Annotated in this window: 102 protein-coding genes, 1 tRNA gene and 2 pseudogenes (2 of these 105 running past the window's edge); 54 read left to right on the forward strand and 51 right to left on the reverse strand. The window is 72.2% G+C overall.

The features are described 5' to 3' along the window. Positions 1-416 carry the 5' portion of a dCTP deaminase gene (gene dcd, locus QUY26_RS18445; protein WP_030362097.1) on the reverse strand. The gene continues 160 nt to the left of window position 1, outside the view, so 416 of the gene's 576 nt are visible here — the first part of the coding sequence; its start codon is at positions 414-416; its stop codon lies off the left edge, out of view. A gap of 779 nt (positions 417-1,195) precedes the next feature. Here dcd and QUY26_RS18450 point away from each other — a divergent pair. The 3 genes from QUY26_RS18450 (at position 1,196) to QUY26_RS18460 (ending at position 2,675) form a co-directional block, all read left to right on the forward strand. Further along, a tRNA-Gly gene (locus tag QUY26_RS18450) sits at positions 1,196-1,266 on the forward strand. Between the two features lie 380 nt (positions 1,267-1,646). Beyond that, complete coding sequence (locus tag QUY26_RS18455) at positions 1,647-2,105, forward strand: helix-turn-helix domain-containing protein (RefSeq protein WP_289948046.1); 459 nt, start codon at positions 1,647-1,649, stop codon at positions 2,103-2,105. A 3-nt stretch (positions 2,106-2,108) separates the two neighbouring features. Beyond that, complete coding sequence (locus tag QUY26_RS18460; protein WP_289948047.1) at positions 2,109-2,675, forward strand: PIN domain-containing protein; 567 nt, start codon at positions 2,109-2,111, stop codon at positions 2,673-2,675. A 144-nt stretch (positions 2,676-2,819) separates the two neighbouring features. Here QUY26_RS18460 and QUY26_RS18465 read toward each other — a convergent pair whose 3' ends face one another. The 5 genes from QUY26_RS18465 to QUY26_RS18485 all read right to left on the reverse strand — a co-directional run bounded on the left by QUY26_RS18465 (position 2,820) and on the right by QUY26_RS18485 (position 6,886). Continuing rightward, positions 2,820-3,644 carry a hypothetical protein gene (locus tag QUY26_RS18465; RefSeq protein WP_289948049.1) on the reverse strand — a complete coding sequence of 275 codons (825 nt, stop codon included), beginning with the start codon at positions 3,642-3,644 and terminating at the stop codon, positions 2,820-2,822. A 542-nt stretch (positions 3,645-4,186) separates the two neighbouring features. Continuing rightward, on the reverse strand, positions 4,187-4,450 hold the full coding sequence (locus QUY26_RS18470) for a hypothetical protein (RefSeq protein WP_289948051.1): 264 nt from the start codon (positions 4,448-4,450) through the stop codon (positions 4,187-4,189). A 475-nt stretch (positions 4,451-4,925) separates the two neighbouring features. Continuing rightward, entirely contained in the window at positions 4,926-5,120 is a 195-nt protein-coding gene (locus QUY26_RS18475; protein ID WP_289948052.1) for a hypothetical protein, read from the reverse strand. Continuing rightward, positions 5,117-5,599, reverse strand: a complete 483-nt coding sequence (locus QUY26_RS18480; protein WP_289948054.1) for a hypothetical protein — start codon at positions 5,597-5,599, stop codon at positions 5,117-5,119. Before QUY26_RS18480 ends, QUY26_RS18475 begins: the two co-directional genes overlap by 4 nt. A gap of 108 nt (positions 5,600-5,707) precedes the next feature. Beyond that, on the reverse strand, positions 5,708-6,886 hold the full coding sequence (locus QUY26_RS18485; RefSeq protein WP_289948057.1) for a helix-turn-helix domain-containing protein: 1,179 nt from the start codon (positions 6,884-6,886) through the stop codon (positions 5,708-5,710). Positions 6,887-7,016: 130 nt separating this feature from the next. On the opposite strand from QUY26_RS18485, the gene QUY26_RS18490 reads away from it, so the two are divergent. Next, entirely contained in the window at positions 7,017-7,622 is a 606-nt protein-coding gene (locus QUY26_RS18490) for a flavoprotein (RefSeq protein ID WP_289948059.1), read from the forward strand. 135 nt (positions 7,623-7,757) lie between these two features. On the opposite strand, the gene QUY26_RS18495 is transcribed toward QUY26_RS18490, so the two are convergent. Next, positions 7,758-8,201, reverse strand: coding sequence for a PIN domain-containing protein (locus QUY26_RS18495; RefSeq protein WP_289948061.1), 444 nt, complete (start codon positions 8,199-8,201; stop codon positions 7,758-7,760). Further along, positions 8,198-8,458: a CopG family transcriptional regulator gene (locus tag QUY26_RS18500; protein ID WP_289948064.1), complete on the reverse strand. Its 261-nt coding sequence runs from the start codon at positions 8,456-8,458 to the stop codon at positions 8,198-8,200. The genes QUY26_RS18495 and QUY26_RS18500 overlap by 4 nt, the downstream gene beginning before the upstream one ends. Before the next feature lie 423 nt (positions 8,459-8,881). On the opposite strand from QUY26_RS18500, the gene QUY26_RS18505 reads away from it, so the two are divergent. The 3 genes from QUY26_RS18505 (at position 8,882) to phoA (ending at position 13,533) form a co-directional block, all read left to right on the forward strand. Beyond that, complete coding sequence (locus QUY26_RS18505; RefSeq protein WP_289955820.1) at positions 8,882-10,102, forward strand: 4-hydroxybenzoate 3-monooxygenase; 1,221 nt, start codon at positions 8,882-8,884, stop codon at positions 10,100-10,102. Positions 10,103-10,238: 136 nt separating this feature from the next. After that, a complete protein-coding gene (locus tag QUY26_RS18510; protein ID WP_289948065.1) occupies positions 10,239-11,975 on the forward strand; it encodes a methyltransferase in 1,737 nt (578 codons plus the stop codon). A gap of 178 nt (positions 11,976-12,153) precedes the next feature. Beyond that, positions 12,154-13,533 carry an alkaline phosphatase gene (gene phoA / locus QUY26_RS18515; RefSeq protein ID WP_289948066.1) on the forward strand — a complete coding sequence of 460 codons (1,380 nt, stop codon included), beginning with the start codon at positions 12,154-12,156 and terminating at the stop codon, positions 13,531-13,533. A 132-nt stretch (positions 13,534-13,665) separates the two neighbouring features. Here phoA and QUY26_RS18520 read toward each other — a convergent pair whose 3' ends face one another. After that, the gene (locus QUY26_RS18520; protein ID WP_289948067.1) at positions 13,666-14,052 is read right to left on the reverse strand and encodes a hypothetical protein; all 387 of its coding nucleotides are present in this window, start codon (positions 14,050-14,052) and stop codon (positions 13,666-13,668) included. 72 nt (positions 14,053-14,124) lie between these two features. Continuing rightward, positions 14,125-15,339, reverse strand: a complete 1,215-nt coding sequence (locus tag QUY26_RS18525) for a PucR family transcriptional regulator (RefSeq protein ID WP_289948068.1) — start codon at positions 15,337-15,339, stop codon at positions 14,125-14,127. A 257-nt stretch (positions 15,340-15,596) separates the two neighbouring features. Between QUY26_RS18525 and QUY26_RS18530 the strand changes: the two genes are divergently transcribed. Next, positions 15,597-16,529: a DUF4394 domain-containing protein gene (locus tag QUY26_RS18530; RefSeq protein ID WP_289948069.1), complete on the forward strand. Its 933-nt coding sequence runs from the start codon at positions 15,597-15,599 to the stop codon at positions 16,527-16,529. A 46-nt stretch (positions 16,530-16,575) separates the two neighbouring features. Here the strand turns inward: QUY26_RS18530 and QUY26_RS18535 are convergent, their stop codons facing one another. From QUY26_RS18535 to QUY26_RS18545, 3 genes are all read right to left on the reverse strand, one after another. After that, on the reverse strand, positions 16,576-17,865 hold the full coding sequence (locus QUY26_RS18535) for a vWA domain-containing protein (RefSeq protein ID WP_289948071.1): 1,290 nt from the start codon (positions 17,863-17,865) through the stop codon (positions 16,576-16,578). Then, on the reverse strand, positions 17,862-19,208 hold the full coding sequence (locus QUY26_RS18540; protein WP_289948073.1) for an AAA family ATPase: 1,347 nt from the start codon (positions 19,206-19,208) through the stop codon (positions 17,862-17,864). Before QUY26_RS18540 ends, QUY26_RS18535 begins: the two co-directional genes overlap by 4 nt. 201 nt (positions 19,209-19,409) lie before the next feature. Continuing rightward, the gene (locus tag QUY26_RS18545; protein WP_289955823.1) at positions 19,410-20,861 is read right to left on the reverse strand and encodes a hypothetical protein; all 1,452 of its coding nucleotides are present in this window, start codon (positions 20,859-20,861) and stop codon (positions 19,410-19,412) included. Positions 20,862-21,307: 446 nt separating this feature from the next. Between QUY26_RS18545 and QUY26_RS18550 the strand changes: the two genes are divergently transcribed. Continuing rightward, complete coding sequence (locus tag QUY26_RS18550) at positions 21,308-21,853, forward strand: tellurite resistance TerB family protein (RefSeq protein ID WP_289948075.1); 546 nt, start codon at positions 21,308-21,310, stop codon at positions 21,851-21,853. Positions 21,854-21,988: 135 nt separating this feature from the next. Here the strand turns inward: QUY26_RS18550 and QUY26_RS18555 are convergent, their stop codons facing one another. Next, complete coding sequence (locus QUY26_RS18555) at positions 21,989-22,381, reverse strand: hypothetical protein (RefSeq protein WP_289948087.1); 393 nt, start codon at positions 22,379-22,381, stop codon at positions 21,989-21,991. A 93-nt stretch (positions 22,382-22,474) separates the two neighbouring features. Further along, positions 22,475-23,071 carry a TetR/AcrR family transcriptional regulator gene (locus QUY26_RS18560; RefSeq protein WP_289948089.1) on the reverse strand — a complete coding sequence of 199 codons (597 nt, stop codon included), beginning with the start codon at positions 23,069-23,071 and terminating at the stop codon, positions 22,475-22,477. 88 nt (positions 23,072-23,159) lie between these two features. Between QUY26_RS18560 and QUY26_RS18565 the strand changes: the two genes are divergently transcribed. The 3 genes from QUY26_RS18565 (at position 23,160) to QUY26_RS18575 (ending at position 27,358) form a co-directional block, all read left to right on the forward strand. Continuing rightward, positions 23,160-24,776, forward strand: a complete 1,617-nt coding sequence (locus QUY26_RS18565; RefSeq protein ID WP_289948091.1) for an outer membrane protein assembly factor BamB family protein — start codon at positions 23,160-23,162, stop codon at positions 24,774-24,776. A gap of 114 nt (positions 24,777-24,890) precedes the next feature. Next, a complete protein-coding gene (locus QUY26_RS18570) occupies positions 24,891-26,528 on the forward strand; it encodes an outer membrane protein assembly factor BamB family protein (protein WP_289948093.1) in 1,638 nt (545 codons plus the stop codon). Between the two features lie 104 nt (positions 26,529-26,632). Next, positions 26,633-27,358, forward strand: a complete 726-nt coding sequence (locus QUY26_RS18575; protein ID WP_289948095.1) for a hypothetical protein — start codon at positions 26,633-26,635, stop codon at positions 27,356-27,358. Between the two features lie 2 nt (positions 27,359-27,360). Here QUY26_RS18575 and QUY26_RS18580 read toward each other — a convergent pair whose 3' ends face one another. Beyond that, a complete protein-coding gene (locus QUY26_RS18580) occupies positions 27,361-27,789 on the reverse strand; it encodes a pyridoxamine 5'-phosphate oxidase family protein (RefSeq protein WP_289948097.1) in 429 nt (142 codons plus the stop codon). A gap of 204 nt (positions 27,790-27,993) precedes the next feature. Between QUY26_RS18580 and QUY26_RS18585 the strand changes: the two genes are divergently transcribed. Further along, the gene (locus tag QUY26_RS18585) at positions 27,994-28,359 is read left to right on the forward strand and encodes a PH domain-containing protein (RefSeq protein ID WP_189731390.1); all 366 of its coding nucleotides are present in this window, start codon (positions 27,994-27,996) and stop codon (positions 28,357-28,359) included. A gap of 109 nt (positions 28,360-28,468) precedes the next feature. Beyond that, positions 28,469-28,801 (forward strand): putative quinol monooxygenase, encoded by a 333-nt coding sequence (locus QUY26_RS18590; RefSeq protein WP_289948103.1) that lies wholly within the window; start codon positions 28,469-28,471, stop codon positions 28,799-28,801. Positions 28,802-28,882: 81 nt separating this feature from the next. On the opposite strand, the gene QUY26_RS18595 is transcribed toward QUY26_RS18590, so the two are convergent. Then, positions 28,883-29,260, reverse strand: a complete 378-nt coding sequence (locus QUY26_RS18595; RefSeq protein WP_289948105.1) for a nuclear transport factor 2 family protein — start codon at positions 29,258-29,260, stop codon at positions 28,883-28,885. A gap of 262 nt (positions 29,261-29,522) precedes the next feature. Here QUY26_RS18595 and QUY26_RS18600 point away from each other — a divergent pair, with 262 nt between their 5' ends. Beyond that, entirely contained in the window at positions 29,523-30,527 is a 1,005-nt protein-coding gene (locus QUY26_RS18600; protein ID WP_289948107.1) for an SGNH/GDSL hydrolase family protein, read from the forward strand. An 18-nt stretch (positions 30,528-30,545) separates the two neighbouring features. Here the strand turns inward: QUY26_RS18600 and QUY26_RS18605 are convergent, their stop codons facing one another. Together QUY26_RS18605 and QUY26_RS18610 are read right to left on the reverse strand one after the other, a co-directional pair. Further along, positions 30,546-31,514, reverse strand: a complete 969-nt coding sequence (locus QUY26_RS18605) for a CU044_5270 family protein (protein ID WP_289948108.1) — start codon at positions 31,512-31,514, stop codon at positions 30,546-30,548. Then, positions 31,507-32,040, reverse strand: coding sequence for an RNA polymerase sigma factor (locus QUY26_RS18610; protein WP_289948109.1), 534 nt, complete (start codon positions 32,038-32,040; stop codon positions 31,507-31,509). Before QUY26_RS18610 ends, QUY26_RS18605 begins: the two co-directional genes overlap by 8 nt. 106 nt (positions 32,041-32,146) lie before the next feature. Here QUY26_RS18610 and ctaD point away from each other — a divergent pair, with 106 nt between their 5' ends. The 3 genes and pseudogenes from ctaD to QUY26_RS18625 all read left to right on the forward strand — a co-directional run bounded on the left by ctaD (position 32,147) and on the right by QUY26_RS18625 (position 35,211). Further along, a complete protein-coding gene (gene ctaD / locus QUY26_RS18615; RefSeq protein ID WP_289948110.1) occupies positions 32,147-33,784 on the forward strand; it encodes an aa3-type cytochrome oxidase subunit I in 1,638 nt (545 codons plus the stop codon). Beyond that, on the forward strand, positions 33,781-34,134 hold the full coding sequence (locus tag QUY26_RS18620; RefSeq protein ID WP_289948111.1) for a hypothetical protein: 354 nt from the start codon (positions 33,781-33,783) through the stop codon (positions 34,132-34,134). The genes ctaD and QUY26_RS18620 overlap by 4 nt, the downstream gene beginning before the upstream one ends. A 73-nt stretch (positions 34,135-34,207) precedes the next feature. Continuing rightward, positions 34,208-35,211: pseudogene (locus QUY26_RS18625) on the forward strand (IS5 family transposase). A gap of 55 nt (positions 35,212-35,266) precedes the next feature. Here QUY26_RS18625 and QUY26_RS18630 read toward each other — a convergent pair. Both QUY26_RS18630 and QUY26_RS18635 read right to left on the reverse strand, forming a co-directional pair. Next, positions 35,267-36,220 carry an esterase/lipase family protein gene (locus tag QUY26_RS18630; RefSeq protein ID WP_289948113.1) on the reverse strand — a complete coding sequence of 318 codons (954 nt, stop codon included), beginning with the start codon at positions 36,218-36,220 and terminating at the stop codon, positions 35,267-35,269. Positions 36,221-36,640: 420 nt separating this feature from the next. Beyond that, positions 36,641-37,717: a PP2C family protein-serine/threonine phosphatase gene (locus tag QUY26_RS18635; RefSeq protein WP_289948114.1), complete on the reverse strand. Its 1,077-nt coding sequence runs from the start codon at positions 37,715-37,717 to the stop codon at positions 36,641-36,643. Between the two features lie 199 nt (positions 37,718-37,916). Between QUY26_RS18635 and QUY26_RS18640 the strand changes: the two genes are divergently transcribed. From QUY26_RS18640 to QUY26_RS18660, 5 genes are all read left to right on the forward strand, one after another. After that, a complete protein-coding gene (locus QUY26_RS18640) occupies positions 37,917-40,043 on the forward strand; it encodes an ATP-binding protein (protein WP_289948120.1) in 2,127 nt (708 codons plus the stop codon). A 98-nt stretch (positions 40,044-40,141) separates the two neighbouring features. After that, on the forward strand, positions 40,142-40,819 hold the full coding sequence (locus QUY26_RS18645; RefSeq protein WP_289948122.1) for a TetR/AcrR family transcriptional regulator: 678 nt from the start codon (positions 40,142-40,144) through the stop codon (positions 40,817-40,819). A 420-nt stretch (positions 40,820-41,239) separates the two neighbouring features. Further along, complete coding sequence (locus tag QUY26_RS18650) at positions 41,240-41,731, forward strand: cupin domain-containing protein (RefSeq protein ID WP_289948124.1); 492 nt, start codon at positions 41,240-41,242, stop codon at positions 41,729-41,731. Continuing rightward, a complete protein-coding gene (locus QUY26_RS18655) occupies positions 41,724-42,500 on the forward strand; it encodes an SDR family NAD(P)-dependent oxidoreductase (protein ID WP_289948126.1) in 777 nt (258 codons plus the stop codon). The genes QUY26_RS18650 and QUY26_RS18655 overlap by 8 nt, the downstream gene beginning before the upstream one ends. A gap of 144 nt (positions 42,501-42,644) precedes the next feature. Next, positions 42,645-42,992 (forward strand): hypothetical protein, encoded by a 348-nt coding sequence (locus tag QUY26_RS18660; RefSeq protein ID WP_289948129.1) that lies wholly within the window; start codon positions 42,645-42,647, stop codon positions 42,990-42,992. A 115-nt stretch (positions 42,993-43,107) separates the two neighbouring features. Here QUY26_RS18660 and QUY26_RS18665 read toward each other — a convergent pair whose 3' ends face one another. Further along, positions 43,108-44,706, reverse strand: coding sequence for an MFS transporter (locus tag QUY26_RS18665; protein ID WP_289948132.1), 1,599 nt, complete (start codon positions 44,704-44,706; stop codon positions 43,108-43,110). A gap of 210 nt (positions 44,707-44,916) precedes the next feature. Between QUY26_RS18665 and QUY26_RS18670 the strand changes: the two genes are divergently transcribed. From QUY26_RS18670 to merB, 3 genes and pseudogenes are all read left to right on the forward strand, one after another. Next, positions 44,917-45,672 (forward strand): TetR/AcrR family transcriptional regulator, encoded by a 756-nt coding sequence (locus QUY26_RS18670; protein WP_289948134.1) that lies wholly within the window; start codon positions 44,917-44,919, stop codon positions 45,670-45,672. Positions 45,673-45,736: 64 nt separating this feature from the next. After that, positions 45,737-46,117 (forward strand): annotated as a pseudogene (locus QUY26_RS18675) (DUF7144 family membrane protein); the annotation flags it as partial. A gap of 128 nt (positions 46,118-46,245) precedes the next feature. After that, complete coding sequence (merB, locus tag QUY26_RS18680) at positions 46,246-46,866, forward strand: organomercurial lyase (protein ID WP_289948135.1); 621 nt, start codon at positions 46,246-46,248, stop codon at positions 46,864-46,866. 67 nt (positions 46,867-46,933) lie between these two features. Here merB and QUY26_RS18685 read toward each other — a convergent pair whose 3' ends face one another. Continuing rightward, positions 46,934-47,842: a LysR family transcriptional regulator gene (locus QUY26_RS18685; RefSeq protein ID WP_289948138.1), complete on the reverse strand. Its 909-nt coding sequence runs from the start codon at positions 47,840-47,842 to the stop codon at positions 46,934-46,936. Between the two features lie 255 nt (positions 47,843-48,097). Between QUY26_RS18685 and QUY26_RS18690 the strand changes: the two genes are divergently transcribed. After that, complete coding sequence (locus QUY26_RS18690; protein ID WP_289948139.1) at positions 48,098-49,411, forward strand: SGNH/GDSL hydrolase family protein; 1,314 nt, start codon at positions 48,098-48,100, stop codon at positions 49,409-49,411. A 148-nt stretch (positions 49,412-49,559) separates the two neighbouring features. Here QUY26_RS18690 and QUY26_RS18695 read toward each other — a convergent pair whose 3' ends face one another. Next, positions 49,560-49,955 carry a hypothetical protein gene (locus tag QUY26_RS18695; RefSeq protein ID WP_289948141.1) on the reverse strand — a complete coding sequence of 132 codons (396 nt, stop codon included), beginning with the start codon at positions 49,953-49,955 and terminating at the stop codon, positions 49,560-49,562. Between the two features lie 227 nt (positions 49,956-50,182). Here QUY26_RS18695 and QUY26_RS18700 point away from each other — a divergent pair, with 227 nt between their 5' ends. The 4 genes from QUY26_RS18700 (at position 50,183) to QUY26_RS18715 (ending at position 54,395) form a co-directional block, all read left to right on the forward strand. Continuing rightward, entirely contained in the window at positions 50,183-51,241 is a 1,059-nt protein-coding gene (locus QUY26_RS18700; protein ID WP_289948142.1) for an ATP-binding cassette domain-containing protein, read from the forward strand. Beyond that, complete coding sequence (locus tag QUY26_RS18705) at positions 51,238-52,083, forward strand: ABC transporter permease (RefSeq protein ID WP_289948144.1); 846 nt, start codon at positions 51,238-51,240, stop codon at positions 52,081-52,083. The genes QUY26_RS18700 and QUY26_RS18705 overlap by 4 nt, the downstream gene beginning before the upstream one ends. A gap of 156 nt (positions 52,084-52,239) precedes the next feature. Further along, positions 52,240-53,283 (forward strand): hypothetical protein, encoded by a 1,044-nt coding sequence (locus QUY26_RS18710; RefSeq protein ID WP_289948147.1) that lies wholly within the window; start codon positions 52,240-52,242, stop codon positions 53,281-53,283. Positions 53,284-53,372: 89 nt separating this feature from the next. Further along, positions 53,373-54,395, forward strand: coding sequence for an endonuclease/exonuclease/phosphatase family protein (locus tag QUY26_RS18715; RefSeq protein ID WP_436840357.1), 1,023 nt, complete (start codon positions 53,373-53,375; stop codon positions 54,393-54,395). A gap of 101 nt (positions 54,396-54,496) precedes the next feature. Here the strand turns inward: QUY26_RS18715 and QUY26_RS18720 are convergent, their stop codons facing one another. Then, positions 54,497-56,539 (reverse strand): FUSC family protein, encoded by a 2,043-nt coding sequence (locus QUY26_RS18720; protein WP_436840358.1) that lies wholly within the window; start codon positions 56,537-56,539, stop codon positions 54,497-54,499. 205 nt (positions 56,540-56,744) lie between these two features. Further along, positions 56,745-57,419 (reverse strand): snapalysin, encoded by a 675-nt coding sequence (gene snpA, locus QUY26_RS18725; protein WP_289948151.1) that lies wholly within the window; start codon positions 57,417-57,419, stop codon positions 56,745-56,747. 209 nt (positions 57,420-57,628) lie between these two features. Between snpA and QUY26_RS18730 the strand changes: the two genes are divergently transcribed. Further along, positions 57,629-58,750 carry a LysR family transcriptional regulator gene (locus tag QUY26_RS18730; RefSeq protein ID WP_289948153.1) on the forward strand — a complete coding sequence of 374 codons (1,122 nt, stop codon included), beginning with the start codon at positions 57,629-57,631 and terminating at the stop codon, positions 58,748-58,750. 176 nt (positions 58,751-58,926) lie between these two features. Continuing rightward, on the forward strand, positions 58,927-59,937 hold the full coding sequence (locus QUY26_RS18735) for a hypothetical protein (RefSeq protein ID WP_289948155.1): 1,011 nt from the start codon (positions 58,927-58,929) through the stop codon (positions 59,935-59,937). 65 nt (positions 59,938-60,002) lie between these two features. Here QUY26_RS18735 and QUY26_RS18740 read toward each other — a convergent pair whose 3' ends face one another. After that, on the reverse strand, positions 60,003-62,123 hold the full coding sequence (locus QUY26_RS18740; RefSeq protein WP_289948157.1) for a PhoX family protein: 2,121 nt from the start codon (positions 62,121-62,123) through the stop codon (positions 60,003-60,005). Positions 62,124-62,661: 538 nt separating this feature from the next. On the opposite strand from QUY26_RS18740, the gene QUY26_RS18745 reads away from it, so the two are divergent. The 5 genes from QUY26_RS18745 to metG all read left to right on the forward strand — a co-directional run bounded on the left by QUY26_RS18745 (position 62,662) and on the right by metG (position 70,791). Next, positions 62,662-63,858, forward strand: a complete 1,197-nt coding sequence (locus QUY26_RS18745) for a VWA domain-containing protein (RefSeq protein WP_354670697.1) — start codon at positions 62,662-62,664, stop codon at positions 63,856-63,858. A 106-nt stretch (positions 63,859-63,964) separates the two neighbouring features. Then, on the forward strand, positions 63,965-64,282 hold the full coding sequence (locus QUY26_RS18750) for a trypco2 family protein (RefSeq protein WP_289948160.1): 318 nt from the start codon (positions 63,965-63,967) through the stop codon (positions 64,280-64,282). Positions 64,283-64,342: 60 nt separating this feature from the next. Beyond that, positions 64,343-68,716: a tetratricopeptide repeat protein gene (locus QUY26_RS18755; RefSeq protein WP_289948162.1), complete on the forward strand. Its 4,374-nt coding sequence runs from the start codon at positions 64,343-64,345 to the stop codon at positions 68,714-68,716. Next, positions 68,713-69,129, forward strand: a complete 417-nt coding sequence (locus QUY26_RS18760; protein ID WP_289948165.1) for a DUF4913 domain-containing protein — start codon at positions 68,713-68,715, stop codon at positions 69,127-69,129. Before QUY26_RS18755 ends, QUY26_RS18760 begins: the two co-directional genes overlap by 4 nt. A gap of 33 nt (positions 69,130-69,162) precedes the next feature. After that, positions 69,163-70,791 (forward strand): methionine--tRNA ligase, encoded by a 1,629-nt coding sequence (gene metG / locus QUY26_RS18765; RefSeq protein ID WP_289948167.1) that lies wholly within the window; start codon positions 69,163-69,165, stop codon positions 70,789-70,791. A gap of 56 nt (positions 70,792-70,847) precedes the next feature. Here the strand turns inward: metG and QUY26_RS18770 are convergent, their stop codons facing one another. The 3 genes from QUY26_RS18770 to QUY26_RS18780 are packed head-to-tail and all read right to left on the reverse strand — an operon-like array spanning position 70,848 to position 72,664. After that, entirely contained in the window at positions 70,848-71,027 is a 180-nt protein-coding gene (locus tag QUY26_RS18770; protein WP_289948168.1) for a hypothetical protein, read from the reverse strand. Continuing rightward, positions 71,024-71,395: a hypothetical protein gene (locus QUY26_RS18775; RefSeq protein ID WP_289948170.1), complete on the reverse strand. Its 372-nt coding sequence runs from the start codon at positions 71,393-71,395 to the stop codon at positions 71,024-71,026. Before QUY26_RS18775 ends, QUY26_RS18770 begins: the two co-directional genes overlap by 4 nt. 54 nt (positions 71,396-71,449) lie before the next feature. Further along, entirely contained in the window at positions 71,450-72,664 is a 1,215-nt protein-coding gene (locus QUY26_RS18780; RefSeq protein ID WP_289948172.1) for a helix-turn-helix domain-containing protein, read from the reverse strand. A gap of 41 nt (positions 72,665-72,705) precedes the next feature. Between QUY26_RS18780 and QUY26_RS18785 the strand changes: the two genes are divergently transcribed. Beyond that, positions 72,706-73,251 carry a GNAT family N-acetyltransferase gene (locus QUY26_RS18785; RefSeq protein ID WP_289948174.1) on the forward strand — a complete coding sequence of 182 codons (546 nt, stop codon included), beginning with the start codon at positions 72,706-72,708 and terminating at the stop codon, positions 73,249-73,251. Between the two features lie 60 nt (positions 73,252-73,311). On the opposite strand, the gene QUY26_RS18790 is transcribed toward QUY26_RS18785, so the two are convergent. Then, positions 73,312-73,962, reverse strand: coding sequence for a TetR/AcrR family transcriptional regulator (locus QUY26_RS18790; RefSeq protein WP_289948177.1), 651 nt, complete (start codon positions 73,960-73,962; stop codon positions 73,312-73,314). A 118-nt stretch (positions 73,963-74,080) separates the two neighbouring features. Here QUY26_RS18790 and QUY26_RS18795 point away from each other — a divergent pair, with 118 nt between their 5' ends. Beyond that, on the forward strand, positions 74,081-74,950 hold the full coding sequence (locus QUY26_RS18795) for an NAD(P)-dependent oxidoreductase (protein ID WP_289948179.1): 870 nt from the start codon (positions 74,081-74,083) through the stop codon (positions 74,948-74,950). 19 nt (positions 74,951-74,969) lie between these two features. Here the strand turns inward: QUY26_RS18795 and QUY26_RS18800 are convergent, their stop codons facing one another. Together QUY26_RS18800 and QUY26_RS18805 are read right to left on the reverse strand one after the other, a co-directional pair. Continuing rightward, positions 74,970-75,410 (reverse strand): VOC family protein, encoded by a 441-nt coding sequence (locus QUY26_RS18800; protein ID WP_289948181.1) that lies wholly within the window; start codon positions 75,408-75,410, stop codon positions 74,970-74,972. Between the two features lie 91 nt (positions 75,411-75,501). Next, the gene (locus QUY26_RS18805; RefSeq protein ID WP_289948183.1) at positions 75,502-76,353 is read right to left on the reverse strand and encodes a helix-turn-helix domain-containing protein; all 852 of its coding nucleotides are present in this window, start codon (positions 76,351-76,353) and stop codon (positions 75,502-75,504) included. A 248-nt stretch (positions 76,354-76,601) separates the two neighbouring features. Here QUY26_RS18805 and QUY26_RS18810 point away from each other — a divergent pair, with 248 nt between their 5' ends. After that, positions 76,602-77,111, forward strand: a complete 510-nt coding sequence (locus QUY26_RS18810; RefSeq protein ID WP_289948185.1) for an ATP-binding protein — start codon at positions 76,602-76,604, stop codon at positions 77,109-77,111. Here QUY26_RS18810 and QUY26_RS18815 read toward each other — a convergent pair. After that, a complete protein-coding gene (locus QUY26_RS18815) occupies positions 77,054-78,553 on the reverse strand; it encodes an MFS transporter (RefSeq protein WP_289948187.1) in 1,500 nt (499 codons plus the stop codon). The genes QUY26_RS18810 and QUY26_RS18815 overlap by 58 nt on opposite strands. A gap of 288 nt (positions 78,554-78,841) precedes the next feature. On the opposite strand from QUY26_RS18815, the gene QUY26_RS18820 reads away from it, so the two are divergent. Beyond that, complete coding sequence (locus QUY26_RS18820) at positions 78,842-79,054, forward strand: hypothetical protein (RefSeq protein WP_289948188.1); 213 nt, start codon at positions 78,842-78,844, stop codon at positions 79,052-79,054. A 238-nt stretch (positions 79,055-79,292) separates the two neighbouring features. Here the strand turns inward: QUY26_RS18820 and aspS are convergent, their stop codons facing one another. Further along, positions 79,293-81,080, reverse strand: a complete 1,788-nt coding sequence (aspS, locus tag QUY26_RS18825; protein WP_289948192.1) for an aspartate--tRNA ligase — start codon at positions 81,078-81,080, stop codon at positions 79,293-79,295. A gap of 223 nt (positions 81,081-81,303) precedes the next feature. Between aspS and QUY26_RS18830 the strand changes: the two genes are divergently transcribed. After that, on the forward strand, positions 81,304-83,748 hold the full coding sequence (locus QUY26_RS18830) for an ATP-binding SpoIIE family protein phosphatase (RefSeq protein WP_289948196.1): 2,445 nt from the start codon (positions 81,304-81,306) through the stop codon (positions 83,746-83,748). Here the strand turns inward: QUY26_RS18830 and QUY26_RS18835 are convergent. The 3 genes from QUY26_RS18835 to QUY26_RS18845 all read right to left on the reverse strand — a co-directional run bounded on the left by QUY26_RS18835 (position 83,658) and on the right by QUY26_RS18845 (position 86,554). After that, positions 83,658-84,767 carry an AI-2E family transporter gene (locus QUY26_RS18835; RefSeq protein ID WP_289948198.1) on the reverse strand — a complete coding sequence of 370 codons (1,110 nt, stop codon included), beginning with the start codon at positions 84,765-84,767 and terminating at the stop codon, positions 83,658-83,660. The genes QUY26_RS18830 and QUY26_RS18835 overlap by 91 nt on opposite strands. 165 nt (positions 84,768-84,932) lie before the next feature. Then, entirely contained in the window at positions 84,933-85,889 is a 957-nt protein-coding gene (locus QUY26_RS18840) for a pirin family protein (RefSeq protein ID WP_289948200.1), read from the reverse strand. Between the two features lie 185 nt (positions 85,890-86,074). Continuing rightward, positions 86,075-86,554: an SseB family protein gene (locus tag QUY26_RS18845; protein ID WP_289955827.1), complete on the reverse strand. Its 480-nt coding sequence runs from the start codon at positions 86,552-86,554 to the stop codon at positions 86,075-86,077. Between the two features lie 272 nt (positions 86,555-86,826). On the opposite strand from QUY26_RS18845, the gene QUY26_RS18850 reads away from it, so the two are divergent. From QUY26_RS18850 to QUY26_RS18865, 4 genes are all read left to right on the forward strand, one after another. Next, positions 86,827-87,696 (forward strand): alpha/beta fold hydrolase, encoded by an 870-nt coding sequence (locus tag QUY26_RS18850; protein ID WP_289948202.1) that lies wholly within the window; start codon positions 86,827-86,829, stop codon positions 87,694-87,696. 131 nt (positions 87,697-87,827) lie between these two features. After that, positions 87,828-89,654 (forward strand): acyl-CoA dehydrogenase, encoded by a 1,827-nt coding sequence (locus QUY26_RS18855; RefSeq protein WP_289948204.1) that lies wholly within the window; start codon positions 87,828-87,830, stop codon positions 89,652-89,654. A gap of 146 nt (positions 89,655-89,800) precedes the next feature. Beyond that, positions 89,801-91,153 (forward strand): M18 family aminopeptidase, encoded by a 1,353-nt coding sequence (locus tag QUY26_RS18860; protein WP_289948206.1) that lies wholly within the window; start codon positions 89,801-89,803, stop codon positions 91,151-91,153. 51 nt (positions 91,154-91,204) lie between these two features. Continuing rightward, entirely contained in the window at positions 91,205-91,702 is a 498-nt protein-coding gene (locus QUY26_RS18865) for an LURP-one-related/scramblase family protein (RefSeq protein ID WP_289948207.1), read from the forward strand. A gap of 67 nt (positions 91,703-91,769) precedes the next feature. Here QUY26_RS18865 and QUY26_RS18870 read toward each other — a convergent pair whose 3' ends face one another. Next, a complete protein-coding gene (locus tag QUY26_RS18870; RefSeq protein ID WP_289948209.1) occupies positions 91,770-92,558 on the reverse strand; it encodes a carbon-nitrogen family hydrolase in 789 nt (262 codons plus the stop codon). Between the two features lie 168 nt (positions 92,559-92,726). Between QUY26_RS18870 and QUY26_RS18875 the strand changes: the two genes are divergently transcribed. Continuing rightward, the gene (locus QUY26_RS18875) at positions 92,727-93,551 is read left to right on the forward strand and encodes a maleylpyruvate isomerase family mycothiol-dependent enzyme (RefSeq protein WP_289948210.1); all 825 of its coding nucleotides are present in this window, start codon (positions 92,727-92,729) and stop codon (positions 93,549-93,551) included. 139 nt (positions 93,552-93,690) lie between these two features. Here QUY26_RS18875 and QUY26_RS18880 read toward each other — a convergent pair whose 3' ends face one another. Together QUY26_RS18880 and QUY26_RS18885 are read right to left on the reverse strand one after the other, a co-directional pair. After that, positions 93,691-95,013 carry an MFS transporter gene (locus tag QUY26_RS18880; RefSeq protein WP_289948213.1) on the reverse strand — a complete coding sequence of 441 codons (1,323 nt, stop codon included), beginning with the start codon at positions 95,011-95,013 and terminating at the stop codon, positions 93,691-93,693. Continuing rightward, on the reverse strand, positions 95,010-95,705 hold the full coding sequence (locus QUY26_RS18885) for a GntR family transcriptional regulator (protein ID WP_289948215.1): 696 nt from the start codon (positions 95,703-95,705) through the stop codon (positions 95,010-95,012). Before QUY26_RS18885 ends, QUY26_RS18880 begins: the two co-directional genes overlap by 4 nt. A gap of 331 nt (positions 95,706-96,036) precedes the next feature. Between QUY26_RS18885 and QUY26_RS18890 the strand changes: the two genes are divergently transcribed. Further along, positions 96,037-96,915 carry a D-alanyl-D-alanine carboxypeptidase family protein gene (locus tag QUY26_RS18890; protein ID WP_289948217.1) on the forward strand — a complete coding sequence of 293 codons (879 nt, stop codon included), beginning with the start codon at positions 96,037-96,039 and terminating at the stop codon, positions 96,913-96,915. A gap of 92 nt (positions 96,916-97,007) precedes the next feature. On the opposite strand, the gene QUY26_RS18895 is transcribed toward QUY26_RS18890, so the two are convergent. Genes QUY26_RS18895 through pdhA form a run of 3 tightly spaced genes read right to left on the reverse strand, consistent with a single transcriptional unit; the run spans position 97,008 to position 100,683 of the window. Then, positions 97,008-98,450 (reverse strand): dihydrolipoamide acetyltransferase family protein, encoded by a 1,443-nt coding sequence (locus tag QUY26_RS18895; protein ID WP_289948220.1) that lies wholly within the window; start codon positions 98,448-98,450, stop codon positions 97,008-97,010. A gap of 11 nt (positions 98,451-98,461) precedes the next feature. Then, positions 98,462-99,442, reverse strand: coding sequence for an alpha-ketoacid dehydrogenase subunit beta (locus tag QUY26_RS18900; protein WP_289948227.1), 981 nt, complete (start codon positions 99,440-99,442; stop codon positions 98,462-98,464). A gap of 2 nt (positions 99,443-99,444) precedes the next feature. Continuing rightward, positions 99,445-100,683, reverse strand: a complete 1,239-nt coding sequence (gene pdhA / locus QUY26_RS18905; RefSeq protein WP_289948229.1) for a pyruvate dehydrogenase (acetyl-transferring) E1 component subunit alpha — start codon at positions 100,681-100,683, stop codon at positions 99,445-99,447. Positions 100,684-101,042: 359 nt separating this feature from the next. Between pdhA and QUY26_RS18910 the strand changes: the two genes are divergently transcribed. Both QUY26_RS18910 and QUY26_RS18915 read left to right on the forward strand, forming a co-directional pair. Then, positions 101,043-101,702 carry a response regulator gene (locus QUY26_RS18910; protein ID WP_030362322.1) on the forward strand — a complete coding sequence of 220 codons (660 nt, stop codon included), beginning with the start codon at positions 101,043-101,045 and terminating at the stop codon, positions 101,700-101,702. 277 nt (positions 101,703-101,979) lie between these two features. Further along, the gene (locus tag QUY26_RS18915) at positions 101,980-102,450 is read left to right on the forward strand and encodes a pyridoxamine 5'-phosphate oxidase family protein (RefSeq protein WP_289948234.1); all 471 of its coding nucleotides are present in this window, start codon (positions 101,980-101,982) and stop codon (positions 102,448-102,450) included. Here QUY26_RS18915 and QUY26_RS18920 read toward each other — a convergent pair. Then, on the reverse strand, positions 102,423-104,024 hold the full coding sequence (locus QUY26_RS18920) for a protein kinase domain-containing protein (protein ID WP_289948236.1): 1,602 nt from the start codon (positions 104,022-104,024) through the stop codon (positions 102,423-102,425). The two genes, QUY26_RS18915 and QUY26_RS18920, sit on opposite strands and share 28 nt — an antisense overlap. 364 nt (positions 104,025-104,388) lie before the next feature. Between QUY26_RS18920 and QUY26_RS18925 the strand changes: the two genes are divergently transcribed. Beyond that, complete coding sequence (locus QUY26_RS18925; protein WP_289948238.1) at positions 104,389-106,011, forward strand: protein kinase domain-containing protein; 1,623 nt, start codon at positions 104,389-104,391, stop codon at positions 106,009-106,011. On the opposite strand, the gene QUY26_RS18930 is transcribed toward QUY26_RS18925, so the two are convergent. Next, positions 105,923-106,426 (reverse strand): hypothetical protein, encoded by a 504-nt coding sequence (locus QUY26_RS18930; protein ID WP_289948241.1) that lies wholly within the window; start codon positions 106,424-106,426, stop codon positions 105,923-105,925. The genes QUY26_RS18925 and QUY26_RS18930 overlap by 89 nt on opposite strands. On the opposite strand from QUY26_RS18930, the gene QUY26_RS18935 reads away from it, so the two are divergent. Beyond that, positions 106,410-106,946 (forward strand): hypothetical protein, encoded by a 537-nt coding sequence (locus QUY26_RS18935; protein WP_289948242.1) that lies wholly within the window; start codon positions 106,410-106,412, stop codon positions 106,944-106,946. The genes QUY26_RS18930 and QUY26_RS18935 overlap by 17 nt on opposite strands. Before the next feature lie 199 nt (positions 106,947-107,145). Beyond that, positions 107,146-107,607 (forward strand): carboxymuconolactone decarboxylase family protein, encoded by a 462-nt coding sequence (locus QUY26_RS18940; protein WP_289948244.1) that lies wholly within the window; start codon positions 107,146-107,148, stop codon positions 107,605-107,607. A gap of 144 nt (positions 107,608-107,751) precedes the next feature. Here QUY26_RS18940 and QUY26_RS18945 read toward each other — a convergent pair whose 3' ends face one another. From QUY26_RS18945 to QUY26_RS18965, 5 genes are all read right to left on the reverse strand, one after another. Next, entirely contained in the window at positions 107,752-108,291 is a 540-nt protein-coding gene (locus tag QUY26_RS18945; protein WP_030362315.1) for a bacterial proteasome activator family protein, read from the reverse strand. Between the two features lie 219 nt (positions 108,292-108,510). After that, positions 108,511-108,972, reverse strand: a complete 462-nt coding sequence (locus QUY26_RS18950) for a hypothetical protein (RefSeq protein ID WP_289948249.1) — start codon at positions 108,970-108,972, stop codon at positions 108,511-108,513. 300 nt (positions 108,973-109,272) lie between these two features. Next, complete coding sequence (locus QUY26_RS18955) at positions 109,273-110,253, reverse strand: NAD(P)H-quinone oxidoreductase (protein ID WP_289948250.1); 981 nt, start codon at positions 110,251-110,253, stop codon at positions 109,273-109,275. 100 nt (positions 110,254-110,353) lie between these two features. Beyond that, positions 110,354-111,469: a potassium channel family protein gene (locus QUY26_RS18960; RefSeq protein ID WP_289948252.1), complete on the reverse strand. Its 1,116-nt coding sequence runs from the start codon at positions 111,467-111,469 to the stop codon at positions 110,354-110,356. Then, on the reverse strand, positions 111,466-112,931 hold the 3' portion of the coding sequence (locus QUY26_RS18965; protein ID WP_289948254.1) for a molybdopterin molybdotransferase MoeA. Its footprint extends 598 nt past the window's final position; only the last 1,466 of its 2,064 coding nucleotides appear in the window; the start codon falls outside the window, past its right edge; it ends in the stop codon at positions 111,466-111,468. The genes QUY26_RS18960 and QUY26_RS18965 overlap by 4 nt, the downstream gene beginning before the upstream one ends.

Here is a 112,931-nt window from a genome sequence, read left to right on the forward strand (position 1 = left end):
TTGATGGGCAGCGTGGCGAGGTTGGAGAGCTCCAGGGTCACGTGACCGCTGAACCCCGGGTCGATGAACCCGGCGGTGGAGTGCGTGACGAGCCCGAGCCGCCCGAGGCTGGACTTGCCCTCCAGGCGCGAGGCCAGGTCGTCGGGGAGGGTGATGACCTCGTACGTGGAGGCGAGCACGAACTCCCCGGGGTGGAGGATGAACGGCTCGTCCCCCTCCGGCTCGACGAGCCGGGTGAGATCCGCCTGCTCGACGGACGGGTCGATGTGCGGGTAGCGGTGATTCTCGAACACCCGGAAGAAGCGGTCGAGGCGCACGTCGATGCTGGACGGCTGCACCATGGATTCGTCGTAGGGATCGATCCGGACCCGCCCGGCGTCGATCTCGGCCCGGATGTCCTTGTCTGAGAGAAGCACGCACCGAGGATACGCAGAGCGCGCGGGACCGCCCCAATCGGACAGACCCGCGCGCCTCGGGTTCGGGGCCGCGCCTCGGGTACGAGCCCGTACCTCGCCCGTACCCGCGGCCCTCCCGCCCGCTACCGCTTCTGCAGTTCCACCGGAACCGCGTGCCGGAGCCGGGCACAACGAGGACATCGGATCAGCCGGCCGGGGCCGAGCCGGTCGGCCTGCTGCATCGGGAACGAAGCGGTGCTGAACACGTGCCCTTCGGCACAACGGACGACGGTGTGCTCCATCAAGTCCTCGGGTCCCTTCCCCAGAGCCGTTACGCAAGTGCCGTCCACCCAGGAACGAAGGCCGTTTCTAACCTTCCGGTCCGACCTTCCGACCGACGGCGAAAGCCACATTACGGGATGAAAGGGACGCCATTCCAGGCGGCACTCCGACTCTCACGGCCCCCCGCACGGGGCCCTCACACAACCCCCACGACGCCCCTCCGGCCCGCCTCCCAGACGCTCCGAAGACACCGCGGAAAACACCGCGCACGCACCCCGGGCCACGCCCCGGACACAACCTGCCCGGATCCCCGACCGGATCCCCGGCCACACCCCGAAGCACCCCCCGAAGCACCCCCGAAGCACCCCGAGACGGCCCCTACCGTACGCCCCAACTCCCTTCGCCCGCAGTCACGCAGAGCCCACACAGCGCAGCGAAGCCTCGACGCGGCGGCGCCCGGGGCCTGGGATGGGGTAGAGTGTGCGAAGCTACGAAACCGGTTCAACCGGGAGCGTCGCGCGGGTGTAGTTTAGTGGTAGAACATCAGCTTCCCAAGCTGAGAGTGCGAGTTCGATTCTCGTCACCCGCTCTTCTTGAAGCCTCAGGTCAGCGACCTGAGGCTTATTTGCTGTCCAGACTATTTGTCGACCCTCGCGCCCCCGACACGCCCCGAGATAGGGCACGCGGAGGGCACGGGGTCCCCTCGGTGCATTTGGTCACCACCTAACTCTCCCTCCTCAACTGCGCCGCCTGGTACGCCCCTTGGCGCACGGAGCCCTGGCAAGACGCGCGGCCGAAGCCATCAGCTTGCCGTTCCCTTGGCAAAGAGGGCCGGATGTTCGGAGTGCCGCGGACTCGACAGCCTCCCGAACCGTCATCTCGTTGCACTTGTTGCGTTTACTTCGATTGTTTCGAATAATGGGTATACGCAGACTCGACGCCTGCTTCCCGCACCGACAGGGGCGCACCATGACCAAGACAGACATCCGACCCGTGAAGCTGCCACCTGAGAAGGCCGCGGCCGCAGCGCACGCGCTCGCACAGGTCGGCAGCTACCTGGCGGCACACCAGGACCTCGCAGAGATCACCGTGACGGTCGAGGACGGAGAGCGCGAGCCCCTCGCCCTACCCCGCGAGGCCGTGGAACTGCTCGCCACCATGCTGGCCCACCTGGGGGCCGGCCGCGCCGTCTCGGTCGTCCCGTCCGACGCCGAGCTCACCACACAGCAGGCAGCAGACATGCTCAACGTGTCGCGGCCATTCCTGATCGGGCTGCTGGATGCCGGGGTAATCGAATACCGAACCGTCGGCACACATCGGCGGATCACCGCGTCGTCGCTCCTGCAGTACAAGCGCAAGGACGACCAGCGTCGCCGCGAAGCCGCCGACGAGCTCACCCAGCTCGGCCAGGAAATGGGAATGATCTAGCACATGGCCTTCGTCGCCATCTACGACGCCAACGTCCTCTACCCCAGCACCCTGCGCGACGTCCTCATCCGAATCGCGCAGGGTGGCCTCGTCCAAGCCAAGTGGACCGATCAGATCCTCGACGAGACATTCCGTAACATCCTCAAGAACCACCAGGGCATCCCGCCCGAGAAGCTCGACCGCGTCCGCGCCTTGATGAACGCTGCAATCCGGGACTGCCTGGTCAGAGGACACGAACCACTGATCGATGCCGTGAAGCTGCCTGACCCGGACGACCGGCATGTCCTGGCCGCGGCGATCCGGGCCAAGGCACAGGTCGTCGTCACCTTCAACCTGAAGGACTTCCCTACCGATGCCCTGGCCCCCTGGGACGTCGAAGCTGTGCATCCGGACGCCTTCCTGGAGGCACAGATCGATCTGGCCCCGCAGGTCGTCTACGGCGCGGTACAGAGGATCGCGGACAGCTGGCGAAAGCCGCCAGGCACAGTGGACGACGTGATCGCCAGGCTGGAGCGGCAGGGCCTGGTCGCTTCGGCGGCAGCCTTACGAACGCTTGCAATCACGCCCTGACTGCCGTTCTCAAGTACGCAAGGCGGTGACCGTGCGCACCCCGCTGCGTCCGTCAGCCGACGGACGCGCAGGTCCGCGGTGCGCACGCGGCACCACGCTATTGGCAAGCACACGGAGTTCGGCTTCACCGAGATCGTCATCCACTCAGGAACGACAACTACGGGGAATCGCGGCGCCGGGTTCACCCTCCCCTGCAGAGAGCACCCGTACAGCATCGGAGGGCATCGGGAAGGCGTCGCCCGATTCGGGGTCCCACAATGTCACCTCACCACCGACCACGCCGAACGTGCCGTACACCTGCCTGGAGTCCAATCGGTGCCCGTACAACGGAAGTTCGTCCAGGGAGCCGATCGGAGTGACGCAGACGGGTCGGGGATTGGCACCGTAGTAGTGATCCGGTACTCGGCCCGATCGCCACTGCCGTACCGCATCATCACCGGCCGCGCCGGCGCCGTCCAGTACGGTCACCGCCCACGCCAACGTGAGCGCCATGGCCCCGGTCAGGGCGGCGATCGGGAGGAACAGGCGCAGCGTACGGTGGCGGAACAGGGGCAGCCGCAAGTAGCCCCAGCAGGCCAGGAAGAAGAGCGTCAGCCCTACCGAGATCCCCAACACGTATACCGAGGCCAGGAACTGCCACACCTCCGCAACGTCCATCTCCTCCGCGCGGACGTGGAACGCGGCACCGTAGAAGGTGAAGAGCACAGGGCTGAGCCCGCCGAGCGCCGGAACGACCACCGGTAGCAGAGCGACGAACACCGCCACCAGAAACGGTCTCCGGCTACCCTCGCGGACCAGGCGTCGGATGCCGCCCGTGACGAACACCGCGCCTGCCAGGAGGAGGTGCCGACGTACAGCGGCAGTGGGATCAGCGATCCAGGTCACCCAAGCCGTGACCGCGAAGAGCGCTCCGCTGGTCGCCCGCGCCGCCAGCCATGCGTGACTGCGCCGGCACCGGTAGACCACCACTGCGTCCCCGTCCCGCGCGGCATCGCCCCCACCCCCGGCTGCCGTGCGACGGCCATCCGACGTGAGCGAGCTGGTGCGGCGCCGGCGGACGACACGACGTCGACGGACGAACGGGAGCATGATGGTCGCGCACCACCAACTCAGCAGCGCCCACGCCACCAGTGCAGGCAGGGCCAGCCACCAAGGCCCAGAAGCAGCCGGGATGCACCCTCGCCCTGGTCCGGTGCATTCCGTCGTGTGCTCGCATCCGACGCGGAAACGGGGAACGCACCCGACCCTCACCAGCGTGCCGCTCGGCCTCCTCCAGCGAGCCGAACAGCACCGTCCCTGTGTCGTGCAGCCCCGTGCTCCGCTCCAGATTGAACAGCCACCGCAGCCACCAATTGGCGTGCGTGCTTGGCGGGGCGCAGACGAACCAGTGCGGTTCCTGGCGACGCTGCCTCCGCCGCATCCGCGCACTCACAGGCCGCAGATCAAGCTCTGCATCGTCCGCCAGGTCCTTGACCTCCTGGACCGCCCACCGTTCCGGTCGACGACCAGAATCACGCCCGACGTCGACGACCAGAATCACGCCCGACGGGGATGCCAAGCGCGTAGACCGAATTCCGGACCGCCTCATCCGGAAGGACTCCGCCCGGGGTGCGAGCCTCCGGGTACACCTCCTCGTGAGCGTCAAGTACCTCCCAGCCCCTCTCCTCGAACAAGGCGCGGGCCTTTCTCCGGTGCTCGACCGGCCCCGTGAGAGCCGCCTCCACCCGGACGGTGAGCAGCGCAACTCCGCGCCCCTGTCCCTGGTCTGCCTGCACGATCCCCTCCCTTCAACGGGAGTTGATCTGCCCTGTCGATCACGGACTTCAACACTGGTCCGCGGAAATGACACTGGCCCGGCATGCCTGTCATAGCGTGGCTCCCTGACAAACCGGTGTCTGCACTCGCGACGCGGTCTCTGGTCCAGGCAACAGAGCGAGCCGAGCCCGGCGCTTCAGCCATCGCACTCACGCAATATCCCGCAGATGCACGACGCCGTGCCCATAGCGTGCCCGTAAGAGCGGGAAACTACGGTCAACAGCGGTGCGAGCCGGCTCTCGCGGCCGCCCAAGTAGACGGTATCTGCGCAGGTCAGAGCCATAGAACCCGCCCAAGCGCCATCGCTTCCCAAGCTGAGAGTGCGAGTTCGATTCTCGTCACCCGCTCCACAGTTGAGGCCCAGGTCGTCCGACCTGGGCCTTCTTGTTGCCCGGGTGGCGTCGGCCTTCGCTGCCTGCCCGCCGTCCGCTCGGATCAGCCGCCGCGTGCCGGGTCCCTGTCGGAGGCTTGATCGTCCGGCTTCGCCTCCGCAGCCGCGGCCCGTGCCGCGCGGAGCGCACGCCGGATGCGGGCGGCCGGGGCGCAGTCGCGTTCCGCCAGGCAGTCCGCGCACCCCTCCAGGTGCGCGAGCAGCGCCTGGTACGTGGACCACTCCGTGGCCGGGGTCACCTCGAGGCCTCCGCCGAGCGCGCGAGGCCGAGGGCGACCAGCGCGGCCACGGACGGGAGGGGGCACAGGTCGCCCGGGTGGTGCGGGAGGCTCACCCAGTAGGGGCCGGGTGGCGAGGTGCGGCGCACCGCCGGGACGCCCAGGTACGTGCCCGTCCCCAGGAGCGGGGCTTCGTCGGCGTACGACCACCTCTGCTGCGGGGTGCTGCCCGCGACCAATGCGTAGTACTGGCTGCTGAAGCCGCTGCAGAACACCGGACCGCTCAGCATCGTCGCGAGCGAGACGGCCACGGCCGCTGCCATGTCCGTGCCGAGGGCCGCGTACACGAGAGGGCCGGAGAGTCTCACCGCGCAGAAGCGTGGCCCGCACGGGAGCAGTGCGACGCCTCCTTCCGCCCACTCGCGCCGGGCGTGCGCGGCGCCCGGCTGAGCGCGCGCGAACCAGTCGGAGAGGGCTCCGTCTGCTGGGTGGATGTCCACGCTCTTCCCCTGCCGTCATCACCGATCAGGTCCAGGACCAGGGTGGCGACGTACAAGGGGGCCAACTGTCACTCCGCGGTGACACCCATCATCGGCTGGCCTCCGCTGTCACTGACCTAGCCACGCGGCGATGTGGCCCAAGGCATCGGGGGTACGGCGCTGCTGGCGCACCAATCCTTCGATGGTCGCGCGGGCCCCCGGGTGGTATCGCGTCTGCTGCGCCGCCAGCTCACGGGCCTTCGTGATGGAGACGAGTGCCGCGTCGTTGCGGCCCGTCTCCATCTCCGAGCGCCCGCGGTCGATCCACACGTGGGCGCGGCGCGACGCGGGCCATGAGGCGGGCATGTGGATCTCTTTGGCCCTCGCCACGGCTTCCCCGTGACGCCCCATCTCGGTGAGCGCGGAGACCTCGTGTGCCGCGCAGTTCGTCGGCCCGAAGGACAGCCAGTGCACATGGCCCATCTCCCCGACCCGGTCGGCGATCTGCTTCGCCTCGCCCAGTCGGGTCCGCACCACGTCTTCGTCGCGAGCGCGTGCGGCGATGACGGTCGCACCCAGGTGCAACTGCCCTGCTACGGCGAGGGATTCAGGTGTCTCGTCGGCCTGTAGGAGCAGTTGCTGGCCGGCGTCCACGAGGCGCAGGCCGATGGTGTGCTCACCCTCCCGGTGGTACACGAGCCCGCGCATGTACTGGCGGACGGCCGACAGGACGGGGTCGGAGGCCCGTTGCGCGGCCCACTCCATCCGGTCCAGGGCGATGGTGGACAGGTCGTAGAAGCCGAGCTTGATGGTGACGTCGTGGGCCGTGCGGTACGCGGAGCCGAGCGCCGCCCACAGTTCGGGCGAGGGGTTGCGGTGCGCGGCTGTGGTCAATTCGGTGATCAGTCGGGGCAGGGTGCGGGCGGCCTTGTGGAGGTGGGTGGCTCGCACCTCCTGGCAGAGGGTGGCCGCGGCTTCGGCGAGGCGCGGTGTTTCCCGAGTGGCTACGTCGGGGTCGGCGCCCAGGTCGTACAGGTCGAGCGACTCGCGGATGGGTCTGATCAGCTCGGCGAGGCGGTCCTGCTGGAGCTCGGTCATGTACGGCTGTCCGGTCAGGACCGCGACGTCGATCCGTAGCGCGCGGGCGTACGCTGCGGTGAAGTCCGGGCTCGCCGCCTTGTGCCCACGCTCCACCTGGTGGACCAGGCTGTACGAGTAGCCGGCCTTCATGGCCAGACCCCGCTGCGTGTACCCGGCCAGCTTCCGCTGCTGGGAGATGCGGGCACCGGGGTGATCGTCTGTGGGCATGCTGGTCTCCGCTCCTGACGGCCCTCTGGAACGGTACCCACGGCGGGCGCCGCCGGACCGGAATCCGCCTCTCATCCACCTGCTTCGGGGATAGTTGCCTGGCGCCCGCACACGGGGTGGGATGAGGCGCATGACCTCGCCGCGCTCACGGACCCTGTACTTGTTCGCCTCGGCCGCGCCGCCGGTGTTCGATCTCGCGCAGGTCGTCGAGGCGGCGCAGGGCGACGGGGGTTGGAACGTGTGCGTCGGCCTCACGCCGACCGCCGCGCGCTGGATCGAGGGCGGCCTCGAGGGCGGCCTCGGCGGGCTGGAGGCCCTGACCGGGCACCCCGTCCGGAGCGAGTACAAGCTCCCCGGCGAGCCCGACGCCTGGCCCCCGGCGGACGCGATCCTCTTCGCCCCTGCGACCTTCAACTCCCTCAACTCGTGGGCGCTGGGCCTTACGTCGTCCTTCGTGGTGGGCGTCGCGGCGGAGGCCATCGGCAAGGGGATCCCCACAGTGACGGTGCCTTGCGTGAACGCTGCGTATGCCCGGCATCGCCAGTTCGACCGCAGCGTAGAGGAGCTGCGGGAGCAGGGGGTGGTGGTGCTGTACGGGGAGGGCGGGTTCATTCCCAATCCGGCTGGCTCGGGGGTGCCGAAGGGGTATCCGTGGGGGGTGGCGCTTGGGGCTGTGGAGGGGGTGGTCAGTGGGCGGCGAAACCCAACCAGGTCAACCGCCTCGGGAGATGCCTGACGCCTCACGGCTCGGCGGAGTGAAGTTCCGTGCCACGACCGTGGACGACCGTGCCGAATCGTGCGGGGAAACCACGGGAGCAATGTCCACCGAAGCCCCTACAGTCGCTGGGAGCTTCGGTATCGAGTGTCCGCGTCACAGCGGCAGGTCGTCGGGCAGGACTCGGAAGGACTTGTGTCGGCCCAGAGGGCGTACGGCTCGGAAGTCGCGTCGGTCGAGGGTGAGGATCGCGTCGGTGTCGTAGTCCGCGGCCAGGGCCACGTTCACCGCGTCGGCGAGGTCGAGGTCCAGTGCGCGGTAGCGGCCACGGACGGACTGGGCAGCGCCCAGGTGCTGCTCCGTGATCTCCGGCATGACGACTCGGCCTCGCCCCATCCAGCGCCGGAGGTCGTCGATCGCGCTGACGGCAGCCTCCCGCCCGAGTTCGCGCGTGGCCACGTGGTCGAGTTCCGCCAGCAGGAGCGGGGGCATGACCAGGAGGCCGGCCGCCATGATCGCCTCATTCGCCGGCCCGTGCTCCGGGTGGGTCGAGTCGAGAGCAGCGAGGAGGCCGGACGTGTCCGCGATGACGATGATCACGCGGTGGTTCCAGGAGCTGACTCGCGCCGGACCGCGTCGACGACCGCGTCCCTGACCTCGGTCTTGGACGGCGTACGACCAGAGCCCTCGAAGGTTCGCGAGAACAGCGGCTCGTCCCAGACCCGGTTCGCCATCGCCGCGAGGTGAATCCCCTGACGGATGATCTCGGCCTCGCTTATCCCGCGCCGCTTGGCCGCCTCCTTGATGATCGCCAGGTCCTCGGGGTCGGCGTAGACGTTCGTGCGCTTCATGGACATGTACCAAGAGTAGTCCATACATCAGTTTGGCGTATGTGCCGTCGATCGCTGGCGACGGTCCCGGCCCCCGGTGCGGCTGGCGCCGGATCTCGCAGATGCGAGGGCTGCGGTCTGGGTTTGTCCGTTCGTTGCGGCGACGTGATGGCCGGGGCGGCATGGCAGGCGGGGCCGCACCTGGCGGCCCCTTTCGCGATGCGGACGACCTCCCTAGGGGGATATGGGCTCCCCCCGGCGAAAGGGCACGCCCACCGCGGCGGAAGCCGGACCCGCGCCCACCCCCACCCATCAGCGCACCCCCCGCCCCGCACGCCCCACCCCGCTGCTACGACTCCGCTCCTTCAGGTGATTTCGTCAGGTAAGCCGGTTTCGCGGCACCTACGATCCCGGTTTGTGACAGACGCGCAGAGCCGGCGTGAAGCCGATGTGGTGGTTCTCGGTGCTGGGCCGGCCGGGCTTGTGGTCGGGAATCTTCTTCTGGGGGGCGGGGTCGACTGTGTCGTGCTGGAGCGGGCCGAGCGCGAGCACGTGCGGGCGCGGGCGCGGGCCGGGTTCCTCGCCGCCAACACCGTGCGGATCCTGGAGCGGCACGGGCTGGACGCGGGGCTGCGACTGCGGGGGCGGCCGCACAGCACGTGTGAGTTCCGGAGTGGGGACGGGCGGTTCCGGCTGGACTACAGCGGGCTCGGGCGGGGTGAGCGGCACACCGTCTACCCCCAACAGGACTTGGTGTCCGACCTGTTGGCGCGCTTCCTGGGGCTGGGCGGGCGCGTCGAGTTCGGAGTCGAGGCCGTCGCCGTCCACGACGCGGACACCGGCCGGCCCTCCGTCAGCGTGCGCGACGCGGACGGGCGGCCCGGGCGGTGGCACGCGCGGTACGTGGCCGGGTGCGACGGGCGGCACGGGGCCGCCCGGCGTTCGCTGCCCGCAGGAACGGTGCGCCGCCACCACCGCGACCACGGCGTGACCTGGCTCGGGCTGCTCGCCGAGGCTCCGCCCAGCCTGGACGCCGTCGGGTATGCCGTGCACGAGCGCGGGTTCGCCGGGCACATGGCGCGGACCAGTGAGGTCACCCGGTACTACGTGCAGTGCGAGCGCGGGACTCCGGCCGACGCCTGGTCCGAGGAGCGGATCTGGGAGGAGCTGGAGCTGCGGATGCGAGGGGATGAGTACGGTCCGCTGCGGCGGGGGCCGATCGTCCAGCGGGCCGTTGTCCAGCTCGAGTCCGATGTGCTCGAACCGCTGCGCCACGGTTCGCTGTTCCTGGTCGGCGACGCCGCCGCCCTCGTCAGCCCTTCCGCCGCCAAAGGCGCCAACCTCGCCGTCCTGGAGGCCGAGATCCTTGCCCGTGCCCTCGTCGACGACCTCCGCCACGGTGACTCCAAGGGCCTCGACTCCTACTCCGCGCGGTGCCTCGCGTACATCTGGCGTGCGCAGGAGTTCTCCCACTGGATGATCCGGCTGCTGCACGGCTCGGTGTCCGGGGAAGCGGGCGGCCCGGCGTCCGGGGAAGCGGGCCGCCCGGCGTCCGGCGCAGCGGGCGGCGCGGCCGCCTTCCACGACTCCCTGCGGCGCGCCCGGCTCGCCTCGCTGCGTACTTCGCGCAGCCAGCAGGACTGGTTCGCCGAGCGCTACGTCGGCGTTTGAGGTTCGTCGTCACGGCTGCTGATCCCGACGGCGCCTGAGGCCGCCCACTGCTCCGCCCAGGCCTGCCCGCTTCACCCCTTCCCCACTCCGCTCCCCACCCCCGACTCCCCACCCCCGAACCCTGAGGATTCCCGCAATGATCACGACGCTGTCGGGCGACACGTCCCGCCTGCTCGCGACCGTCGACTTCGTCAAGGAGCAGGACACCGCCGCCCTGCTCCCCCTCCTCTTCCCCGGGCTCGACGGGCCGGAGCTGCGGACTCTCGTGGAGCACTGCCGTTTCGCGCATGCCGCGCAGCTCGTCTTCCCCTCGGGTGAGGCGGAGTTGGCGGCCATGCTGGCCGCCTGCGGGCTCGTCTCGGCGGCGCCGGGGCGGCCGAGCGTCGTCGTACGGGAGCGTCTTGCCGTACGCCATCGGCGACGGGCGGGCGATCTGGACGTCGGCATCCTGCGCCCGGAGGTGGTCGGGGCGGACGGGGAGCGCCGGATGGTCGAGGTGTTCGTGCTGACCGTGCCGCCGGGGTCGGACCTGGGCGCCGTCGCCGAGGCCGAGCGGGAGGGGCAGCACGAGGCGCACGTGGCCTTCGAGGTCGTGGCGCCGGACCCGCTGGTGCTGCGGGGGCTGTGTGCGACCTTCGCGCGGTACGGGGCCACCGCGGACGGCGGCGGCTACAACCCGCACGAGAACGGCACGGTCTTCTACTTCGGTGCCGCTGCCGAGGCCAAGGTCGGCTATCGGCGCGTGGAGTTGTACGTCCCCGGCGACCACCGCGACGTACTCTCCGCGCATCTCGCCGAGCATCGGGCCCAGCAGCCGGCCGAAACGGTCCTTCGCCTGCTGACCGGGGCGTGGACGACGCAGGCGCTGGCCGCCTTCACCGAACTGCGGGTGCCCGACGCCATGGACGGGGAGGGCGTGGGGGACGGCGGGAGGGAGGACGCCGGAGAAGGCGGGCGAGGCATCGGCGTCGAGGAACTGGCGCGGAAGGTCGGCGCGCGGCCGCGGAACCTGGCGACGCTGCTGCGCTACCTCGCCATGCTGGGCGTCGTGGCGGAGGACCGCGACGGCTTCCGGCTCACCGCCGTGGGCGCCCTGCTGCGCGCCGGTGGCCCGGGGTCGATGCGGGCGCTGGCGCTGATGTACGGCGGGCCGTTCTACCAGTCCTTCGCCGGGCTCGGGCACACCGTGCGTACGGGGCAGGTCGCCTTCGAGCACCACTTCGGCGAGAACCACTTCGACCACTTCGCCCGCGACCCCCGGCTCGCGGAACTCTTCGACCAGTCCATGGCCGCCGGGTCAGCGATGTTCGACCCCGTCCCCACGCATCCGGTGCTCACCGCGGCGGCCGGGGCGCCCGCCGGGGCCACGGTGGTCGACATCGCGGGCGGCACCGGGGAGTTGCTCGGCCGCGTCCTCGCCGCGCACCCCCGCCTGAAGGGGGTCCTCCTGGAGCGTCCGCACGTCGTCGAGGCCGCCCGCCGACGGCTGGAGGAGCTCGGCCCGCGGTGCGTGTTCCTGGTCGGGGACTTCGCCGACGTACCTGAGGGCGGTGACGTCTACGTCCTGTCCCGCGTCCTGCACGACTGGGACGACGACCAGTGCCGCGACATCCTGCGCCACTGCGCCCGCGCGATGCCCGCCCACGCCGACCTGCTCGTCGTGGAACGCGTCCTGCCCGCCGACGGAGCGTTCTCGCTGGCGACCGCCTGGGACCTCCACATGATGTGCAACGTCGGCGGCCGCGAGCGGCGCGCCGACCACTACGGCAGGCTGTTCGCCGACGCGGGGCTCGTCCTGGTGGGCGAGGTGCCGTTGCCGCTGGACGGGACGGTGCTGCACGTCAGGAAGGCCGGTCGGTCGGCCTCGGTGTGACGGGGAGCTGACCACGTTCGGTCGCGATCAGCCCCGGCCAGGGGCGCACACACGGCGGGCGTCACGTCGCCCTCAGGTCATCGAGAAGGCACCGGCACGTCCCGTCCGGTTCACGTGGCGCTGATGAAGTGGCTGCACCGTACAAGGACGTAACAAAGCACGTTTTGAGGAGTTCTCCATGGTCGGACCCCGTCTGTCCCGTCGTCACCTGATAGCCGCCGGTTCCGTGGCCGCCGCCACCGCGGTGGCCGTGACGCTCACCGCGTCGGCGGGGGCCTCCGACACCAAGGACCAGGCCCAGCGGGCCATCAAGGGCGGGAAGGCGAAGAACGTCATCCTGCTCATCGGCGACGGCATGGGCGACTCGGAGATCACGCTCGCCCGGGACTACACGGTGGGCGCGAACGGACGCCTGAACATGGACAAGTTCCCGCTGACGGGCGCGTACACGACGTACGCGGTGCACAAGGACGGCTCGCCCGACTACGTCACCGACTCCGCCGCGAGCGGCTCTGGCTGGGCCACCGGCGTGAAGACGGTCAACGGGCGCATCTCGAAGACGCCGGGCACCGACAAGGCCGTACCGACGATCCTGGAGCTGGCGCAGAAGAAGGGCTACGCGACCGGCTCGGTCACCACCGCCGAACTCACCGACGCCACCCCGGCCGTGCTCGCCTCGCACGCCACCGACCGCAGCTGCCAGGGCCCGGCCGACATGGCCAAGTGCCCGAAGGACACGATCGCCAAGGGCGGGCCGGGCTCGATCGCGGAGCAGAGCGTCAACCACAAGGTCGACGTGCTGCTCGGCGGCGGCAAGCAGCGGTTCGACCAGAAGGTCACCGACGGCAAGTACAAGGGGCTCACGGTCACCCAGCAGGCGAAGAAGCTCGGCTACCAAGTGGTCACGAACAAGCGCGAGTTGAGGAAGGTCAAGTCGGTCAGGAACGGCAAGCCCGTGCTCGGCCTGTTCGCGCCGGGCAACGTGCCCGTCGAGTGGACGGGCAAGGCCGCGGCCAAGGGCGGTACGGACCCGCAGCGCTGCACGACCTCCAACCCGGGCCGCCCCGCGGGCACGCCCGCTCTCCAGGACCAGGCGCGCAAGGCCATCGAGCTCCTTGAGGCCAAGCAGAAGAGCGGCAAGAACAAGCAGGGCTTCTTCCTGCAGATCGAGGGCGCCTCGATCGACAAGCAGGACCACGCCGCCGACCCGTGCGGCCAGATCGGCGAGACCGCGGCGTTCGACCGCGCGGTGAAGGTCGCCCGCGACTACGCCGCGAAGCACCCGGACACCCTGGTCGTCACCACCGCCGACCACGCCCACACCAGCCAGATCGTGCCCCTGGAGGCCCAGCCCCCCGGCCTCTCCTCCACCCTCGTCACCAACGAGGGCCAGCAGCTCAAGGTCAACTACTCCACGAACACCCCCGGCCGGTCCCAGGAGCACACGGGCACCCAGGTCCGCATCGCGGCCCAGGGTCCGCAGGCGTACCGGGTCCTCGGGGTCACCAACCAGACGGATCTGTTCACGACTGTGCGGGAGGCGCTGCGGCTGGGCTGAGGCCCAGATGAGCCGAGCGGGGCGCCGACGGGGGTGGGGCGCCGTTTCGCCCAGCAGACCGTGAGGGTGCCGACCCATGGGGTCGGCACCCTCACGCGTATGTGTCAGCCGCTGACGGCCACCTCTCGGCGACTACCGCCCCGGCTTCCCATCCATGTCGAGGATCGCGGCATGCGCGGCGGCGGCGATCATCGTGATGGTCAGAACGCCTCCCTCCCAGTTCTTCGGGTTGCCCAGCACCGTGGCAGCCATGGCCGAGCCATAGACGACCACCGCGTAGGCCACCGGCACGGCCATGCTGACGACGCGCTTCTTGGCGGCGACGAAGAACAGCGGCGGCGCCAGCAGTCCCACCGATGCCACGACCGCGATCACCCAGATGACCTTGTGCAGCGGCTTCGCGTACATGCGGGCCTGAATGGGCGCGTTGAGGTGCGAGCTAGTCATGTGTCCCCCTTGCTTCAACCAGGCATTCAGCGTGACCTGCGCCACATTGAAGTGGAGGTGGTTCGGGGTCATCAGGCAGCGGATGTCGGAGCACTCTCACAACCCCACGCTCCCGCGCACGCGCCGGAGCAAGCACAGCCCCTCTCACCCCCAAGCCCCCGACAGCCCCCGCCGCACCACCGAACTGAACACCCGCACCCCCCGCGTCGACCCCGGCGCGATGCCCGTCAGTTCACGTACGCGGCGCAGGCGGTAGTCCAGGGTGCGGGGGTGGACGTTGAGAGCCGTCGCCGTGGTCGTGCGGTTCATGTCGTGGGTGTAGTACGCGTCGAGGGTGAGGAGGAGGTCCGGGCCGGGGGCCAGGCGGTGGGCCAGGGTGTGGAGCCAGGCGTCGACGAACGGGACGTCCGCCACGGCGAGTTCCACGAAGACGTCGGCTGTCGTGTGGGGGTGCGCGGGTGCTCTTCGCAGGGGAGCCGCCCTGCTGATGCGTCTCGCTCGGTCGAGGGCCGCGGGCAGGTCGGGGAGGCCGGCCGTGGTGGTGCCTGCCGCGCAGGGGGTGGGGAGCGATTGGGCGAAGTCCTGTATGAGGGCCAGTACTTCTCCTGATTGCGTGGGTGAGAGCGTTGGCGCCGGAGGGAGCAGCGGGGTCAGGGCGATGAGTTCGCCCGGCGTCGACTCCGTCGGCGGGGACCACGTCAGGGGGACCTGGTGCTCCTTTATCAGTGCCTCGATCTCTCCCTCCGGGCCCCGGTCCCGCTCCGCGCCCGGGGTGCGGGGCGACGGGACCCGAATCACCGTCACCGCGCAGTACGCGGGTACCTCCATGCCGACGGCGCGGGCGAGTTCGGCCGCCATGGGGTCGCCGGACAGGAGGGCCTTGACGAGGAGCGCGACCTGGTCGACGTAGGGGAGCCGGTGGCGTAGCGCGGAGACGAAGCCCTGGCAGTAGGCCTCGATGCCGCGTTCGCCCTGGGCGGCGAACCAGCCGAGGAGGCGCACGAGTTCGTCGGCGTCGCCGCCGCGCTGGGCGTCCGTCGCCTCGTTGACCTCGCGCAGCATCAGCGCGGTGTGCAGGCGCAGGACGCGCTGGCGGGATTCCGGGGACAGGCCCGTGGCGGCTCGGGCCTCGCCCATCGCGGCGATGGCGGTGAGGTCGGAAAGGGTCAATTCCTCGCTGGTCGGGGCGAGTTCGCCGGTGCGACGACGCAGCCACACCGCGTACTCCAAGGTCTCCGCCCTGGCCCGGGCGTCCGTGTCCAGGATCCCGAACTCCGGGATCTCGCGCGCGTACGCCTCGACCTCCCGGCGGGCACTGCGCGCCGCGCGCCGGGCCAGCTCCACGAAGAGGTCGCCCATGGCCGGGAGCATGCCATTCCCGCCGAATTGATCGACAGGCCAGATCCGGACGGGGTTTGTCACTTCGTGTGAATCGGGAGCGAATTCGCACGGGATTCACGTCGGGCATTTATCAGGGTGCGCAAAGTTTTCCGGCGGCGACGGGCATGTCGCTCTCTTCGCTTGTGGGGCGCCGACGGTGCGGGCTTAATGGGGGGTCCGGTCATACCAGAGCCATATTCACGCCCGTCCGGCCCTCTTCATTCGGGAGGAAGTCAATGAGACGCGATCTCAGAACCAGGACGCGGACCACCAAGTTCAAGAAGAGTACGAGAATCGTGGCCGCCCTGTCCGCGTCGGCCGCCTGCGCCGCCCTCCTGGCCGCCGCGCCGGGCGCCGGCTCGGCCACCGACCCGGCGGCGAGCACCAAGGCCCCCGCCGCCACCCCCAGCCTCCGCGCCTTCGGCATCCTCGGTGGCGGTACCCGCATGGCCACCTTCACCACCGACCGGCCCGACATCCTCGACTGGGTCCGGGTCATCAAGGGGCTCAAGGGGGACACGAAGCTCATCGGCATCGACCACCGGGTGCAGGACGGGCTGATGTACGGCGTCGGCGACCAGGGCGGGATCTACACGATCAAGACCCCGCCGGACGTCGTGGACGTCGTCGTCACCAAGGTGTCCCAGCTACAGGTCGCCCTGTACGGCTCGAAGTTCGGCGTCGACTTCAACCCCGCCGCCGACCGGCTCCGCGTCATCAGCGACAACGGGCAGAACCTGCGGCACAACCTCAATGACGACAGCACGGCCGAGGACAGCGTCCTCACCACCCCGCCGATCGCCGCCCCCACCCGGGGCGTCACCGCCGCCGCGTACACCAACAACGATCTCAACGGCGCCACCGCGACGACCCTGTTCGACATCAACACCACGTCCGACCAGGTCGTCATCCAGTCTCCCGCCAACAACGGCACCCTGGCCCCGACCGGCTCCCTGACCCTCGACGCGGGCGCGGATTCCGGTCTGGACATCTTCAGTTATCTGACGGGCGGCAAGACCACCTCGAATATCGCCTTCGCGTCCCTCACGCCGTACGGGGCGAGCACTCCGTCCTTCTACAGCGTGAATGTCTTCACCGGCGAGGCGACCGTCATCGAGCAATTCCCGCTGGACGTCACCGATGTGACAATCAAGCTCAGCGGTAGTTGAGCGCCGGAATCCAAGGCCCGGCCGCACGGGTCGGCCAAATGACCGCCTAGCCGATCTCCACCACCCGCGCCCACTCCGGTGGCGTGTCCGGTACGTAGTCGGGGTCGTCCTCGTCCCGCGTCGAGGTGTCGCGGGAGGGGCGGGGGAACAGGCCGACCACCGTCCGGCACGGCGGCTGCGTGCTCGGCCACGGCGTCTGGCCGTCGGTGAGCGCCACGACGACGTCCGGCCGTGGCCGGGACCGCAGGGCCCGCGCGAAGCCCGTCCGCAGGTCCGTGCCGCCACCGCCGAGGAGCGGGATGCCCTCGCCCGTGCACAGCGGGTGGACGATGCGGGCCGACGCGTCGCAGGGCAGTACGGAGACCAGGTCGCGGCGGCCGCCCACCGCGTGGGCGATCGCCGCGACCTCAAGGAGCGCGCTGCCCAGCTCGGCGTCGCTGACCGAACCCGACGTGTCGACGATCACCGCGACCCGCGGCGGCCTGCTCCGCAGGGCGGGCAGCACCACACCGGGCACCCCGGCCGACCGCCGCGCGGGCCGCCCGTACGTGTAGTCCTCGCCCACGCCCGGCCCGGACACGGCCGAGCGCACGGCGGCGCCCAGCAACTCCCGCCACGGCTGTGGCGGATGGAACACCTCATCCGCCCACCGCTGCCACCCCTTCGGCGCCTTCCCCGGACGGCCCTTGAGCCCCTGCGCCACCCGGAAGCGCACCGCGTCCCGCTCCTGCGCGCTCAGGCCGTGGGCGCCCTCCGGGCCCAGGTCCCAGTCGCGCTCCCGGCCGTCGGCACCGCTGCCGCAGTCCAGCCAGGACAGGTCCGCCGTGCGCGGCCCGAGCCGGAACTGCCGCAGGTAGTCCTCCATCAGCTCCCCCGGCTCCAGGGCGAGCGTCTGCGGCCGCACGGCGCCCTCGGGCCGGACCAGCCCGTCCCCGTACACGTCGTCGTTGATCTCGCAGTCCGCCGCGATGTTCATCCGCAGCCCGTCCCCCGCGCCCGTCAGGCCCCGCTCCCGCGCCACCCGGTCACTGCGCCCGTGGTGGTCCCGCAGCAGGTGCGACACCTCGTGCACCCACACCCCGGCCAGCTCCTCGACCGGCGTCCGGGCCACGAACCCCGGCGAGACGTAGCACCGCCAGTACCGGTCCACCGCCATCGTGGGCACGTCCCGCGACTCGACGGTGTGCAGGGCGAACAGCGCCGTCGCCAGGTACGGCCGCACCCGCGCCGCGTGCAGCCGGGCGGCGAAGAGCTTGTCCTTGTCCAAGGGAAGGGGCGGGGGCGAGGGCGGCGCGGGGGCCGGGATCGCGCCCGGGCTCGCCGGGGGCCGCGTCATCGTGCCGCCCGCGCCGCGGCCGCCGTCGCCGTCGGCGCCTTCGCCGCCTTCGGCCTGGCCCGCGCCCGGTCCGCCCGCTGCGACAGCGCCACCGCTCCGGCCAGGCTCTCGATCGACTCCGGTACGTCCCAGTCCTCCTGCCGGAGCGAGGCCAGCGTGGTCGCGGGTACGACGACCAGGTCCGGGGCACCGGTCTCCAGGGCGCGGACGAGCAGCGCCCAGGCCGCGTCCCAGCGGGAGCGGTCCGGGCGGTTGCGGACCGCGGCCACCACGCCGTCGAGGGCGGCCTGGCGCAGGTCGCCGCGTTCGGGCAGCTCGGCGGCCGCCGGGTCGGCGAGCAGCAGCTCGGGGTCGGGGAGGTCCATCCGGTCGATCCCGGCGAGGAGTTCGAGGCCGGGGCCGTCCCCCACCGTGCCCCTGGCCAGCAGGGCAAGCACCTCACGGGACGAGCCCGCCGCGGTGGCGAACGCGATCAGGCGCAGCGTCATCTCCCAGCTCCGCGGCGACGGCCAGGGCCCGCCCCGGCGCGTCTCGTTGCCGGGCAGGCGGTGCACGAGGGTGGGGCGCGCCGCCAGCAGTTCGCACACCGCGCGACGGGCGAACCCCACGGCCTCCGGCAGCTTCCCGTGGTCGAGCCGGGGCAGGGTCGCCCGGGGCCAGGTCCCGCCGAGTCCGCGTACGACGACCTCGTGGTCGTGGGTCCACTGCAGATGGACGAACCGGTTGGCCAGGGGCGGGCTCAGCTCCCAGCCGTCGGCCGCCGAGGACCGGGGATTGGCGGCGGCCACGATCCTCACGTCCGGCGGGAGTCGGAGGGCACCGATGCGCCGCTCCAGGACGAGCCGGAGCAGCGCGGCCTGTACGGCCGGGGGCGCGGTGGACAGCTCGTCGAGGAACAGCAGGCCCCGGCCGGCCCGCACCAGGCGCACGGCCCAGTCCGGCGGTGCCATCGGGACGCCCTGCTCCGCGGGGTCGTCCCCGACGATCGGCAGGCCCGAGAAGTCCGACGGCTCGTGCACGCTGGCGATCACCGTGGTCAACGGGAGGTCCAGGGACGCGGCCAGCTGGGTCAGGGCGGCGGTCTTGCCGATGCCCGGCTCGCCCCACAGGAGCACGGGCAGGTCGGCGGCGACGGCCAGCGCCAGGGCCTCCAGTTGGATGTCGGGGCGGGGTTCGGTGGTGGTGTCGCGGAGGAGGGCCAGGAGGTCGGCGGCCACGTCGAGTTGGGCGTTGGTGGGGGTGGCCGGGGCGGACTGGATGGACTGGGCGGACTGGGCGGGCTGGGCGGACTGGGCGGGCTGGGTGGACTGGGTGGGCAGAACGGGCGGGGTGCGTGTGGGCATGTGGTCACCTTTGAGGTCGGGCGCGGCCGCGTGGGCCGACGGCGGATGTGGAGGCGAAGGTGAGGGCCGAGGCGGAGGCGGAGGCCCAGGGAGCGGAAAAGGCTGAGGCAGGGAGGCGGGGAGGCGGGGAGGCAGGGAGGCGGGGAGGCGGGGAGGCGGGGAGGCAGGGAGGGAGTTGGCGTCAGGGAAGGGGCGTGCGCGTCAGTACGCGGCCGTCCGGCGCGGCTGCGCGTGGGGGTCGCGGGCACGGCCGCGCCCTGGTCGCACCCGCGCACCGGGGCCACCGCCGCCCCTGGCCCCCGCGCCCAACAGGCCCGCCCTGAAAAGCCCGTACGTGATCCGCCGCGCCGCCGCGGCCTCCAGCTCGTCCCGCAGCGGCCCTGCGCGCAGCACGGCCTCGGGGCCGAGGAGGCCCTCGACGACGGCCAGCGCGCCGGCGGTGTCACCGTGGTCGAGGCGTTCGCGGACGCCGGTGAGGCAGTCCGGGCGGCGGTGGGCCTCGTCGATGGCGCGCAGGCAGGGGAGCGGGGGGCCGCCGAGGGCGACCAGGAGTTCCTCGCGCCGGACCTCGGCCGGTCCGTGGTCGAGCGCGGCGAGCGCCCCGTCGACGAGTCCGATGCGGTGCCGGGCGCCCCGGCAGTCCACGAAGCGCGGCTCGCCCGCCCGGTCGGGGGTGCGGGGCGGTCCCGTCGGTGGGCGGTCCGGTACGAGTGCGGAGGCGACGAGGGGGTGCAGGAGGCCGACGTCGAGGGTGCCGGTGCGGAGCAGTTCGAGGTCGGGCAGGACCCAGGTGGCGGCGTCGGGCAGGACGGGCGGGGCGGCCCGGTCCCGGCCACGTCGGCCGCCCCGGCCCTCGCCCCGCCCTCCGCCCACAGCCTCCGCCCCGCCCGCCCCGTCGAGCCGCAGCACCACCCGCCGCCCGGCCCCGAGCCGGACGGTGAACAGCCCGTCGGACCGGCCCTCGGCACGCAGCAGGATCTCCGCCTCCGCGGCCCAGCGGTCGACGGCGCAGGCGAGCCCGTGCGGTGCCGTCGGCAGCGGGTGCGGGTCCGCCATGAGGAGGGCGGCGGCTGCGGCGTCGGCGGGGGTGCGGTCGGCCCCGGAGCGTACGCGCAGCTCATCGGCTCTGCGCGCGTCCCACAGGTGCCGGTGCAGGTCGAGCCGGAAGCGTCGGCTGGGATGCGGATGAGGGTGCGGGTAAGGCCGTGCCCGCGGGTACGCGGACGAGGGCGGGGCCGGGGCGGGGTCCTGGTGGCCGGGGGCGCCGGGGCCCCCGTGGCCGAGGGCGCCGGGACCCGTGCGGGAGCCCTCCCACAGCGCGAGGCTGATCCGCTGCCCCGCGTCCGCCCACGCGGGCGGCGTCCGCGCCACCAGGTGCACCGAGCCCTGTGCGCCGGCCCGCTCCCCCGTGTCGTACCGGGCGAGCGGGACGGTGATTCCCGGCCGCAGGAGCCCGTCGGGGGCGATCCTCGGCAGGTGCCAGCGCAGCAGGTCGGGGGCGAGGTGGCGGAGGTCGTCGCGGACGCGGGCGGCGAGTTCGCGGCCGTGCGTGCGGGCCAGGGGGCGCATGTCGAGGTCCACGTCGACGCGCGCGGCGGCGCACGCGCCGGCCCAGTCACCGGCGAGGCGGCGGGCGGTCGCGGTCTCGATCATGTCGGCCGGTACGGCGAACTCGCGTACGCGCGGCCAGAAGGACGGGCGCCGGTCGGAGGGGCGCCGGAGAAAAAGGGCCTGGAAGGAAGGGGCCTGGAAGGAAGGGGGCCGGGCCCGGAAGGAAAGGGTCCGGGAGGCAGGGGCCCCGGAGGCAGGGGCCTGGGAGGAGGGGCGGGTGTGCCCGTTCGCGATGTCAGTGAGCATCAGCACTCACCTTGCGCGGACGGGTCCCCCAATCTGTCAACAGAGTGAGTGGTCATCGTCGTCATCGCGAGGGATGGTACGGCCCTCCCTCACGCCTTGTCAGGTGTTTTTCCCGAGCTGTACCGAGTCCTGGCGCGCGCTGTACTGACTCTGGAACTTCGGGGAACGTGGGGGCGTTGGCAGAAGGACGCGCGGAACGCGCGCGCACGAGCGGTTACATGGCAGAAGCTGAGGTGTCACGGATGGCTATGTGGGACAAGCTCAAGGAGCAGGCCAAGGGTCTGCAGCAGGCGCAGGGTTCGCGCGGCTCCGGCGGGCACGGGCGGTCCGGCGGCTCCTCGGGCGGCTCGAAGGCGCAGCTGATCAGCATGCTCAAGTCCCAGCTCACGTCCCTCAAGACGGAGCTGAAGAGCGGTTCGTACCGGGACGCGAGCATGGCCATGTGCGCCCTGGTCGCCGCCGCCGACGGCCAGGTCGACCCGGCCGAGCGCCAGCACGTGGAGTCGCTGATCCTGCAGAACGACGTGCTGCAGAACTTCCCGCCGGAGCAGCTGCGCCAGCGGTTCAACAAGCACGTGGACCAGCTGGCGTTCAACTTCCAGCAGGGCAAGACGGAGGTCATGCAGGAGATCGCCAAGGCGGCCAAGAAGCCGACGGAGGCCCGCGCGGTCGTCCAGACCGGCCTGGTGGTCGCGGGCGCGGACGGGTATGTCGCCCCGGCCGAGGAGCAGGTCCTGCGCGAGGCGTGCGCCGCACTCGGCCTGTCCCCGCAGGAGTTCGGCCTCTGAGGCGGGACGGCCCCGCGGCCGACCCGCCGCGGCCCCGCCGCGCCGGAGGCGTGAGCCACCGTTCGTACGGTTCGAAAGGGCCCCGCCGACACGGGTCGGCGGGGCCCTTCGCCTCGGACGGGCCCTAGCGGGCGATCACTGGTCGGAGTAGCTGAAGTCCCCCACGGTCCAGGCGCTGACGTCCTTGATCGCGACCCGGTACATGCCTCCGGTCTCGGGGATCCCCACGTTGCCCTGGAGGATCCGGGCGAGGTGGAAGTGCAGGTGTGTGGGCGCCGTCCCGCCGCCGTCGTCCGGTTCCGGACCGGACCGGACCGGGGTGCTGTGACCGGCGAAGACATCGGCGAACGGGCCGAGGCGGTCCGAGTCCTTCAGGACCTCGGAGACCCGCTGCCTCCACATGCTTTCGGGCGCGAGGCGGCCCGTGAGCACGGCGCCGGCGACGACCACGGTGAGCGACATCTGGTTGCTCTGCTCCGACTCCACCATGGCGGAGATGTTGACGAGCAGCTCGTCAGGGTTCGACATGACAGCGAATTCTATGCAGCGACCCGCCCCGGGCCCACCCCGCGTGCGGCTGGCCGGTCCGCGTGCGGCTGGCCGGTCCGCGGCGCCCAGGTCCTAGTCCGCCCGCAGCGACCGCCAGATCCGGTCCGGCAGGACCCGCACCGCCTCGTCCAGATCCACCTCGTAGCCGCCGACGAGCCAGCGGTGGGCCGTCTCCGCGACCGGGCCGAGCAGCAGGACCTCGATCGTCTGGTCGGGCAGCACGGCCACTTCACCGGCGGCGACGCGGGCGTACATCCAGGAGGCGATGGCGGCGAACTTGGCCTCCTTGGCCGCCGCCACCTCCTTGGCGTGGGCCGCGAGATAGCGGGAGTACGCGGAGGCGTGCACGAAAGTGGCCACGTCGCGGTGTTCGCGGGTGAAGTCCAAGTACGCCTTGACGAAGGCCTGGACGCCGGTGCGGGCCGTGCGGCAGCGGGTCACGGCGGCCACCACGGGGTCGCAGAGCTGGTCCTGGCAGCGGATGTAGAGGGCGGCGGCCAGACCGTCGAAGCTGCCGAAGTGGTGGTAGAGGCTGCCGAAGCTGACGCCGCTCGCCGCCGTGACCGCGTTGACCGTGAATCCCTGCCGCCCCGATGCCGCGTACACCGCAAGGGCCGTGTCCAGGAGCAGGTCGACCGTGGCCTCGCCACGCTGCTGCTTAGGCGCCATGCGGACCAGCGTAGTTCAGATCCAGCATCGGAAACTTTTTCTAGAAAAACTCTCTAAAAAGACCGTTGGTTGGGACACACTCTGTGCCATGGTCAGTCACGAGTCCGAGTCGGGGCGCCCACCGGCGCACCAGCCGGTCCCCGGCAACCCCTACGCCCAGCCGGTGCCGCAGCCGCCCGCTCAGCCGCCGATCCCGCCCCCGCCCGGGCCGCAGCCCGCGAACTCCCGCAAGCGCGCCCTGATGGTCGGCGTCGGCGCCCTCGCCCTGGTGCTCGTGGGCACGGGCGTCTTCTTCGTCACGCGGGGAGACGGCGACGGGGGCGAGGACGGTTCCCGCAAGCCGGTGGCGCAGGACTCGCGTCAGCCCGAGCGGGACGGACGCGAGTCGGCGCCCGCGCGCGACGGCAGCGACGACGACGGCGGCAAGGGCACCGGGGAGGCCGGCCAGATCGACGTCAACGCGGGCCGGGGGCCCGGTGACGCCAAGGCCTGGCTCGCCGTCAACGACGTGAAGCTGCCCGGCAAGGGCGGTCAACTCCTCGACCTGTGGCGGGCGGACGGCCTCGTCGCGCAGGCCGAGTACGACGAGGTCACCGCGTTCAAGGCCGCCGACGGCACGCGGGCGTGGCGGGTGCGGCTGCCCGGTGAGGTCTGCGACACCCCGGTGAACCCCTCGCCCGACGGAAAGGTGGTCGTCGCCTACACGACGAGCGAGGCCCGGGTCGGGGCCAAGTGCAACCAGCTGCAGATGATCGACCTGAAGACCGGGAAGAAGGGCTGGCACAAGAGCCTCACCGAGCACAGCACGTTGGACAGCACCACCGCCACGCACGTGGCGATCAGCGGCTCCACCGTCATGGTCGACCAGGACTCCGTCGCGCACGCCTACCGCGTGCGGGACGGCAAGCGGCTGTTCACGACCAAGCACCAGCGCGAGGGGGCCTGCTTCCTGAAGGGGGTCGCGGGCGGCTCCGCGCTGCTCCAGGTGCAGTCCTGCGCGGCGGGCTCCAAGTCCACCCACGGCCGGGTACGGGGGCTCGATCCCCGTACCGGAAAGGTCGAGTGGGTCTACCGGAGCAGGAAGGGGTGGCCCGTCGAGAAGGTCTACTCCGTCGACCCCCTCGTGGTCACCCTGCGCAGCCGCGACGATCCCGACAAGTGGGCCGTCGCCGCCGTCGACGAGCGGGGCGAGGAGCGCTCCTGGATCGACCTCGACGGCCGCAAGGAGAAGTTCGACCACTGCACCGGTGCCGGGGACTCCGGCGAGGGCGTGCAGAACTGCGTCGGGGCCGTCGTCGCCCACGACACGCTGTACCTCGCGAGCAGGCCCAAGGACACCCTCGGGCCCAACCGGATCGTCGCCTTCGCCCTCGGCACGGGGAAGGCCAAGTGGTCCGCCCGGGCCGGGGGCCGACAGCTCCTGCCCGTCACCGACAGCGAGCGGGACGGGCCCGGGGTGATCGTTTACGCGCGGCCGTACCGGGAGATGACCGGGCGGACCCTGTTCCTGCCCGCCGACGGCGGCAAGCCGAAGGTGCTCCTGAAGCACACCGCCGCCGCGCAGAAGATCGAGGTCTTCATGTTCGCCGGGAACACGCTGTACTTCGACGGGCGCCTGTTCATCACGCCGACGCGCCTGAACGGCAGGAGCCACGGTTCCGCGGGCGAGGAGGGGAACGGGCGGATGCTCTCGTTCGGACCTTGAGGCCGCCACGGCCGCGCGCCGGGCGCCGACGGCGCCCGCACGCCCCACCGCTCTCCTGTCGCTGTTCCCGCCCCCGCTCGCACCACTGTCCCCGCCGCCGTTCCTGGAGTCACGATGACCAACCCGCCGTCACCGCAGTCCCCGCCGCCCCAGCCCGGCGGCTTCGGCCCGCCGCCGCCCCCGCAGGGGCAGCAGCCGGGCGGCTTCGGCCCGCCGGTCGAGCCGCCCCCCGGCGGGTTCCCCCCGCCCGGCCCTTACGCACAGCCCGGCGGGTACTCCCAGCCCGGCGGCTTCGGGCCGCCCCAGCCCGTGACCACGCCGGACCCGACACCGGGTGGGGGCGGGCGCTCCCGGGGCCGCGCGGCGATCGTGGGCTCCGCCGTGCTCGCCATCGCGCTGATCGTCGGGGGCGGTGTCTGGTACGCCAACCAGCAGGGCGATGACGACGGCGCGAAGGACAAGGCGGCGGGCAAGCCGAAGGCCGACGGCGCCGGACCCGCGTACGAGAAGCCGAAGGAGCCGGTCCCCGCCGACCCGAAGGCCTCCTTCAAGGGCGCGGCCAACCAGCCCGCGTTGCCGAAGGGGGCCAGCACGTACCGGGTCAAGGGGTCCTGGCTGACCGAGAAGGTGTACGCGAAGGCGTCGGTCAAGCGGATCACCGGCCTCGACGCGGCCACCGGCCAGGACGTGTGGAAGCTGGACAAGCCCGGGATGTCCTGCGCGGGCTCCACGAAGCTCGGCGACGGCTCCATAGCCGTCGTCGTCACCCAGCCCGCGCCGAAGCCCGGGGACGACGAGAAGGGCTACGCGCCCTGCACCGAGGTCATGGCGTTCGACGTGAACACGGGGAAGAAGCTCTGGGCCAAGTCGGTCACCGTCGGCTACCAGAAGGAGAAGACCCAGTTCAACCAGGCCACGATCAGCGGCGACACCGTCGCGCTCTCCGGCCTGTACGGCGGCGCGGCCTTCGACCTGCGCTCCGGCAAGCTCCTGTGGAAGCCGAAGCTGGGCGAGAAGTGCAGGGACGTCGGCTACGGCGGCGGCGACCGGCTGGTGGCGGTGCGCTCCTGCGGTGAGCTGAGCACGCCCGTGTTCAAGGTCGAGCTGCTCGACGCGGCCACGGGCAAGCCCAAGTGGAGCTACAAGATGCCCGAGGGCGTGAAGTCCCCGAACGTCATCTCCACCTGGCCGGTGGTGGTCGGCACGGACTCCGGCGAGATCTCCTCCTCCGGAGCTTCCGACATCTTCTCCCTCGACGACCGCGGCAAGCTGCGGGCGAAGTTCGAGCTGCCGGACGGCCAGTACATGCACACCTGCGGGACCTCGTCGACCAACGAGGACTGCAAGGGCATCGTGGCCGGGAACGGCAAGCTGTACGTGGCGACGGCGCGGCGCGACGGCGACAAGGAGTACACGTCGACGAACGACATCGTGGTGTTCTCCCTGGCCACGGGGAAGACCACCGGGCAGCGCCTGAAGGGCGGCGAGGAGTACCCGCTCTTCCCCATCCGCATGGACGGCGGGAACCTGCTCATCTACAAGAGCGCCCCGTACGCCCGGGTCTACTCCGTCCACGGCCGCACCATGAAGCAGACCCTGCTGCTCGACGCCACCACCCGGCCGACCGCCCTGCCCCCGCTCCAGTCGGAGCTGCACTTCACCCACGGCAAGCTGTACCTCAGCTCGGACCTGCTGTCCCGCCCGGTCTCGGACCGAAAGTCGATCATGATCATGGGATTCGCGGCGAAATAGCGTTCGCCACGCAATAGCAAGCATGATCTAACCTGGCCCCGACGGACATATGTGTGCGAAGTGCCGGGCGGCGCGACGCGGTGGGGGAAGAGGACGGTCAGCCGATGCCGCGAGCTGTGCGCGCCGTCCGCCGTCTGCGCGCCACCCTGCGGGCGGAGTGGCAGTTCCTCTGCCTGGCGGCGTGGCGGGAGCTGCGGGAACGCCGCCCGGCCGGGGTCTCCCTGGCCGTGGCGGCGGCCCTCGCCATGATCTGCCTGCACGAACTCCAGCAGATCCCGTCGAGCGACCGCGTCGTGCGCAGGCTCAGCGAGGTCCGCGCCGACCAGCCGCTCTGGCTCTCGCTCCTGCGCACCCCGGTCTCCGTCCTGGTCCCGACCCGGGACCAGCCGGTCTGGGGCGGCCTGCCCCGCCTGCTCCTCTCCCTCGGCCTGGCCCAGCTCCTCATCGGCTCCAAACGCGCCCTGCTCATCGCGTACGCGGCGACGCTGGCCGGCACCTTGAGCGCGCGGGTCATGGTGGCCATCGGCCCCGACCACTTCGCGGGGGTGCCGGCCGCGTACGCCCACGACGTGGACACCGGCGCGTCGGCGGCCGTGGTGGGCCTGTTCACCTACCTGTCGGTGCGGCTGCGGGCCCCCGCCCTGTGCCTTGTGACCGTCGTGCCGACGGTGGTGGGCTCGATCCTGAAGCCGAACCTGGCGGGCCGGGAACACCTGGTGGCGGTGGCGTTCGTCCTCGCCATCGCCCTGATCCAGGAACACCGAAGACCGAACGAGTTCCGCCGCCCCCGCCCGGCCACCCCGCCCGCCTCGTCCGCCCCACCCGCCTGACGTCAGAGGGACCCGAGGTCCGAAGAGACCCAGTGCTCGGGCCGCAGCCGGATCACGACCTGCTCGCCGTGCTCCTTCCACGCCATCTCCACGTACCCGTCGACCTTCTCGGCGGGGAGGTACCGGGCGGAGATCTCCCGCAACTGCTCCGGCGTGGCCGCCTCCGTGCTGACGACGGGCCCCTCGACACTCACGTACCGGATCGTCGGCTCGACCCGCTCGACCAGCAGCGAGAACCGCCCCGCGGCAGCGATCAACCGCCCCTTGCGCGAGTCGCGGCCCGTCATGATCCACACGTCCCCGCCCGGCGCGTACTGGTACCAGATGGGCACGACGAGCGGCGCCCGTCCGTCCTCCCCCGAGTCCACGGCCAGCGCAGCGATGTGCGCCTCGGCCAGGAACTGCTCACGTTCGTCACGGGTCAGAGCCATCGTCGATCCCCTTCGCCTCGTAGAACTCGCGCGGTCCCTCCTGCTTACACGTCCAGAGCCGTGCCGTACACACGGGACACCCTGACGCGGAGCGCCACTTCGCGGTCCGCCGCCATCCGGGCCAGAGGCCCCGCGGACGGGTGTTCACGTACGGTGGCTGGACGCATCGTCACACGGACGCATCGTCACACGAGGGGGCCTGACATGGCGCTGTTCGGAAACGCGCACACCGTCGACCCGGCGTCGGCTCAGCAGGAGTACGCCCGGCTGATGGGCCACGGCGAGCAGGTGTACGCCGCCTACCGGCTGATCCGCGACACCATCCTGCTCACCGACCGCCGCATGATCTTCGTCGACAAGCAGGGCATGACCGGCAAGAAGGTCGAGTACCACTCGGTGCCCTACCGCAGCATCACGCACTTCTCGGTCGAGACCGCGGGCCACTTCGACCTGGACGCGGAGCTGAAGATATGGATCTCCAGCAACCCCGTGCCGATCGAGAAGACCTTCACCAAGGGCGTCGACATCTACGAGGTGCAGGCGATACTCACCCAGTTCGTGGCCAGGTAGGGCCCGGTTCGCGGGCTGTAAGTCGCCGGGTGGTCGCCGAGTAGTCGCGGGGACGGGGACCGGGTACGTTCATGGGTGCACTGCACAGCAATCCAGGGAACGACCCCCCATGATCTTCATCACCGTAAAGTTCACCGTCCGCCCCGAGCGGAGCGAGACGTGGCTCGACCTCGTCGACGACTTCACGCGGGCCACCCGCGAGGAGCCGGGCAACCTGTTCTTCGAGTGGTCGCGCAGCGTCGACAACCCGCACCAGTTCGTCCTCGTCGAGGCGTTCCGCGACGGCGAGGCGGGCGCTGCGCACGTGGAGTCCGCGCACTTCAAGGCCGCGATGGACACCATGTCGTACGCCATCGCCGAGATCCCCCAGATCGTCAGCACCGACATCCCCGGCATGGACGGGTGGGGGCGGATGGGCGAGGTCGCGCCGCGCGAGGCCTGACCTGATCGGACGCGTGTGGGGTCCAGGACAGTTCTTGTCCTGGACCCCACACGCGTCCGTACGTACGTCATGTGCGTCCGGTCAGGCGGCCGGCACCCGGTCCAGGAACCCGTGCACCGCCCGGATCCGGCCGTCCTCCGCCAGGACGATCACGTCGAACCCGGCCACCGGCGCCGAGCCGTCCGCGTCCGACACCAGCTCCCAGGTGAAGCGGGCGATGCCGTGGTGGCCGTCGACCTCACCGGTGTGGCGGAACGAGAAGCCGGGGAACTGCTCCCGGGCCCCGGCGATCACCGCGGCGACCCTCGCGTGCCCCGAGACGTCGGCCAGCGGGTCGGTGTACGTGCCGTCCTCGGTCCACGCGGCGGCCACGGCCTTGGTCAGGCTCGCGGGGTCGGCGCTGTTCCAGGCCTCGAAGTAGCGGGCGACGGCGGTCTCGTGAACGTCCTGTGCGGCCATGGGTGTTCGCCTCCGGCGTGGTCGTGGTTCGGGTCCTGTCCCCCGGAGACCGGGCGGAGTGCGCCGCCCGGGCCCCGGTGACCCCAACACTGCCGGGCGGGCCCGCCGGGGGCGATTACGCCCGAGGTAATGCCGACGGGCCGGTGCCGGTACGCGCCCGAGGGGCCCCACCCGCCACGGTCGGCGCACGCATGACTTTCGCCGCCGCCCCACCTGTGCTTGCCTGGGGGCTGATTCCGTGGGGTGGGACGGGAGTTGGCGGATGCGCAAGGTGTGGTGGGTCGGAGTGCTGCTCGGCGCGCTCCTGGTGGCAGGGTGCGGGGACCCGGGCTCCGACGGCGGCAGCGACCAGGGGGCGCCGCCCGCCCCCGTCCCGGGCGACCCCACCGACGGCGCCTCCCCGACCACCCGGGGCCGCGCGGAGGCGGACCGCGACGCCCGCGGCGAGCGGGACGGGCGGAACGGGCCCGACAGGCGCGCCGGCACCGGGAAGAAGGACCGGCCGCGCCCCACCACCCGCCCCAAGGTCCTCTACCTCGGCGACTCCCTCGCCATGGAGAACCAACGCGTCCTCGGCACCCTCGTGCGCGACCAGCTCGGCGCCCGCTACACCAGCGCGCCCTACTCCGGCACGACCCTCTGCGACTACCTGGAGGGAACCGGCAAGGACTCCCTCGTACCGGACAAGCACAAGGCGGCGACGCTCGTGCGCGAACTGCGGCCCGACTATGTGGTGCTGCAGTTCTGGGGCAACGCCTGGGGCTACACGCCCTGCATGGAGGGCATCACCTACGACAAGGCACAGGGCCGGTACTTCTCGCGGTACGCGGCCGACGCGCGCCGTCTCACGGGGCAGATCACCGACGCCGCGCGCGAGGCGGGCGGCAAGCGGCCCCGAGTGGTGTGGGTGTCGCAGGGCCCGGACCCGATGACCCCGGACCGGGTGCGCCGCGTCAACGCGCTCTACCGTCAACAGGCGGCGGCGAGCGGCGACTTGGTCTCGGACGCGGGCAAGGCCGTCAGCCCGGCCGCCGCCCGGCACACCTGGGTGGAGAAGCTGCCCTGCACGGCGTACGAGCGCGCCCACCGCGCGTACTGCACCGAGCCGGAGAGCGACCGCACCGCCCTGCACCGCTCCGACGACCCGCTGCACTTCTGCCTGGCCCCGACGACCGCCAAGTCCCGTCCGTGTCCTGTGCCTTCACCGGGCATCCGGCGCATCGGGCAGGCGGTCGCGGACACGCTGCGGGCGCAGGAGACCCGCTGACGCCACCGGTCGGGCCCGCTAGCGGCGCCAGGCGCTGTAGGACATGACGTCCCCGGCCTCGACCGCGAACCTCGGCCGGTCCTTGGTGAACATCACCTCCAGGCCGAGCGGTTCGCCCGTGTCGGGGTCGAGGATCAGCATGTGGCGCAGGTGCTCGTCGCGGGAGTCGAGGACGTAGGCCTGGCCGGAGCGGCCGAGCCGGTCGGTGACCGTGCCCGCGGGCCGCAGGCCGCCGCTGTCGGCGAGGAGCCTGGCCAGGGCGGCGCTCTCGCGGGCGCCGAGCGTCCAGGTGTCGAGCAGCGAGGGCAGCGCGTCGAGGACCTCGCGGGTGCTCGCGGGCGTGGTGCGGCGCGGGAAGCCGGGCTCGTGGACCTCGGTGAGGTAGTCGCGCAGGGCGGCGGCGGTGTGCGGCGGGCGGGAGCGGGGCGGGGCGTCGGACCGGCTCGGCGGGTGGATGCGCTCGCTGATCACCTTGCCGTCGGCCTTGACGCGCTCGGTGCGGCTGCCGTCCGGCTGCCAGCGCACCTCCCGCTCCTCGGGCAGCGTGACGGGGCGCTCGGCGTCCGGGCCCTCGTCCAGGGCGATGCTCCAGGTCTGCACGTGGGCGCCCCTGCGCAGCCGGGGTCCGCCGTCGCGGGCGGCGGCCTCGGCGCGGTCGGCGACGCGGTCGAGCGTCAGGGCGGCGCTGTCGCGCGGGTGCAGGGCGCCGGGCACGGCGGCGGTGGCGGGCGCGGCGGCCAGGTCGGGCACGGTGAGCGCGAGCACGGCGGCGAAGGCGACGGCGGCGGCCTCGGCCCACAGCACGACGCGGCGGCGGGCGCGGCGGGCCCGGGTGCGGTGCAGGAGCTGGTTGAGGCCGCGCTCGGCGACGGCGTTCAGGGGGCGGTCGCGCCAGGGCCCGGTGGTGGCGGAGACGGGGTTGGCGGCGCGCAGGAGGTCGAGGTCGGCGTCGTGGGCGTCGCGCCGGTCGTCCAGGTGGTCAGTCACGGCTCTCTCCCGCTCGTACGTTCATCTGCATCCGGTCGATCTCCGCGCGGAGTCTGCGGCGGGCCCGGTGCAGCCGCATCGCCGCCGCGCCGGGGCTGCACTCCAGGGCCACCGCGAGCTCGTCGACGCCCAACTCCTCCCAGGTGGTCAGGCGAAGGGCCTCCTGGTCGGCGGGGGAGAGCCGGGCCAGGGCCTCGTGCACCCAGGAGCCGGGGCGTTCGGTGTCCGGGCTGTCCACGATCTGATGGCCGTGGGCGCTCTCGTTCAGGCCGATGCGGTGCAGCAGGCGCCGCCTCCGCCCGAGGCCGCGCACCGTGTTGGCCAGGCAGTTGCGGGCGACGGCGTAGAGCCAGGGCAGCGGTGCCTCGGGGAGTTCGGCGCGGCGCCGCCAGGCTATGGAGAAGACGTCCGCCACGACCTCCTCGACCTCGTGGGCCTCCCCCGCGTCGAGCCTGCGCGCGACGAACCGGCTCACCGCCCAGTAGTGCTCGCGGTAGGCGGCCGCGAAGGAATCGTCCGTGCTCATGGACCGTAGGTGTCCGGCATGCGTCCGATCCTCACACCCGGCCGCTGTGATTCTCGCGGCAGGGGTGTCCGGTGATGCCGGGCCGCCTCCCGGACACGTACGGGGCATGAGGTCAACCGTGAAGTGGCTCACGACCACGGACCACAAGACGATCGGCACGCTGTATCTGGTGACGTCGTTCGCGTTCTTCTGCATCGGCGGGGTGCTGGCGCTGTTCATGCGCGCCGAGCTGGCCCGGCCCGGCACGCAGATCATGTCGAACGAGCAGTTCAACCAGGCGTTCACGATGCACGGCACGATCATGCTGCTGATGTTCGCGACGCCGCTGTTCGCGGGCTTCGCGAACTGGATCATGCCGCTCCAGATCGGCGCGCCCGACGTCGCGTTCCCGCGCCTGAACATGTTCGCCTACTGGCTGTACCTGTTCGGCTCGCTGATCGCCGTCGGTGGCTTCCTCACCCCGCAGGGGGCGGCCGACTTCGGCTGGACCGCGTACGTCCCGCTGTCGGGCGTCGTGCACTCCCCCGGCATCGGCAGCGACATGTGGATCATGGGGCTGGCCTTCTCCGGCTTCGGCACGATCCTCGGCTCGGTCAACTTCATCACCACCATCATCTGCATGCGCGCCCCCGGCATGACGATGTTCCGCATGCCGATCTTCACCTGGAACGTGCTGCTCACGGCCGTGCTCGCGCTGCTCGCGTTCCCGGTGCTGGCCGCCGCGCTGTTCGCCCTGGAGCTCGACCGGAAGTTCGGGGCGCACATCTTCGACGCGGCGAACGGCGGGGCGCTGCTGTGGCAGCACCTGTTCTGGTTCTTCGGCCACCCCGAGGTCTACATCATCGCCCTGCCCTTCTTCGGCATCATCTCCGAGGTCGTCCCGGTCTTCTCGCGCAAGCCGATGTTCGGCTACATGGGCCTGGTCGGCGCGACGATCGCCATCGCGGGCCTCTCGGTGACGGTGTGGGCGCACCACATGTACGTCACGGGCGGCGTGCTGCTGCCCTTCTTCTCCTTCATGACGTTCCTGATCGCCGTGCCGACGGGCGTGAAGTTCTTCAACTGGCTCGGCACGATGTGGAAGGGGTCCCTGTCCTTCGAGACGCCGATGCTGTGGGCGGTCGGCTTCCTCATCACGTTCGTCTTCGGAGGTCTGACGGGCGTGATCCTGGCGTCACCGGTGATGGACTTCCACGTCTCGGACTCGTACTTCGTCGTCGCGCACTTCCACTACGTCATCTTCGGCACCGTGGTCTTCGCGATGTTCGCCGGATTCCACTTCTGGTGGCCCAAGTTCACCGGCAGGATGCTCGACGAACGCCTCGGCAAGATCACGTTCTGGACGCTCTTCGTCGGCTTCCACGGGACGTTCCTCGTCCAGCACTGGCTCGGCACGGCGGGCATGCAGCGCCGGATCCCCGACTATCTGGCGGTGGAGGGCTTCACCGGCCTGAACACGCTCTCCACGATCTTCTCGTTCCTGCTCGGCATGTCGCTCCTGCCGTTCTTCTACAACATCTGGAAGACCGCCAAGTACGGCGAGAAGATCGAGGCCGACGACCCCTGGGGCTACGGCCGCTCCCTGGAGTGGGCCACCTCCTGCCCGCCGCCCCGGCACAACTTCACGTCCCTGCCCCGCATCCGCAGCGAGTCGCCCGCCTTCGACCTGCACCACCCGGAGATCGCGGCGGCCGACGACGGGCTCGCCGAGGCGCCCGCACCGGCGGAGGTGGCCGCGCGATGACGGCGATGGACGAGCGCGGGGCCGACGCGCGGGCGCTGGTGCGGGACCTCGAGGGGCTGCTGCTCGTCGAGGCGGCACGGGCGGAGAGCCGGGCGGCGGCCGGCCGGTTCACCGGCCGGCTCCCCTGGCTCACGGACAGCCAGCGCGAAGAGGTGGAGCGGCAGTACACCGAGGAGCACATGGTCCTCACCCGGCGCGCCTGGGACCGCACCGCGGCCCGCTCGCGCGAGCTGCGCGCCGAGTACGAGGAGGCGTACCGGGTGCTCCAGCGGCGGGCGTTCGCGTGGTGCCTGGTGGGGGCGGCGCTGTTCATGGGGGCGACGCTCGAACTGAGCCGGGGGTGGGGCTAGGGCGCGTATCGAGTGGTGATCAATCTGTGGGATCCGCTCTCGCGGCGGGGTCTGGTCCGGTAGATCTTCTTGCGTGACGCGAGTGCAACTGACGGATGCAGAGTGGGAGTTCATCGGGCCGTACCTGCCGATCGGCGAGTACGGCCCGTACCCCGAGCGGCTCCGGCAGCAGTTCGAGGGTGTGATCTGGCGGTTCAAGACCGGCGGGCAGTGGCGGGAGATGCCGCAGGAGTTCGGCGCCTGGTCGACCGTGCACAACCGCTTCCGGCAGTGGCGGGACGCCGGCGTCTTCGAGGCGCTGCTGGAGGGCCTGATTGCGGAAGCGGCGAAGCGGGGTGAGGTGGACCTGTCCCTGGTCAGTATCGACTCCACCACCGCGCGGGCACACCACGATGCCGCCGGGATGCACCTGGGCAAGGACGTCATCACTGCGCTGGAGAAGGCTGCCGCCGAGGAGGAGAAGGCCAGGTCAAAGGGGGCAGCCTCGAAGAACAAAGCGGGCAGGACGTCAAAGCAGATCCCGAGCGGGAGGAGCGGCGACGCATCCGACGTCGGCGAAGAGTCCGCCTGAAGGCCGCTCTCCTCGGGCGCTCCAGGGGCGGGCAGACCAGCAAGGTCCATCTGGCCGCCGACCGCAAGTGCCGCCCGCTGGCGTTTGTGCTGACCGTGGGCCAGGCCGCGGACAGTCCGCAGTTCATCCCCGTGCTCAAGAAGTTACGGGTTCGCGGCCCCGTCGGCCGCCCCCGCACCCGGCCGGACGCGGTCACCGGAGACAAGGCCTACTCGTCTCGCGGCAACCGGGCCCACCTGCGCCGACGCGGCATCAAGGCAGTGATCCCGGTGAAGAAGGACCAGGCCTCCAACCGAAAGAAGAAAGGCTCCGGGGGCGGTCGACCCGTCAGCCACGACGCCGCCCTCTACAAGGAGAGGAACACCGTCGAGCGCCTGATCAACAAGCTCAAGGCCTGGCGAGGCATCGCCACCCGATACGACAAGACCCCGGACAGCTACCTCGCCGGCCTCCACCTACGAGCCTCCATGATCTGGATCAAAGACCTCACCCGGACCACTAATTGATCACAACTCGATACGCGCCCTAGCCCGCCCCCGGCCCGCCCGGGCGCCGGCGCCGTCAGAGCGGCAGCCCGTAGTCCGCGCACTTCGGCTTGAAGTCCGGCTTGTCCGCGCCGAGGGCGTTGACGACGTTCTGCGTCGTCGGGCCGTCCGTGAACAGGCCGACGTGACCGACGCGGTTCTTCGGGCACTGGTCCTGCACGAGGATGTTGCGGACGTTGTCGCCCTTCAGGAAGCCGTTGCCGTACGGGCTCGCGATCAGGTCGTACTTGGTGGCGATGACCGTGTAGCGCACACCGGGGACGGTGTCGCCGTCGGCCCACAGCGCCTTCTGGAAGTCGGAGCCCTCCTGCTGGTCCTTCAGGCCCTGGAGGTTCAGGTGGTCGAAGGCGCCGTTGACGATGCCGAGCACGCCGAGGGCCTTGCCGAGGTTCACCAGACCGCTGAGGGTGGTGCCGTGGTTGGTGGGGGCGAGCGCCACGAGCCGGTCGACCTTCTTGGCGCCGCCGAGCCGCTTGATGTAGTGGTTCGGCATCATGCCGCCCTGGGAGTGCCCGAGGACGTCGACCTTCTTGGCGCCGGTGGCAGCCAGCACCTTGTCCACGAACGCGCTCATGCCCTCGGCGGACTTGGCGATGCCGGTGAGGCCGCCGACGCGCCCGCCGAAGTTGAACGGGCTGCCCATGCCGTAGTTGAAGGCGTAGACGCAGTGGCCCTCGTTGGCGAGCGTCGGGCCCATCTTGACCCAGTTCGCGCCGAGGTTCACGCCGGTGCCGTGCACGAGGACGACCGGGTTGGGGTGCTCGGCGTCGGGCTTGCAGTTCCAGTCGTTCACGCCGGACACGGCGTTCGGGCTGAGTAAGAAGTTGCTCACGCCCTCGGCGACGCCGCCGACGGGGTACTGCTTGCGCGGCTGTTCCCCGGCCTGCGCCGGGACGGCCGCGGCGGTGAGCGCCGAGGCGGCCAGGGTGACGGCCGCGGCCAGGCGGGCCGGTGCGGAGGCTCTGTTCATGGTGCCGGTCCCTTCAGGTGCACGAGTGGGGTGTTCGGACGCAGGGGTCGTCGCCATTTGTCATAGGCATGACAGATCTGCGTCCAGGAATCTGAAACGGCAGCACTTCAGATTTGGTTACTTGAAAGTAGGGCCACGGAAACAGCCGCGCAAGACTCGTGCGTACGAGAATTTCCGGGCGGGCCAAGGGGGTTGGCGCCGACGGGGCTGACCTCGGGCGACGAGGCCCGGGCGGGGTGGGTGAGGTGTGCGGGGCGCGGGGGGTCGTGTGGGGCGCGTGGGTCGGAGGCGGCGCGCGAGGGCTCGTGGGTCGGAGGCGGCGCGCGAGGGCTCGTGGGTCGGAGGCGGCGGGCGAGGTCGCGTGGGGCGGAGGCGGCGGGCGAGGTCGCGTGGGGCGCGTGGGGCGGAGGCCGCGCGCGGTTACGCCGAGGGCCGGGCCCGCCGCGGCCACGAGCCCGGGTCCTGCTCCGGCGCGGACGACGCGAAGGCGTGGGTGGGCTGGGCGAGCACCACGGTGAGGTCGTCCACGAGCGGGGCGCCGCCGGTGTGCCTGCGGACCAGGCCCGTCAGGCACTCCAGCGCGTCGGGCAGGGCGGGTTGGGCGAGGGCGGCGTGCACCTGGGGCGCGTCGAGCCGGAAGGGGACGCGGTCGCCGTCGCGGGCGTCGGTGAGGCCGTCGGTGTACAGGAGCAGGCGCTGGCCCGCCGAGAGCCGGACGCGCTGCGCGGACGGGGTGGGGCCGAGGCCCAGCGGGGGCGAGGGCCGCGGCGGGGCGAGCAGGCACAGGCGGCGGCCGGTGCGCAGCGGGGCCGGATGACCGCAGTTGACGATGCGGGCCTCGCCGGGGCGGAAGTCGACGAGCAGCAGCGTGACGAAGTCCTCCGGGCCGAGGTCGGGGCGCAGCCGCTCGTCGAGGGCGTGCACGAGCCGGACCGGGTCGGGCTCGGTGGCCGCGGTGCCCCGGAAGGCGGCGAGGACGGCGGCGGCCACCCGCATCGCCTGCGCCCCGTGCCCCTTGACGTCGGCGAGCAGCAGGCGCGGCCCCGCGGCAGTGAGCACGACGTCGTGGACGTCACCGCCGAGCAGGCCGTGCGGGTCGAAGGAACGGGTGTGCGCGGCGAGGTCGACGTGGCCGACGCGGTCGGGCAGGGGGCGGGCCAGGGCCTCCTGGGCGGCGACGGCGAGTCGGGTCACGTCGTCGAGCGCGCACTCGGCGCGTGCGCGGGTGCGCGCCGTGAACACCGCCCACAGCGAGACCGCGGCGACGTTCAGGGCGGCGGCCACCGCGCCCGGCCCGGCGGACGGCGTGCCGAGGAGCGTCAGGGCGACGGCGACGACCCCCAGAACAGCGGTGACGCGCACCGACAGGCGGTGGGCGGCAAGGAGCGGCCCCAGCAGCGCGAGCCCGTACGAGGGAAGGTGCGCGGCGAGCGCGAGCGAGGCCTCGACGGCCTGCGCGCCCACCGCCGCGGCCAGCCATTTGCGCCGTGTCGCCACTGCGTCCCCTCGGTCGTCCGACGAAGTCCGTCTGCCCCGCGCACGGCCCCCGTGTGCGGGGTACTGTGCCAGCTTCGATGACGGTCCGTGGCCGATTCGCCACAGCTTGCGCGTCGCCCGCCCGGCGTCGGCAGCATGGGGGCGGGACCTCCCGGACAGGGCGGGGTACGTCGCAATCAGTACGACGCAGGGGGCGAAGGTGGCGCAGTCGCGGGAACCGAAGGTGGGCGGCCCGGCGTGCGGGAGCGGCCCGGGGCTCGTCGGCCGGGGGGACGAACTGGCGAAGCTGAACGGCCGGTTGGCCCGCAACCGCCTCGTCACGGTGAGCGGGGTCGGCGGGGTCGGCAAGACCCGCCTCGCCCGGCAGGCGGCCGCCGAGCTGCGCCCGCGCTTCCCCGACGGCGTCTGGTGGGTGGAGCTGTCCCCGCTGGAGGACGGCACGCTCCTGCCGTACGCGATCGCCGAGGCACTGCCCCTGGTCGACCAGAGCGGACGGCCGCTGCTCGAAGTCGTCGCCGAGTACCTGGCGGGGCGTGAGCTGCTGCTCGTCCTCGACACCTGCGAGCACGTGGTCCGGGAGTGCGGCGACGCGGTGGCGGCCCTCCTGATGGCGGCCCCGGGGCTGCGCGTGCTCGCCACCAGCCGCCGCCCGCTCGGCCTGTCCGTCGAGGACGTCGTACCGCTCGCCCCGCTGCCCGACGCGGACGCGAGGGCGCTCCTGGCACTGCGCGCGGGCGCGGCGGCCTCTGGAGGCAGCGGCGGCCCCGGCGGCTCCGGCGGACCTGACGGCCCCCACGACCCCGGCGGCCCCCGCGACCCTCACGGCTCCCGCGACGACGCCGAGATGGCGGCCCTGTGCCGGAGGCTCGACGGCCTTCCGCTCGCCATCGAGCTGGCCGCCGCCCGGCTCGGCGAGATGTCCCCGGCCGAGCTCAACCGGCGCCTCGACGACCGCTTCGAGGTCCTGGGCGAGACCCGGCAGCCCGTGTACGAGGCGGACCCGCCCTGGCACCAGGCGCTGCGCACCGCCATCGGCTGGAGCCACCAGCTGTGCACCCCGGCCCAGCGCCTCGCCTGGGCCCGGCTCTCCGTGTTCTCGGGGACGTTCGACGAGGAGGCGGCACGCCGGGTGTGCGCGGACGACCGCCTGCCCGCCCGCGGCATGTCGAACCTGCTCGCGTCGCTCGTGCAGAGCTCGATCGTGGAGTGGGTGCCCGCCGGCCCCGTGTCGCGCTACCGCATGCTGGACACCATCCGCGAGTTCGGCCTGGCCTGGCTGCGCGGACTCGGCGAGGAGGAGGAGCTGCGCCGCCGCCACGTCGACCACTACCTGGCGCTCGCGCACACCGCCGAAGCCGCCTGGTCGGGCCCCGATCAGGTGGCCTGGTACCGCCGCGCGAACGCCGAGCACGCCAACTTCCGCGCGGCGCTCGACTCCTGTCTCGCCGACGGCGACGGGCACCGCGCCCAGGAGCTGTGCGGCGCCCTGTGGTTCGTCTGGTTCGCCTGCGGCTTCTCGACGGAGGGCCGCCACTACGCGGACCGGGCCCTGGCCCTGCGCCACACCCCCGGCCACATCCGGGGCAAGGCGCTGTGGGCCCGCGGCCTGGTCGCCCTGATCCAGGGCGACCCGGACACGGTCCACCGGTCGGCCGTCGCTCTGCGGGAGGCCACCGCCGACGGGGACGACGCGACCGCGCAGTACGCGGCCGCCTATCTGGCCGGAGCCGCCCTCGTCGCGACGGGCCGGCACGCGGCGGCCATCGAGACGCTGCAAGCGCCCCCGCCCGGCAGGCCCGCGCCCGGCCGCTACGACGTGGCCTGGGGCCTGGTCCGCACCGCCCGCGCCTTCTCCCACGTCTTCCTCGGCCAGTACGAGGAGGCCGCGGCCGTCTCCGCGGAGCTGTGCGCCGACTGTGCCCGCGGCGGCGAACTCTGGCTGCACTCCTACGGCGACTACACCCGCGCCCTCGCCGAGCTCTCCCGGGGCCGCGCCGCCGAGGCCGTCACCCACGCCCGCGCCGCGGTGCGGGGCAAACACCGCTTCCACGACGCCCTCGGCATGGCGCTCGCCCTCGACCTGCTCGCCTCCGCGTCCGTCGCCACCCGGGACGCCGTGCGGGCCGCCCGGTTCCTCGGCAGCGCCGACCGGGTCTGGCAGACGATGGGCAGCGCGCGCGCCGGTTCCGAGGACGTGGCGGCCGCGCGCCGGGCCTGCGAGGCGGCGGCCCGCGGCCTCATCGGCGACGAGGCGTACGGGGCCGCGTTCCGCGCGGGGTACGAGGACGACCTGGACGCGGTCGTCTCGGAGGCCCTCACGGTGTGAGCGCGGAGCCCGCGGGAACCCGGCGCGGGGGATCGGTGTGAGCGACAATTCACGGGCAGGGGCGGGCAGTTGCCGCCGGGCCGAGGGGAGCGGAATCGGTGTTGTCGGACGAGGCGCGGGACGGACGACGGGCTTCGCGGGCGTACGGGGGCAAGTCCGCCGAGCAGCGCCGGGCCGAACGCCGACGGCGCTTCCTGGAGGCGGCCGTCGAGCTCTTCGGCGCGGGCCCGGGCGCGTACCGCGCCGCGTCGGTGGCGACGCTGTGCGCGCGGGCCGACCTGTCGACGCGCCAGTTCTACGAGGAGTTCCGCAACCTCGAAGAGGTGCTCGCCGTGCTCCACGGCCACGTGCAGAAAGCCGCGCAGGCCGCCATCGTGGAGGCCCTCGCCACGGCCACGGAGGGCAGCGTCCGCGAGCGCGCCGACACCGCGTTCCGCGCGTACGCCCGGGTGCTCACGGCCAATCCGCATCTCGTGCGGATCGCCTTCGTCGAGGTCACGGGCGTCAGCCCCGAGCTGGAGAAACAGCGCCTGGAGGCCCGCAAGGGCTGGGTGGACCTCCTGGTCGCCGCCCTCGACCAGGCCGCGGCGCACGGCGAGATCGGCGCGCGGGACTACCGGATCGCGGCACAGGGGTTCGTCGCCGCGGTCAACGGCCTGCTGTACGACTGGACGGCGGGGTACGTCGACGCGAGCCTCGACACGATCGTGGACGAGCTGCTGCTGATGTTCATGGGGCTGCTGCAGCCGCCGGAGGGCAAGGACCGGGTGGCGTAGGAACGCCGCGGCTTCCCCCGCTGCACCTCCTTGTCGTGCACGACGTGATCCCACACGAACAGCCCGTCCCAGCCCGTCTGTTCGGCGGCCACCGCCACCCGGGCGACGGTCCTGGCGTCCGCGAAGTCCCCTCTACGTGTCCGGGGACCGGATCTTCCTCGTGGGGCGGGACTGGAGCCCGGCGCGGGGCACGCTCTGGACCGTGCGGGAGAGCGAGGACGTGCGGGTGGAGTACGTGAGCGGGACGCGGGGGCGGCAGGAGGGGTGCGGTGGCCCCTGAGGTGAAGTGGCTGAAGACGGACGGGGGCTGCTGCTTGTCGGGGCCGGGACGGGCCGGTGGGGGGTTACCGTGCTGCCGGAGCGCACGGGCAGGACCACCTGGTCCGGGTGCGGCGACGGAGAGGCAGGCGAGGGAGCGGCATGGCGAGGTCCCCTGTGAGGCCCGAGGAGTTGATCGCCCGGTACGGGCTCGAACCACTGCCCTTCGAAGGGGGGCGTTTCCGCCAGACGTGGGCGGGACCGCCGGACACCGCGTCCGGCCATCCCGTCGGCACGGCGATCATCATGCTCCTGACGTCCGCCACGGGCGACTTCTCGGCGCTGCACCGCCTCCCCACCGACGAGGTCTGGCACTTCTACCAGGGCGACCCCCTCGACCTGCTGCTGCTCCACCCCGACGGCACGGACGAGCTGCGGATACTGGGCGACGGTGACGGCGAGGAGTTCCAGCTCGTCGTGCGCGCGGGGACGTGGATGGGGGCGCGGGTGCGGGACGGGGGCGAGTGGTCGCTGTTCGGGACGACCATGGCTCCCGGGTTCCTGGAGTCGGACTACGAGGGTGGGGATCCGGACACGTTGGCCGCCCGCTATCCCCAACAGGCCGAACTGATCCGGAGGTTGTGCCGTGTCTGATCCCGGACTCCCCTCACTGGCGGGGCGGGTGGCGCTGGTGACCGGCGCCAGCGGGCTGATCGGCGGCGGCATCGCGCGCAGCTTCGCGCGGGCGGGGGCCGCTGTCGTCGTGCACTGCAACAAGGGGCGCGAGCGGGCGCGGCACGTCGCCGAGGACATCGGGGAGGCGGGCGGGGACGCCCTCGTCGTCGCCGCCGACCTCGGCGAGGAGCGGGAGTGCCGCCGACTCGTCGAGGAGGCGTACGACTGGCGGGGGCGCCTCGACTCGCTCGTCAACAACGCCGGGGTGCAGCCCGTGCAGGGGCTCGCGGGGATGTCCGTCGGGGACTGGCGCGGGATGTACGACGCCGACGTCACCAGCGCGTTCTGCTGCACGCAGGCCGCTGTCGGGGTCATGGCCGGGCAGGACGGGGGTGGCAGTGTCACCCACATCGCGTCCATCGAGGGGCATCAGCCCGCCGTCGGGCACGCGCACTACAGCGCCGCGAAGGCCGCGCTGATCATGTTCGCGCGGGCGGCCGCCGTGGAGTACGGGGCGCGCGGGGTGCGGGTCAACTCGGTGTCGCCCGGGCTCATCGGGCACCCCTCCCTGGCCTCCGAGTGGCCCGACGGCGTCGAGCGGTGGGGACGGGCGGCACCCCTCGGCCGCCTCGGGCGGCCCGAGGACGTGGGGGCCGCGTGCGTGTTCCTCGCCTCGGACGCGGCGTCGTGGATCACGGGCACCGACCTGGTGGTCGACGGTGGAGTCAGCGCACGCTCGACGTGGTGACCCGCGCGTGCCGCGCCACCTGGCACCCCGGTACCGGGCCACTCCTGCCGGCCGTCGCCCTTGCGGGGTGGCACCTCCCAGAGCGGCCACGTCCTCCCTGTCGCCCCCGCTACCCTGCCGCCCGCCCCGTACAAGACGGACGGCGTGGCCCTGGTGGCAGAGGTCGTGCTGCCCGACGACATCGCCGGACTCGATGGATACCTCCGTGAGCTGGTGCACGGCGCAGCCCCCGGCGCCCTTGAGGCACTGATCGACCTGGCGGACCGTGAGATCCGCCGCGCCTTCCCCGAGGTCGACGCCACCTCGGCCCTGCGCCGTGCGCTCGACCAGCCCTCCAAGCCGGCCCGCGGCGGCGTCGGCGTCCTGTGGTCGAAGACAGAAGCCCGTCCGGCGATGGAGAACGAGGCGCGGAGCACCGGTCGGCGGGGCCCCGGCCCACGCGGGCGGGGCGCCCCTCCCTGGGGTGCGGGGGCGGAGCCCCGGTTCCGGTGAAGGGGTGGGGCTGGGGCGCGCCGTGAGGACGGCGACGGCCGCCCTGCGCGCTGGGGAGAGCGCGGGGGCGGCCGTCGTCGCGGCGGGCTCGGGCCGGGGCCCGGGGCCGTGGGTCTCAGAGGCCGGGCTTCGGGGCCGTGGCAGCGGCCTCGTCGGAGGCGGGCGCGGCAGCACCCGCCGACTCCGTACCGGCCTCCGGGACCACCACCGCGTCCGTGGGGGTGCGGTCCTTCATCAGGAGGAGGGAGAGGGCCGCGGCGACGAGGACACCGACGGCCCCGACCACGAAGCTCGCGGACATCGCCTCGGTGAAGGCGTCCCGGGCGGTGTGGATGAGCGCGGTGTTGCCGGTGCGCGCGGCCTCCGCGAATGCCTCGACGATGGACTCGTCGGCCTTGCCGGGCGTACCGGCGGGCATCTCGTTGCCGTACGTGTGGGACAGGATCGAGCCGAGGACGGCGACGCCGAGCGCCGCACCCGCCTGCTGGACGGTGTCGTTGAGGGCGGAGCCGACACCGGCGTGCTCGACGGGGACGGCGCCCATGAGGGCGGCCTGCGCGGCCGGCATCGCGAGCCCGCCGCCCATGCCCATCAGGACCATGGCGACGGTGACCATGCCGAAGCCGTCACCGGGCCGCAGCGTGGTGAGGGTGAAGAAGCCGGCGGCGGTGATCGTCAGGCCGAGGGCCACCATCACGCGGTTGCCGACCTTCTGGCCGAGCGTGGCACCGAGGGTGTTGAAGATCAGGGAGGCGACGGCGAGCGGCGCGAAGGCCCAGCCGGTATCGGTCGGCGAGTACTCGAGGACGAACTGGAGGTACTGGCTGAGGACCAGCATCAGGCCGCCGTTGGCGAAGGTCAGGAGCACGATGGAGAAGCTGGCGCCGGTGAAGACGCGGTTGCGGAACAGGGACAGCGGCACCATCGGCTCGGCCACGCGGGTCTCCCAGAAGCCGAAGCCGACCAGGGACAGCACGGTCACGATCGCGGCGACGTACACCTTCGGGTCGCCGAGACCGACCTTCGGCCACTCCGTGATCGTCCAGACGAGGGCCACCATGCCGACGACCGAGAGGATCATGCCGACCGGGTCGGCCTTGCGCCAGGGGCCCTTGGACTCGGGCATCAGGACGAGCGCGGCGACGATGGCGAGCACGGCGATCGGGACGTTGATCAGGAAGACCGCGCCCCACCAGAAGTGACCGATCAGGGCGCCGCCGAGGACCGGGCCGCCGACGAGGCCGACCATCGCCACGGCGCTCCAGGCGGCGATGGCCTTGGGCCGCTCGTCCTCGTCGAAGACGGTGATGAGGATCGACAGGGTGCTCGGCATGATCAGCGCACCGCCGACGCCCATCAGGACGCGCCCGGCGATCAGTTGCTCGGGCGACTCGGCGACCGTGGCGAGCAGTGAGGCCGCGCCGAAGAGCACCAAGCCGATGATCATCACCTTGCGGCGGCCGAACCGGTCCGAGAGCGAACCCGACGTCAGCAGCAGGCCCGCGAACACCAGCATGTACGAGTCGAGGATCCACTGGAGGTCCGAGGCGCTCGCGTCCAGGTCCTCCGCGATCGGCGGGACCGACACGGTCAGGACCATGTTGTCGACCACCAGGACCAGCGTGCTCAGGCAGAGCACGACCAGGATCAGCCAGCGCTTCGGATCCCGCGCCACCGCCGTCACGGCGGCTGCCTTCGTTTCCGACCCGTCCATCTCCGGACCTCCCCAACGAGTGATTCGCGTGTGGTGCGTGGTGCGTGGTGCGTGGTGCGTGGTGCTCCGCGAACGTTTCCGTACGGCGTTCGCTGACTCCGCACACTGTACGTAGACCGCACACTGTTCGCAACATCCGAACGGCGTGCGCCCGCTGCGCTAGGGTGGAGGGGACGAGACGCACTCGCCGAGCAGAGAAGGGGTGGCCGCATGCCACGCGCCGCGCAGCCGACCAAGCCGTCGTCCGACCCGTCGACCGGTTCCGTGTGGACCCGTCCACAGCGCTCACGCCGCGAACAGCCCGCGCTCAGCCGCGACCAGATCGTCGCCGAGGCCATCGCCCTGCTCGACGAGGACGGCATCGACGCGCTGAGCATGCGCAAGCTCGGCACCCGCCTGAACGCCGGTGCCACCTCGCTCTACACGCACGTGTCCAACAAGGACGAGCTGATCGAGCTGGTCGTGGACCGGGTCTACGGCGAGATCGAGGTGCCGAAGGCCGCCTCGCGCGCCGAGTGGCGCGCCGCCGCCCTGGAGTGCGGCAACAACGTGCGCTCCGCGATCCTCGGGCACCCCTGGATCGCCTCCGTGCTCGGCGAGATGGGCATGTCGTACCTGGGGCCGAACATGATGCGGCTCACCGAGGACATGCTGGAACTCTTCGAGTCCGGCGGCTTCGACCTGGACCAGGGCGAGCTGGCGCTGAAGACCATCTGGTCGTACGTCCTCGGCACCGCCGCCACCGAGGCCGCCTGGATGACGGCGCTCGCCCGCAGCGGCCAGGGCCAGGACGAGTGGCTCGCGAGCATGGCGTCGGTCGCCGAGCAGGCCATGGCGCCCTACCCGCGCATGCGCCGGCTGCACGCCGAGCAGGGCACGAGCGGCGTGGTCGAGACCCGGCGCAGCAACTTCGACCGGGGGCTCGACTGCATCCTGGACGGCTTGGAGGCCCAGCGCAGGCAGTAGGCCCGGCGCCCCGAATGGCCCGTCCCGCCTGGCCCTCCGCCCGGGTGCGCCAGAGGCTCGGACCATGGACTCCGCACAGCGCGACACCTCCGCCCCGGCCTCCGGCAGCACCCTGTTCGCCGGTGTCCTGATGCTCGTCAACGGCGTGCTCAGCGTCCTCGCGGGCATCACGGGCATCGCCAAGGACGACGTGTACGCCCGCATCGGCGACTACGTCTACAAGTTCAACCTCACCGCCTGGGGCTGGATCCACCTGGTGCTCGGCCTGGTCGTCGTCGTCACCGGCTGGGGCGTCCTCAAGGGCATGGAATGGGCCCGGGGCGTGGGCGTGGGGCTCGCGGCGGTGAGCATCGTCGCGCAGTTCCTGTGGCTGCCGTACACACCCCTGTGGGCGCTCGTCTCGATCGCGCTCGGCATGTTCGTGATCTGGGCGCTGTGCGCGGACGGGCCCGGGGCGAGCGTGTCCGGGGCGGGCGCGTCCGGGGCGGGCGCGTCCGGCAAGGGCGGCTCCGGCGTGGGCGGCTCCGGCGTGGGCGGCCCCGGCACGGGCGGTTCCGGCACGGCCCCCGGCCTGTGAACCCGCCCGCCGCCGCCCTCGGCGACCAGATCGTCGCCAAGTGGACCTCGCCGCAGGGCGCGCGGCTCATCGCGGCGGGCGCGAAGATCGTCGACGGTCTGCTCGAACTCGGCCCGCTCACCCGCGAGCGGGCCGGGCGCATGCTCGGCTGGCCGGCGCAGGAGGTCCTGGCCCGCTTCGAGGCCATGGGCTTCCGCCTGGAGACCGATCCCGACGGCAACATCATCGGCGCGGGCGTCTCCCTGAACGCCGCCCGCCCGCACACCATGGAGCTGCGCGGCCGCACCGTACGCGGCTGGTGCGCCCTGGACGCGCTGATGTTCCCCGTCGTCCTCGACGAGCCCGTCTCCCGCATCACCTCGCGCTGCGCCACCACCGGCGAGCCCGTCCACGCCACCGTCACCCCCTCCGGCGTCCGCGACGTCCACCCCGCCACGGCCGCCGTCACCCTGGCCCCCGCCACCGGCACCGACATCCGCGAGGCCTTCTGCGACCGCGTCAACTTCTACGCCAGCGAGGCCCTGGCGACGGACGCCACCCTCCAGGACACGGACCTGGCGGTGTGCTCGACGACGGAGGCGTGGACGGTGGCGAAACGCCTGGCGGACCTGTTCTGAGCGAAAGCCGCCGTCCGAAGGACGCGGGTGGGCGGGTGGGCGAACGACCAGCCGCGCAGCGGGCGGTCTAGAAGGACGCCGGGCCCCCGTTCGCGGCCAGCGCGTCCCGTACCGTCCGGATGAACGCGTCCCCGCGAGAACCCGTGCTGCCGGTCCGCCACACCAGCGCCACGTCCGCCGACGGCAGATCGCGCACGGGCACGAACACCACGTCGGGACGCGAGTAGTACGTCTCCACGGAGGCGATGACCGGAGAGACCCCCTGTCCCGTGGCGACGAGGGTCATCAGCTCCTGGAACGTCGCCACCGCCTGCCCGCGCTTGATCTCACGGCCGCTCGGCGTGCGCGGCGGCACGTGGAAGTCCCACCAGTACGCGGGCGCGCCGCCCGCCACCCGGAAGAACGTCTCGCCCGCCAACTCCTCGAAGGACAGGGAGGTCCGGCCGGCGAAGCGGTGGCCGGAGGGCACGGCGAGGGCGCGGTCCTCGGTGATGACGACGGGGCCCACCGTCAGGTCGGGCTCCACCACCGGCAGGCACGTGAACAGCATGTCGACGTCGCCCGCGCGCAGCGCGCCCAGCGGGTCCTGGAACTGCGTCTCGCGCATCCGCACCTCGCACCCGGGGCACCGCTCCCGGAACAGCTTCAGGATCGGCTGCGTGAGCGACCCGGCACCGGAGCCGAGGAAGCCGACGACCAACTCCCCGTCGATGCCCCGCGCCTGGTCCTTGGCGCGGGCCACCGCCTCCTCCATCCGGTGGTGCAGCGGCGCGAGGTCGTCGTACAACTGCCGCCCGAGCGGGGACAGCCGCACCACGCGGCTGGTGCGTTCGAAGAGCGGGGCGCCGATCTTGCGCTCCAGCTTCTTCACGGTCTGACTGACCCGCGCCTGCGAGAGCAGCAGGCGCTCGGCGGTACGGCCGAAGTGCAGCTCCTCGGCGAGGGTCAGAAAGGTCTGCAGTTCCTGTCGTTCCACGGCGCGCTCCCCCTTGCGTAGGCCCTGAGGACCTCTTGCACGGGCCCCGAGGACGGCAACACCAGCGGGCCCCCGCAACCTTCCCGAACTGCCTGACCTGCATCGATAAGCCTCCGCGTCGAGATCGTTTCACGGATCGGCGTTGATGGTCCCGTGCGGTCGGCGGATCTTTGAGGAGTCGGAGCGGCAAGCACGCCGCACCGGCTCCGAACCGGGAAGGCCCGGTTCCTCCGTGCCGATCTCCAGGAGCTCACGATGTTCTCGCGTACCCGCACCCTCGCCGTCGCCGTCGCCCTCGCCGTCACCGCCGGTACCGCCGGTACCGCCGTCACCGTCGCCCAAGCCTCCGACGGCGGCGCGGGACAAGGCCGCCACGCAGCCGGGAAGGGGGCCTCCTGGTCCGCCGCCTGGGCCGCGTCGCCGCAGCGGCCGAGCGCCGGGTTCAAGGCCAACTGGTCCGAGGCGGGCTTCGACGACCAGACCGTGCGGCAGGTCGTCCGCGTGACCGAGGGCGGCGACAGAGCCCGCGTGCGCCTCTCCAACGCCTACGGCGCCTCCCCGCTGCGGATCGCGAGCGCCACCGTCGCCCGCACCGAGGGCGGCAAGGGCGCGAGCGTCGAGCGCGGCTCGGTGCGCACGCTCACCTTCGGCGGGAAGAAGTCGGTGACCGTGCCCGCGGGCGGCCAGCTGTCCAGCGACGCCGCCGGACTCGACCTGGACCGCTTCGAGTCCGTCACCGTCACCCTGCACCTGGCCGGCACCACCGGGCCCGCCACCTTCCACTCGCAGGCCTTCGCGACCAGCTACCGCGCCGATGGCGACCACACCCGCGACACCGGCGCCGGAGCCTTCAAGGAGTCGACCGAGTCCTGGTACTACCTGTCCGGCGTGGACGTCGCCGACAGCGGGAAGGCGGGCGGGCGGGCCGCCGCGCGGGACGGCGTCGTCCTCTTCGGCGACTCGATCACCGACGGCTTCGCCTCCTCCACCGACCTCAACCGCCGCTGGTCCGACGCGCTCGCCGAGCGCCTCGCCAAGTCCGGCAAGCCGCGGCCCGTCGTCAACTCCGGCATCGGCGGCAACATGGTCCTCAACGACTCTGCCTGGTACGGCGCCAAGGGCACCGGGCGCATCGCCAGGGACGCCCTCGACCTTCCCGGCGTCGGCACCGTCGTGATCCTCGAAGGCGTCAACGACATCGGCTTCAGCGAGACCGACAAGCCCACCTACAAGCCCGCGCCGATCGTCAGCGCCGACGAACTCATCGCCGGGCACCGCAAGTTGATCCGCGCCGCCCACGCCAAGGGCCTGAAGGCCGTCGGCGCGACACTGCTCCCGCTCGGCGGCTCCGACCACTACGGCGAGCGCGCCGCCGCGGTCAGCGACAAGTTCAACGAGTGGGTCCGCACGTCCGGCGAGTACGACGGCTACGTCGACTTCGACAAGGCCCTCGCCGACCCGAAGGACCCGGAGCGCATCCGGCCCGCGTACGACAGCGGCGACCACCTGCACCCGAACGACGCCGGGTACGCGGCCATGGCGCGGGCCGTCGACCTCGGCTCGCTCTGAGCACCGCGGCGCGAGCGGCCGGGCGGCTGGTCCGCCCCGGCCGCTCCGTCATGCCCGAAGGTGGGACGGCGCGGTCACTCCCGCAGGGCCGTACGGTCGATCCCGTGCAGAGGGCCGTACGGTCACTCCCGCGCAGAGGGCCGTACGGTCACTCCCGCGTGTAGAAGCGGTAGAACGTCACCGCGAAGACGCTCGCCGCCACCGCCCCCGCCATCCCCACCGACCGCAGCACGCTCGCGTCGGTGAGGCTGTACAGGAAGCCGAAGGACACGCCCGCGAAGGCCGCCCAGGCCGTGGCGCGCAGCTCGCGCGGCAGGGCGGGGGCGACGCCGCGCACGGCCACGTACAGCGCGCCGAAGGCGATGCCCGCGACCACGCCGAACAGGACGTTCCCGCCGGTGATGGGTCCGCCGCCGCGGTGGTTCGCGGCGGCCCAGAGGCCGTAGACGACGGCGAGGAGGGCGGGGCCCGCCCAGAAGCCGGAGAGCGCGCGGATGCCGGGCAGGGTGTGGGTGCCGGGCGCGCCGTGTGCGGTGTGAGCCATGACGGCTCCTCTCTGCTCACGCCTTGCGGTGTCCTGCTCACGCCTTGCGGCGTCCCATCAAGGAAACACCCGTTCGGCCCCGCGCTCCACCGGAGCTCGTGCCACTCTGGGAATCGGCAACCCGTTCGGCGATGAGTTTTCGCCACGGGCCCGGTCTCCCCTCATGACGAGCCGCTGCCGAGCACCCGACGAGCGGCCGACGATCCGCAAGCGGAGGGCGCAGGGACATGAGCAGCAAGCAGCCGCACCGGGGCCCCGGGCCAGGTGGCCTGGCCATCGAGACCGCGGGCCTGGTGAAGACCTTCGGCGACAACCGCGCGGTCGACGGCGTCGACCTCGCCGTACCGGCCGGGACGGTCTACGGCCTCCTCGGGCCGAACGGCGCGGGCAAGACGACGACCGTGAGGATGCTGGCCACGCTCCTTCGCCCGGACGGCGGCGAGGCGCACGTATTCGGCCACGACGTGGTCCGCGAGGCCGACACCGTCCGCGGCCTCGTCAGCCTCACCGGGCAGTACGCCTCGGTCGACGAGGACCTCACCGGCACCGAGAACCTGGTGCTCCTGGCGCGCCTGACCGGCCACGGCAAGAAGGCCGCGTACAGCCGCGCGGAGCAGCTCCTCGACGCCTTCGGGCTCGGCGACGCCGCGTCCCGCCAGGTCAAGAACTACTCGGGCGGCATGCGGCGGCGCATCGACATCGCCGCGTCCATCCTGAACACCCCCGATCTGCTCTTCCTCGACGAGCCGACGACGGGCCTGGACCCGCGCAGCCGCAACCAGGTCTGGGACATCGTCCGCGCGGTCGTAGGACACGGCACCACCGTGCTCCTGACCACGCAGTATCTGGACGAGGCCGACCAGCTCGCCGCCCGCGTCGCCGTCATCGACAAGGGCAAGGTCATCGCCGAGGGCACCAAGGGCGAGCTGAAGGCGTCCGTCGGCGCGGGCTCCGTGCACGTCCGGCTGCGCCACGCCGAGCAGCGCCCGCAGGCCGAGGAGGTCCTGCGCGTCGCGCTCGGCGCCCAGATCCAGCTCGAACCCGACCCGGTCGCGCTCACCGCCCGCGTCGGCGGCGGCTCGGCGAACGGCCGGGGCGCGGCCGAGCAGGCCTCCCGCGCCCTCGCCGAACTGGCCCGCACCGGCATCACCGTCGACAACTTCTCCCTGGGCCAGCCCAGCCTCGACGAGGTGTTCCTCGCCCTGACCGGCCACCCCGGCGCACCCGAGCCCACCAGCGGCCAGGACACGCCGCAGGACCTGAAGGAAGCCGAGGTCTCCCGATGAGCACCGCGACCACCACCGAGGCCCAGGACCTCGCCCCCGTCCGCACGGAGTCCCTCGCCGAACTGCTCATCGCCAAGGAGCGCCCGCAGCGGCCCAGCGCCCTCGCCACGTCCCTGACCTTCGGCTGGCGGGCCGTACTCAAGATCAAACACGTGCCGGAGCAGCTGTTCGACGTCACGGCGTTCCCGATCATGATGGTGCTGATGTACACGTACCTCTTCGGCGGCGCCCTCGCCGGATCCCCGCGCGAGTACATCCAGTACCTGCTCCCCGGCATCCTGGTGATGTCCGTCGTCATGATCACGATGTACACGGGCGTCTCGGTCAACACCGACATCGAGAAGGGCGTCTTCGACCGCTTCCGCTCGCTGCCGATCTGGCGGCCCTCGACGCTGGTCGGCTACCTCCTCGGCGACGCCCTGCGGTACGCGATGGCGTCCGCCGTGATGCTCACCGTCGGCATCATCATGGGCTTCCGCCCGGACAGCGCGCTCGGCGTGCTCGGCGGCGTACTCCTGCTGCTCGTCTTCTCGTTCGCCTTCTCCTGGGTGTGGACGATGTTCGGGCTGCTCCTTCGCACCGAGAAGTCCGTGATGGGCGTCAGCATGATGGTGCTGTTCCCGCTGACGTTCCTCAGCGACATCTTCGTGAAGCCCGAGACCATGCCGGGCTGGCTCCAGGCCTTCGTCAACAACAACCCCGTCACGCACGTCGCCTCCTCCGTCCGCGGCCTGATGGCGGGTGACTGGCCGGGCGCCGACATCGCGTGGAGCCTCGGCTGGGCGGGGCTGCTGGTGGCCGTGTTCGGGCCGGTGACGATGCGGCTGTACAACCGCAAGTAGCCGTACGGGGCGGGGAGGCGGACCCGCCTCCCCGCCTCCCCGCCTCCTTCACCCCTCGGCGGCTCGCCGACGCCGTCCCACAAAGGCGGGCAATCCTGCCCCCATATGCAGTGACCCCGGTCGCACCGCACGCGGCCGGGGTCTTGCCTTGAGGACGTGCTCCGACGTCCTCGCGCCGCCCTGTCCGCCGTGCTGCTGGTCCTCGCCTGCCTGCTCGTCCCGGTCGGCACGGTCTCGACGTGGGCGAAGTACGAGATCGAGGACGCCGACGCGTACGTCGCCACGATGGCGCCGCTCGCCTCCGACCCCGCCGTCCGCGACGCCGTCACCGCCGCGGTGACCGACTCCGTGGCCAAGGAGATCGACGCGGGCCCGCTGCAGTCCACCGTCGAGTCCTTCCTCCACGACGCGGTGCGCTCCTTCACCGAGACCAGCGCCTTCCGGACCGCGTGGAACGCCGCCAACCGAGCCGCCCACGACGCCGTCCAGTCCGCCCTCACCCACGACTCCGACGGCGCCGTCACCATCGACCTCGCCCCCATCACCGAGCAGGTCAAACGGCAACTCACCGAGGAGGGCACGCCGTTCGCGAGCCGCATCCCGGTGCGGCACACCGAGGTTACCGTCATGCAGGCGCAGGACCTCAGCCACTTCCGGAAGGGCTTCCGCATGCTCCAGGTCGCCGGTCTCTGGCTGCCCGTCGCCGCCGTGCTGCTCGCCGCGGGCGGCATCCTCCTCGCGGTACGCCGCCGCCGAGCCGTCACCGCCACCGCGCTCGGCGCGGCCGTCGGCGCCGCCACCCTCGCCGCCGCCATCGCCGTGGCCCGCGGCCTCACCCTCGCCGACCTGCCCCCCGACGTCTCCCGCACCGCCGCGGGCGCCGTCTACGACGCCCTCACCGACACCCTGCGCACGGCGTCGTGGGTGATCGTGGGCGTGGGCCTCGCGGTGGCGGCGGGGGCCTGGGTGAGCGGGCGGACGGGGTGGGCCGGTGGGGGTGGGGCGGCCGGGGGCGGGGGCGGCGGGGGTGAGAGCAGCGGGGCAGCGGTCGGCGAGGGGGTGTCCGGCGACGGGGTGTCCGGACCGGTCGGCGGAGGCAGCGCCTCCGGGGGAGCCGGCGTGGCTGGGGGCTCCGGCGCGCCCCGCCCGGCCGACTCCGTACCCCTGCGCAACCCCTCCGCCGCCCGTCCGCGTCCCTGAGGGAGGATCTGTTCTGAGGACGTGGCGAATGCGGGCGCGCCGGTCACCGCCCCGTCGCCCCGGTGACGAAAGGGCGACCCTTGGAGCACGTGACGGCACCGGCCACCCCTGCCGAGGCCGATTCCGACGGTTACGTGGACGAACGGCCGCCGCGGAGTCACCGGGGCGCCGCGTGGACCGCCGGGATCCTGCTCGTCGGCGTGAGCGCCGTCCTCGGCTGCCGCATCGCCGACACCGACGCCGTCACCCCCGTGCCGCAGGTCCTCGCCTTCCTGCCGTGGCTCCTCGTGCCCGCCGTCGCCGGGCTGCTGCTCGCCGCCCTCGGGCGCTGGCGCGTCGGCCTCGTCTGGGCCGTGGCCGTGCTCGGCGGACTCGCCTGGTTCATCGAGCCGTACGGCAAGCTGTCCGACCCGGAGGGGCCGCCCGTCGCCGAGGTGCGGGTGCTCGCGTCCAACGTCGAGTTCGGACGCGGTACGCCGGGGCTGATCAAGGCGATACGGGAGCGGAAGCCGGACCTCGTCTTCGCCTCCGAGTGCGACCGGGCGTGCGACGGGAAGCTGCGGGCCGCGCTGCCGGAGTCCGCCTACCCCTACCGGGCCGCCGTCGCGTCCGCCGGGGACGACGGGGCCGACGGGTCGGTGATCCTCAGCAACCTGCCGCTGAAGGAGGCCGCAGGGGTGCGCGGGACGCTGGGCATGCCGGGGGCGGTGGCCGAGGTGAAGGGGATCCCGGTACGGGTGCAGCTCGCCCATCCGATGCCGCCGACGCCCGGGGACCTCGGGCGGTGGCGGGCCGAGCTGGGGCGGCTGCGGGACTACGCCGCCGCGGGGGACGGGCGGCCCACCATCGTCGCCGGGGACTTCAACGCCACCCAGGACCACGCCGCGTTCCGCCGCGTCCTCGACGCCGGTCTGCGGGACGCGGCCCGGCTCTCCGGGTCCTCCCGCACGCCGAGCTGGCCCACGTCGCTGCCGAGGCCGTTCGGGGCGCAGATCGACCACGTCCTGGCATCGGACGACTTCGCCGCGCACGACGCGCGGTTCCTGGAGATCGGGAACACCGACCACAGGGCGCTGCTCGTCGACCTGACGCTCCACCGCGGACAGGACTGACCCGCCCGGCACCCGCGGTGACACCCCTCTGTCCCGGCTGTCCCGGCTGCCCCGGCTGCCCCGACTGCCCCGACTGCCCCGACTGCCCCGACTATCCGCCGTTATCTCCGGGGAGACGCCACCGCGCGGGCCGCGGTCACTTCCTGGCGCAGGGGTCCGAGCACGCCGTCCTCGGGCCCGGTGAACGCGGCGGGCACCGGCACCAGGACCTCCACCTCGCGCAGCCCCTCGGCCAGTTCGCGGAGCTGACGGGAGACCTCGGCGACCTCGTCGGGGCCGGGGGCGGGGGCTCCGTGCCGTACCCGCACCCGTGCGGCGGTCGTCGCGTCGACGATGCGTTCCACGGCCACGACGAGCGGCCACCACGCGGCGGCGCGGGCGCCGGTCGGCGGGGGCTCGGTCAGGGCGCGCTGGAACTCGGTGCGGATGTCGGAGAGGTCGCGGTAGAGGCGGCGGCGCATGCGGGCGCGGGCGGCGGGGGCGGTGGCGTCGGGGTCGTCGCCGAAGGCGCACTCCACGTAGCGGGCCGTGTCGGCGACGGCGTCGGCGAGGCGGTCGCCGATGCGGGTGTGCCAGCTCTCCGGCCAGAGGAGATAGCCCGCGACGAGTGCGATGGCGCAGCCGATGAGGCTGTCGACGAGGCGCGGCAGGACGAGGCCGAAGCCCTGGTGGTTGAGGACGTCGGAGAGGAGCAGGATGACGGGGGTGATGGCGGCCGTCTGGTAGCCGTAGCCCCGGGGGGTCAGCGCGGGGATGAGGGTGGCGAGGACCAGCACGACCGGCACGTCCCACCAGCCGCGCTCCACGGAGGACAGGACGGCGGCGGCGACCACCAGACCCGCCGCCGTGCCCAGCGCCCGCAGCACCGCCCGCGAGAACACCGAGCCGAAGTCCGGCTTCAGGACGAACGTGATGGTCAGGGCCACCCAGTACGAGCGCGGTACGTCGATCAGGGAGACCAGGCACTGCGCGATGCCGATGCACAGGGCGAGGCGCAGGCCGTAGCGCCAGGACGCGCCGGACAGGACGACGTTGCGGGTGGCGCGGCGGGCGCGCACGCGCAGGGCCGCGGGACGGCCGAGGCGGTCCTCGGCGTGGATGACGGTGAGCGGGTCGGGGTCGGCGAGGGTGTCGGCGGCGTGCCGCAGGGCGTGGTGCACGGCGCGGGCGGCGGGACCGTGCGGGTGCGGCAGCTCGTCGGGGAGGCCGAGGTCCGGGTAGGCGTCGTGCGGGGGCCGCGCACCCCGGTCGCCGCCGACGCCGAACTTCCCGCGTTCGCCCCGCCCCACCGCGTCCGCGAGCCTCCGCATCGCCGCCGCCAGTTCCGGCGGCAGCTTCTCGCCGTACTGGTGGGCGGTGGGGGCGGCCTCGACGACGGGGGTGATGGCGTTGAGTTCGGCGATGAGGCGGACCAGTTCGGGGCTGCGGCCGTGGTCGCGCGCGCGGCGGGCGAGGACGAGGTCGTAGGCCTGGTTGAGGGAGGCGGTGACGTCGGCGCGGGCCTTGTCGTACGCCGCGTGCTGGTCGGCGGCGCGCTCGCCGGTGCCCGCGGCCTCCAGCAGCGCGGCGGCACTCCGGTACGTCGCCGCGACCGCGGCCCGCTCCGGCACCCCGGACCGCAGCGGCCAGGCGAGCAGCGCCAGGGCGAGGACGAGCAGACCGCCGCCCGTCATCAGGGCGGGCGCGAGCCACCACTCGCCGGGCAGCGGCAGACCCGCGCCGATCACACAGTTGAGCAGGAGCAGCAGCCCCGACACGGAGGCGACGGCGCCGATCGTCGACATCATCCCGGAGACCAGGGCGACGAGCGTGACCGCGCCCACCGCGGCCCAGCCGTGGCCGAAGACGAGCGCGCCGAGGGTGACGCCGAGGGCGCCGAAGAGCTGGGGGACCGCGATGTTGAGGATGCGCATGCGGTACGCGTCCGCCGTGTCGCCGATCACCCCGGAGAGCGCGCCCATCGAGGCGAGGGCGCCGTACGCCGGTTCGCCCGCGGCAGTGCCGACGGCCAGGGGCAGCGACATGGCGATCGCCGCGCGGGCCACGGCGGCCCAGGGGACGGGGGCGGGCTGCGGCTTGAGGGAGCGGACCAGCCAGTCGGGCGGGGTGAGGGGCCTGAGGGTGCGGTTCCGCATGTGGCCCATTATCGCGGGGGCCGGGTGACCTGCGCGTACGCGGGGCCCGCGGGACCTTCCACACGCCGGAAGCAACCCGGAAGCGACCCCCGGAACCAACGCTGGAAGCACGCACCCGAAGCCGCGCCGGACGCAGAACGGTGCGGCAGCACCGAACGTGCTGCCGCACCACCCTCTGGTCTGGCTGCTGCTGGTCTGGCTGCTGCTGGTCGGACTACTTCTGGACCTGCTTCATCGCCTTGGCGAGGCCGTTCGCCCACAGCTGGTTGACGCGGGCGCGCTCAGCCGCGTTCGGCTGGGCGTTCTGGCAGGAGGGGCCGGGGCCGCCGCCCGACATCAGCTCGGAGCACGGGCCCCGGTAGTTGTCGCGGAGGCCGAGGACGTGCCCGGTCTCGTGGGCGGTGACGCGGGTGGAGTTGTACTGCTGGTTCTGCCGGTAGTCGAGGAAGATGTAGCCACGGCCGTGGCCGTCGGTGCTGGCGTACGAACCGCGCGGGTCGTTGCCCTCGCGGTACGAGAAGCTCGCACCACTCGTGCCCTGCTGGAGCTTGACGTTGGTGACGGCGGCGTTCCATATCGAGGTGGACGCCGCGATCTGCTGACGGAAGGTCGGAGCCTGCGAGGCGTTGTACGTCACGGTGACGGCCTTGGCGCCCGGGTTGGCGGCGCGCTTCTCGGCGACGGCCTTGACGACCGCCTCGAAGAACGCCTTGTTCGCGGCGGCCTCTTCACCGGAGCCCTGGTAGCGGGCGACGGAGGCGGCCGTGGACACCGAGGACTTCTCGGCACCCGCCCGGGGGGAGTCGGCAGCCGAGGCGACGGTCGACGTTCCGAGCGCGGCGGCGGCGAGACCGAGGGCGGCGGCGACGGACAGGTAACGCTTGTGCATGTGGGGGGCTCCCTACTCGTTCGATGAAAGGTGAACGTTTCGGTACCCGTGAGTGTCGGGGAGCCACGGCGCCCGCGGATGATGGCAGATGGCGATAGGGCGGGGCTATCACCGCACATCCGGACACCGGTCGTACGTACCAACTGATGGGGGTCCGTAGGGGTTTGGGAGGCTGGTGTGAGCACGTCAGCCGTTCTACTCTCACGCCCATGGAGCTCGAGGTCAGGCATCTCCGCGCACTCTGTGCCATCGCCGACACCGGAAGCCTGCACAAGGCCGCCCGCCAACTCGGCATGAGCCAGCCCTCCCTGACCACCCAGCTGCGCCGCATCGAGCACGCCGTCGGCGGCCAGCTGTTCGCCCGCGAACGCACCGGCTGCCGCCCCACCCCCCTCGGCCGCGTCGTCCTGAGCCGCGCCCGCCCCCTGGTCGTGGAGATGCGCGCCCTGGTCACCGAGGCCAGGGCCACGGCGGCGCGCGCCGACGACGGCACCCCGCGGCTGCGCATCGGCTCCACCGCGAGCCGCGCCATACCGGGCTGGCTGCGCCGCCTCCGGCACCGTATGCCCGGCACCGAGACCTCCCTCCAGATGGACGTCTCCGCGAACGCGCTCCTGCAAATGGTGGCCGCCGGGCAGCTTGACATCGCCTTCGTCCACGAGGTCGAGGGCTGCCCGCTGCGCCTGCCCGACGGGCTGCGCGAACGCGTCCTCGTCGACCGCGAGCCGCAGTTCGTCTCACTCGCCGCCGACCATCCCGCGGCCCGCGAGGACGTCGTCCACCTCACGGACCTCGCCGACGACCGCTGGATGGTGGACCCGACGGTCGACGGCGAATGGGACGGATTGCAAAGGGTGTTGCGGGAGGCCGGGCTCAACCCGCGCGTCCTGCACGGCGATTACCTCACCGCCGCGACCCTGGTGGCCACCGGCGAGGTCGTCACCGTCTGCCAGCCCACCTCGGTCGCGAGACCCGACATGGCGGTCAGACCCCTGGCCGGCGACCCGCTCGGCGTCCGCCTCCTGGTCGCCGCCCGTACGACGGCGGAGCTGGACGCGGTCTACGGCGAGCTGGAGGCCGCGTACTGGGAGGCCGCCGCGGAGTCCCCGGCGTACCAGGACTGGCTCCTCGGCGGCAGAGGTCGCGAGAGGCACGAGCACAGACACGAGCAGAGACGCGAGCAGAGAGGCACCGCCCCGGTGCCGGTTCCCGTGGCGATACCGGTCCCGATGCCGACCACAGCCCCGCTCCCCGCCCCCGCCGCCACCCCCGTCCCGCCCCCGGACCTAGGTCCCGCGGCATCTCAGGACCTTCGCCCCACCCCCCTCTAGACCCCACCTGACCTGCGATTTTTACCGTTTTACGGTTCCGCGTCACGGTATCCGGCCGGTTGTTACGTTTCCTACGGATGACGCACACATGGCGCCCGTAGCTTCATATCCGTCGCCACCGCAAAGGGGCACAAAGACGGACCGTACGCAAGCCAGCCACGAGGGAAGTCCACGCCATGCGCGCCACCCGACGCACCATCCGCACCGCCGCCATCGCCACCGGCGCGATCGCCGCGCTCGCCGTCCCCACCACCGCGGCGTTCGCGGACGCACCGTCCACCCCGCGGCCCCAGGTGGCCCCGGGCGACGAGAGCACCCCCGCGCCCAAGCCGGACGACGAGGCCACGCCGACCCCGAAGCCCGACGACGAGGTCACCCCGACACCGACGCCGGACGACAGGACGACGCCGGACGACAGGACCACGCCCGACGACACCACCGACCCCGACAAGCCGGTCCCCGGCGGCTGGGAGTCCAAGGGCACCGTCAGCCTGGGCGGCGGCTGGACCGCGGACGTCGACGTGAACGCCTCCGCCCGCAGCGCCGAGGCGCGGCTCTTCCTGAACGGCAAGGCCAAGGGCTCCCTGAAGGCGTACGTCAAGCCCGCGTCCACCAAGATCAACGGCTGTACGTTCACGCTCACCGCGGACGGCACGGTCACCAAGACCGGCAAGCCGACCCCGCCGAAGCCCAAGCCGCAGCCGTCGAAGAAGCGGACCTTCGTCCGTGAGTACAGGAACCTCGCCGAGTCCGGCTTCGACGCCAAGGTCTACAAGACCAAGGCGGGGTACGAGGCCGACATGATCGGCACGTCCCCGAGCAGCGGCAAGAAGATCGTCTGGGACACCCTCAAGCAGCGCGGCACCAAGGCGGCGTACGGGCAGCACAACGGCGCCCACTTCGTGCTCAACCCCGACGGCACCATGAAGGGCTGGGTCGAGGGCCGCACCGGCGGCAAGCCGAAGACGCACACCGGGGCCGCCGGGACCGGGAACTCGACCGGGAACTCGACCCGCGCCTCGGCGTCCGACCGGGCCGTCCCGCGGGGCGGCGTGAAGGCAGGCGCCGAGAACGCCTCCCCGGCCTCGCACGGCACCCCGCTGGTCGCCGCGGGCGGCGGCATGGCGGCGCTGGGCGCGGCGGGCCTGGGCTTCGCGATGTACCGCCGCAAGCAGCACGACCAATAGGACGCGGTACGTGCGTGGGGCGCCCCTCCCCCGAGGGGGGCGCCCCACACGTGCTCCTCGACGTCCTAGACGCCGATGTCGCCGCCGTCCTTGCGCCACACCGACACGACCGCCGGGCGGACGATCTTGCCGGGGCCGTCGGGCCAGACGCTCGCGGGCTTCTCGACGGACGCGCCGTCGACCTCGCCCGGGTGCTGCACGGCCACCAGGACGCGGCGCTCCTGGACGAGGGGGCCGCAGGTCTCCGCGCCCTTCGGCATGGTGAGGAACTGCTTCAGCTCACCGCGCCGGTGGCCCTTCGTGGCGACGCCGAACAGGCCGTCGTGGGAGCCGAGCTTGTTGCCGTCGGTGGAGATCCACAGGTTGCCGTGCGGGTCGAAGGCCACGTTGTCGGGGCAGGAGATGGGGCTGACCTTGTCCTTCGGGAAGCCGGCGAAGTAGGTGGCCGGGTCGTCGGGGTCGCCCGCGACGAGGAAGAGGTTCCAGCAGAAGCGGGTGGACTCCGGGCGGTTGCGGGACTCCGTCAGTTCGAGGACCTGGCCGTGCTTGTTGAGGTTGCGCGGGTTGGCCTCGTCGGCGCCGGCCTTGCCGGGCTTGCCGCGGTCGGTGTTGTTCGTCAGGGCGACGTACACCTTGCCGGACTGCGGGGAGGGCTCGATGTCCTCGGGGCGGTCCATCTTCGTGGCGCCGACCTTGTCACCGGCGAGGCGCGTGAAGACGTACACCTCGTCGGCGGTCATGCCCTCGACGTGGCTGACGGCCTTGCCGCCCGCGTACGCGGTGGCCAGCGGGATCCACGTGCCGCTGCCGTCGAACTCGCCGTCGGACGGCAGCTCGCCCGTGCCGTCGATCTCCTTCGCCGGGGAGTCACCGGTGAACTTGGCGACGTACAGCGTGCCCTCGTCGAGCAGCGTCAGGTTGTGCTCGCGGGCCCAGCGGGAGTTGCCCTTCGCCATCCGCTTGCTGCCGACGAACTTGTAGACGTAGTCGAAGCGCTCGTCGTCGCCCATGTAGACGACCGGGCGGCCGTCTCTGGTCAGACGGGGCTCGGCGCCCTCGTGCTTGAAGCGGCCGAGCGCGGTGCGCTTGCGCGGGACCGAGTCGGGGTCGTACGGGTCCAGCTCGACGACCCAGCCGAAGCGGTTGGGCTCGTTGGGCTCCTTGGTGAGGTCGAAGCGGTCGTCGAAACGCTCCCACTTGCGCTCGGACTCGCCGCCCGCGACGCCGTACCGCTTCAGGCGCGCGGCCTGCGTCGGGTCGGTGACCTTGTCGGCGTGCGCGAAGTACTGGTTGAAGTTCTCCTCGCCGTGCAGCGTCGTGCCCCACGGGGTGGTGCCGCCCGAGCAGTTGTTGAGCGTGCCGAGGACGGTGACGCCGCGCGGGTCGGCCTTCGTGCGGACCAGCTCGCTGCGGGCGGCGGGGCCGGTGAGGTGGAACTTGCTGGTGGTGGTGAGGCGCCGGTTGAGCTGGTGGCGCGGCACGGCGCGCAGGGCGCCGGTCCTGCGCTCGCCCTCGACCACGACCACGGACAGGCCGTGCGCGGCCCAGGCGATCTCGACCTGCTCGCGGGTGGGGTTCTTGGCGTCGTACCCCTTGAACATCAGGATCTCGTCCGTGTACTCGTGGTTCGCCACGAGGACCTGACGGCCGTGGTGCTCCCCGTGCTTCTCCCCGCGCAGCGGCAGCAGGCTCAGGAAGTCGTTGTTGTAACCGAACTGGCCCGCCTGGGCCTTCGCGGTCTGCTTGTCCGCGTCGAACGCGGGGGCGCCGCGCAGGATGGGCTCGCCCCAGCGGATCACGACGTTCTGGCCGTAGCCGGTGGGGACGGTGACCGTGTCGGCGGTGTTCGGGGCGACGGGGGTGAAGCGGAGGCCGCGGGCCGCCTTCTTGCCTCTGCGTTTCGCCTCGGCGGCCGCGGCTTCTCCGGCGGCTGCCTGGGCCTCCGCGGCACCGGGGCCGAGGGCGAGGCCACCGGCGGCGCTCGCCGCGACCGTCACCACGGCCGCCGCGCGCATCATCGAACGGCGGCTCAGGGCGCCCGCTATGACGTCGCCCATGTACTCGTTTCCACTGGTGTTCGGCACCGGGTGGAAGCAGGCGTCGCCGCAGCGGAACCGGCACGTCATGGCCGAGCGGCCGCCGGAGCCGCCCGGGTGAGAGGTGATCAGGGGCAGCAGCTTGCGCACGGGGTCCTCCATGAGTGGCCGGTTGACGGCGCTCTGGCTTCTTTTTGCCGGTGATTCCGGCTGGAGGCTAGAGGCGGCGGCCAGCCCCTCGGAGGACTGCGGGTGAACGGCGGGTGAATCCGTGTCAGGTCCGGCCCGTCTGCTCCCCCCGAGCGGTGGCCGCTAACCTTACGTGTCCCTCATGGCCAGGGGCCGGCTGCGGGAACAAGTCATGCGAAGGGTTGCGCACATGGGCATTCTGGGACGTCTGCGAGCCGTCTTCCGACGGTCTTCTTCCTCTGCGGTGGCCGAGGGGGCCTCTACGGTGCCCGAGGACGCCTCGGCGTCGGCCTCTGCGGTACGCGAGGACGCCTCCACGTCGGCCTCTGCGGTACGCGAGGACGCCTCCACGTCGGCCCCGGCGGAGTCCGGGGAGGGCTCGGCCGCGCCCGCGGGGGCCTCCGGGGTGGGCTCTTCGGCGGCGGCTCCCTCGGGGGCGGGTACGCCGGAGGCCGCGCCTCGGTCGGCCGTCTCCAGGCGTTCGCCCGCGGAGGCGCTGGTGGCTGAGGCTTTCGACAACGTGACGGTGCGTGTCCCGGCCCGCCGATCCGCGGCGGACGACTCCCACCCGCCCACCCGTGACCCCGAGCATCAGGGTGACCCCACGGCAACCGCCCCGGACCCCACCGCAGCCGCCGAGGCCCCCACAGCCCCGGCGGCTCCCGAGGCCACCCCGGCCCTCGCGGAACCCGAAGCCCCGGCCGCTTCGGAAGCCACCGCCCCGACGGAGCCCGCTCCCCAGGCCGAGCCCATCACCCCGGAGCCCACCGTCCCGGCTGCCCGACAGGCCCCCGCCTCGTCCGAGCAGCCCACCACCTCGACGCAGCCGGAAACCTCTGCCCCGGCCCCGGTGGAGGCCACCCCGGCCAAGGCGGAGCCCGCCGCCCCGGCCGAGCCGGACCTCGCCGTCGAGCCCGAGGCCGAGCCCGAGCCCGCCCCGAAGCCCGAGGTCGCTCCGGCGCCCGAGCCCGAGCCCGCCCCGGCGCAGCCGGAAGCCGCCGGCCCGGCCCCGGTGGAGCCCGCCCCGGCCAAAGCCGGCCCCGCCCTCACCCCGGCCAGGGTGAAGGCGACCGCCCCCGCCCTCGCCACCGCGTACCGTGCCGCGGGCGCCGCCCTGCGCAAGCGTGAGCTGACCGGCACCCGGGCCCGCGTCTACCTCGTGCTCGACCGCTCCGGCTCCATGCGTCCGTACTACAAGGACGGCTCCGCCCAGAACCTCGCCGACCAGGCCCTGGCCCTCGCCGCCCACACGGACCCCGCCGCCACCGTCCACCTCGTCTTCTTCTCCACGGACATCGACGGCACCGCCGACCTCACCCTGCCCGCCCACGAGAACCGCGTGGACGAACTGCACGCCGCCGCTGGACGCATGGGCCGCACCAGCTACCACCGCGCCATCGAGGAGGTCGTCGCCCACTACGAGAAGTCGGACCACGTCGGCGAACCCGCCCTGGTGATCTTCCAGACCGACGGCGCCCCGGACACCAAGGGCCCCGCGACCCAGGCCCTGGCGGACGCCGCCCGCCATCCCCTGTTCTTCTCGTTCGTCGCGTTCGGCGACAAGGACGCCAAGGCCTTCGACTACCTCCGCAGGCTGAAGGCGGACAACGCCGCGCACTTCCTCACGGGCCCCGACCCGAGGGAACTGACCGACAAGGAGCTGTACGAGGGCGTGCTCGCGTCCTGGCGCCCGTAACACACAACCGTTCCAGTACCACCGAGTCCGTGGCATCAACTCCCCCTCTTACGTATCGTGTTGACGTTTTCCACGCGAGTAGAGCGAGGGCGAGGGGGAGCGCGGCATGACTGATGACGGACATCCCGGCAGCGGCGAGTGGCTCGACCTAGCCGACGCCCTCGACCTGCTCCGAGGGCAGATCGGCGAGGCCCAGCGCCGGGCCCGCACCGCCGACGTGCGGTTCGACGTCGAGGCGATCACCGTCGACTTCGAGGTCGAGCTGGGGCGTGCCCGCGAGGGCTCCGGCGGCCTGCGCTTCGGGGTCGTCCAGGGCGACGGGCGGCGGGAGAACACGCGCCGCGCCACCCAGCGGGTCAGCCTGACCCTCAAGCCCCGCACCGCCGCGCGCGGCGACGTGTCCATCGGTGATGCCGGCCCCTGACCCGGTACCGGCCGGGGGTCGGCCGAGGCGTCCCGGCAACACGTCCGCGGAGGTGGTGACTTGGAGCAGGACCGCGTCGTACGCGTCGTGACGCGCGGGCGGCCGCACCCGGACGGCGGCCGGTCCGGCCGCTTCCCCGAGACCGAGACCGACCCCGGCCCCGACCCCGCCGTCGTCTCCGGCACCGGCTACCTCATAGCCCCCCGCCTCGTCCTCACCGCCGCCCACCTCCTGCCGCCCGGCGGCGCCAAGCCGTCCGTCCTCCTGCCGGGCGGGGACAAGCCCTACGCCGCCGCGGTCCGCTGGCGCCGGGACGTGACCGCGGAGGGCGGTGTGCTCGACGCCGCGCTGGTGGAGATCCGGGACGCGCACTGGCAGCCGCCGGACTCCTTCCAGGACCGGGTGGGGCGCCGCCCGCAGCGCTGGGGGCGGCTCGTCACCCACAACCTGGGTCAGCCCGTCTGCTGTCACGGGTTTCCCCGGATGCAGCGCGAGGCGGCGGGCCTTCCCGGCGGCGGTGGTACCGCGGTCATGGAGCAGATCTCCGCTCGGATCAATCCGCTCACGGGGTATCCGGCCCGGCGCTACGAACTCGTCGGACCCGTCGGGGTGTTCGGGACCGGGCGCGACCTGGACTCGCCCTGGGCCGGGATGTCAGGCGCCGCCGTGTTCACCGCCGAGCCCACCGGCGTGGCGCACGAACTGCGGCCGGGCGACCTGCTGTTGGGGGTCGTACGGGCGGACCGGCAGGCCGGGTCCGGGGTGCGGCTGAGCGTGACCCGGGCGGAGGACCTGCTGGCGGACCATGTGTTCCGGGCGGTCGTGGAGGAGCACAGCGGGCTGCCGCCGGAGCTGGAGGCCGCCGAACTCGCGGGGCTGATCGCGCCCGTACGGGTGCTGCGGGAGCTGCGGTCGCCGCTGATGGTGCTGCGCGCGGACGTGGAGGCCGTGTCGTTCCGTGGGCGCGAGAAGGAGTTGCGGGAGCTGCGGAACTGGTGCGTGGAGTCCGACGCGGCGCACCAGGTCGGCACGCTGGTCGGCACGGGCGGGCAGGGCAAGTCGCGGCTCGCCAGGGAGCTGTCCGCGCGGCTGCGCGCCGACGGGTGGGTGGCGGGGCGGCTGCGGCACGAGGTGCTCTACGGCGACAGCGCCCGCCTGGAGCAGCGGTTGCGGCCGCTGATGGACGTACGCCATCCGACGCTGGTCGTCGTCGACTACGCGGAGACCCGGCCGGACCTGGTGCGCGCGCTCGCCGCGCTGGCCGACGACGCCAGGGACCGGTTCCGGATCCTGCTGCTGGCCCGGTCCATGGGGACGTGGCTGACCTCGGCCCTCGGCCGTCCCGGGCGCAGGCCGGGTGCGGCGGCGGGGCTCGGGGCGGCCGGGAGCGGGCCCGGGGTCCTCGGTGTGCGCGGGGTGCCGGACTTCAGCCTGCGGCCGCTGTACACGACGCAGGGCCCGGCCGCGGAGGCGTTCCGGCTCGCGGTCGCCGATCTGGCGCGGGTGCTGCGGCTCGTACCGGGATACGGCGAGGTGAACTGGCCGTCGATCGCCGCCGAGGTGCAGCCGCCGGTCCTCCAGGACGGGCACGAGAGCCCACTGTCGCTGCACATGCGGGCGCTGGAGGCGCTGCTGCGCAAGGGGCTTCCCGGGAGCGGGGAGCCGGGGGCGCCCGAGCACGGGCTCCTTGAGCAGGCCCTGTTGGAGCAGGAGGCGGGGTACTGGGCCAGCGCCGCCGTCTCCGCCGGGCTCGGGGACGCCAACGGCACCGGCCCGCTGCTGCGCCGTGCCGTCGCCGCCGCCACCCTGTGCGGCGCCGCGGGCCGCGACGAGGCGCGCGCGACCCTGGCGCGGCTGCCGCACGCGGGCCCCGTGCCGGTGGACGAACTGGACGAGTGGCTGCGCCGCCTCTACCCCGCGGCGCAGGACCGGCACTGGGGCGGCCTGCACCCGGACCGGGTCGCCGAGTACCAGGCGTCCCAGGAGGTCGCCGACGACCCGGAGCTGCTGATCGCGCTGCTCACCGGGGCGTCCGACGAGCAGTGGACGACGGCCTTCACCGTGCTGACCCGGTCGGTGATCACGCACACCAACGAGGGGCGCCCCGAGCGAGCGCGCACCGTGCTCGGCCTGCTCGGCCGCGCCCTGGACGAGGTGCCGGTGAGCACGGCGGCGCTGCGGGCGTGCCTGGACACGCTGCCGCGCCAGTCCCATGTCCTCACGCGGTTCGCGGTGCGCGTCGCCGAGCAGCTGGTGGGGAGCTACGCGAGCGCCCCCGGGACCGGCACCGCGGGCGGCCCCGGCGGCCCCAGTGACGTCGAACGCGCCCGCGACCAGCACCACTTGGCGCGCTGCCTCGGTGAACTCGCCCGCTGGGAGGAGGCCCTGCAGGCCGCGCAGAGCGCCCTCGGCCTGCGGCGGCGGCTCACGGAGGCGGACCCCCGTACGCACGAGGCGGACCTCGCGGCCACGTACGACCTGTGCGCCTGGTGCCTGGCCGGGATCGAGGAGCTGGAGCGGGCGCACCAGCTCATCGGGCGCGCCCTCGCCATCCAGCGGCGCCTGGACCGGGACCGGCCCGAGCGGTACCGCAGCGCTCTGGTCGAGTTCCTGCGCACGGCCGCCGCCATCGAGTGGCGGCGCGGCGACCGCGAGGGCTCCAACCGGCACAGCGACGAGGCCGCCGACCTCAGCCGCTGGCTGCAGAGCACCCAGCCCGGCGAGCACCTCAACCTGCTCATCGGCTCCCTGAACGGGCAGAGCATCGGCTACTGGAACGACGGCCGCTACACGGAGGCGACCCGCGTCACCGCCGAGTCCCTGCGCATCCTCGACGAGCAGGTCGCCGTCAACCGGGACGCGTACGCGCCGTTCCTCGCCGAGGCCCTCCTCTCCCAGGCCCTCAACTTCGACCAGGCGGGCCGCTACGAGGAGGCCGTCGACCTGGCGCGCCGCTCCGTCGACCTGCGCCGCTCCCTGGCCGCCGACCTGCCCGACCGGCACGGCTTCGCGCTCGGGGAGGCGCTGCACAACCTCGCGTGGATCGAGTACGACGCGGGGCGGCGGGAGTCGGCCGTCCGCTGGATGCGGGAGGCCGTCGAGGTGCGCGGGTCGCTCGACGCGCACACGCCGCGCTTCCGGCACGCCCGCGACCACAGCAGGTCCCTGCACGCGCTCGCCGACATGCTCGCCGAGCAGGACGCCGGCCTCGACGAGGCGGTGACCGCCCTGGAGCGGGCCCTGGACATCCGCCGCCACCCGGGCCCGCACGGCGTCAATCCGAACGTCGCCGTCGCCGACACCCTCATCGACCTCGGCCGCCTGCGGCGACGGCGCGGCCAGCTGCCCGCCGCGGACCGCGACGCCGAGCTGGCCGGGGCGGTGCGGGACCTCCAGGAGTGCGTGGCGCTGCGCCGCGACCTGGCCGCCGAGGACCCGGCGGAGCACCGGGGCGACCTGTGCGACGCCCTGCTCGCCCTCGCCGGCGTCTACGAACTCGCGGGCAAGGACGTCGCCCACCGGGTGCTGCTGCGCGAGGCCCTGCCCGTCGCGCGCGCCCTCGCCGCCGCCGACGAGGCCTGGCGGCCCGACCTGGCCGCGTGCCTGTCGGACCTGGCCTGGGAGTACGTGTGGACGCGGCGCGCCCCCGAGGGCCTGGACCTCCTGACGGAGGCCGTCGCGGTCCTGGACGCGCTGCCCGCCGGGCGCCGCGAGGCCCTGGCGGCCGCCCTCGGCAGCCATCTGGTGCGGCTGCGCATGGCCCAGACGGAGCTGGGGCTGCACACGGCGGCGGCGGGCACGGCGGAGCGGATCGTGGCGGAGCTGCGGAGCAGGGAGGCGCGGCGGCTCGCGGAGGAGCGGTCGGCCGCGGAGGAGTGGCGCCGGGCGGAGCAGCTGCGGCGGGCCGAAGGGACTCCCCCGGGCGCCCCCGACGTCCCCGAGCCCGTCCCGGGCCACTCCCTCGCCCCGTCCCTCGGCGCGGCGCTGGTCGCGCTCGGCCTCGCGTACGCCCGCACCGGCCGGCACGCCGACGCCCTCCGGCAGGCCGCGGACGGCATGGCGCTCGTCCGTGCGCACGCGGCCGGGGAGTCGACGGCCTGGCTGGCCGAGGCCCTGGGCACGCACGCCCGGACGTTCCTGGTGTGCGCCCGCGCCACCGGCCGCCGAGGCGCCGCCGAGGCCGCCCTCGCTCCGGCACGTGAGGCGGTGGACCTGCTGCGCCGGGCGTGGCTCACCGACCAGGAGACGCACGCGCTCGGCCTGCGGGACGCGGTGCTCTGCCTCGCCGACGTCTACGCCCAGCTGGGCCGCGAGGACGAGGCCCGCTACGTACGGGGACACCTGGCGGCCCCGCCACGGCCCCGCGCCCCGGAGTCCCACACCTCACGAAACCGAATGTCCCGGACATCCCAGACAGGAGTCACCGCCCCATGACCACGGACCGGGCCCAGCTGATCGACGAGGAGCAGCGCGCGCCGCTGGCGTTCAGCAGTCTGCCGAAGTTCGTCTCCGACTACCTCGCGCTGATCATCCAGCGCCGCACGGACGACGGCAGTCACCTCTGGTGTCCGTCCTGGTGGGCGCACCCGGAGGCGATCGCCAGGCTCGCCGCGCTGTGGCGCGCCTTCGAGTACCTGCGGTCCGATCCGGCGCTCGGCCTGTCCAACTGGTGGCTGCACCACGCCGACCCCCACCTCGCGGTGCTGCTCAGTCCGACCGGTCCTTTCCACGCCTGCGCGCAGGGGCACCGGGCGGGCGACGAGCGGCTGCCCCTGGACCGGATGCCCGCGGGCCTGATGGACGACCCGGTGTTCACGGTCCTGGTGGGCGACCCCTTCGCCATGTGAGTGGATCTTCATTGGGCCGTTAGGATTTCGACCATGGCGGCCACTGGATCCGAGAAGCAGGGGGCGAACGACGTGCAGTCGTACTACGTCTCGACTCCCATTTACTACGTCAACGACGCTCCTCACCTGGGCCACGCCTACACGACCGTCGCAGGCGACGTGCTCACGCGCTGGCACCGTCAGCGCGGCGAGAAGGTGTGGTACCTCACCGGCACGGACGAGCACGGTCAGAAGATCATGCGCACCGCCGAGGCGAACGGGGTCTCCCCGCAGGAGTGGTGCGACAAGCTCGTCGAGGAGGCCTGGCGGCCCCTCTGGGAGCACCTGAACATCGCCAACGACGACTTCATCCGTACGACGGAGAAGCGGCACACGGACCGGGTGCAGGAGTTCGTCCAGGATCTCTACGACAAGGGCGAGATCTACAAGGGCGGCTACGAGGGTCCGTACTGCGTCGGCTGTGAGGAGTACAAGCTCCCCGGCGAGCTCCTCGACGGCGAGGGCGAGTACGCGGGCGAGAAGCTCTGCCCGATCCACAAGAAGCCGGTGGAGCTGCTCAGCGAGGAGAACTACTTCTTCAAGCTGAGCGAGTACACCGAGCGGCTCCTCGCGCACTACGAGGCGAACCCGGGCTTCATCCAGCCCGAGTCGGCGCGCAACGAGGTCGTGAACTTCGTCAAGCAGGGGCTTCAGGACCTTTCGATCTCCCGCTCGACCTTCGACTGGGGCGTCCCGGTCCCGTGGGACACCAAGCACGTCATCTACGTCTGGGTCGACGCGCTCCTGAACTACGCGACGGCCGTCGGGTACAACGAGAACCCGGCCAAGTTCGACGGCACCTTCCCCGCGAACGTGCACCTCGTCGGCAAGGACATCCTGCGCTTCCACGCGGTGATCTGGCCCGCGATGCTGATGGCGCAGGGCCTGCCGCTGCCCGGCAAGGTCGCCGCCAACGGCTGGCTGATGGTCGGCGGCGAGAAGATGTCCAAGTCGAACCTGACCGGCATCAAGCCGCAGGACCTGACGTCCCACTTCGGCGTGGACGCCTACCGCTGGTACTTCCTGCGGGCCATCGCCTTCGGCCAGGACGGCTCGTTCTCCTGGGAGGACTTCACCGCCCGCTACACCAGCGAGCTGGCCAACGACTACGGCAACCTCGCGTCCCGCGTCGCCGCCATGGTCGGCAAGTACTTCGGCGGCGCCCTGCCGGCCGACGAGGCGCCCGGCGCGGCCGAGCAGGCGGTCCGCGATGGCCTGGCCAAGGCGGTCGCGGAGGCCGACCGGAAGGTCGGCGACGACCTGGACTTCCAGGGCGGCATCCTCGCCGTCTTCGACTTCGTGAAGCAGGTCAACGGCTACATCACGGAGCAGGAGCCGTGGAAGGTCGCCAAGGACGACTCCCCGGAGGGCCGCGCCCGCCTGGCGACGATCCTCTACACGGCCGCCGAGTCCCTGCGCGCCGTCGCGGTGCTCCTGAACCCCGTCATGCCCGAGACCTCCCAGCAGCTCTGGGACTCCCTCGGCGCCGAGGCCCCGCTCGGCACGCTCGCCGACCAGCGGGTCCAGGACGCGGGCACGTGGGGGCAGCTCCCGGCCGGAGCCACGGTCACCAAGGGCGCGGTGCTGTTCCCGCGTCTGGAGGAGCCGAAGAAGGACGCGTGAGTCCTTCCCGTACGTGAGCGAGGGCCCCGGAACCCGGGTGGTTCCGGGGCCCTCGTTCATGTCCGGGGCGGGGGCCTGCGGTCGGCGGCGAGGCGGGCCGCACGCACGGCGCGGCGCAGGCGGGCACTCCGACCGCACTCGGCGCCTCCGGTGCACGCGGAGCAGTCGTCGAGGTGGCGCAGGTGGATGCGGTACAACTCGTCCGCGCGTGAGGTCGCGTGGTCGGTGGCGGTCATGACTCGGCCGCCTTCAGCGTGTCGGCGGTGGACAGCAGCGCGGCCAGGTGCGCGGGATCGCAGAGCTGTCCGCGGCGCTGTGGCTCCACGGCCCAGTAGGTGACCGGTGAGACCTGTCGGCCGAGCCGTGGGACGGCCAGGTGGATGCCGGTGCGGAGGCGGTCCTCAGGTCCCTCCCACTGCGCGTCGGGGGCGACGAGGACGTAGTACAGGCCGCTGCCGGTCCGGACGTCGCGGACGACGGGGCCGCCCAGCCAGTTACGCTCCGGGCCGGTCCATGTGCTGACGTCTCGCCCATGTCGACTCCCTTGTGGTCGGGCATGCCCCGGGGGCCGGTCGTACGGACACCAGGGCTCTGTCCAACTCATGGAATCGTATGGCTACACAGGGTGACAGGGATGGAGCGTCCTGGTTTCGCGACGTTAATCGACGATTCCCAGGAACTCCGCCAACGGCCGCAGGCCCACGGGGTGGTTGGGGAGTGACCAGAGGTCGCGCACGATGGCCACGGCCAACGTGTGATGCCGCATCCACGTGGGCGCCGCCCGGCGCAGAGACTCCAGGGTTCGCACCGCTCCGGCGGCGTCCCCCACATCCGTATGAGCCCTGGCCACGTCGAGCAGGAGCCACGTCCGCCACGACGGCGGCGTGTCCTTCGACAGCCGCATGCCCTCGGCCAGCTTCAACGCGTCCTCCGGGCGCCCGTACTGGACGGCGAGGCGGACTCGTTCGATGCGGACCGACGACGGGCTGAAGACGCTGACCATGCGGTTGTCTCCCCCCTCGGGCAGCTTCGAGACCCTGGCGGCCTCCTTCTCCGCCGTCGCCATCATGACCGCCGCCCGCTCGTAGTCACCACTGCGCGCGGCGGACGTGGCGGCGCTCATGGTCAGCGCGCCCCACACCTTCAGGCCGTCGGCGGTCCCGGTGCGGCCCGCTTCCGTCATGTCACCGGCGGCGCGCAGCGCGATGCCCAGCGCATCCTCCAGGCGCCCCTGCCTCTGGTAGGTCCACGCCATGGAGTTCACGATCATCGGCAGGAGCAGCGGGTCGGAGGACTGCCCCGCCGCTTCTGTCGCCCGCTCCAGGCTGATGAGGGCCAGATCGGTCTTGCCCATCCGCACGGCGACGTGCCCGGCGAGCTGAAGTACCTTGCCCAGGGCCGCGAACCCGGACCCGCGCCCCACGGAGTCGCCCGCCGCCGCGGCGGAGCGCGCATCCGCGATCAGATCCGGCAGCGCCTTCATCACCGTGTCGAACTCGGCGGCGTGGTACTGCGTCCAGCCGTCCGCGATCTGCTCGCGCAGCCTCGCCGACGAGAAACCGGGCCCCGGCGGCTCCGGCTCCGGCCCCCAGAGCGCGGGCATGATGGCACGACGCACCGCCACGAAACGCGGTCCGTCGTTCTCGCCCGTTGAGGCGACCGCAGGCGGGTCCCCCAGCAGCGTGGTCAGCTCCACGCCGAGGCCGTTCGCCAGCGCGTGCAGCGTGGGCAGGCGAGCCGAGTGCTTCCGGCCTTGTTCGAGCTGGCGGATCACGTCGACTGATACGTTCGAACGTTCCGCCAGTTCTTCCTGCTTCAGCGAAGCCAGGCGGCGCAGGCGGCGGAGAGTTCGGCCCAGCTCTTCGGTTGCCACGCTGACACCGTACGCCGCCCAGGCTGCGAGGGAGGACCAACGTGAAGACCAACTCCGGACTTGACCTGCGGCACTGCGGCCACGCGCACGCGACGGCGATCCGTGAACTTCTCCTGGACGTCCACGACGAGGTGTACGAAGGCACGGACGACCCGCTCGCCCCGAGGGAGGCCTTCGCCAGGTTCGTCGACAGTTGGAGCGGCAAGGAGGACTTCGCGTGCGTCGTCGCCTACGACCGGGAGCAGCCCGTCGGCTATGCGTACGGCGCCCCGCTCACTCCTGTCACGACGTGGTGGAAGCGGGTCGTGCCTTCCCTGTCTGCGGAGTTCACGGCGGAGACGGGTGCGCGGACCTTCGCCCTGTCGGAACTGATGGTGCGTGCGCCGTGGCGCGGTACGGGTGCCTCGCGGCTGATCCACGACGAGTTGCTGCGTGCGCGCATCGAGAACCGGGTGACCCTGCTCGTGCACGTGGATCACGTGAAGGTGCGCGCCCTGTACGAGAGTTGGGGATACGAGGCCGTGGGTGAGGTGGTCCCGACGTTCCTGGGGGCGCCCACCCTCTGCGCGATGGTGCTGGCCCGCTGACCTGGCCCAGGGCGCTCCTCGGACGGGACGGCGCGGGCCGGAAAGCTCGCGCGCGGGTGCTCAGGCGTACGACCCCACCAGTCGCGCCAACTGCCGCCCCGCCGCCCGCAAGGGCTCCTCGCTGCGGGCGACCTGGGCCGTGACCTCGGCGCCCTCCAGGGCGCTGATGACGGTCGTCGCGACCTCGCGGGCGTCCTCGTGGGCGAAGCCGGAGGCGAGGAGCTTCTCCTCCACGATCCGCTCCCAGCCGAGCAGCGCCTCCGCGCACACCCGCTGGATCTCGGAGTCCGAGCCGAGGGTCTCCAGGGCGGCGGCGGTGACGGGGCAGCCGTCGGTCCAGCCGGACTCCCGCAGGCCGACGGCCAGTTCGGCGGCGCAGGCCTCGACGGCGGCGCCGGGGTCGGCCTCGGCGGCCATGGCGGCGCGCAGCACCGCCGCGAACTCCTCGTCGCTGTACTTGATCGCGGCGACGGCGACGGCCGCCTTGCCGCCGGGGAAGAAGTGGTAGACGGAGCCGAGCGTGGCCTCCGCCTCGGTGGCGATCTGCTTGATGCCGGTGCCGACGTAGCCCTGGCGCTGGATGAGCCGCGCGGCGACGGTGACGATGCGCTCGCGGGTGCCGGGGCTCGCGGCGGCGCCCGCCCCCGCGCGGGCGGGCTTCCGGCCTGCGGCGGCGGGCTTCTGACTGACGGCGGCGGCCTTCTGACTCATGGCCCCCACTCTACCCACCCACTAAGTAGAGCGTTCGTTCTAGGCCTGTGCTACGTTTTCGGCGAGCGCTAAATAGAGCGCTCGTTTTAGTCGCTCCGCGTACACACAGGAGACATCCATGTCACGCTCGATCACCGTCATCGGACTCGGCCCCATGGGTCAGGCCATGGCTTCCGCGTATCTGGACCGGGGCTACGAGGTCACCGTCTGGAACCGCACCCCCTCCCGCGCCGACGCCCTCGTGGCGCGCGGCGCGAAGCTGGCGGAGACCGTCGAACAGGCCCTCACCGCCCATGAGTTGGTGATCCTCAGCCTGATCGACTACGACGCGATGCACACGGCCTTCAAGGGCGCGGAGCACGCCGTCGCGGGCCGGGTCCTGGTGAACCTCAGCTCGGACGTGCCGGAGAAGGCGCGCGCGGCGGCCCGCTGGGTGGAGGAGCTCGGCGGCACGCACCTCACGGGCGGGGTGCTGTCCCCGCCGCCGGGCATCGGCAGCCCGGACATGTCGACGTTCTACAGCGGCCCGCGCGAGGCGTACGAGAAGTTCCGCGCGGACCTGGAGGTCATCACCGGCAAGACGGACTACCGGGGCGACGACCCGGGCCTTGCCGCCCTCATGTACCAGCTGAACATGGTCATCTTCTGGCCCGCGATGCTCGCGTACTGGCAGGCCGTCGCGCTCGCCGACGCGCACGGCATCAGCGCGTCGGAGATCGCCCCGTACGCGACCGAGAACTACGCGGGCATGGGCCAGTTCATCGACTTCTACGCGCCCCGCATCGACGCCGGGAACCACGCGGGCGACGTGGACCGCATCTCGATGGGCGTCGCCAGCATGGAGCACGTCGTCCACACGAACGCCGACGCGGGTGTGGACACGGCTTTCCCGGAGGCGGTCCTCGCCGCGTTCCGCCGGGGCGCGGCGGCGGGCCACGGGGCGGACAGCTTCAGCAGGCTGGTGGAACTGATCCGGAAGGGGGCCTGACGGGCGGGCCGGACAGCCCTTACACCACGCAGAACTCGTTGCCCTCCGGGTCGGCCATCACCACGTGGTCGGGCCTGCCGTCGAGCTCGTGCTCACCGACGACCGACGCCCCGGCGGCGGTGAGCCGCGCCACCGCCGCCGTGACCAGCGGCCACCGCACCTCCCACGGCGTCTCACGGCCACCGCCCACCCGCAGGTCGAGGTGGACACGGTTCTTGACGACCTTGCCCTCGGGGACCTTGAGGAAGGAGATCGAGGGCCTCCGCCCGTCCGGATCGGCCAGATAGGCCCCCTCGTCCCACTCCTCCTCGGGCACGCCGTGCCGCTCCAGCCACTCCTCCCAACTGGCGAACCCGGCGGGCGGCGGCTTCTCGACGTAACCGAGGGCGAGGGCCCAGAACCGGGCGAGTTCGCCAGGGTGGGCACAGTCGAAGGTGAGGGTCCAAGGGGTGCTGGTCATGGGCCCGTTCCTACCACTCCGCTGTGACAGTCGCCCCGACCGGCGATCGCGCCCGTGCCCCTCACGGCACCCGAGGTGTGGTCGCGCCTGCTCACAGCTCCTTCGCCAGGCGACGGATGAAGTCCCGCGACCGCGCCGGATCGAGGGACGCCGACTTCGCCCTCCTGAAGAGGGCCCGGAAGAGGGCCAGTTGGGGCTCCGCGTCCAGGAAGGCGCCGCCGTGGGGCTCGTCTCGCTTGGCGGTGTCGAGCGGGGGGACGGGGCCGCCGAGGTAGAGGGCCGCCGCGTTGGCGCCGGCGAAGCCGTCGACGTCGAAGGGGATGACGCGGACCGTGACGTTGGGGCGCTCGGACTGGCGCAGGATGCGGAGCAGCTGGGCGCGGGCCACCTGACGGTCGGCCACGCGGGTGCGCAGGACGGACTCGTGCAGGACGGCCTCGTACGGCACCGCGCCGGGGCGTTCGAGGGCGACGCGCCGGCCCAGGCAGTGGGCGACCATCGGCTCCAGCTCGCCCGCGGGGATGTCGGGGGCGGGGTAGGCGAGGACGGCGCGGGCGTAGTCCTCGGTCTGGAGGATGCCGGGGACATGGGCGGTGGCGGTCACGTGCAGGAAGGTGGCGTGGTGCTCCAGCTCGGCGAGGTCGAGGAAGGCGGGCGGTAAGACGCCCCGGTACTCCTCCCACCAGCCACGGGTGCGGTCCTTCGCCATGCCCACCAGGCCCTCGACCAGGCCGGGGTCGGCGCAGGCGTAGTGGGCGGCGAGCCTGCGCACCCGCGCCTCGCTCACGCCCGCGATGCCCGCCTCCATCTGGCTCATCTGGGCCGACGTCGAACCGAGGAGCTCCGCCACCTCGCGGGCGGTCATCCCGGCGGCGTCCCGCAGCCTGCGCAGCTCCGTACCGAGGCGTACCTGCCGGGCGGTGGGCCGATTCCTCGGCGGCATGTGCGACCTACCCCTCAACGGTGTTCGCCCGAGGGCGTGTTGACGCCCCTCTTTCGGGGGCAGGTTACGCGAACGTGTTGCCGTGGCAGAAATTACTGCCCTACCTTCAGTGATGAAGCGAGCACCCACAGCTACCACCCCCGGGTCCGGAAGTGCACCGCGTCGCCCCGCCACAGCGGGCACCGGCAGGCCACCACCCCGAGAGAGTCGATCTCCCCCAACTCCTCATCGACCCAACGGAGTTACGCATGACCGAGAGCTGCGACCCCGGCGACGACTTCGACCATTTCCCCGCTTCCGCCCCCGCTCCCCGGCCCACCCGCGCCCCCTCCCCGGCCCTCTCCCGAGCCCCCTGGCAGTACACCCTCCACATCCCCAACGACCTCCGCGCCGTCACTGTCTGTCGTCATACGCTCGGCCTGATCCTTGCCGCCCACGGCCTGCGGCACCTCGCCGACTCCGCGGAGCTGGTCGCGACGGAGCTGGTGGCCAACGCCGTGACGCACACGAAGGGCCCCGCCGCGCTGCACCTGCACTGGTCCTGCGGCATCCTGCGCATCGAGGTCTGGGACGCCGACCCCACCCCGCCCGAGCCCCCGGCGCCCCCGGCCAGGGATCTGGTCCTGGCGGAGGCGGGGCGCGGCCTCGCCCTGGTCAGGGGCTGCGCGGACGGCTGGGGCTGGTATCACCTGGGCGACGCTCACCTGCCCGGCGGGGAAGGCAAGTTCGTCTGGTGCGAGCTGGCCGAGGCCGCGTGAGGGCGTGCCCCGAGCAGCGCCCACGCCACGCACGCCGCGCCCGCCAGGATCCCGAAGCCGACGAGCAGCGCGCCGGTGTAACCGTGCACCGAGGCCGCCGTCGGGGTCGCGTCACGGTGCTCGGCCAGATAGGCGCCCGTCGCGCTGGACGCGATCGTGTTGAGCAGGGCCGTGCCGAGTGCGGCTCCCAACTGCTGCGCGGCGTTGTACGCGGCCGACGCGGCGCCGATGTCGTGGCCCCGCATCCCGGCGGTCGCCAGGCTCGCCGTCGGCGGCAGGACGCAGCCGAGGCCGAGGCCGGTGAGGGTCAGCGCCGGGACCAGGTACAGCCAGAAGACGTGCCCGCTGTCCGCAGTGAGGCGGGTGAGCCAGAACATCCCCGCGGCCGCCGCGAGCAGGCCCGGGACGACCAGGGCCACCGGCCGCGCCCTGCCGTGCAGCTTGCCCGCGACGAACGTCGCCCCGACCAGGGCCGCGAGCGCGTTGACGATCAGCGTCAGGCCCGCCTCCACCGGCGAGTAGCCGAGCACCGTCTGCGTGTAGTAGCTCATGAAGAGGTAGCAGCCGAACATCGCGACGAACAGCAGCGTGACCGCGAGGAACGCGCCCGCCCGCGCCCGGTGCGCCAGGATCCGCGGCGGCAACAACGGCCGCGGCGCCCGCAGTTCCACGGCGACGAACGTCCCGAGGAGCACCGCGCCGACACCGAGCAGCGCCAGCACCCGCCCCGAGCCCCACCCGTGCGGCTCCGCCTCGCTGAACGCGTACACCACTGCCCCGAAGCCCCCGGCGCTCAGCAGCGCGCCCGGCACGTCGAGGCGGCCGCCGCCCGCCGGACGGTCCCTCGGCACGAACACCGCCCCGGCCACGGCGAGCAGCGCCAACGGCACGTTCACATACAGGCACCACCGCCAACTCGCGTACTCCGTGAGCAGTCCGCCCGCCACCAGGCCCACCGCCGAGCCCGCCGCGCCGACGGCCGCGAAGACGCCGAACGCCCGGCCCCGGGCACGCGGCTCCGTGAACGTGATCGTCAGGAGGGAGAGGCCGGCGGGCGCGAGCAGCGCCGCGAACACGCCTTGCAGCGCGCGGGCCCCGAACAGCATCCCCGGATCCGCCGCCGCCCCGCCCAGCGCCGACGCGGCGGCGAATCCGGCCAGGCCGACGACGAACGTACGGCGGTGTCCGAGCGCCCCACTGATCCGGCCACCGATGAGGAGCAGGCCGCCGAAGGCGAGGGCGTAGGCCGTGACGGCCCACTGGCGGCTCGCGTCCGACATGTCGAGGGCGCTCTGCGCGGACGGCAGCGCGATGTTCACGATCGTCCCGTCCAGGACGACCAGGAGCTGCGCGGCGCTCACCGCGAGCAGCGTCCACCGGTGTGTGCTTCGTTCGGAGTCGGAGGGGGGACCGTGCACCTGTTCCGTGTCTGCGGCAGTCATGGATTCAAGTGTTTCGTTGAAGGACTTCCGGAGACTTCGGACGGCCGGGAGCGGGGAAGGGCGGCCTCGTGGCGGCCGGGGAGCCGGGAAAGTCTCAAGCCGGGGTGCGGGCGAGGGGCGGAACGGGGCGGCTGCGGGGGGGGCGCGGGGCAGCCGTGGGGCGGAGCCCCGGGCCCTGGACGGGCGGTGCCCACGCGCTGGCTGGATATATACGCTCCAAGTGAGCTGTTGATCACTTCGTGACCGGTCTCACTTCGCCTTCACTCCGGCGCACGTAGGCTTCACAGTATGGCCACGAATCCCGCTTCCGAGAGTCGGCGAGCCTCGCGCACCGCCGACGAGGTGAACGAGGAGATCCGTGCGCTGTGGCTGCGCTGCGGCGGGCGGTTGAGCACCGAGCAGCGGCGCGAGTACCAACGCCTGGTGACGGAGTGGGCGACGGCGGAGGCGGAGAGTCACACCTCCGCGAGGCGCCACGGCTCACCGACCCGAGCGGCCTGACGGCTCGGGATCAGTCCGTCCCGCTCGGGATCAGTCCATCCCGCTCCGGATCAGTCCATCCCGCTCGGGATCAGTCCGTCCGCTCGGGCGCGGGACTGGCAGATGTCGTGGCCGATGAGGGAGAAGTCGTTGCCGGTCGGCCCGGCCTCGTTGGTCGACGGGGGCGTGAACTTCCCGGACAGCCAAGGGGCCCGCGACCGCGTCAGCGGTCCGGGCCCCTACTGCCGTATGCCGGAGGCTACTTGGCGTCCTGCTCACCCTTGCCGGAGGCAACCGGCTTGCGCAGGGCGATGTTCAGCTCCTTGAGGCGGGACTCCTCCAGCTCGGTGGGGGCGCCCATCATCAGGTCCTGGGCGTTGCCGTTGAGCGGGAAGGCGATCGTCTCGCGGATGTTCGGCTCGTCGGCGAGCAGCATCACGATGCGGTCGACGCCGGGGGCGATGCCGCCGTGCGGCGGGGCGCCGAGGCGGAAGGCGCGCAGCATGCCCGCGAACTCCTGCTCGACGGTCTCCGCCTCGTAGCCCGCGATCTCGAAGGCCTTCAGCATGACCTCGGGCTCGTGGTTGCGGATGGCGCCGGAGGACAGCTCGATGCCGTTGCAGACGATGTCGTACTGCCAGGCCAGGATGTCGAGCGGGTCCTTCTCCTCCAGGTCCTTCATGCCGCCCTGGGGCATGGAGAAGGGGTTGTGGGAGAAGTCGATGCGACCCGTCTCCTCGTCCTTCTCGTACATCGGGAAGTCGACGATCCAGCAGAACCGGAAGACGTTCTCCTCGAAGTGCCCGGCCCGCTTGGCGGCCTCGACGCGCACCGCGCTCATGATCTTGGAGACCTCGTCGAACTCGCCCGCGCCGAAGAAGACGGCGTGGCCGGGCGCCAGGGAGAGGCGCTTGGTGAGCTCCTCGACGTCGCCCTCGGTGAGGAACTTCGCGATCGGTCCTGTCAGCGAGCCGTCCTCGGCGACGCGCACCCAGGCCAGGCCCTTCGCGCCGTGCTCGACCGCGTACTCACCGAGGCCGTCGAAGAACTTGCGGGACTGCCCGGCGGTGTCCGGCACCGGCAGGGCGCGCACGTGCTTGCCCGCGAACGCCTTGAACTCGGAGTCGGCGAACACGTCCGTGATGTCGACGAGTTCGAGCTTGGCGCGCAGGTCCGGCTTGTCGTTGCCGTACTTCAGCATCGACTCGCGGAACGGGATGCGCGGGAAGGGCGACGTCACCTCGCGGCCGTTGCCGAACTCCGTGAAGAGCTCCGTCATCAGCTTCTCGATGGGCTGGAAGACGTCCTCCTGCTCGACGAAGGACATCTCCACGTCGAGCTGGTAGAACTCGCCCGGCGAGCGGTCCGCGCGGGCGTCCTCGTCGCGGAAGCAGGGCGCGATCTGGAAGTACCGGTCGAAGCCGGAGATCATCAGGAGCTGCTTGAACTGCTGCGGGGCCTGCGGCAGGGCGTAGAACTTGCCCGGGTTCAGGCGGGAGGGGACGACGAAGTCACGGGCGCCCTCGGGGGAGGTCGCGGTGAGGATCGGCGTCGCCATCTCGTTGAAGCCGAGGGCCACCATCTTCGAGCGGATCGAGGCGATCACGGCGGAGCGCAGCATGATGTTGCGGTGCATGCGCTCGCGGCGCAGGTCCAGGAAGCGGTACTCCAGGCGCCGCTCCTCGTTGACCCCGTCCTCCGCGTTGATCGTGAAGGGCAGCGGGGCGGCCGCGCCGAGCACCTCGACCTCGGCGGCCTCGATCTCGATCTCGCCGGTGGGCAGCTCCGGGTTCACGTTCTCGGCGCCGCGCGAGACGACCTTGCCGTCGACGCGGACGACCGTCTCCTTGGAGAGCTTGTCCAGCGTCTCGGCGGCGGCGGTGCCGGGGCGGGCGACCAGCTGCGTGATTCCGTAGTGATCGCGGAGGTCGATGAAGAGGATGCCGCCCAGGTCGCGCCGATTGTGCAGCCATCCGCTCAGCCGGACGTCGGTGCCGACGTCAGAGGCGCGGAGCTCACCGCACGTGTGCGACCTGTACCGATGCATCGTCGTTCATCCAGTCTTTCGGAATCGGGGAGTGCCCGGCCGGGGGCCTGCCCCGGCGGGTATGAAGAAGGTGCTGGCAGTCAAGGCTACCGTCCGGTGGAAGATCACTTCCCCTCGTATTCGGGCGCCCCCCGGTGCCCCGTCCGGGCGGCGGGACCGCACCACCTCCGGGCCGGTGGGCACAAGGTGGCGGGCGGCGCTCAACTGTTCCTACAGTTGTTCAATGCGCACCGATGAGCCCCGCGAGCAGGTGGGGGACCCCTCCCTGCCTCCCCACGGGGACTTGCTCCCGCCCGTGAGCACCGTCCTCGCGGTCATCGCCACCGGCCTGTGGCGCTGGGACAACGCCACCGGGACCGTCACCCTCGACGCCGAGGCGGCCCGCCTGCTCGGGCTCCCGCCGCACGCCCAGACCACCACCGAGGCGGGCGTGCGCTCCCGCTTCCACCCCGTCGACTGGAACGAGATCCACGGCATCGTGCAGCTCGCCGTCGCCGAGGGCACCCTCGCCGAGGCCCGGCTGCGGATCATGGACGAGCAGGGCCGCCGCGTCCTGCGCACGGTGCGCAGCCGCACGAAGCCGATCGTGCACGAGGGCGGCAGCACCTACGAGCTGCTCGGCACCCTCCAGGAGGTCTCCGAGCCGTCCCCCGGCTCGGCCGCCCGCTCGCCCGTCACCGGGGACTGGCGCCGCTCGCGCGAGGCGTTCCTGCTCGACGCGGGCCGCGCGCTCGCGGAGGCACGGTCCACCAAGGAGGTCCTGCGGGTCGCCGCGGGCCTGTCCATGCCTGGCTTCTCGCCGGACGGGCTCGCCGTCTTCGGCGCCAAGGCCGACCGCCTCACCCTCATCGGCCACCACGGCCACCACGGCTACGGCCACGACGACCCGCTCGCCTCGATGCCGCTGGACACCGACTACCCGGCCGCGGAGGTCCTGCGCACCGGCCGCGCCGTCTATCTGTCGTCCCCGGCGGACTACCGCCGCCGCTACCCGACCGCCTGGCCGCTGGCCTCGCGCTTCGAGCGGCAGTCCTGGGCGTTCCTGCCGCTGGTCGTGGCGGGCCGCACGATAGGCGCGTGGATGGCGGCGTTCACCCACCCCGTGTCGTTCACGCCGGACGAGCGCTCCGTCCTGACGACGGTCGCGCGCATGCTGGCGCAGGCCCTGTCGCGGGCCGGGGTCGCGGAGTCCGAGCGGGAGCTGACCGAGGGCCTGCAGCGCTCCATGCTGCCGATGCTCGGCCCGGAGATCCCCGGCATGAGCGTCGCCGCGCGCTACGTACCGACGGGCGGGGGCCTTCAGGTCGGCGGCGACTGGTACGACGTGATCCCGCTGCCCAGCGGCCGCATCGCCTTCGTCATCGGCGACGTCCAGGGCCACGACGTGCGGGCCGCGGGTCTGATGGGGCAGCTGCGCATCGCCCTGCGCGCGTACGCCTCCGAGGGGCACCGCCCGGACGCGGTGCTGTCCCGCGCGACCCGCTTCCTGTCCGGCATCACGGACGGCATCGCCTACGGCTCGACGGACACCCGCGACGACCACGGGGGCGCGGCGGCCGACCCGCGCTTCGCGACGTGCCTGTACGTGGAGGCGGATCCGGCGACCGGGGTCCTGGAGATCGCCCGCGCGGGCCACCCCGAGCCCGTCATACGCATGAGTGACGGAACGGTTCTCCAGCGCCCCATCGCGGGCGGCCTCCCCCTCGGCATCGACCCGGACGCCGACTACCCGACGACCCGGCTCGTCCTCGACACCGGCGAGACCATGCTGATCTGCACGGACGGCCTCATCGAGACCGGCGGCCACGACCTGGAGACGGGCTGGCGGCGGATCCGCGAGATTCTGGAGCGGTACGAAGACGGCGCGGGCGGCGCGGGCGGCACGGCCGGCTCGTCCGGCGACGACGGCAGGGCCGACACGACCGGCGTCGACGGTACGGCTGAGGGAGCCGGGGCAGCCGACGCGAAGGGGGCGGACGCCGCAGGCGCGGGCGCCGCCGGGCCCGAGGGGCACGAGGGCTTCGGCGCCTACGAGGCCCCGCCGACCGGGGACGACAGCCTCGAAGCACTCGCCGACACCCTCGTCCAGGCCGTGCACGGACCGTCCTCGCACCACACCACGGGGCCGCTCGCCGACCGCCGCGAGGACGACATCGCCGTACTGCTGCTGCGCCGCACCGGCCGCACCGAGCAGCGCGCCCACACCCGCCGCACGATGCTGACCATCGCCCAGGCCGAGCCGGAGCGCGTCGCGGGGGCGCGCCAGCACCTGCGGGACCTGCTGCACGACTGGTCGGACGCCGAGCAGGTCGACTCGGCGGTCCTGCTGGTCTCCGAGATGATCACCAACGTCCTCGTGCACACCGACGGCGACGCGCTCCTGGTCGCCGAGGTCACCGGCGAGGCGGACTCGCGCAGGCTCCGGGTCGAGGTCGCCGACGGCAGCGACGACCTGCCCCACAAGCGGCACCCCGGTGAACTCGCCTCGTCCGGGCGGGGACTCGTCCTCATGGAGCTGCTCGCCGACCGGTGGGGGGTGGATCCGCGGGGCGAGGGCAAGAGCATCTGGTTCGAGCTCTACGAGGGCTCGGGGGACTCGCCGGGCGGTGCCCCGGAAGCCGGGGCGGGCGGGGACGTCGGCGGCGCCGACCCGGACGCCGCGCTGTAGCGGACGCGCAGCTCGGAGAGGACGCCGAAGGCGGCGGCCGTCAGCGGTACGGCGAGCAGCATCCCGATGATCCCGGCGACGGACGCCCCCGCGGTGATCGCCAGCATCACCACCGCCGGATGCATCTGCACGGTCCGGCTCTGGATCATCGGCTGCAGCACGTGCCCTTCGAGGACCTGCACGGCCAGGACGACGCCGAGCGCCCACAGCGCGATGACGGGGCCGCGGTCGGCGAGGGCGACGAGGACGGCGATGGCGCCCGAGAGGAACGCCCCCAGGTACGGGATGTAGGCGCCGACGAACACGAGCGCGCCGAGCCCCGCGGCGCCGGGCACCCGCAGGATCAGCAGGCCGACGGTGATGCACACGGCGTCGATGAGCGCGATGAACGTCGTACCGCGCATGAAGCCCTCGACGGCCGTGAAGGCGCGCCGCGCCATGGCCTCGACGGTGTCGGCACAGGACGCGGGCACCAGGGAGCGCAGCGCGCCCGCGGTCTTGTGCGAGTCGCGCAGGAAGAAGAAGACGAGCAGCAGCGCGAGCACGGCGGTCGCGATCATCTCGCCGACCACGCTGATCCCGCTCACCACCCCGGAGGCGGCGGTGCCGCCGAACTTCCCCAGCAGGTCCTTGGAGTTGGACGCGAGGTCGTCGAGCGAGGTGCCCGCCGCCCCGAAGTGCTTCGACAGGTCGGACGCGGCTTCCTTGAGGGACGAGATGATCTGGTCCCCGGTGTCGATGAGGGCCGCGACGACGATGTACGTGGCCCCGCCGACGACCGCGAGCACGGCGGCGCAGGTCAGGCCCGCCGCCAGCGAACGGTTCACCCGCATCCTCACCAGCCGCCGGTACAACGGCCCGAGCAGCGCCGTCCCGAGGAGCGCGAGCAGCACGGGCGTGACGGCCGTCTTGAACACCGTGCACAGCCACACACCGACCCCGGCCACACCGGCGACGAGCAGCAGGACCGCGCACCAGGCGGCCACGCGCCGCACGGCTTCGGGCAGAAGGGTATGCACGGCTCCACCCGAACACGGCCGTACGGCCCACGCAGCGGGGCGTAGGCCGTACGGACGGTGCCGGTCCGCGTGCCGCGGAGCCGCGTCACACCTCGCGGCGCCGGGGCACGTCCCGGCCACCGGGGTCACGTCCCGTGGAGCCGGGTCACATGCCGTGGAGCCGGGTCACATGCCGTGCACGGCGGGGACCGTCCCCAGCAGGCCCTTCTGGAAGTCCTCGAAGGCCTGCTGCAGCTCCGCGCGGGTGTTCATCACGAACGGCCCGTAGTGCGCCATGGGCTCCCGGATGGGCTGCCCGCCGAGCAGCACGACCTCCAGGTCGGGCGTGTGGGAGTCCTGCTTCTCGTCCGCCCGGAGGGTCAGCGAGCCACCGGCCCCGAAGACGGCGGTCTGCCCCAGCTGGACGGGCCGCCGCTCGGTGCCGACGGTGCCGCGCCCGGCGAGGACGTAGGCGAGCCCGTTGAAGTCCTCCCGCCAGGGCAGCGTGACCTCGGCACCGGGCCGCACGGTCGCGTGCACCATGGTGATCGGGGTGTGCGTGATGCCCGGGCCCTCGTGCCCGTCCAGCTCACCCGCGATGACCCGCAGCAGCGCGCCGCCGTCCCCGGTGGTCAGGAGCTGGACCTGGCCGCCGCGGATGTCCTGGTAGCGGGGGTCCATCATCTTGTCCTTGGCGGGCAGGTTCACCCACAGCTGGAGGCCGTGGAAGAGCCCGCCGGACATGACGAGGGATTCCGGCGGGGCCTCGATGTGCAGGAGGCCGGACCCGGCGGTCATCCACTGGGTGTCGCCGTTGCGGATGGTGCCGCCGCCACCGTTGGAGTCCTGGTGCACGAAGGTGCCGTCGATCAGGTACGTCACGGTCTCGAAGCCGCGGTGCGGGTGCCAGGGCGTGCCCTTGGGCTCCCCGGCCGCGTACTCCACCTCGCCCATCTGGTCCATCATGATGAACGGGTCGAGGTACTTGTAGTTGATCCCGGCGAAGGCGCGCCGCACCGGGAACCCTTCGCCCTCGAAGCCGCTCGGCGCGGTCGTCACGGCGAGCACGGGGCGCGCCACGGCGTCGGCCGGCGCGGTCACCTTGGGCAGGGTCAGCGGGTTGTCGACGGTCACTGCAGGCATGGGTGGGACCTCCTTGTACGCTCAGTTTAGTTGAACGTAGAACTTTCTGCCACCTGGAACACGGAACGCCCGGAGGGCATTCCCTCCGGGCGTTCCGGTGATCACTGGGGGCGGGGGCCTTGGCCGAAACCGTCAGCCGGGCCGAACCCCCGCGGCGCGGTCCGTCATCCGCGCGAAACGGTCCGTCATCCGTACATGCGGCGCATGGCGAAGTCGACCATCTGCTCGACGGCCTTCGCGTCGAACACCATGCGGTGCTCGCCCTCCATGTCGAGGACGAAGCCGTAGCCGGTCGGCAGCAGGTCGATGACCTCCGCGCCGGTGATCACGAAGTACTTGGAGTCCTTGCCGGCGTACCGGCGCAGCTCCTTGAGCGTCGTGAACATCGGGATGACCGGCTGCTGGGTGTTGTGCAGCGCGAGGAAGCCGGGGTTGTCGCCGCGCGGGCAGTACACCTTCGAGGTCGCGAAGACCTGCTGGAAGTCCTCGGCGGACATCGAGCCCGTGGTGAACGCGCGCACCGCGTCCGCGAGGGACGGCGGCGAGGGCTCCGGGTACAGCGGGGGCTGCTGGCCGTAACCACCGGGCGTCTGCGCTTGCGGCGGCGGCTGTTGCGGCGGGACGTACCCCTGCCCGACACCCGCGTGCTGGTCGTAGCCGTACATGCGGGTCAGCGTACCGATTCCGGCGGGGGCGCCGTACGCGGACGCCGGTTCCACGGGACCCCGGACACCCCACGACCCGGCCTCCCCCGGGCCGCCCCCTCGCCGAGGGATCGAGGCAGGGGGCACGGCCCCGGCCGACGGCACGTCTGCCGCCAGGGCTGGTGCGACCTGCGGCGGAACTTTATGTAGTGGTCGCTAGACAAAGAGCCGAGGGGGCGGCTATCGTTTTTGTAGCGAGGACTACAGATGCTCGACCCGAGGGGGACCCCGACATGGCCGCAGGCGTAGGCACGAAGACGCGCACGACCAGGGCGACATACGCCCGGACCACCGCCGGAGAGGGCCCCGCCCTGCTCCTGGCGCACGGCGCGGGCGGCTCCGTGGAGGCCAATTTCGGGCCGGTCCTGCCGGCGCTGGCGGCGACCCACAGAGCCGTGGCCGTCGACTACCCGGGGTCGGGCAAGACACCCCGCGCCAAGGAGCCCCTCACCCTGGACACCCTCGCGGACGAGCTGATCGCGGCGGCCGACGCGGAGGGCGCGGACACCTTCGCCCTGGCGGGGTATTCGCTGGGCACCGCGGTGGCCGTCCGCACGGCGGCCCGCCACCCGGACCGGGTGAAGGCCCTGGTCCTGACGGCCCCCTTCGCCCGCCCCGACACCCGCATGACCCTGGCCGCCCAGGTCTGGCACCACCTGGCCTCGTCCCGCGACCGGGACGAGCTGGCCCGCTTCCTGCTCCCGCTCGCCCTGAGCCCCGAGGTCCTGGACGCACTGCCCCCGGATCAGCTCGCGGCGACCCTGCGGGGCACGGCGGAGTCGGTCCCGGAGGGCACCCCGGACCACGTGGACCTGGTCCTCCGCACGGACGTCCGCGCGGACCTGGCCGCCGTCACGGCCCCGACGCTGGTCATCACGACCACGCGGGACCAGCTCGTCCCGCCCCGCGTCCAGCGCGAGGTCGCGGCCGGTATCAGGGGCGCCCGCGTGGCCGGGATGGACACCGGCCACCTCCCCTTCGCCGAGCGGCCCGCCCAGTGGCAGCGCCTGATCACCGACTTCCTGGCCGAGACGGAGACCGGGACGCGGACGGCATCCGGGGCCCCGACCGGAAGCAGGCCCACCGACAGGCCCACCGAATAGACCCTGCTCACACTTGGGCCATCAGGGGTTGCCTCTTATTACCGACGGGTAGCATCATGGTCAACGACTAGCTACTTACTGGTACGCCTACGAGGATTCCAGCCTCCCAAGCCACTTACGGAGCCGTCGCCATGGGGCACTACAAGTCGAATCTCCGCGACATCGAGTTCAACCTCTTCGAGGTGCTCGGCCGCGACAAGCTGTACGGCAGCGGCCCGTTCGCGGAGATGGACGTCGAGACCGCCAAGAGCATCCTCAGCGAGCTGTGCCGCCTCGCCGAGAACGAGCTGGCCGAGTCCTACGAGGACGCCGACCGCAACCCGCCGGTCTTCGACCCGGCGACCAGCACCGCCCCGGTCCCGGCCTCCTTCAAGAAGAGCTACCAGGCCTTCATGGACTCCGAGTACTGGCGCCTCGGCCTGCCCGAGGAGATCGGCGGCACCACCGCCCCCCGCTCCCTGATCTGGGCGTACGCGGAGCTGCTGCTCGGCGCCAACCCGGCGGTCTGGATGTACTCCTCCGGCCCGGCGTTCGCCGGCATCCTCTTCGAGGAGGGCAACGAGGCGCAGAAGAAGGTCGCCGAGATCGCCGTGGAGAAGCAGTGGGGCTCCACGATGGTCCTCACCGAGCCGGACGCGGGCTCCGACGTGGGCGCGGGCCGCACCAAGGCCGTGCAGCAGGAGGACGGCTCCTGGCACATCGAGGGCGTGAAGCGCTTCATCACGTCCGGTGAGCACGACATGTCGGAGAACATCCTCCACTACGTCCTCGCCCGCCCCGAGGGCCACGGCCCCGGCACCAAGGGCCTGTCCCTCTTCCTCGTGCCGAAGTACGAGTTCGACTGGGAGACCGGCGAGCTCGGCGAGCGCAACGGCGTCTACGCGACCAACGTCGAGCACAAGATGGGCCTGAAGGCGTCCAACACCTGCGAGATGACGTTCGGCGACCAGCACCCCGCCAAGGGCTGGCTGATCGGCGACAAGCACGACGGCATCCGCCAGATGTTCCGCATCATCGAGTTCGCCCGCATGATGGTCGGCACGAAGGCGATCTCGACGCTCTCCACGGGCTACCTGAACGCCCTGGAGTACGCCAAGGAGCGCGTCCAGGGCCCCGACCTCGCCCAGTTCATGGACAAGACCGCGCCGAAGGTGACGATCACGCACCACCCGGACGTGCGCCGCTCCCTGATGACGCAGAAGGCCTACGCGGAGGGCATGCGCGCCCTCGTCCTGCACACCGCCGCCGTCCAGGACGAGATCGCGGTCAAGGAGGCGAACGGCGAGGACGCGTCCACCGAGCACGCGCTCAACGACCTGCTCCTGCCGATCGTGAAGGGCTACGGCTCGGAGAAGGCCTACGAGCAGCTGGCGCAGTCGCTCCAGACGTTCGGCGGCTCCGGGTACCTCCAGGAGTACCCGATCGAGCAGTACATCCGCGACGCCAAGATCGACACCCTCTACGAGGGCACCACCGCGATCCAGGGCCAGGACTTCTTCTTCCGGAAGATCGTCCGCAACCAGGGTGCCGCGCTGAACGGCCTCGCCGAGGACATCAAGAAGTTCCTCGCCGTCGGCACCGGCGGCGAGGAACTCGCCGGGGCCCGCGAGCAGCTGGCCAAGGCGGCCGTCGAGCTGGAGGCCATGGTCGGCGTCATGCTCACCGACCTCGCGGCCACCGAGCAGGACGTCAAGTCCATCTACAAGGTCGGCCTCAACACCACCCGCCTCCTCCTCGCCTCCGGCGACGTCGTCGTCGGCTACCTGCTGCTGCGCGGTGCCGCCGTCGCCGCCGAGAAGCTGGAGACCGCCACGGCGAAGGACAAGGCGTTCTACCAGGGCAAGATCGCCGCGGCCCAGTTCTTCGCGGCGAACGTCCTGCCGGGCGTGGCCACGGAGCGCGCCCTGTCCGAGTCGGTGTCCCTCGACCTGATGGAGCTGGACGAGGCGGCGTTCTAGCCGACCCCCGCCCAGGCCAGGTGGCCCGCTCCTCCGCCCCGGGGAGCGGGCCACCACCATGTCCCGTGCCGCGTCCGCGCCCCCGCGGCGGCGCAGACGAAAGAACCACCCCCGGCCCCCCGCGGGGGCGTGGTTAAGGTGACGCCATGAGCACACCCTCCCACCCGTCGCCCGCCGCCCCGCCGACGAGCGCTGCGCCCACGCCCCCTCGTTTCGACCGCGGCCACACCGACGACCTCATCGCCTTCCTGGCGGCGAGTCCCTCGCCGTACCACGCCGTGGCGAGCGCCGCCGAGCGCCTGGAGAAGGCCGGCTTCCACCAGGTCGCCGAGACCGACGTCTGGGACGGCTCGACCGGCGGCAAGTACGTGCTGCGGGGCGGCGCGATCGTCGCGTGGTACGTCCCGGAGGGCGCCACCCCGCACACCCCGTACCGCGTCGTCGGCGCCCACACCGACTCCCCGAACCTGCGCGTCAAGCCGCTGCCCGACACCGGCGCGCACGGCTGGCGCCAGGTGGCCGTGGAGATCTACGGCGGCCCCCTGCTCAACTCCTGGCTGGACCGCGACCTCGGCCTCGCGGGCCGCCTGTCCCTGCGCGACGGCAGCTCCCGCCTGGTCAACATCGACCGCGCGCTGCTCCGCGTACCCCAACTGGCCATCCACATGGACCGTTCGGTGCACACCGACGGCCTGAAGCTCGACAAGCAGAAGCACATGCAGCCCGTCTGGGGCCTCGGCGACGACGTCCGCGAGGGCGATCTGATCCGCTTCGTCGAGGAGGAGTGCGGCCTCGCCCCCGGCGAGGTGACGGGCTGGGACCTGATGACGCACTCCGTCGAGCCGCCCGCGTACCTGGGCCGCGACCGCGACCTGCTCGCGGGCCCCCGCATGGACAACCTCCTCTCCGTGCACGCCGGTACGGCGGCCCTCGCCGCCGCGGCCACCGCCCCCGACGCCGACGCGCTGCCGTACATCCCCGTCCTCGCCGCCTTCGACCACGAGGAGAACGGCTCGCAGTCCGACACGGGCGCCGACGGCCCGCTGCTCGGCACGGTCCTGGAGCGTTCGGTGTTCGCGCGCGGCGGTTCGTACGAGGACAAGGCGCGCGCCTTCGCCGACACCGTCTGTCTGTCGTCCGACACCGGCCACGCCGTCCACCCCAACTACGCGGAGCGGCACGACCCGACGCACCACCCGCGCGTCAACCGGGGCCCGATCCTGAAGGTGAACGTCAACAACCGCTACGCCACGGACGGCGGCGGCCGCGCCGTCTTCGCCGCCGCCTGCGAGAAGGCGGGCGTGCCGTTCCAGGCGTTCGTGTCCAACAACTCGATGCCCTGCGGCACGACGATCGGCCCGATCACGGCCGCGCGGCACGGCATCAAGACGGTCGACATCGGCGTGGCGATCCTGTCGATGCACAGCGCCCGCGAACTGTGCGGCGCCGACGACCCGCACCTGCTCGCGAACGCGCTGCTCGCGTTCCTGGAGGGCTGAACCGGCCGGTCACCGAGGGGATGTCGCCCGTATCGGGGTACTCATGGGCGCATGAGACTTCTCGTACGCGACCGGCTCCTCGGCATCGGCGACGACTACTGGATCGAGGACGACCAGGGCCGCAAGGTCTTCTTCGTCGACGGCAAGGCGATGCGGCTGCGGGACACCTTCGAGCTGAAGGACATGCAGGGGCGGGTCCTCATCGACATCCGGGCGAAGCTGCTCGCCCTGCGCGACACGATGGTGATCGAGCGCGAGGGCGAGCCGCTCGCCCGCGTCAAGCGCAAGCGCCTGTCCCTGCTCCGCAACCACTACCGCGTGGAGCTCGCCGACGGCTCGACCGAGCTGGACGTCAGCGGCAAGATCCTGGACCGCGAGTTCGCCATCGAGTACGAGGGCGAACTCCTCGCCGACATCTCCCGCCGCTGGTTCAGCGTCCGCGACGCCTACGGCGTCCACATCGCCCGCGACGACGCGGACCCGGCCCTGCTCCTGGCCATCACGGTCTGCGTGATCCGCCTGGCGGAGAAGGAACGGGGCGCCGACTGACTGGCTCGCCGGATACCGCCGTGGGCACAGCCCCCGCTGTGGACACAGCCCCGTCCCACGGCGCCCCTTACGGCAGCCTGCGGTCCTTCAGCGCCGGGAACTGCTCCCGGGTCTCGGCCACCTTGGCCAGGTCGAGGTCCACCGTGAGGACGACCTCCTCCGCCCCGGCCGCCTCGGCCAACACCTCGCCCCACGGGTCGACCACCGCACTGGCCCCCGCCTGCGGCACCCCCGCATGCGTCCCCGCGGTCCCGCAGGCGAGCACGAACACCTGGTCCTCGACCGCCCGCGCCCGCGCGAACAGCGACCAGTGCGCCCGCCGCCGCGCGGGCCACCCCGCGGGGACGACGAACACCTCGGCGCCCGCGTCGACGAGCCCCCGGAACATCTCGGGGAAACGCAGGTCGTAGCAGGTGGCGAGGCCGAGCACGGCCTCGGGCGTGCGCGCGGTGACCAGCTCCGTGCCCGCGCCCATCATCACGGCCTCCCCCTTGTCGAACCCGAACCGGTGGATCTTCCGGTACGAGGCGGCGAGCTCGCCCTCGGGCGAGAAGACGAGGGAGGTGTTGTACAGGGCCCCGTCGGGGGCGCGTTCGGGAATCGACCCGGCGTGCAGCCACACCCCGGACTCCCGCGCGGCCTTGGCCATCACCTCGTACGTGGGCCCCTGGAGCGGCTCGGCCTCGGCGTCGAAGGACTCGTAGGCGAAGGCGCCCGTCGTCCACAGCTCAGGCAGCACGAGCAGGGCGGATCGCTCCCGCTCGGCGACCTCGCGTACCAGCGAAGAGACCCGCTGGCGACGGGAATTGACTGATTCGTCATCGTCTACGGCGATCTGGAGGAGAGAGGCGCGCACACTACCACCGTCCTGGCATTCGAGCCGTCAAGTAGGCCTACGATCGTCACACGAAAGCACTGCCGGGGTGCCAGCGGGCAGCGTACTGTGATTTTCCGGGGGAACCCCCCGGACCCCCACGACGCGTCCCAGCCACCCACCGCCCGCGTACGACCGCCGAGGGGTCTCGTGAGTCTCCATCCCAGCCTTCAAACCTACGCCGATGCCTGGACCCACTCCGTGGAAGCGATATCCGAGCTGGTGTCCCCCCTCTCCGAGGGGGAGTGGAATCAGCCGACCCCCTGCCCGGCCTGGTCCGTGCGGGACATCGTGTCCCATGTCATCGGCCTCGACTGCGAGATGCTGGGTGACCCGCGCCCGATCCACACGCTGCCGCGCGACCTGTACCACGTGCAGACCGAGGGCCAGCGCTACATGGAGATGCAGGTCGACGTCCGCCGCCACCACACGGCGCCCGAGATGACCTCCGAGCTGGAGTACACGATCATCCGCCGCTCCCGGCAGCTGCGGAACGAGTCCCGCGACCCGTCCACGAAGGTGCGCGGCCCGCTCGGCACCGAGCAGACCCTCGAACTGGCCATGCGGATGCGGGCGTTCGACGTGTGGGTGCACGAGCAGGACCTGCGCACGGCTCTCCGGAAGCCGGGGAACACCGACTCGCCGGGCGCGTACGTCGCCCGTGACCTGCTGCTCCAGGGACTGCCGAAGGTGGTCGCGAAGAAGGCGGGCGCCCCGGCGAACTCCGCGGTGGTCTTCGACGTGAGCGGCCCCGTCGAGTTCCTGCGCACGGTGCGCGTCGACGCGGAGGGCAGGGCGACGGTGGACAGCGCCCCCTCGCTCGGCCCGCTCGCCACCATCGGCATGGACTGGGAGACGTACTTCCGGCTCGCCTGCGGGCGGGTGTCGTACGCGGCCGTCAGGGACCGGGTGAAGGTCGAGGGCGACCAGGAGCTCGGCGACGCGATCCTCGGGGAGTTCGCGGTCACTCCGTAGCACGCCGGCCAGGGTTCCGGGGCGCTCCCGGAACCCGGCGGCGCGGCGGGCCCCACGGCGGCCGGGGCATGCGCCGCAGCGAGGCACCGGACGGTCGGACAGCGGGGCGCCGGAGGTCAGACGGGGAGGCGCCGGACGGTCAGACGGGGACGTGCACCGTCTCCACCCGGCTGGCCACCAGCCGCTCCCGCTCCCTGCGGGCCGCCCGGGTCCGCAGCCGCAGGATCTGACTGAGGCCGACGGCCTGAAGGACGAAGACCGCCGAGAACGCGATCCGGTAGTCGTCGCCGGTCGCGTCGAGCAGCACACCGACGGCGAACAACGTCGTCATCGAGGCGATGAAACCACCCATGTTGGTGATGCCGGAGGCCGTCCCCTGCCGCTCCGGCGGATTCGCGGGCCGCGCGAAGTCGAAGCCGATCATCGAGGCCGGACCGCAGGCGCCGAGGACCACACACAGCACCACGAGCAGCCACAGCGGCGCGTGCGCCCCGGGCCAGGCCAGCGTCGCCGCCCAGACGGCCGCCGTCGCGCCCACCGTGCCGAGCGCCAGCGGCAGCCGCGCCGCGTGGTGCCGGGCCACGACCTGTCCGAAGACCAGGCCGATCGCCATGTTCGCCAGCACGATCAGCGTCAGCAGGTCCCCCGCCGCGCCGCGCGACAGGCCCTGCGCCTCGACCAGGAACGGCAGGCCCCACAGGAGCAGGAACACCATCGCGGGGAACTGCGTCGTGAAGTGCACCCACAGACCGAGCCGGGTGCCGGGCTCCCGCCAGGACAGCGCGATCTGTTCGCGTACGAAGCCGGGTCCGCCGCCGGGCCGTGCCGCGGGCGGCTCCGGCTCGTGGCCCTCCGGGTGGTCCTTCAGGAACACCGCCATCACCACGAGGACGACGACGCCGGCGAGCGCGCTGCCCGCGAACGCGGTGGTCCAGCCGACCTCGTGCAGCACCCGGGCGAGCACGAGCGTCGAGACCAGGTTGCCCGCCATGCCGACGAGCCCGGCGAGCTGCGCGACGAGCGGGCCGCGCCGGACGGGGAACCAGCGGGTGCCGAGCCGAAGCACGCTGATGAACGTCATCGCGTCGCCGCAGCCGAGCAGCGCGCGCGAGGCCAGCGCCATGCCGTACGAGGGCGAGAGCGCGAAGCCGAGCTGGCCGAGGGTGAACAGGACCACGCCGAGGGTGAGGACCTTCTTCGTGCCGAGCCGGTCCACCATCAGGCCGACGGGTATCTGCATGCCCGCGTACACGAGCAGCTGGAGGATCGAGAACGTCGACAGGGCGGAGGCGTTGACGTGGAAGCGGTCGGCGGCGTCCAGGCCCGCGACGCCCAGCGAGGTGCGGAAGATGACGGCGACGAAGTAGACGGAGACGCCGACGGACCACACGAGCACGGCCCGCCGTCCGCCCGGCGGGTCCCCGGGCAGCCGGGCCGCCCCGGCCGTCGCGCCGGTGGTCATCGTGCGGCTCCCCGCGCGAGGTTCTGGAACCAGCCGACGTGCCGCGTGACCACGTCGACCGCGGCGTCCGCGTCCTCGGCCGTCAGCGCCGCGAGGATCTCCTCGTGCTCGGCGAGGGTCTTGGCGATGCGGTCGGGGTGGGAGTGCATCACGGCGACACCCATCCGCAGCTGGCGGTCGCGCAGCTGGTCGTAGAGGCGGGACAGGATGTCGTTGCCGCCGCTGCGGACGATCTCCGCGTGGAAGCAGCGGTCGGTCCTCGCCGCCGCGGCGAGGTCACCGGCCGCGGCCTGCTCCCGCTGCTGTTCGAGCAGCGCCGTCAGCCGGTCGATGAGTCCGGCGGGCGCGGGCACCGCCTTGCGCACCGAGTGCGTCTCGACGAGCAGCCGGGTCTCGACGACGTCCGCGATCTCCTGCGCGGAGACCGGCAGGACGAGGGCGCCCTTCTTCGGGTAGAGCCGCAGCAGCCCCTCGACCTCCAGCTTCAGGAGTGCCTCGCGCACCGGCGTGCGGGACACCCCCACGGCCTCGGCCAGCTCGCCCTCGGTGAGGAGCGTGCCGCCCTCGTAGTGGCGTTCCAGGACGCCCTGCTTGACGTGCGCGTAGACGCGCTCGGCGGCGGGGGGCTGCTTGAGGGAGGACTTGTCGGTGGACACGGGCGGGGCCGTCGAGGCGGGTGGGGCGGCGGGCATGCGCACAGCATAGATACAACACGTATACGCGGGGAGTCCGGTTCCACGATCCGGACAGGGCCCCTCACCGGGCAGCGACCCACCCGACGGCGGCCCACCCGACCGCGATCCATCCGGCGGTGATCCGCCCGGCAGTGATCCACCCGACACAGCTTGGCCGCATCTTTACCCGTTCGGCGCGCATCCGTTCCGCCCTCTCGTCAGTCATCCCTGTGACGGCTTTCCCATCTCTCTTCCATCGCAAGGAGATTCGGGACATAAGCCGCCAACTACCTCATCAAGCAGGGACAACGGAGCGTTCACCTTGAGAATCCGCACCCCGGGCGTGCGCGTGCGCCGTATAAGCGCAGCAGCTGCCGTCACCGCCGGAGCCGTCCTGACCGCGGGCGTCGTGGCGACGCCCGCCCAGGCCGCCGCACCACGCAAGCCGTCGATCGCCGCCAAGGGCGGCTTCCTCATGAACAACGGCTCGGGCAAGACGCTGTTCACGAAGTCCGCGGACACGCGCCGCGCCACCGGCTCGACGACGAAGATAATGACCGCCCGGGTGGTCCTCGGCCAGCGGAACCTCAACCTGGACTCGAAGGTCACGATCCAGAAGGCCTACAGCGACTACATCGTCCGCAACAACGCCTCGCACGCCCGCCTGATCGTGGGCGACAAGGTGACGGTCCGCCAGCTCCTGTACGGGCTGATGCTGCCGTCCGGCTGCGACGCCGCGTACGCCCTCGCGGACAAGTACGGCAAGGGCTCGACCCGCGCCGCCCGCGTGAAGTCCTTCATCGGCCAGATGAACAAGACGGCCAAGGACCTGAAGCTGAAGAACACGCACTTCGACTCGTTCGACGGCATCAGCAACGGCGCCAACTACTCGACGCCCCGCGACCTGACGAAGCTCGCGAGCAACGCCATGAAGTACTCGCGGTTCCGCACGATCGTGAAGACGAAGACGTACACGGCGAAGACGAAGACCAAGACCGGCGGCACCCGCACCATGGCGCCCTGGAAGAACACCAACGCCCTGCTCGGCTCCTACCGCGGCGCGATCGGCGTGAAGACGGGCTCCGGCCCGCAGGCGAAGTACTGCCTGGTCTTCGCCGCCACGCGCAACGGCAAGACGGTCATCGGCACGGTGCTCACGTCCACGTCCTCGGCGGCGCGCATCAAGGACGCGAAGAAGATCATGGACTACGGCTTCAAGGTCGCGTAGCGGCCCGCGGCCGATGAGTACGACGGCCGCCGAGTACGAGGACGGGGCCCACCGCACATCGCGGTGGGCCCCGTCTCTCGTACCGGCGGGTGCTACGCCCAGGTCATCAGCCGCTTGGGCTGCTCCAGGATCGCCGCCACGTCACCGAGCACCTTCGAGCCCAGCTCGCCGTCCACCAGGCGGTGGTCGAAGGAGAGCGCGAGGGTGGTCACCTGACGGGGCTTCACCTTGCCCTTGTGGACCCACGGCTGGAGCTTGATCGCGCCGACCGCGAGGATCGCGGACTCGCCCGGGTTCAGAATGGGCGTGCCCGTGTCGATGCCGAAGACGCCGATGTTCGTGATCGTGACCGTGCCGCCCTGCATGGCGCCGGGCGACGTCTTGCCCTCACGGGCCGTGGTCACCAACTCGCCCAGGGAGGCGGCGAGCTCGGGCAGGGTCTTGGCGTGCGCGTCCTTGATGTTCGGCACGATCAGACCGCGCGGGGTCGCCGCGGCGATGCCCAGGTTCACATAGTGCTTCTGGACGATCTCCTGGTTCGCCTCGTCCCAGGCCGCGTTCACGTCCGGGTTCCGGCGGATCGCGAGGAGCAGCGCCTTGGAGATCAGAAGCAGCGGGTTGACCCGCAGCCCCTCGAAGGCACGATCCTGCTTGAGCTCCTCGACCAGCTTCATCGTGCGCGTCACGTCCACCGTCACGAACTCCGTGACGTGCGGGGCCGTGAAGGCCGAGCCGACCATCGCCTGGGCCGTGGCCTTGCGGACGCCCTTGACCGGGATGCGGGTCTCGCGGGCGTCACCCGCCGCCACGGGGGCGGCGGCCGGGGCGGGCGCGGCCGGGGCCGCCGCGGGCGCGGGCGCCGGGGCGGCCACCGCCGCGTGCACGTCCTCGCGGGTGATGATCCCGTCGGGGCCGGTCGGTGTGATGGTGGCCAGGTCGACGCCCAGGTCCTTGGCGAGCTTGCGGACCGGGGGCTTGGCGAGGGGGCGGGCGCCGGTGGGTGCGGCGGCCTGGGGGGCCGGGGCGGCCGGGGCGGGCGGGGCCGGGGCGGGCGCGTGGCCGTTCATCTCGCCCTGCACCGCGGCCGCGTAGTACGTCCCGGCGGACGGTTCCTCGCCCTGGGCCGGCACGGGCTTGCGGGCGCGGCGCTTGGTGGAGGACTCGGAGACGCCGTACCCGACGAGGACCGGCTGGCGGCCCTTGGGCGCCTCGGGCTCCTCCTCCGGCGCGGCGGGCGCGGGGGCGGCCTCGGGGGCGGGCGCGGCACCGCCGGCCGGGCCCACCGTGATGATCACCTGGCCGACGTCCACCGTCGTGCCCTCGGCGAAGCGCAGCTCCCGCACCGTCCCGTCGAACGGGATGGGCAGCTCGACGGCGGCCTTGGCCGTCTCCACCTCGCACACGACCTGTCCGTCGGTGACGGTGTCACCCGGCGCGACGTACCACTTGAGGATCTCGGCCTCGGTGAGTCCCTCGCCCACGTCGGGCATCTTGAACTCGCGCACGGCCGAAGCGGTGTCAGTCATTGTCGTCACGACCCTCTTCCTCAGTACGCCAGCGAGCGGTCGACGGCGTCGAGCACCCGGTCGAGGCCCGGCAGATAGTCCTCTTCGACCCGGGCGGGCGGATACGGGGCGTGGAAGCCGCCGACGCGCAGGACCGGCGCCTCCAGGTGGTAGAAGCAGCGCTCGGTGATGCGGGCGGCGATCTCGGCACCGGAGCCGAAGAACGTCGGCGCCTCGTGCACCACGATCAGACGGCCGGTCTTCTCGACCGAGGCCTGCACGGTGTCGAAGTCGAGCGGCGAGATCGTGCGCAGGTCGACGACCTCCAGGGACTTGCCCTCCTCGGCGGCGGCCGCGGCGGCCTCCAGGCAGGTCTTCACCATCGGGCCGTACGCCACGAGGGTCGCGTCCGTGCCCTCGCGGACCGTGTGGGCCTTGTGCAGCGGATCGGGGATGGCGTCGGTGTTGACCTCGCCCTTGTCCCAGTACCGCCGCTTGGGCTCGAAGTAGATCACCGGGTCGTCGCTCTGGATGGCCTGCTGGAGCATCCAGTAGGCATCGGAGGAGTTCGAGGGCGTGACCACCTTCAGGCCCGCGACGTGCGCGAACAGCGACTCCGGGGACTCGCTGTGGTGCTCGACGGCGCCGATGCCGCCGCCGTACGGAATGCGGATGACGACCGGCACCTTGACCTTGCCGAGCGCACGCGCGTGCATCTTGGCGAGCTGCGTGACGATCTGGTCGTACGCGGGGAAGACGAAGCCGTCGAACTGGATCTCCACCACCGGGCGGTACCCGCGCAGGGCGAGGCCGATGGCCGTGCCGACGATGCCGGACTCGGCGAGCGGGGTGTCGATGACCCGGTCCTCGCCGAAGTCCTTCTGCAGGCCGTCGGTCACCCGGAAGACACCACCGAGCTTGCCGACGTCCTCGCCCATGACGAGAACCTTCGGGTCGGTGTCGAGAGCCCGGCGAAGGGACTCGTTGATCGCCTTCGCGATCGGAAGTTTCTTTACGGCCATGGCTACTTGACCTCCCCGCCAGTGGCGGCGTTCACAGGTGCGTCCGCGAACGACGCCTGGTAGGCGGCGAACTGGGCGCGCTCCTCGTCCACGAGCGCGTGGCCGTCGGCGTAGATGTTCTCGAAGATCGACATCGGCTCGGGGTCGGGCATCGTCCGCACCACGTCCCGCACTCGCTTGCCCAACGTCTCGCTCTCGGCCTCGAGTTCCGCGAAGAATCCCTCATCCGCGTGACCCTGGGCCTCCAGGTACGTCCGCAGCCGCAGGATCGGGTCCTTGGCCTCCCAGGCCTCGCGCTCCTCGTCGCGCCGGTAGCGCGTCGGGTCGTCCGAGGTGGTGTGGGCGCCCATGCGGTACGTGAACGCCTCGATCAGCGCCGGTCCTTCACCACCGCGCGCCCGCTCCAGGGCCCACTTGGTGACCGCGAGACAGGCGATCACGTCGTTGCCGTCGACGCGGACGCCGGGGAAGCCGTAGCCCTGCGCGCGCTGGTACAGCGGCACCCGGCTCTGCTTCTCGGTCGGCTCGGAGATCGCCCACTGGTTGTTCTGGCAGAAGAACACCACGGGGGCGTTGTAGACGGCGGAGAACGTGAACGCCTCGGCCACGTCGCCCTGGCTGGTGGCGCCGTCGCCGAAGTACGCCACCACCGCGCTGTCGGCGCCGTCCTTGGCCACGCCCATCGCGTAGCCCGTGGCGTGCAGCGTCTGCGAGCCGATGACGATCGTGTACAGCTGGAAGCCGTTGGTGTTGGGGTCCCAGCCGCCGTTGTTCACACCGCGGAACATGCCGAGCAGGAGCGTCGGGTCGACGCCCTTGCACCAGGCCACGCCGTGCTCGCGGTAGGTGGGGAAGACGTAGTCGTCGGCGCGGGTCGCGCGGCCCGATCCGACCTGCGCGGCCTCCTGGCCGAGCAGCGACGGCCACAGGCCCAGCTCGCCCTGTCGCTGCAGCGTGACGGCCTCGGCGTCGAAGCGGCGGGTGAGGACCATGTCCCGGTACAGGACACGGAGGTCCTCCGGCGTGAGGTCCGCGACGTAGCGGTCGTACTCGGAGTTCTCGACCCGCTCGCCCTCGGGCGTCAGCAGCTGTACGAGCTCCGGCTCGCCGCCCTGGGCGGCGCCCTTGCCCTTCGCGGCGCCCTTGCCCGGGCTCGCGGTCTTCTTGGCGCTCGCACTGGCGCGCTTGCCGCCGCTGCTCGCGCGGCGCGGTGTGCGCGCGGCGGTGCTTTCCACGGTCACGTGTGCTCCTCCGTCGGTCCGGCCCCCGGGGTCCACCGGGAGACCAGTACGGCTCGCCCGATTCCAGCCCGTCGCACGGGGTGGGTGCGGCTCAGCCGGGACAAGGCGTGACAGTTGCTCCGGCGAGCGCCCTTCTCCAAGCACGTTACCCAGTGCGTACCAAAACTGTGAAACCCCGTCTGACCTGCAATTTTGCTTGGATTTCCAAGTAAATCCCGCTAGGAAATCCAACTAAATCGAGAAGAGCGGAAACACAGCCTGGTCACAGCACTGATCACAGCCTGGCAGGGGGCCGGAACACCGGCACGTTATCCCGGCCACCCCGGGCACGGGAAGAGTTGATGTGTGACACTGGCAGGGTGCGCGAAGAAGGAAAAATCACCGTATTCCTGCTCGACGATCACGAAGTGGTGCGGCGCGGAGTCCACGAACTGCTCTCCGTGGAGTCCGACATCGAGGTGGTCGGCGAGGCCGGCACGGCGGCGGACGCGCTGGTGCGGATTCCGGCCACACGGCCGGATGTAGCGGTCCTTGACGTACGGCTCCCGGACGGCAGCGGAGTCGAGGTGTGCCGTGAGATCCGTTCCCAGAGCGACGACATCAAATGCCTGATGCTCACGTCGTTCGCGGACGACGAGGCCCTCTTCGACGCCATCATGGCCGGCGCTTCCGGCTATGTGCTCAAAGCCATTCGCGGCAATGAACTCCTCTCCGCGGTGCGTGATGTCGCCGCCGGAAAGTCCCTGCTCGACCCGGTCGCCACGGCCCGCGTCCTGGAGCGCCTGCGCGACGGCAAGAACCCCAAGGGGGATGACCGGCTCGCGAACCTCACCGAACAGGAACGCAAGATCCTGGATCTCATCGGCGAGGGCCTGACCAACCGCGCCATCGGCGAGCGACTGCACCTCGCCGAGAAGACGATCAAGAATTACGTCTCCAGCCTGCTGTCCAAGCTCGGCATGGAGCGCAGGTCGCAGGCGGCGGCGTACGTGGCCCGCATGCAGGCCGAGCGCCGCTGACGGCCCCGCCCGGACCTTCCGCGGGACCGTCTTGCGGACTTTCCGCGGGACCGTCTTGCGGACTTTCCGCCTGACCGTCTTCCTGACCTTCCGCCGGCCCCCCCTCCGGACCTTCCGCCAGCCCCTCTTCCGCCCCCTGCCTGCCCCTCCGCCCCCTGCCTGACCCCTTCGGGCCCCTGTCTGCCCCGGAGGGCAGGCTTACACGGGACTTATGGCCCCCTCTTCAGAGGGCGGGCGGCTCTTCTTCCGGCGCGGGCCGCTGACGCAGGGTGGGGGGATGCCGACCGAAGAACAGCTCGCCTACGACCTGCTGCGGCGCACGGACTACGGCAGGGTGGCGACCAGCATGCGCGCGCTGCCCTTCCTCGCGGTGGCCCGGCACGTGGTGGTCGACGGCCGCATCCTGCTGCGCATGCACCGGGGCTTCGGCTACCACCAGGCCTGCGTGGGCAGCGTGGTCGCGTACGGCGCCGACAACCTCTCCACGCAGACGGCCCGCGAGGGCCAGTGGACGGTCCAGTTCGTCGGGATGTGCGAGACCTTCACCCCCACGACCCGTGACCTGGAACTCTTCGGCCCCACCCCCCACTACGTGGACGGCGACCTCTTCGACCCGGTGTACCTGCGCATAGACCCCCAGCTGGCGAAGGTCCACACGCTGACTCGGGCCGGGGACGGCGCCTTCCGGCCGCCCGCCCCGGTGGGCGGCCCGGAGAGGTGCTACTCGGTGTCGCCCTCGCCGCCCTGAGCGGCGCCCTCGTTGTTGCCCCCGTCGTCCGGCGGCGACTGCGGGTCGGTCGGCTCGGTCGGCGGATCGGTCGGGTCCGTGGGCGGGTCCGTCGGGTCCGTGGGCGGGTCCGTCGGGTCGGTCGGCGGGTCCGTCGGGTCGGTCGGCTGCTCCGTCGGCTTCGTGGGCTGCTGAGTGTCCCGCGTGGGCGGCCGCGTCCAGTCCCCGGTCTGCCCCCCGCTGCCGTCCCCACCGGGCTGAGTCGCCCCGTCGGGCGTCTCCTCTTCCTTGCTCTTGCTCGGCGACTTCTCCTGCGACTGCTTGGTCGAGGGAGTCGTGGGGGTCTTGTCCTTCTTCTCGCCCTTGTCGTCCGCGGCGGACAGCGCGAAGGCGACGCCCGCGACGATCGCGATGACGGCGAGCACGGCGAGGATCCACACCTTGCCGCGCCCACGGCCCCCGCCACCGTCACGGTGACCGCCGTCGAAGCCGCCGTCGTCGCCGCCCGGCGGGCGCAGCATCGTCCCGGGGATCTGCTGGGTGCCGGAGTCACCGGGGTGGGGCATGGCGGCCGTACCGGCGACGCCCATCGCGGGGGTGTGACCGCCCTCGTGCATCCCGGCCATCTCGACCGGCCCGGTGTTCCAGGTCCCGGTGTGGCTGCCCTGCTCGGCGAGCATCTGCAGGCTGTACTGGACCAGCCCGCGCATCTCCTCGGCGGTCTGGAAGCGGTCGTCCGGGTCCTTGGCGAGGGAGCGCATGACGAGCCCGTCCAGCTCCGGCGGCGCCGCGTCGGAGACCTCCGAGGGCGGCACGGGAGCGTCCTGGACGTGCTGGTAGACCACGGACAGCGGCGTCTCGCCGGTGAACGGCGGCCGCAGCGCGAGCAGTTCGTAGAGCAGGCAGCCGGTCGCGTACAGGTCGCTGCGGTGGTCGACGGCCTTGCCGAGCGCCTGCTCGGGCGAGAGGTACTGGGGCGTGCCCATGACCATGCCGGTCTGCGTCATCGTCGACTGCGCCCCGTGCAGGGCGCGCGCGATGCCGAAGTCCATCACCTTCACGGAACCGGTGTGGGTGATGGAGACGTTCGCGGGCTTGATGTCGCGGTGCACGATGCCGTGCTGGTGGGAGTACGCGAGCGCTTCGAGGACGCCCGACACGATGATCAGGGCCTGCTCCGGACCCGGGGCCTCCGCGTTGATCAGCAGATCCCGGATCGTGCGGCCCTCGACCAGCTCCATCACGATGTACGGCACGGAATTGCCGTTGATGTTGTCCTCGCCGGAGTCGTAGACGCCGACGACCGCGTGGTGGTTCAGGCCCGCCACCGACTGGGCCTCGCGCGTGAAGCGGGCCTTGGACACCGGGTCCTCGGCGAGGTCGGAGCGGAGCAGCTTGACCGCGACCGTGCGACCGAGGCGCACGTCCTCGGCGGCGAACACCTCGGCCATGCCACCGCGGCCGAGCCTGCGGGTGAGCCGGTACCGGCCGTCACCGACAAGCCCGCCATTGCCCCACATCTCGGGCACATCCGACATTCCGCCGCCAGACGCCTCGGGGTCGGACGGGCCCTGAGCGCGCTGCGTCTGTGCCATCAGTCCTCGCCGTCGTTTCTGATCGTGGTCCGTCGTGTGAGGAGCGTGTACCGGATACGTGATAGAGCGGTACGGGGTACTCCGCCGTGCCACGCTACAGCCTTCTCGGGGCCCACCGGTCCGAGCTGGACCGGCCATCAAACCCGCCGGGCGCCCCGAGGGGCAAACTTGTAACGCTTCCGAGACTCTTCTTGCGCGTACGGTCACGGAACGGGCACCGAGCTTGACGTGTCAGGGCCCTCGGGCAGACTTGGCCAGGAATAGCGGAACGATCGCAGTCATAAAGACATCAGCCGATCGCACCCATAGCCACAGTCACAGCAGCGGCGCCGTCTCGCGCCCGCGCCGATGGGGGACGCACGACATGAGCCAGGACGGCGCTCAGGGCCGGTACGCGGGCAGTTCACTGGCCGGTGGCCGCTATCAGCTGCGCGATCTGCTCGGCGAGGGCGGCATGGCCTCGGTCCACCTCGCGTACGACACGGTGCTCGACCGGCAGGTCGCGATCAAGACACTCCACACGGAACTGGGGCGCGAGCAGTCCTTCCGCGAGCGCTTCCGCCGCGAGGCGCAGTCCGTGGCCAAGCTCACGCACACCAACATCGTGTCGGTCTTCGACACCGGCGAGGACGACCTCGGCGGCACGACGATGCCGTACATCGTCATGGAGTACGTCGAGGGCAAGCCGCTCGGCTCGGTCCTGGACGCGGCCGTCCGCCAGCAGGGCGCGATGCCCAGCGACCAGGCCCTGAAGATCACCGCCGATGTGCTCGCGGCCCTGGAGATCAGCCACGAGATGGGCCTGGTCCACCGCGACATCAAGCCCGGCAACGTGATGATGACCAAGCGCAACGTCGTCAAGGTCATGGACTTCGGCATCGCCCGCGCCATGCAGTCCGGCGTCACGTCGATGACCCAGACCGGCATGGTCGTCGGCACCCCGCAGTACCTCTCCCCGGAGCAGGCCCTCGGCCGCGGCGTCGACGCGCGCTCCGACCTCTACTCCGTCGGCATCATGCTCTTCCAGCTGGTGACCGGACGCCTCCCCTTCGAGGCGGACTCCCCGCTGGCCATCGCGTACGCACACGTCCAGGAGGAGCCGGTCGCTCCCTCCTCGATCAACCGTTCCCTTCCGCCCGCGATCGACGCGATCGTCGCCCGCGCGCTGAAGAAGAACCCGAACGAGCGCTTCCCGACCGCCGAGGCGATGCGCGACGAGTGCCTGCGCGTCGCCCAGTCCCTCCAGGTCGCGGCCCCCAGCATCGTGCCGGGCGCGCAGACCGCGAGCGGCGCGGGCGTCGGCTCCGCGGTGTTCCCGCCGGTCGACACGGCGGCCCCGGGCGCGAGCGGCGTCCAGACCCCGTACCAGCCGGGCCCCTACGGCCCCGCCACCCCGGCCCCGACCCCCACCCCGGGCTACGGCTACCCCCAGCAGGGCTACCAGACCCCGGCCCCCACCAACGCCTACGCCCCCCAGTCCGCCCAGACCCCGCCCCCCTACAACCTCACCCCGCAGCCCGCGACCACCACCTCGTCCTCCAGCGGCGGCTCCGGCGGCGGCAAGCGGAACATGCCGGTCATCATCGGCTCGATCGTCGTGGCCCTGCTCGCCATCGGCGGCGTCATCGCGGCGGTCTCCCTGAACGGCGGGGGCGACGACGGCAAGGAAGGCAAGGAGTCCAAGAAGCCGGTGGCGGGGCACCGGGGGCCGGACCGCACCAGGACGGTCGAGAAGACCGTGTGCACCGAGCCCGACACGGCGTACAACGACCCGGACAAGATCAAGATGCCGGAGTTCGCCTTCAAGGACTGGCGTTCCGTGCTGAGCTGCCTGCAGGCGGCCGGCTGGCACTACGACAAGAACGAGGTCGACGAGAACACGTACGGCGAGGACACGGTCATGCGGACTGTGCCCAAGGCGGGCGACGACATCGACCCGAAGGACGTGAAAATTCAGTTCGACATCTCGACGGGCAACCCCGCCTGACGGCGGCTCCGGCCTGGCGGGTGGCGAGTTGGTCCTCGTAGCCGTCGAGGAGGGTGCTCAGGCCGTGGGTGAAGGAGTCTTCGGGGGCCGCGCCGAAGTCGGCTGCCGGGGAATCCAGGCGGACGAAGGTGAAGACGCCGGCCGCGACCTGGTCCGCCTCCGCCGGAGTGAAGCCCGCGCCGACGGCCAGGCAGTGGTCGTCGTAGCGGGCCTTCGCGGGGCCGTAGAGCAGGTATGAGCCGAAGGCCTGCACCAGCCACGGGTGGCGGGTGCACATGTCGCGCAGGCCGAACACCATCGACGTGACCGCCGCGCGCCAGCCGACGGCGTCCGGGTCGACCAGTCCGATCTCGTTCCACACCTCGTCGCCGACGAGCTGGACCAGGTCGTCCTTGTTCTTGACGTGCCAGTACACCGCTGTCGCCGCCGTCTGCCAGCTCCTCGTCGCCGCCGCCTTCCTCAGCATCCCGCTGGTGCGCCACCGCTTCGGCGCCGCCGCTAAGGCCGCCGCCGACCGCGAGCTGGACCGCCAGGGCGTGCCCGCCGGGGTCCTGGAGGCCAACGGGCTGCGCTTCGACGCGGGCGGCCACGAGACCCTCGCCCCGCTCGCGGTCGCCGCGGTGATGGTCACCCTGGCCGGGCTGGGCCTCGCGGACCACGCCCTGTCCCACCCGCTGACCTGGGTCTTCCAGTCCCTCGTCATCGTCATGAACGCCCTGATCCCGCACAGCAACCTGACCGCGACCCGCTCCGTCGAGACCGCCTTCCGGCGCAAGGGCGACCCGGTGCTCGCCCGCATCGACGTGGCCGCGTTCCTGAAGGCCGCCGAGGGCGCGTTCCCCGGCTGGGTGACGGTCCTGCAGAACGTCCGGCACGTGGTCGTGTTCGCGGGCTCGGCGCTCGCGCTGGTCGGGATCGCGGTGGCCGGGAGCTGACGCGAAGCACCCGTGAGCTGCACTGGAGCGCCCGCGGGCTGCGTCGGAGCGCCCGCGAGAACTTTTTCCCCCGCACCGGTCACATTCGCCCCGCGGCCTCCGTCAGTGAAGTGAAAGCAAGGCGGCGAGGTACCGGCCGGGCCCAGCCACCGTCACGAAACGCCCGTTCAGCACGCATCCGAACGTAAAGGACACGATCATGCAGGCACGTATGAAGAACCCGGCTTTCGTCCTCCCCGACGGCATCAAGGGCATCGGCACCCTCTTCAAGGCCATCAACGACAGCGGCCTCTCCCAGGAGGTCCAGGAGATCGTCGGCCTGCGGGCCAGCCAGATCAACGGCTGCGGCGCCTGCGTCCACGGCCACACCGAGAACCTCGTCAAGGCCGGGACCAGTACGGCGCGGATCGCCGCCGTGGCCGCCTGGCGCGACGCCCCCTTCTTCACCGACGCCGAGCGCGCCGCCCTCGCCCTGACCGAGAGCGTCACCCGGCTCGCCGACCGCTCCACCGAGTCGGTGCCGGACGCGCTGTGGGACGAGGTCGCCGACCACTTCGACGAGCGGGAGCTGTCCGCCCTGATCCTCGTCATCGGCGTGACGAACCTGTTCAACCGCATCAACACGACGATCAAGGAGCCTGCCGGTACGACGTGGGGCTGAGCCCACGCGGCCCGCGTCCGGCAGGCAGCTACGGCCCACAGCGGCACGGATACGCAAGGGGCCCGGCACACGTTCGGTGTGCCGGGCCCCTTCGCGCTGCGGGCTGTGCCTCACGAGGGCTGTGCGGTACGAGGCATACGAGGTCTAGAGGTAGGGGCCCCCGGTGCGGCCCGCGATGCCGCCGTCCTCGCCGTCCTCGCCGCCGCCCACACCCGGCGGCAGCGCCCGGCGCATCTGCTCCAGCTGCGCCCGCGCGGCCATCTGCTGGGCGAACAGCGTCGTCTGGATCCCGTGGAAGAGGCCTTCGAGCCAGCCCACCAACTGCGCCTGCGCGATCCGCAGTTCCGCGTCGCTCGGCGTGGTCTCGTCCGTGAACGGCAGCGAGAGCCGCTCCAACTCCTCGACCAGCTCGGGCGCGAGGCCGTCCTCAAGCTCCTTCACCGAGCTCGCGTGGATCTCCTTGAGCCGCACTCGGCTCGCCTCGTCCAGAGGAGCGGCGCGCACCTCTTCCAGAAGCTGCTTGATCATGCTGCCGATGCGCATGACCTTCGCGGGCTGCTCGACCATGTCCGTCACCGGGACCTCGCGGGACTCGTCGTCTCCGCCACCGAGAGCCATTCCGTCCTGGCCCACGACCAGGACCTGGGGGTTCTCCGGCGACCGTTCGTTCCTCGGCATCTCCATGCCGCCATTCTCTCGCACCTGTTGTCCACACATCCGTGGTGCCCCCATCGGAAGATGATCCACCGTGTACGGGGGCGCAGATGTTGTCCACCGGCGTGGCAACGGGTGCGCGGGCAGAGCTCGCGCGGGCGGGACTGCGCCGGGCGGGACTGCGCCGGTCGGGTGAGGGATGGCCGGCGGGCCGGGCTCGGGGGTACGCCTCTGGTGCGCCTGCCTGGCTCAGCCGCGGCGCAGGCGCAGTCCGAGGAAGCCGAGGCCCAGGCCGATCAGGACCATCCCGCCGCCGAGCGGCAGTACGCGCAGGCCGGGGAACGCCGGGCCCTCGGCCGCCCGCTCCCGGGGCGCGTCGGCCGTGCCCGTCTCGACGGGGACCGGCCGGGGGCGCTCGGCGGGTCTGCGGACCTCGCGGGGCGGGGGCGGCAGGGGCCGCCAGACGGCGGGGTCGGGCACGGTCAAGGGGTCCGCGCGCCCGGGCCGCAGCCGCCCTTCGCCCGCCCGGCTTCCGGCGAGGGAGCCGGTGCCGTAGTAGGGGGCGGAGGCGTTGGGGGACGGGGTGGTGAGGGGCGTGGGGGTGGGGGGCGCCGCGTACGCCGTCGACGTACCGCATCCGACGGGGAGCAGCAGCGCCAGCAGCACCGGTGGTCCCGCCGCGCGCAGCGCACCCCGCAGCCGTGAAGTCACCGCGCTGACCCCCTCCCGGTGCCGGGTCTTCGCCGAGATCGCAGAACGCCCGGACCCGCGCCGCGCGCGGGATCAAGGGGCGTACGGCCAGCGTCACATGAGGGGCGGCATCCGGCATCTCGGCTGGGCCACGGCTCCGGGGCAGGAGGCTCCGGGACAGGGGGCTCCGGGGGGAGGGAGCCCGACTGCGGGGCGGGGTCGGGCCCGGACGAGACCCGACCTGGGCGTGGCCAGGGCCTGGCCCGGGAAGCCCACGCGCCCCCGGACCTCGCCCAGCGCACCCAGGCCGCCCCCGGCTGGCTACTCCCGCGTCAGGAGCACCTTGCCGATGTGCCCGCTCTCCTCCAGCACCCGGTGCGCCGCCGCCGCGTCCCGCATCGGGAGGGTGCGGTCCACGACCGGGCGGACCTGGCCCGCGCCGATCAGGGGCCAGACGTGCTCGCGTACGGCCGCGACGATCGCCGTCTTCTCGGCCACGGGGCGGCCGCGCAGCGAGGTCGCGGTGATGGCGCCGCGCTTGCCGAGCAGTGCGGCGATGTTCAGCTCGGCCTTCACGCCGCCCTGCATGCCGATGATCGCGAGGCGGCCGTTGACGGCGAGGGCGCGCACGTTCCGGTCCAGGTACTTGGCGCCCATGATGTCCAGGATCACGTCCGCCCCGGCGCCGGCCGTGGCGGCCCGGACCTCCTCGACGAAGTCCTGCTCGCGGTAGTCGATGAGCACGTCGGCGCCCAGCTCCCCGCAGTACGCCAGCTTCTCCTTGCCGCCCGCCGTGACGGCCACCTTGGCGCCGACGGCCTTCGCGAGCTGGATCGCCATGGTGCCGATGCCGCTCGCGCCGCCGTGCGCGAGAAGCGTCTCGCCGGGGCGCAGGTGGGCGACCATGAACACGTTCGACCAGACCGTGGAGGTGACCTCCGGCAGCGCCGCCGCGGTGACGAGGTCGACGCCGTCCGGCACGGGCAGGACCTGCCCGGCGGGCACGGCGACCCGCTCCGCGTACCCGCCGCCCGCGAGCAGCGCGCACACCTCGTCACCGACCGACCAGCCCGCGACGCCGGGCCCGAGCGCGGCGATCCGGCCCGAGCACTCAAGGCCGGGGTACGGGGACGAGCCGGGCGGCGGATCGTAGAACCCCTGCCGTTGCAGCAGGTCGGCGCGGTTCACGGCGCTGGCGGCCACGTCGATGAGGACTTCGCCCTCGCCGGGTACGGGATCGGGGACCTCGGCCCACTGAAGCGCCTCGGGTCCGCCGGGTTCGGGGATCGTGATCGCATACATGCGGGCGAGGCTACTCCGGGGCAGAGCCACTCCGGGGCGGGGCGGAGCCACCTCGGGGCGGGGAGGGGCCGCTCCGGACGGGCGGACGCTCACCCCACGCTCAGCCCTGCCGCGGTGACCGCCACGCCTCCGTCGCCACCGCGGGCGGCGTGGCCGCCGCGTTCGGCGACGCCCGCACGATGGTGATCAGACGGTCCGTCAACTGCAGCTCCCCGATCGCCGGATCGTCGTAGCCGAGGACCCGATGGCCGCGTACGACACTCACGACCAAGTCGTCCGTCTCCCGCACACCACGCCCCACCTCGGCCTTTATCACCGGTCTCTCGACGAGGTCGAGCCCGCTGCCCTGCTGGATCAGGTCCTCCATGACCAGGCCCGCGCTGGGGCTGAGCACCGAGAGGCCGAGCAGTCGGCCCGCCGCGCTGGCGCTGGTGATGACGGCGTCGGCGCCGGACTGGCGCAGCAGCGGCGCGTTCTCCTCCTCGCGCACCGCCGTCACGATCTTCGCCCCGCGGTTGAGCTGCCGCGCGGTGAGCGTGACGAGGACCGCCGTGTCGTCGCGCTGGGTGGCGATGATGACCTGACGGGCGCGCTGCAGTTCGGCGCGGAGCAGGACATCACTGCGGGTCGCGTCGCCGACGATCCCGGCGAAGCCCTCCGCCGTGGCCGCGTCGACGACCTTCGAACTCGGGTCGACGATCACGATCTGCTCGGGCTTCAGCCCGGTCGCCGCCAGTGTCTGCACCGCCGACCGGCCCTTGGTGCCGAAGCCGACGACGACGGTGTGGTCACGCAAGTTGGACCTCCAGCGGGACAGCCGCCATTCCTCGCGGGTGCGTTCGGTCAGCACTTCCAGGGTCGTGCCGACCAGGATGATCAGGAAGAGCACGCGCAGCGGCGTGATCAACAGGATATTGGTGAGCCGCGCGCTGTCGCTGTGCGGCACGATGTCGCCGTACCCGGTGGTGGAGAGCGTCACGGTGGCGTAGTACGAGGCGTCGAGGAGGTCGACCTCGTTGTTCGCGTTGTCGTGGTAGCCCTCGCGGTCGACCCACACGATCAGGATCGTCAGCGCCAGCACGCACAACGCCATCAGCAGCCGCTTGCCCACCTGGACCAGCGGACGCTCGACCACACGTCGGGGCAGTTTGACCCGATGCGTCACCAGATGTTCGTCGGCTTGGCGCGCGATGGCGTCATGGCCGGGAAGTTTCACGTGAAACACACCTCGTCGTCGGGGCCATCGGTGCCCAACTCGCCGGGCAGGCCGCCTGCTTCGGTCCAGGACAGGTCACCACCCGGTTCGGTCCAGGGCAGGTCACCACCCGGTTCGGTCCAGGGCAGATCAAGGATCTCCAACTCCTGCCCCCGACGCCCGCCGCCCGGCGGAACCACCGCGAGCCCGTCGGCGACGGCGATGCCCCGCAGCATCGCGGGGCCGTTGTAGTGCAGCGGCACCGCGTACTCCCCGCGCAGCGTGACCGGCACGAGCCGGGTGTCGTGCGGATGACCGTGTACGTCCTCCCGCAGGGGCGCGGCATACGGCTCCGCGGCGGGACGGCTCGCGAGGCCGCGCAGCAGGGGTTCGGCCAGGGTGAGGAGGCCGGAGACGGCGGCCAGGGGGTTGCCGGGGAGCCCGACGAGGTGGCGTACGCCCGCTCCGTGGGCTCCGCCCCCGCCATCGGCTCCACGCGCCCCGCCCGCTCCGGGGAGGCGGGCGAGCAGCATGGGGTGCCCGGGGCGGACGGCGGCCCCGTCGACGAGCAGTTCGGCGCCGAGGCGGCGCAGCGTGGGGTGGACGTGGTCGACGGGCCCGGACGCGGTGCCTCCGGTCGTTACGAGGACGTCGGCCGTGGAGGTGGCGAGGGCTTCGTACAGCGCCTCGGCGTCGTCCCCGAGCCGTCGCACGGCGGTCACCTCCGCGCCGAGCGCCCGCAGCCACGGCGGCAGCATCGGCCCGAGCGCGTCCCGGATGAGCCCGTCCTGGGGCAGCCCTTCGGTCAGCAACTCGTCTCCCAGGACGAGGACCTCGGCCCGGGGGCGGGCGGCGACGCACAGCGCGTCGTATCCGGCGGCGGCGGCGAGGCCGAGCACGGCCGGGGTCACGAGCGTGCCGACCGGAAGCAGCCGTTCGCCCGCCCTGCACTCCTGGCCGCGCGGCCGGATGTCCTGCCCCGGCACGACCTCTCGCTGCGCGTGCAGCCGCCCCTTGCTGTCGACGTGCCCGTGCTCGCTGCGGATCACGGCGGTCGTGTCACGCGGAATCCGGGCCCCCGTCGCGATCCGCACGGCCTCACCGTCACCCAGCGGCTCCGGACTCCCCTGCCCCGCGAGAATCCCCTCGGCGAGCACCCCCCACGGCCCCGGCCCCGCCACGGCCCACCCGTCCATCGCGGAGGTGTCGAAGGAGGGGAGGTCGGTGAGGGCGGTGAGGGGGGTGGAGAGGGTGCGGCCGAGGGTCTGGGGGAGCGGGAGAAGGCCCGCCGGGGCGGGGGGCGGGACGGGGCCGCCCGACGGGTTCATGGGTGGGGGCGCGGAGGTGGCCGGGCTGGCCGGGCTGGCTGCCGAGGTTCCCGCGCGGCGCGCGATGGCACGGGCTTCTGGCCAGGGTGTGGCACGGGTGTGAGGCATCGGGGGTGCGGAGGCCGGGGGTTCAGAGGCTGGGGGTGCGGAGGCTT

Origin of the sequence: Streptomyces flavofungini, assembly GCF_030388665.1 — a bacterium.
In the GTDB taxonomy this organism is placed as follows: domain Bacteria; phylum Actinomycetota; class Actinomycetes; order Streptomycetales; family Streptomycetaceae; genus Streptomyces; species Streptomyces flavofungini_A.

Coding starts and splice junctions, on each gene's coding strand:
- QUY26_RS18595 (WP_289948105.1), bottom strand. CDS start 29,260: ATGGCCGCACAGGACGTTCACGAGACCGCCGTCGCCCGCTACTTCGAG.
- QUY26_RS18915 (WP_289948234.1), top strand. CDS start 101,980: ATGCCGACCGAAGAACAGCTCGCCTACGACCTGCTGCGGCGCACGGAC.
- QUY26_RS18545 (WP_289955823.1), bottom strand. CDS start 20,861: ATGATCGAGACCGCGACCGCCCGCCGCCTCGCCGGTGACTGGGCCGGC.
- QUY26_RS18535 (WP_289948071.1), bottom strand. CDS start 17,865: ATGACGCGGCCCCCGGCGAGCCCGGGCGCGATCCCGGCCCCCGCGCCG.
- QUY26_RS18855 (WP_289948204.1), top strand. CDS start 87,828: ATGGGGCACTACAAGTCGAATCTCCGCGACATCGAGTTCAACCTCTTC.
- QUY26_RS18880 (WP_289948213.1), bottom strand. CDS start 95,013: ATGACCACCGGCGCGACGGCCGGGGCGGCCCGGCTGCCCGGGGACCCG.
- QUY26_RS18560 (WP_289948089.1), bottom strand. CDS start 23,071: ATGGCGCCTAAGCAGCAGCGTGGCGAGGCCACGGTCGACCTGCTCCTG.
- QUY26_RS18455 (WP_289948046.1), top strand. CDS start 1,647: ATGACCAAGACAGACATCCGACCCGTGAAGCTGCCACCTGAGAAGGCC.
- QUY26_RS18900 (WP_289948227.1), bottom strand. CDS start 99,442: ATGGCCGTAAAGAAACTTCCGATCGCGAAGGCGATCAACGAGTCCCTT.
- QUY26_RS18810 (WP_289948185.1), top strand. CDS start 76,602: ATGACCGAGAGCTGCGACCCCGGCGACGACTTCGACCATTTCCCCGCT.
- QUY26_RS18705 (WP_289948144.1), top strand. CDS start 51,238: ATGAGCACCGCGACCACCACCGAGGCCCAGGACCTCGCCCCCGTCCGC.
- QUY26_RS18845 (WP_289955827.1), bottom strand. CDS start 86,554: ATGTACGGCTACGACCAGCACGCGGGTGTCGGGCAGGGGTACGTCCCG.
- QUY26_RS18735 (WP_289948155.1), top strand. CDS start 58,927: ATGCGCGCCACCCGACGCACCATCCGCACCGCCGCCATCGCCACCGGC.
- QUY26_RS18590 (WP_289948103.1), top strand. CDS start 28,469: ATGATCTTCATCACCGTAAAGTTCACCGTCCGCCCCGAGCGGAGCGAG.
- QUY26_RS18670 (WP_289948134.1), top strand. CDS start 44,917: ATGCCACGCGCCGCGCAGCCGACCAAGCCGTCGTCCGACCCGTCGACC.
- QUY26_RS18865 (WP_289948207.1), top strand. CDS start 91,205: ATGAGACTTCTCGTACGCGACCGGCTCCTCGGCATCGGCGACGACTAC.
- QUY26_RS18795 (WP_289948179.1), top strand. CDS start 74,081: ATGTCACGCTCGATCACCGTCATCGGACTCGGCCCCATGGGTCAGGCC.
- QUY26_RS18570 (WP_289948093.1), top strand. CDS start 24,891: ATGACCAACCCGCCGTCACCGCAGTCCCCGCCGCCCCAGCCCGGCGGC.
- QUY26_RS18955 (WP_289948250.1), bottom strand. CDS start 110,253: ATGTATGCGATCACGATCCCCGAACCCGGCGGACCCGAGGCGCTTCAG.
- QUY26_RS18600 (WP_289948107.1), top strand. CDS start 29,523: ATGCGCAAGGTGTGGTGGGTCGGAGTGCTGCTCGGCGCGCTCCTGGTG.
- QUY26_RS18620 (WP_289948111.1), top strand. CDS start 33,781: ATGACGGCGATGGACGAGCGCGGGGCCGACGCGCGGGCGCTGGTGCGG.
- QUY26_RS18815 (WP_289948187.1), bottom strand. CDS start 78,553: ATGACTGCCGCAGACACGGAACAGGTGCACGGTCCCCCCTCCGACTCC.
- QUY26_RS18490 (WP_289948059.1), top strand. CDS start 7,017: ATGACCTCGCCGCGCTCACGGACCCTGTACTTGTTCGCCTCGGCCGCG.
- QUY26_RS18860 (WP_289948206.1), top strand. CDS start 89,801: ATGAGCACACCCTCCCACCCGTCGCCCGCCGCCCCGCCGACGAGCGCT.
- QUY26_RS18720 (WP_436840358.1), bottom strand. CDS start 56,539: ATGGGCCACATGCGGAACCGCACCCTCAGGCCCCTCACCCCGCCCGAC.
- QUY26_RS18920 (WP_289948236.1), bottom strand. CDS start 104,024: ATGGCACAGACGCAGCGCGCTCAGGGCCCGTCCGACCCCGAGGCGTCT.
- QUY26_RS18665 (WP_289948132.1), bottom strand. CDS start 44,706: ATGGACGGGTCGGAAACGAAGGCAGCCGCCGTGACGGCGGTGGCGCGG.
- QUY26_RS18525 (WP_289948068.1), bottom strand. CDS start 15,339: ATGGGCGACCTCTTCGTGGAGCTGGCCCGGCGCGCGGCGCGCAGTGCC.
- QUY26_RS18775 (WP_289948170.1), bottom strand. CDS start 71,395: ATGAGTTGGACAGAGCCCTGGTGTCCGTACGACCGGCCCCCGGGGCAT.
- QUY26_RS18750 (WP_289948160.1), top strand. CDS start 63,965: ATGACTGATGACGGACATCCCGGCAGCGGCGAGTGGCTCGACCTAGCC.
- QUY26_RS18830 (WP_289948196.1), top strand. CDS start 81,304: ATGCGCACCGATGAGCCCCGCGAGCAGGTGGGGGACCCCTCCCTGCCT.
- QUY26_RS18650 (WP_289948124.1), top strand. CDS start 41,240: ATGGCGAGGTCCCCTGTGAGGCCCGAGGAGTTGATCGCCCGGTACGGG.
- aspS (WP_289948192.1), bottom strand. CDS start 81,080: ATGCATCGGTACAGGTCGCACACGTGCGGTGAGCTCCGCGCCTCTGAC.
- snpA (WP_289948151.1), bottom strand. CDS start 57,419: ATGCACAAGCGTTACCTGTCCGTCGCCGCCGCCCTCGGTCTCGCCGCC.
- ctaD (WP_289948110.1), top strand. CDS start 32,147: ATGAGGTCAACCGTGAAGTGGCTCACGACCACGGACCACAAGACGATC.
- QUY26_RS18460 (WP_289948047.1), top strand. CDS start 2,109: ATGGCCTTCGTCGCCATCTACGACGCCAACGTCCTCTACCCCAGCACC.
- QUY26_RS18550 (WP_289948075.1), top strand. CDS start 21,308: ATGGCTATGTGGGACAAGCTCAAGGAGCAGGCCAAGGGTCTGCAGCAG.
- QUY26_RS18820 (WP_289948188.1), top strand. CDS start 78,842: ATGGCCACGAATCCCGCTTCCGAGAGTCGGCGAGCCTCGCGCACCGCC.
- QUY26_RS18760 (WP_289948165.1), top strand. CDS start 68,713: ATGACCACGGACCGGGCCCAGCTGATCGACGAGGAGCAGCGCGCGCCG.
- QUY26_RS18945 (WP_030362315.1), bottom strand. CDS start 108,291: ATGGAGATGCCGAGGAACGAACGGTCGCCGGAGAACCCCCAGGTCCTG.
- QUY26_RS18500 (WP_289948064.1), bottom strand. CDS start 8,458: ATGTCCATGAAGCGCACGAACGTCTACGCCGACCCCGAGGACCTGGCG.
- QUY26_RS18925 (WP_289948238.1), top strand. CDS start 104,389: ATGAGCCAGGACGGCGCTCAGGGCCGGTACGCGGGCAGTTCACTGGCC.
- QUY26_RS18580 (WP_289948097.1), bottom strand. CDS start 27,789: ATGGCTCTGACCCGTGACGAACGTGAGCAGTTCCTGGCCGAGGCGCAC.
- QUY26_RS18585 (WP_189731390.1), top strand. CDS start 27,994: ATGGCGCTGTTCGGAAACGCGCACACCGTCGACCCGGCGTCGGCTCAG.
- QUY26_RS18805 (WP_289948183.1), bottom strand. CDS start 76,353: ATGCCGCCGAGGAATCGGCCCACCGCCCGGCAGGTACGCCTCGGTACG.
- QUY26_RS18630 (WP_289948113.1), bottom strand. CDS start 36,220: ATGAACAGAGCCTCCGCACCGGCCCGCCTGGCCGCGGCCGTCACCCTG.
- QUY26_RS18700 (WP_289948142.1), top strand. CDS start 50,183: ATGAGCAGCAAGCAGCCGCACCGGGGCCCCGGGCCAGGTGGCCTGGCC.
- QUY26_RS18610 (WP_289948109.1), bottom strand. CDS start 32,040: ATGAGCACGGACGATTCCTTCGCGGCCGCCTACCGCGAGCACTACTGG.
- QUY26_RS18940 (WP_289948244.1), top strand. CDS start 107,146: ATGCAGGCACGTATGAAGAACCCGGCTTTCGTCCTCCCCGACGGCATC.
- QUY26_RS18730 (WP_289948153.1), top strand. CDS start 57,629: ATGGAGCTCGAGGTCAGGCATCTCCGCGCACTCTGTGCCATCGCCGAC.
- QUY26_RS18575 (WP_289948095.1), top strand. CDS start 26,633: ATGCCGCGAGCTGTGCGCGCCGTCCGCCGTCTGCGCGCCACCCTGCGG.
- QUY26_RS18520 (WP_289948067.1), bottom strand. CDS start 14,052: ATGACCCCGAACCACCTCCACTTCAATGTGGCGCAGGTCACGCTGAAT.
- QUY26_RS18565 (WP_289948091.1), top strand. CDS start 23,160: ATGGTCAGTCACGAGTCCGAGTCGGGGCGCCCACCGGCGCACCAGCCG.
- QUY26_RS18885 (WP_289948215.1), bottom strand. CDS start 95,705: ATGCCCGCCGCCCCACCCGCCTCGACGGCCCCGCCCGTGTCCACCGAC.
- metG (WP_289948167.1), top strand. CDS start 69,163: ATGGCGGCCACTGGATCCGAGAAGCAGGGGGCGAACGACGTGCAGTCG.
- QUY26_RS18555 (WP_289948087.1), bottom strand. CDS start 22,381: ATGTCGAACCCTGACGAGCTGCTCGTCAACATCTCCGCCATGGTGGAG.
- QUY26_RS18800 (WP_289948181.1), bottom strand. CDS start 75,410: ATGACCAGCACCCCTTGGACCCTCACCTTCGACTGTGCCCACCCTGGC.
- QUY26_RS18770 (WP_289948168.1), bottom strand. CDS start 71,027: ATGACCGCCACCGACCACGCGACCTCACGCGCGGACGAGTTGTACCGC.
- QUY26_RS18695 (WP_289948141.1), bottom strand. CDS start 49,955: ATGGCTCACACCGCACACGGCGCGCCCGGCACCCACACCCTGCCCGGC.
- phoA (WP_289948066.1), top strand. CDS start 12,154: ATGGTCGGACCCCGTCTGTCCCGTCGTCACCTGATAGCCGCCGGTTCC.
- QUY26_RS18510 (WP_289948065.1), top strand. CDS start 10,239: ATGATCACGACGCTGTCGGGCGACACGTCCCGCCTGCTCGCGACCGTC.
- QUY26_RS18530 (WP_289948069.1), top strand. CDS start 15,597: ATGAGACGCGATCTCAGAACCAGGACGCGGACCACCAAGTTCAAGAAG.
- QUY26_RS18850 (WP_289948202.1), top strand. CDS start 86,827: ATGGCCGCAGGCGTAGGCACGAAGACGCGCACGACCAGGGCGACATAC.
- QUY26_RS18790 (WP_289948177.1), bottom strand. CDS start 73,962: ATGAGTCAGAAGGCCGCCGCCGTCAGTCAGAAGCCCGCCGCCGCAGGC.
- QUY26_RS18540 (WP_289948073.1), bottom strand. CDS start 19,208: ATGCCCACACGCACCCCGCCCGTTCTGCCCACCCAGTCCACCCAGCCC.
- QUY26_RS18690 (WP_289948139.1), top strand. CDS start 48,098: ATGTTCTCGCGTACCCGCACCCTCGCCGTCGCCGTCGCCCTCGCCGTC.
- QUY26_RS18485 (WP_289948057.1), bottom strand. CDS start 6,886: ATGCCCACAGACGATCACCCCGGTGCCCGCATCTCCCAGCAGCGGAAG.
- QUY26_RS18840 (WP_289948200.1), bottom strand. CDS start 85,889: ATGCCTGCAGTGACCGTCGACAACCCGCTGACCCTGCCCAAGGTGACC.